The sequence below is a fragment of the Acinetobacter sp. FDAARGOS_515 genome, assembly GCF_003938865.1.
GTDB lineage: Bacteria > Pseudomonadota > Gammaproteobacteria > Pseudomonadales > Moraxellaceae > Acinetobacter > Acinetobacter ursingii.
In genome coordinates this window covers 2,652,509-2,767,851 of the sequence record NZ_RKIX01000003.1, presented here as the reverse complement: position 1 = coordinate 2,767,851, position 115,343 = coordinate 2,652,509, and the positions used below count along the sequence as shown (strand labels likewise).

Annotated in this window: 110 protein-coding genes, 1 other RNA gene, 1 CRISPR repeat array and 1 riboswitch (2 of these 113 running past the window's edge); of the genes, 49 read left to right on the top strand and 62 right to left on the bottom strand. The window is 39.0% G+C overall.

Annotated features, from left to right (window positions below; translation table 11 throughout):
- Window positions 1-525, bottom strand: the start of a protein-coding gene (locus tag EGS47_RS14920; RefSeq protein ID WP_005004504.1) for a CTP synthase. It extends 1,113 nt beyond the left edge of the window; only the first 525 of its 1,638 coding nucleotides appear in the window; it begins with the start codon at window positions 523-525; its stop codon lies off the left edge, out of view.
- A 226-nt stretch (window positions 526-751) separates the two neighbouring features.
- Between EGS47_RS14920 and EGS47_RS14915 the strand changes: the two genes are divergently transcribed.
- Window positions 752-1,204 carry a hypothetical protein gene (locus EGS47_RS14915; RefSeq protein ID WP_005004507.1) on the top strand — a complete coding sequence of 151 codons (453 nt, stop codon included), beginning with the start codon at window positions 752-754 and terminating at the stop codon, window positions 1,202-1,204.
- 79 nt (window positions 1,205-1,283) lie between these two features.
- Here EGS47_RS14915 and EGS47_RS14910 read toward each other — a convergent pair whose 3' ends face one another.
- From EGS47_RS14910 to EGS47_RS14900, 3 genes are all read right to left on the bottom strand, one after another.
- Entirely contained in the window at window positions 1,284-2,369 is a 1,086-nt protein-coding gene (locus EGS47_RS14910) for a YheT family hydrolase (RefSeq protein WP_005004508.1), read from the bottom strand.
- A 184-nt stretch (window positions 2,370-2,553) separates the two neighbouring features.
- Window positions 2,554-2,961, bottom strand: a complete 408-nt coding sequence (locus EGS47_RS14905; protein ID WP_119686692.1) for a nuclear transport factor 2 family protein — start codon at window positions 2,959-2,961, stop codon at window positions 2,554-2,556.
- 63 nt (window positions 2,962-3,024) lie between these two features.
- Window positions 3,025-5,049 carry an NADPH-dependent 2,4-dienoyl-CoA reductase gene (locus EGS47_RS14900; RefSeq protein ID WP_119686678.1) on the bottom strand — a complete coding sequence of 675 codons (2,025 nt, stop codon included), beginning with the start codon at window positions 5,047-5,049 and terminating at the stop codon, window positions 3,025-3,027.
- A 125-nt stretch (window positions 5,050-5,174) separates the two neighbouring features.
- Between EGS47_RS14900 and EGS47_RS14895 the strand changes: the two genes are divergently transcribed.
- The 5 genes from EGS47_RS14895 (at window position 5,175) to putP (ending at window position 11,022) form a co-directional block, all read left to right on the top strand.
- The gene (locus EGS47_RS14895) at window positions 5,175-5,717 is read left to right on the top strand and encodes a PadR family transcriptional regulator (RefSeq protein ID WP_004987904.1); all 543 of its coding nucleotides are present in this window, start codon (window positions 5,175-5,177) and stop codon (window positions 5,715-5,717) included.
- A gap of 25 nt (window positions 5,718-5,742) precedes the next feature.
- Window positions 5,743-6,660 carry an alpha/beta fold hydrolase gene (locus EGS47_RS14890; protein ID WP_005004510.1) on the top strand — a complete coding sequence of 306 codons (918 nt, stop codon included), beginning with the start codon at window positions 5,743-5,745 and terminating at the stop codon, window positions 6,658-6,660.
- Window positions 6,661-7,022: 362 nt separating this feature from the next.
- The gene (locus tag EGS47_RS14885) at window positions 7,023-8,318 is read left to right on the top strand and encodes an MFS transporter (RefSeq protein ID WP_004987908.1); all 1,296 of its coding nucleotides are present in this window, start codon (window positions 7,023-7,025) and stop codon (window positions 8,316-8,318) included.
- A gap of 129 nt (window positions 8,319-8,447) precedes the next feature.
- Window positions 8,448-9,149: an SIR2 family NAD-dependent protein deacylase gene (locus EGS47_RS14880; protein ID WP_125269757.1), complete on the top strand. Its 702-nt coding sequence runs from the start codon at window positions 8,448-8,450 to the stop codon at window positions 9,147-9,149.
- A 379-nt stretch (window positions 9,150-9,528) separates the two neighbouring features.
- The gene (gene putP / locus EGS47_RS14875) at window positions 9,529-11,022 is read left to right on the top strand and encodes a sodium/proline symporter PutP (protein WP_004987912.1); all 1,494 of its coding nucleotides are present in this window, start codon (window positions 9,529-9,531) and stop codon (window positions 11,020-11,022) included.
- 34 nt (window positions 11,023-11,056) lie between these two features.
- Here putP and EGS47_RS14870 read toward each other — a convergent pair whose 3' ends face one another.
- Window positions 11,057-11,545, bottom strand: a complete 489-nt coding sequence (locus tag EGS47_RS14870; protein ID WP_004998069.1) for an Lrp/AsnC ligand binding domain-containing protein — start codon at window positions 11,543-11,545, stop codon at window positions 11,057-11,059.
- Between the two features lie 134 nt (window positions 11,546-11,679).
- Here EGS47_RS14870 and putA point away from each other — a divergent pair, with 134 nt between their 5' ends.
- From putA to EGS47_RS14845, 5 genes are all read left to right on the top strand, one after another.
- Window positions 11,680-15,450 (top strand): trifunctional transcriptional regulator/proline dehydrogenase/L-glutamate gamma-semialdehyde dehydrogenase, encoded by a 3,771-nt coding sequence (gene putA / locus EGS47_RS14865; protein ID WP_119686676.1) that lies wholly within the window; start codon window positions 11,680-11,682, stop codon window positions 15,448-15,450.
- Between the two features lie 212 nt (window positions 15,451-15,662).
- Complete coding sequence (locus tag EGS47_RS14860) at window positions 15,663-15,944, top strand: type II toxin-antitoxin system RelB/DinJ family antitoxin (RefSeq protein ID WP_119686675.1); 282 nt, start codon at window positions 15,663-15,665, stop codon at window positions 15,942-15,944.
- Entirely contained in the window at window positions 15,944-16,264 is a 321-nt protein-coding gene (locus tag EGS47_RS14855; RefSeq protein WP_119686674.1) for a type II toxin-antitoxin system PemK/MazF family toxin, read from the top strand. Before EGS47_RS14860 ends, EGS47_RS14855 begins: the two co-directional genes overlap by 1 nt.
- Window positions 16,265-16,361: 97 nt before the next feature.
- The gene (trmA, locus tag EGS47_RS14850; protein ID WP_119686673.1) at window positions 16,362-17,447 is read left to right on the top strand and encodes a tRNA (uridine(54)-C5)-methyltransferase TrmA; all 1,086 of its coding nucleotides are present in this window, start codon (window positions 16,362-16,364) and stop codon (window positions 17,445-17,447) included.
- 251 nt (window positions 17,448-17,698) lie between these two features.
- Window positions 17,699-17,926: a hypothetical protein gene (locus EGS47_RS14845; protein WP_004924955.1), complete on the top strand. Its 228-nt coding sequence runs from the start codon at window positions 17,699-17,701 to the stop codon at window positions 17,924-17,926.
- A 26-nt stretch (window positions 17,927-17,952) separates the two neighbouring features.
- Here the strand turns inward: EGS47_RS14845 and EGS47_RS14840 are convergent, their stop codons facing one another.
- Entirely contained in the window at window positions 17,953-18,726 is a 774-nt protein-coding gene (locus EGS47_RS14840) for a phosphodiester glycosidase family protein (RefSeq protein WP_005004518.1), read from the bottom strand.
- A gap of 167 nt (window positions 18,727-18,893) precedes the next feature.
- Between EGS47_RS14840 and EGS47_RS14835 the strand changes: the two genes are divergently transcribed.
- Window positions 18,894-19,424, top strand: coding sequence for a lecithin retinol acyltransferase family protein (locus EGS47_RS14835; RefSeq protein WP_005004519.1), 531 nt, complete (start codon window positions 18,894-18,896; stop codon window positions 19,422-19,424).
- Window positions 19,425-19,440: 16 nt separating this feature from the next.
- On the opposite strand, the gene EGS47_RS14830 is transcribed toward EGS47_RS14835, so the two are convergent.
- Complete coding sequence (locus tag EGS47_RS14830) at window positions 19,441-20,211, bottom strand: hypothetical protein (protein WP_005004522.1); 771 nt, start codon at window positions 20,209-20,211, stop codon at window positions 19,441-19,443.
- Between the two features lie 150 nt (window positions 20,212-20,361).
- Complete coding sequence (locus tag EGS47_RS14825; RefSeq protein ID WP_005004524.1) at window positions 20,362-22,089, bottom strand: glutamine--tRNA ligase/YqeY domain fusion protein; 1,728 nt, start codon at window positions 22,087-22,089, stop codon at window positions 20,362-20,364.
- Window positions 22,090-22,257: 168 nt separating this feature from the next.
- On the opposite strand from EGS47_RS14825, the gene EGS47_RS14820 reads away from it, so the two are divergent.
- The 3 genes from EGS47_RS14820 to nfsB all read left to right on the top strand — a co-directional run bounded on the left by EGS47_RS14820 (window position 22,258) and on the right by nfsB (window position 24,273).
- Window positions 22,258-22,767, top strand: a complete 510-nt coding sequence (locus EGS47_RS14820) for a peptidylprolyl isomerase (RefSeq protein WP_004987932.1) — start codon at window positions 22,258-22,260, stop codon at window positions 22,765-22,767.
- Between the two features lie 18 nt (window positions 22,768-22,785).
- Window positions 22,786-23,505 (top strand): UDP-2,3-diacylglucosamine diphosphatase, encoded by a 720-nt coding sequence (locus EGS47_RS14815; RefSeq protein WP_004987934.1) that lies wholly within the window; start codon window positions 22,786-22,788, stop codon window positions 23,503-23,505.
- A 114-nt stretch (window positions 23,506-23,619) separates the two neighbouring features.
- Complete coding sequence (gene nfsB / locus EGS47_RS14810; RefSeq protein WP_005004528.1) at window positions 23,620-24,273, top strand: oxygen-insensitive NAD(P)H nitroreductase; 654 nt, start codon at window positions 23,620-23,622, stop codon at window positions 24,271-24,273.
- Between the two features lie 553 nt (window positions 24,274-24,826).
- Here the strand turns inward: nfsB and EGS47_RS14800 are convergent.
- From EGS47_RS14800 to EGS47_RS14785, 4 genes are all read right to left on the bottom strand, one after another.
- Window positions 24,827-25,681, bottom strand: coding sequence for a DMT family transporter (locus EGS47_RS14800; RefSeq protein WP_125269756.1), 855 nt, complete (start codon window positions 25,679-25,681; stop codon window positions 24,827-24,829).
- Window positions 25,682-25,768: 87 nt separating this feature from the next.
- Window positions 25,769-26,806 carry a class II fructose-bisphosphate aldolase gene (gene fba / locus EGS47_RS14795; protein ID WP_004987944.1) on the bottom strand — a complete coding sequence of 346 codons (1,038 nt, stop codon included), beginning with the start codon at window positions 26,804-26,806 and terminating at the stop codon, window positions 25,769-25,771.
- A 122-nt stretch (window positions 26,807-26,928) separates the two neighbouring features.
- On the bottom strand, window positions 26,929-27,216 hold the full coding sequence (locus EGS47_RS14790) for a hypothetical protein (RefSeq protein ID WP_051070639.1): 288 nt from the start codon (window positions 27,214-27,216) through the stop codon (window positions 26,929-26,931).
- Between the two features lie 135 nt (window positions 27,217-27,351).
- On the bottom strand, window positions 27,352-28,539 hold the full coding sequence (locus tag EGS47_RS14785) for a phosphoglycerate kinase (protein WP_005004546.1): 1,188 nt from the start codon (window positions 28,537-28,539) through the stop codon (window positions 27,352-27,354).
- Between the two features lie 138 nt (window positions 28,540-28,677).
- Between EGS47_RS14785 and EGS47_RS14780 the strand changes: the two genes are divergently transcribed.
- The 5 genes from EGS47_RS14780 to EGS47_RS14760 all read left to right on the top strand — a co-directional run bounded on the left by EGS47_RS14780 (window position 28,678) and on the right by EGS47_RS14760 (window position 33,336).
- The gene (locus tag EGS47_RS14780) at window positions 28,678-29,061 is read left to right on the top strand and encodes a DUF2237 family protein (protein ID WP_004987958.1); all 384 of its coding nucleotides are present in this window, start codon (window positions 28,678-28,680) and stop codon (window positions 29,059-29,061) included.
- Entirely contained in the window at window positions 29,061-29,654 is a 594-nt protein-coding gene (locus EGS47_RS14775; protein WP_005004549.1) for a Maf family protein, read from the top strand. Before EGS47_RS14780 ends, EGS47_RS14775 begins: the two co-directional genes overlap by 1 nt.
- A gap of 24 nt (window positions 29,655-29,678) precedes the next feature.
- Window positions 29,679-30,275, top strand: a complete 597-nt coding sequence (locus tag EGS47_RS14770; RefSeq protein WP_005004551.1) for a Type 1 glutamine amidotransferase-like domain-containing protein — start codon at window positions 29,679-29,681, stop codon at window positions 30,273-30,275.
- 103 nt (window positions 30,276-30,378) lie between these two features.
- Complete coding sequence (locus EGS47_RS14765) at window positions 30,379-31,551, top strand: cupin domain-containing protein (RefSeq protein WP_005004554.1); 1,173 nt, start codon at window positions 30,379-30,381, stop codon at window positions 31,549-31,551.
- A gap of 114 nt (window positions 31,552-31,665) precedes the next feature.
- Window positions 31,666-33,336, top strand: a complete 1,671-nt coding sequence (locus EGS47_RS14760; RefSeq protein WP_004987969.1) for an FMN-binding glutamate synthase family protein — start codon at window positions 31,666-31,668, stop codon at window positions 33,334-33,336.
- Window positions 33,337-33,521: 185 nt separating this feature from the next.
- On the opposite strand, the gene EGS47_RS14755 is transcribed toward EGS47_RS14760, so the two are convergent.
- The 4 genes from EGS47_RS14755 to EGS47_RS14740 form a co-directional block, all read right to left on the bottom strand.
- The gene (locus EGS47_RS14755) at window positions 33,522-34,463 is read right to left on the bottom strand and encodes a Dyp-type peroxidase (RefSeq protein WP_004987972.1); all 942 of its coding nucleotides are present in this window, start codon (window positions 34,461-34,463) and stop codon (window positions 33,522-33,524) included.
- A gap of 168 nt (window positions 34,464-34,631) precedes the next feature.
- Complete coding sequence (locus EGS47_RS14750) at window positions 34,632-35,414, bottom strand: glutathione S-transferase N-terminal domain-containing protein (RefSeq protein WP_005004555.1); 783 nt, start codon at window positions 35,412-35,414, stop codon at window positions 34,632-34,634.
- Window positions 35,415-35,429: 15 nt separating this feature from the next.
- Window positions 35,430-35,942, bottom strand: a complete 513-nt coding sequence (gene rraA / locus EGS47_RS14745) for a ribonuclease E activity regulator RraA (protein WP_005004556.1) — start codon at window positions 35,940-35,942, stop codon at window positions 35,430-35,432.
- Between the two features lie 11 nt (window positions 35,943-35,953).
- A complete protein-coding gene (locus EGS47_RS14740; RefSeq protein ID WP_005004558.1) occupies window positions 35,954-36,619 on the bottom strand; it encodes a hypothetical protein in 666 nt (221 codons plus the stop codon).
- A 209-nt stretch (window positions 36,620-36,828) separates the two neighbouring features.
- On the opposite strand from EGS47_RS14740, the gene rpsT reads away from it, so the two are divergent.
- On the top strand, window positions 36,829-37,098 hold the full coding sequence (gene rpsT / locus EGS47_RS14735; protein ID WP_004987979.1) for a 30S ribosomal protein S20: 270 nt from the start codon (window positions 36,829-36,831) through the stop codon (window positions 37,096-37,098).
- A 79-nt stretch (window positions 37,099-37,177) separates the two neighbouring features.
- Entirely contained in the window at window positions 37,178-38,170 is a 993-nt protein-coding gene (locus EGS47_RS14730; protein ID WP_005004560.1) for an acyltransferase family protein, read from the top strand.
- Here EGS47_RS14730 and EGS47_RS14725 read toward each other — a convergent pair.
- Window positions 38,165-38,908, bottom strand: coding sequence for a histidine phosphatase family protein (locus EGS47_RS14725; protein ID WP_005004562.1), 744 nt, complete (start codon window positions 38,906-38,908; stop codon window positions 38,165-38,167). The two genes, EGS47_RS14730 and EGS47_RS14725, sit on opposite strands and share 6 nt — an antisense overlap.
- 59 nt (window positions 38,909-38,967) lie before the next feature.
- Window positions 38,968-39,828, bottom strand: a complete 861-nt coding sequence (locus EGS47_RS14720; RefSeq protein ID WP_005004565.1) for a 3'(2'),5'-bisphosphate nucleotidase CysQ family protein — start codon at window positions 39,826-39,828, stop codon at window positions 38,968-38,970.
- A gap of 13 nt (window positions 39,829-39,841) precedes the next feature.
- Here EGS47_RS14720 and EGS47_RS14715 point away from each other — a divergent pair, with 13 nt between their 5' ends.
- The 4 genes from EGS47_RS14715 to EGS47_RS14700 all read left to right on the top strand — a co-directional run bounded on the left by EGS47_RS14715 (window position 39,842) and on the right by EGS47_RS14700 (window position 42,716).
- Window positions 39,842-40,549 (top strand): HAD-IA family hydrolase, encoded by a 708-nt coding sequence (locus EGS47_RS14715; RefSeq protein WP_005004567.1) that lies wholly within the window; start codon window positions 39,842-39,844, stop codon window positions 40,547-40,549.
- Complete coding sequence (locus tag EGS47_RS14710; protein WP_004987998.1) at window positions 40,533-40,973, top strand: RNA-binding S4 domain-containing protein; 441 nt, start codon at window positions 40,533-40,535, stop codon at window positions 40,971-40,973. Before EGS47_RS14715 ends, EGS47_RS14710 begins: the two co-directional genes overlap by 17 nt.
- A gap of 159 nt (window positions 40,974-41,132) precedes the next feature.
- A complete protein-coding gene (recA, locus tag EGS47_RS14705) occupies window positions 41,133-42,179 on the top strand; it encodes a recombinase RecA (RefSeq protein WP_004998126.1) in 1,047 nt (348 codons plus the stop codon).
- Window positions 42,180-42,230: 51 nt separating this feature from the next.
- On the top strand, window positions 42,231-42,716 hold the full coding sequence (locus EGS47_RS14700) for a regulatory protein RecX (RefSeq protein ID WP_004998127.1): 486 nt from the start codon (window positions 42,231-42,233) through the stop codon (window positions 42,714-42,716).
- 10 nt (window positions 42,717-42,726) lie between these two features.
- Here the strand turns inward: EGS47_RS14700 and ffs are convergent.
- An RNA gene (ffs, locus tag EGS47_RS14695) (signal recognition particle sRNA small type) lies at window positions 42,727-42,823 on the bottom strand.
- 376 nt (window positions 42,824-43,199) lie between these two features.
- Between ffs and EGS47_RS14690 the strand changes: the two genes are divergently transcribed.
- Both EGS47_RS14690 and EGS47_RS14685 read left to right on the top strand, forming a co-directional pair.
- Window positions 43,200-44,084, top strand: coding sequence for a YbgF trimerization domain-containing protein (locus EGS47_RS14690; protein ID WP_119686671.1), 885 nt, complete (start codon window positions 43,200-43,202; stop codon window positions 44,082-44,084).
- A 109-nt stretch (window positions 44,085-44,193) separates the two neighbouring features.
- A protein-coding gene (locus tag EGS47_RS14685) for an IS3 family transposase (RefSeq protein ID WP_223235881.1) occupies window positions 44,194-45,326 on the top strand; the annotation gives its coding sequence in 2 pieces (ribosomal slippage) (window positions 44,194-44,446 and window positions 44,446-45,326; 1,134 coding nt in all).
- A 107-nt stretch (window positions 45,327-45,433) separates the two neighbouring features.
- On the opposite strand, the gene lpxA is transcribed toward EGS47_RS14685, so the two are convergent.
- The 12 genes from lpxA to rimO all read right to left on the bottom strand — a co-directional run bounded on the left by lpxA (window position 45,434) and on the right by rimO (window position 57,804).
- A complete protein-coding gene (gene lpxA / locus EGS47_RS14680) occupies window positions 45,434-46,222 on the bottom strand; it encodes an acyl-ACP--UDP-N-acetylglucosamine O-acyltransferase (protein ID WP_004998133.1) in 789 nt (262 codons plus the stop codon).
- Complete coding sequence (gene fabZ / locus EGS47_RS14675) at window positions 46,219-46,704, bottom strand: 3-hydroxyacyl-ACP dehydratase FabZ (RefSeq protein WP_119686670.1); 486 nt, start codon at window positions 46,702-46,704, stop codon at window positions 46,219-46,221. Before fabZ ends, lpxA begins: the two co-directional genes overlap by 4 nt.
- A gap of 7 nt (window positions 46,705-46,711) precedes the next feature.
- Window positions 46,712-47,782 carry a UDP-3-O-(3-hydroxymyristoyl)glucosamine N-acyltransferase gene (gene lpxD / locus EGS47_RS14670; RefSeq protein WP_119686669.1) on the bottom strand — a complete coding sequence of 357 codons (1,071 nt, stop codon included), beginning with the start codon at window positions 47,780-47,782 and terminating at the stop codon, window positions 46,712-46,714.
- 3 nt (window positions 47,783-47,785) lie between these two features.
- Window positions 47,786-48,286, bottom strand: a complete 501-nt coding sequence (locus tag EGS47_RS14665) for an OmpH family outer membrane protein (RefSeq protein WP_044433370.1) — start codon at window positions 48,284-48,286, stop codon at window positions 47,786-47,788.
- Between the two features lie 56 nt (window positions 48,287-48,342).
- Window positions 48,343-50,865: an outer membrane protein assembly factor BamA gene (bamA, locus tag EGS47_RS14660; RefSeq protein WP_005004577.1), complete on the bottom strand. Its 2,523-nt coding sequence runs from the start codon at window positions 50,863-50,865 to the stop codon at window positions 48,343-48,345.
- A gap of 39 nt (window positions 50,866-50,904) precedes the next feature.
- A complete protein-coding gene (rseP, locus tag EGS47_RS14655; RefSeq protein WP_005004579.1) occupies window positions 50,905-52,260 on the bottom strand; it encodes an RIP metalloprotease RseP in 1,356 nt (451 codons plus the stop codon).
- A gap of 2 nt (window positions 52,261-52,262) precedes the next feature.
- On the bottom strand, window positions 52,263-53,459 hold the full coding sequence (ispC, locus tag EGS47_RS14650; RefSeq protein ID WP_005004582.1) for a 1-deoxy-D-xylulose-5-phosphate reductoisomerase: 1,197 nt from the start codon (window positions 53,457-53,459) through the stop codon (window positions 52,263-52,265).
- Window positions 53,460-54,281, bottom strand: coding sequence for a phosphatidate cytidylyltransferase (locus EGS47_RS14645; protein ID WP_005004584.1), 822 nt, complete (start codon window positions 54,279-54,281; stop codon window positions 53,460-53,462).
- Window positions 54,282-54,284: 3 nt separating this feature from the next.
- The gene (gene uppS / locus EGS47_RS14640; protein ID WP_005004586.1) at window positions 54,285-55,034 is read right to left on the bottom strand and encodes a polyprenyl diphosphate synthase; all 750 of its coding nucleotides are present in this window, start codon (window positions 55,032-55,034) and stop codon (window positions 54,285-54,287) included.
- A 4-nt stretch (window positions 55,035-55,038) separates the two neighbouring features.
- Window positions 55,039-55,593: a ribosome recycling factor gene (gene frr / locus EGS47_RS14635; RefSeq protein ID WP_004988020.1), complete on the bottom strand. Its 555-nt coding sequence runs from the start codon at window positions 55,591-55,593 to the stop codon at window positions 55,039-55,041.
- Window positions 55,594-55,673: 80 nt separating this feature from the next.
- Window positions 55,674-56,402, bottom strand: a complete 729-nt coding sequence (pyrH, locus tag EGS47_RS14630) for a UMP kinase (RefSeq protein ID WP_004988022.1) — start codon at window positions 56,400-56,402, stop codon at window positions 55,674-55,676.
- 58 nt (window positions 56,403-56,460) lie between these two features.
- A complete protein-coding gene (gene rimO, locus EGS47_RS14625; protein ID WP_004988023.1) occupies window positions 56,461-57,804 on the bottom strand; it encodes a 30S ribosomal protein S12 methylthiotransferase RimO in 1,344 nt (447 codons plus the stop codon).
- A 340-nt stretch (window positions 57,805-58,144) separates the two neighbouring features.
- On the opposite strand from rimO, the gene glnL reads away from it, so the two are divergent.
- Window positions 58,145-59,254: a nitrogen regulation protein NR(II) gene (gene glnL / locus EGS47_RS14620; protein ID WP_004998155.1), complete on the top strand. Its 1,110-nt coding sequence runs from the start codon at window positions 58,145-58,147 to the stop codon at window positions 59,252-59,254.
- Entirely contained in the window at window positions 59,241-60,716 is a 1,476-nt protein-coding gene (gene glnG / locus EGS47_RS14615; RefSeq protein WP_004988027.1) for a nitrogen regulation protein NR(I), read from the top strand. The genes glnL and glnG overlap by 14 nt, the downstream gene beginning before the upstream one ends.
- A gap of 68 nt (window positions 60,717-60,784) precedes the next feature.
- Here glnG and EGS47_RS14610 read toward each other — a convergent pair whose 3' ends face one another.
- Window positions 60,785-61,132: a hypothetical protein gene (locus tag EGS47_RS14610; protein WP_004988028.1), complete on the bottom strand. Its 348-nt coding sequence runs from the start codon at window positions 61,130-61,132 to the stop codon at window positions 60,785-60,787.
- A 263-nt stretch (window positions 61,133-61,395) separates the two neighbouring features.
- On the opposite strand from EGS47_RS14610, the gene rbsK reads away from it, so the two are divergent.
- From rbsK to EGS47_RS14595, 4 genes are all read left to right on the top strand, one after another.
- On the top strand, window positions 61,396-62,316 hold the full coding sequence (rbsK, locus tag EGS47_RS14605) for a ribokinase (RefSeq protein ID WP_005004590.1): 921 nt from the start codon (window positions 61,396-61,398) through the stop codon (window positions 62,314-62,316).
- A 59-nt stretch (window positions 62,317-62,375) separates the two neighbouring features.
- A complete protein-coding gene (locus tag EGS47_RS18715) occupies window positions 62,376-62,519 on the top strand; it encodes a hypothetical protein (protein ID WP_005004593.1) in 144 nt (47 codons plus the stop codon).
- A gap of 12 nt (window positions 62,520-62,531) precedes the next feature.
- Entirely contained in the window at window positions 62,532-62,801 is a 270-nt protein-coding gene (locus EGS47_RS18710; RefSeq protein WP_005004595.1) for a VOC family protein, read from the top strand.
- A 225-nt stretch (window positions 62,802-63,026) separates the two neighbouring features.
- Window positions 63,027-63,512 (top strand): Lrp/AsnC family transcriptional regulator, encoded by a 486-nt coding sequence (locus tag EGS47_RS14595; RefSeq protein WP_005004597.1) that lies wholly within the window; start codon window positions 63,027-63,029, stop codon window positions 63,510-63,512.
- A 141-nt stretch (window positions 63,513-63,653) separates the two neighbouring features.
- Here the strand turns inward: EGS47_RS14595 and EGS47_RS14590 are convergent, their stop codons facing one another.
- The 7 genes from EGS47_RS14590 to EGS47_RS14560 all read right to left on the bottom strand — a co-directional run bounded on the left by EGS47_RS14590 (window position 63,654) and on the right by EGS47_RS14560 (window position 77,805).
- The gene (locus EGS47_RS14590) at window positions 63,654-65,816 is read right to left on the bottom strand and encodes a hypothetical protein (RefSeq protein WP_005004599.1); all 2,163 of its coding nucleotides are present in this window, start codon (window positions 65,814-65,816) and stop codon (window positions 63,654-63,656) included.
- A gap of 71 nt (window positions 65,817-65,887) precedes the next feature.
- Window positions 65,888-68,527: a bifunctional aconitate hydratase 2/2-methylisocitrate dehydratase gene (locus EGS47_RS14585; RefSeq protein ID WP_049174314.1), complete on the bottom strand. Its 2,640-nt coding sequence runs from the start codon at window positions 68,525-68,527 to the stop codon at window positions 65,888-65,890.
- A gap of 285 nt (window positions 68,528-68,812) precedes the next feature.
- Window positions 68,813-69,082, bottom strand: coding sequence for a hypothetical protein (locus EGS47_RS14580; protein WP_044433386.1), 270 nt, complete (start codon window positions 69,080-69,082; stop codon window positions 68,813-68,815).
- A 145-nt stretch (window positions 69,083-69,227) separates the two neighbouring features.
- The gene (locus EGS47_RS14575; RefSeq protein WP_171248792.1) at window positions 69,228-69,587 is read right to left on the bottom strand and encodes a hypothetical protein; all 360 of its coding nucleotides are present in this window, start codon (window positions 69,585-69,587) and stop codon (window positions 69,228-69,230) included.
- A 98-nt stretch (window positions 69,588-69,685) separates the two neighbouring features.
- Window positions 69,686-70,213, bottom strand: coding sequence for a DUF4124 domain-containing protein (locus EGS47_RS14570; protein ID WP_119686098.1), 528 nt, complete (start codon window positions 70,211-70,213; stop codon window positions 69,686-69,688).
- A gap of 282 nt (window positions 70,214-70,495) precedes the next feature.
- The gene (locus EGS47_RS14565) at window positions 70,496-75,028 is read right to left on the bottom strand and encodes a translocation/assembly module TamB domain-containing protein (RefSeq protein WP_119686097.1); all 4,533 of its coding nucleotides are present in this window, start codon (window positions 75,026-75,028) and stop codon (window positions 70,496-70,498) included.
- Window positions 75,029-75,051: 23 nt separating this feature from the next.
- Window positions 75,052-77,805: an autotransporter assembly complex protein TamA gene (locus EGS47_RS14560; protein ID WP_119686096.1), complete on the bottom strand. Its 2,754-nt coding sequence runs from the start codon at window positions 77,803-77,805 to the stop codon at window positions 75,052-75,054.
- A gap of 166 nt (window positions 77,806-77,971) precedes the next feature.
- Between EGS47_RS14560 and EGS47_RS14555 the strand changes: the two genes are divergently transcribed.
- Both EGS47_RS14555 and coq7 read left to right on the top strand, forming a co-directional pair.
- On the top strand, window positions 77,972-79,291 hold the full coding sequence (locus EGS47_RS14555; protein ID WP_119686095.1) for an MFS transporter: 1,320 nt from the start codon (window positions 77,972-77,974) through the stop codon (window positions 79,289-79,291).
- Between the two features lie 4 nt (window positions 79,292-79,295).
- Entirely contained in the window at window positions 79,296-79,931 is a 636-nt protein-coding gene (gene coq7 / locus EGS47_RS14550) for a 2-polyprenyl-3-methyl-6-methoxy-1,4-benzoquinone monooxygenase (protein WP_119686094.1), read from the top strand.
- 68 nt (window positions 79,932-79,999) lie between these two features.
- On the opposite strand, the gene EGS47_RS14545 is transcribed toward coq7, so the two are convergent.
- The 12 genes from EGS47_RS14545 to EGS47_RS14490 all read right to left on the bottom strand — a co-directional run bounded on the left by EGS47_RS14545 (window position 80,000) and on the right by EGS47_RS14490 (window position 92,670).
- The gene (locus EGS47_RS14545) at window positions 80,000-80,557 is read right to left on the bottom strand and encodes a DUF2799 domain-containing protein (protein ID WP_044433400.1); all 558 of its coding nucleotides are present in this window, start codon (window positions 80,555-80,557) and stop codon (window positions 80,000-80,002) included.
- Window positions 80,558-80,669: 112 nt separating this feature from the next.
- Window positions 80,670-81,374, bottom strand: coding sequence for a response regulator (locus EGS47_RS14540; protein WP_119686093.1), 705 nt, complete (start codon window positions 81,372-81,374; stop codon window positions 80,670-80,672).
- A 10-nt stretch (window positions 81,375-81,384) separates the two neighbouring features.
- Window positions 81,385-84,042: a sensor histidine kinase gene (locus EGS47_RS14535; RefSeq protein WP_119686092.1), complete on the bottom strand. Its 2,658-nt coding sequence runs from the start codon at window positions 84,040-84,042 to the stop codon at window positions 81,385-81,387.
- A gap of 57 nt (window positions 84,043-84,099) precedes the next feature.
- Window positions 84,100-84,696, bottom strand: a complete 597-nt coding sequence (gene kdpC / locus EGS47_RS14530; protein ID WP_005004603.1) for a potassium-transporting ATPase subunit KdpC — start codon at window positions 84,694-84,696, stop codon at window positions 84,100-84,102.
- 9 nt (window positions 84,697-84,705) lie between these two features.
- Entirely contained in the window at window positions 84,706-86,730 is a 2,025-nt protein-coding gene (gene kdpB / locus EGS47_RS14525; protein WP_370684948.1) for a potassium-transporting ATPase subunit KdpB, read from the bottom strand.
- Between the two features lie 6 nt (window positions 86,731-86,736).
- The gene (gene kdpA / locus EGS47_RS14520) at window positions 86,737-88,434 is read right to left on the bottom strand and encodes a potassium-transporting ATPase subunit KdpA (protein ID WP_005004609.1); all 1,698 of its coding nucleotides are present in this window, start codon (window positions 88,432-88,434) and stop codon (window positions 86,737-86,739) included.
- A gap of 291 nt (window positions 88,435-88,725) precedes the next feature.
- Window positions 88,726-89,181 carry a 2-amino-4-hydroxy-6-hydroxymethyldihydropteridine diphosphokinase gene (locus EGS47_RS14515; protein ID WP_005004613.1) on the bottom strand — a complete coding sequence of 152 codons (456 nt, stop codon included), beginning with the start codon at window positions 89,179-89,181 and terminating at the stop codon, window positions 88,726-88,728.
- Complete coding sequence (folB, locus tag EGS47_RS14510) at window positions 89,138-89,518, bottom strand: dihydroneopterin aldolase (protein WP_005004615.1); 381 nt, start codon at window positions 89,516-89,518, stop codon at window positions 89,138-89,140. The genes EGS47_RS14515 and folB overlap by 44 nt, the downstream gene beginning before the upstream one ends.
- 17 nt (window positions 89,519-89,535) lie before the next feature.
- On the bottom strand, window positions 89,536-90,834 hold the full coding sequence (locus EGS47_RS14505; RefSeq protein WP_005004617.1) for an ABC1 kinase family protein: 1,299 nt from the start codon (window positions 90,832-90,834) through the stop codon (window positions 89,536-89,538).
- Between the two features lie 47 nt (window positions 90,835-90,881).
- Complete coding sequence (locus EGS47_RS14500) at window positions 90,882-91,622, bottom strand: HesA/MoeB/ThiF family protein (RefSeq protein ID WP_162897671.1); 741 nt, start codon at window positions 91,620-91,622, stop codon at window positions 90,882-90,884.
- Window positions 91,623-91,817: 195 nt separating this feature from the next.
- Window positions 91,818-92,348, bottom strand: coding sequence for an inorganic diphosphatase (ppa, locus tag EGS47_RS14495; RefSeq protein WP_119686090.1), 531 nt, complete (start codon window positions 92,346-92,348; stop codon window positions 91,818-91,820).
- Window position 92,349: 1 nt separating this feature from the next.
- Window positions 92,350-92,670 (bottom strand): DUF190 domain-containing protein, encoded by a 321-nt coding sequence (locus tag EGS47_RS14490; protein ID WP_119686089.1) that lies wholly within the window; start codon window positions 92,668-92,670, stop codon window positions 92,350-92,352.
- A 187-nt stretch (window positions 92,671-92,857) separates the two neighbouring features.
- A riboswitch (Fluoride riboswitch) is annotated at window positions 92,858-92,924 on the bottom strand.
- A gap of 174 nt (window positions 92,925-93,098) precedes the next feature.
- Here EGS47_RS14490 and EGS47_RS14485 point away from each other — a divergent pair.
- The 5 genes from EGS47_RS14485 to EGS47_RS14465 all read left to right on the top strand — a co-directional run bounded on the left by EGS47_RS14485 (window position 93,099) and on the right by EGS47_RS14465 (window position 98,438).
- The gene (locus EGS47_RS14485; RefSeq protein ID WP_119686088.1) at window positions 93,099-93,404 is read left to right on the top strand and encodes a hypothetical protein; all 306 of its coding nucleotides are present in this window, start codon (window positions 93,099-93,101) and stop codon (window positions 93,402-93,404) included.
- Window positions 93,405-93,733: 329 nt separating this feature from the next.
- On the top strand, window positions 93,734-95,107 hold the full coding sequence (locus EGS47_RS14480) for an ABC1 kinase family protein (RefSeq protein ID WP_119686087.1): 1,374 nt from the start codon (window positions 93,734-93,736) through the stop codon (window positions 95,105-95,107).
- A 243-nt stretch (window positions 95,108-95,350) separates the two neighbouring features.
- Complete coding sequence (locus EGS47_RS14475) at window positions 95,351-96,634, top strand: acyl-CoA dehydrogenase family protein (protein ID WP_171064997.1); 1,284 nt, start codon at window positions 95,351-95,353, stop codon at window positions 96,632-96,634.
- Window positions 96,635-96,649: 15 nt separating this feature from the next.
- Window positions 96,650-97,855 (top strand): acyl-CoA dehydrogenase family protein, encoded by a 1,206-nt coding sequence (locus EGS47_RS14470; RefSeq protein ID WP_004998221.1) that lies wholly within the window; start codon window positions 96,650-96,652, stop codon window positions 97,853-97,855.
- Window positions 97,856-97,946: 91 nt separating this feature from the next.
- Complete coding sequence (locus EGS47_RS14465) at window positions 97,947-98,438, top strand: GNAT family N-acetyltransferase (protein WP_005004621.1); 492 nt, start codon at window positions 97,947-97,949, stop codon at window positions 98,436-98,438.
- 57 nt (window positions 98,439-98,495) lie between these two features.
- On the opposite strand, the gene EGS47_RS14460 is transcribed toward EGS47_RS14465, so the two are convergent.
- Window positions 98,496-99,731, bottom strand: coding sequence for an alkane 1-monooxygenase (locus EGS47_RS14460; protein WP_005004622.1), 1,236 nt, complete (start codon window positions 99,729-99,731; stop codon window positions 98,496-98,498).
- Window positions 99,732-99,917: 186 nt separating this feature from the next.
- Between EGS47_RS14460 and EGS47_RS14455 the strand changes: the two genes are divergently transcribed.
- On the top strand, window positions 99,918-100,847 hold the full coding sequence (locus EGS47_RS14455; protein ID WP_005004623.1) for an AraC family transcriptional regulator: 930 nt from the start codon (window positions 99,918-99,920) through the stop codon (window positions 100,845-100,847).
- A gap of 112 nt (window positions 100,848-100,959) precedes the next feature.
- On the opposite strand, the gene EGS47_RS14450 is transcribed toward EGS47_RS14455, so the two are convergent.
- Window positions 100,960-101,268: a hypothetical protein gene (locus EGS47_RS14450; protein WP_005004624.1), complete on the bottom strand. Its 309-nt coding sequence runs from the start codon at window positions 101,266-101,268 to the stop codon at window positions 100,960-100,962.
- Window positions 101,269-101,496: 228 nt separating this feature from the next.
- Entirely contained in the window at window positions 101,497-101,832 is a 336-nt protein-coding gene (locus EGS47_RS14445; RefSeq protein WP_004998228.1) for a hypothetical protein, read from the bottom strand.
- Window positions 101,833-102,414: 582 nt separating this feature from the next.
- Here EGS47_RS14445 and EGS47_RS14440 point away from each other — a divergent pair.
- The 3 genes from EGS47_RS14440 to EGS47_RS14430 all read left to right on the top strand — a co-directional run bounded on the left by EGS47_RS14440 (window position 102,415) and on the right by EGS47_RS14430 (window position 104,955).
- A complete protein-coding gene (locus EGS47_RS14440) occupies window positions 102,415-102,633 on the top strand; it encodes a hypothetical protein (protein WP_004988129.1) in 219 nt (72 codons plus the stop codon).
- Window positions 102,634-102,792: 159 nt separating this feature from the next.
- On the top strand, window positions 102,793-103,659 hold the full coding sequence (locus tag EGS47_RS14435) for a VOC family protein (protein ID WP_005004626.1): 867 nt from the start codon (window positions 102,793-102,795) through the stop codon (window positions 103,657-103,659).
- Between the two features lie 495 nt (window positions 103,660-104,154).
- On the top strand, window positions 104,155-104,955 hold the full coding sequence (locus EGS47_RS14430; protein ID WP_044433439.1) for an undecaprenyl-diphosphate phosphatase: 801 nt from the start codon (window positions 104,155-104,157) through the stop codon (window positions 104,953-104,955).
- A 56-nt stretch (window positions 104,956-105,011) separates the two neighbouring features.
- On the opposite strand, the gene EGS47_RS14425 is transcribed toward EGS47_RS14430, so the two are convergent.
- From EGS47_RS14425 to EGS47_RS14415, 3 genes are all read right to left on the bottom strand, one after another.
- Window positions 105,012-105,260: a DUF333 domain-containing protein gene (locus EGS47_RS14425; protein WP_004988137.1), complete on the bottom strand. Its 249-nt coding sequence runs from the start codon at window positions 105,258-105,260 to the stop codon at window positions 105,012-105,014.
- 72 nt (window positions 105,261-105,332) lie between these two features.
- Window positions 105,333-105,575 carry a hypothetical protein gene (locus EGS47_RS14420; protein ID WP_125269755.1) on the bottom strand — a complete coding sequence of 81 codons (243 nt, stop codon included), beginning with the start codon at window positions 105,573-105,575 and terminating at the stop codon, window positions 105,333-105,335.
- Between the two features lie 625 nt (window positions 105,576-106,200).
- On the bottom strand, window positions 106,201-106,443 hold the full coding sequence (locus EGS47_RS14415) for a hypothetical protein (protein WP_125269754.1): 243 nt from the start codon (window positions 106,441-106,443) through the stop codon (window positions 106,201-106,203).
- 521 nt (window positions 106,444-106,964) lie between these two features.
- Here EGS47_RS14415 and EGS47_RS14410 point away from each other — a divergent pair.
- Complete coding sequence (locus tag EGS47_RS14410) at window positions 106,965-108,023, top strand: linear amide C-N hydrolase (RefSeq protein ID WP_125269753.1); 1,059 nt, start codon at window positions 106,965-106,967, stop codon at window positions 108,021-108,023.
- Between the two features lie 36 nt (window positions 108,024-108,059).
- Entirely contained in the window at window positions 108,060-108,545 is a 486-nt protein-coding gene (locus tag EGS47_RS14405) for a hypothetical protein (protein ID WP_125269752.1), read from the top strand.
- Window positions 108,546-108,605: 60 nt separating this feature from the next.
- On the opposite strand, the gene aroC is transcribed toward EGS47_RS14405, so the two are convergent.
- The 3 genes from aroC to EGS47_RS14390 form a co-directional block, all read right to left on the bottom strand.
- Window positions 108,606-109,697: a chorismate synthase gene (gene aroC / locus EGS47_RS14400; protein WP_005004630.1), complete on the bottom strand. Its 1,092-nt coding sequence runs from the start codon at window positions 109,695-109,697 to the stop codon at window positions 108,606-108,608.
- A gap of 13 nt (window positions 109,698-109,710) precedes the next feature.
- Complete coding sequence (gene prmB / locus EGS47_RS14395; protein WP_005004631.1) at window positions 109,711-110,721, bottom strand: 50S ribosomal protein L3 N(5)-glutamine methyltransferase; 1,011 nt, start codon at window positions 110,719-110,721, stop codon at window positions 109,711-109,713.
- Window positions 110,722-110,973: 252 nt separating this feature from the next.
- A CRISPR array of direct repeats spans window positions 110,974-111,232; the repeat unit is 28 nt; unit sequence GTTTCCTATCGCATAGATAGCTTAGAAA.
- Window positions 111,233-111,285: 53 nt separating this feature from the next.
- Window positions 111,286-111,474 carry a hypothetical protein gene (locus EGS47_RS14390; RefSeq protein ID WP_051062665.1) on the bottom strand — a complete coding sequence of 63 codons (189 nt, stop codon included), beginning with the start codon at window positions 111,472-111,474 and terminating at the stop codon, window positions 111,286-111,288.
- 241 nt (window positions 111,475-111,715) lie between these two features.
- On the opposite strand from EGS47_RS14390, the gene EGS47_RS14385 reads away from it, so the two are divergent.
- Complete coding sequence (locus EGS47_RS14385; protein ID WP_005004636.1) at window positions 111,716-112,294, top strand: flavin reductase family protein; 579 nt, start codon at window positions 111,716-111,718, stop codon at window positions 112,292-112,294.
- Window positions 112,295-112,367: 73 nt separating this feature from the next.
- On the opposite strand, the gene EGS47_RS14380 is transcribed toward EGS47_RS14385, so the two are convergent.
- Window positions 112,368-114,008, bottom strand: coding sequence for an AMP-binding protein (locus EGS47_RS14380; RefSeq protein WP_125269751.1), 1,641 nt, complete (start codon window positions 114,006-114,008; stop codon window positions 112,368-112,370).
- Between the two features lie 209 nt (window positions 114,009-114,217).
- On the bottom strand, window positions 114,218-114,988 hold the full coding sequence (locus EGS47_RS14375) for a 3-hydroxyacyl-CoA dehydrogenase (protein ID WP_125269750.1): 771 nt from the start codon (window positions 114,986-114,988) through the stop codon (window positions 114,218-114,220).
- A gap of 153 nt (window positions 114,989-115,141) precedes the next feature.
- Here EGS47_RS14375 and EGS47_RS14370 point away from each other — a divergent pair, with 153 nt between their 5' ends.
- Window positions 115,142-115,343 carry the 5' end (the start) of an AraC family transcriptional regulator gene (locus EGS47_RS14370; protein WP_125269749.1) on the top strand. 830 nt of this gene lie beyond the right edge of the window, so only the first 202 of its 1,032 coding nucleotides appear in the window; the start codon lies at window positions 115,142-115,144; its stop codon lies off the right edge, out of view.

The window sequence follows — 115,343 nt, the reverse complement described above, 5'->3', positions numbered from 1 at the left end:
TGTCAAATGCATCAACATCGTGCGCTTATGACCCAGCTCAACCATCAACTGACGTACAGATTCCATAAAAGGAAGTGATTCGATATCACCCACAGTACCGCCAATTTCAACAATGGCGACGTCATAGCCTTCACCTGCGGCTAATACGCGCTCTTTAATATTGTCGGTAATATGTGGAATCACTTGTACCGTACCACCAAGATAATCACCACGACGTTCTTTATTTAAAACATCTTGGTAAACTCGGCCACTGGTAAAATTGTTCAATTTGGTCATTTTCGCACGACGTAGGAAACGTTCGTAATAACCCAAATCTAGGTCAGTTTCGGCACCATCCTCTGTGACAAAAACTTCACCATGCTGGAAGGGACTCATTGTTCCCGGATCGACATTAATGTATGGATCCATTTTTACCATGGTCACTTTTAAACCACGGGCTTCTAAAAGTGCAGCAACTGAAGCAGCTGAAATACCTTTACCTAGTGATGAAACCACACCACCAGTCACGAAAATAAAATGGGTCATTGAGTTTCTCGTACAATCGAGCCTAAATCGGCCTACAATGTTGGGCAATTTTACTTTACTCTGTACCTATAAAGCAAAGTCAATCCGCCGCAATTCATAGAACAATAAACAATTGGCTATTCTATCAGCATTTTCGATAAAAAATTAGGTGGCATGACTAGGATTTTCAATCTTATATTTGCTGTTATAATGACTCCACCTCGATTAAGCATAGATTTGTGCAAGTATGAATAAGAAACTTTTAATTTGTGGCGCGATTGCGACAGGTCTCCTTTTAACTGCATGTGTTAAAAAAGAACCACCTAAAGAAGAAGAGCAAGAACAAGTGGAGACCACTACTCAGGAGCAACAACCTACTGAGTTTAAATCGCTTGATAGTGCAGAAACTCAACAAGACATTCCAACTCAGGTTCAAGTAGAACGTGAAGAAACACCAAATACGACCACAGAAGTGCGCCGTGAAGTTTCATCACCATCTACTACAAATGATTCAGCTGATCATCGTTATGAATATCCACAATCAGAACCTGCAAAAAAAGAACAAGTGAAAACCGAATCAGTCAAACCAACCACTGAGCAAACAGCTTCAACTAAATCAAGCAGCAATAATAGCTCTCAAAGTGAAGATGATGCAGTTGCAGCAGCAATTGCAGCAGCTACACCTGCATTAAAAAACTAAGTTTTAATGCCGCATAAAAAGCAGATAAGGATGACTTATCTGCTTTTTTATTGTGCTCAATCTATAAACAATATTGAATCTAATAGTTTTTCAAAAAATCTGCCATGAGTCGTGCCGCCCAAGATCGCGTACCCAATCCCTCATAAAAACCACAATGACTGCCTTTTTTGGTAGTAATGACGGCAATATTGTCCATTTTCTGAATGACATCTTTATAGGGTTCTAAATTTTTAATTGAACACACAGGATCATCTTCTGCATTTAAAATGATCAATGGGATTTTCACATTTTCAAATACATAAATTGGATTGATGGCCTGACAATAGCTCTGATAATCCTCAAAGCCTGCCATTTCAAAATACTCTTTTTCGAATTCTTCAAGATTCGTGGTTGCCAACACCTTTTTGAGTGAAGCCGTTTGACTCCATGTCTGTTGATAAGGATCAATAAAATATTTAAATAATTTTTTGGTCATTATCTTGCTGTAAAAAGGATGAACATTTTTAAAGCCAATTTCAGTGTTATAACCCGGACACATGGCAAATGCCGCCTTAAATGGCGTATTTAAACCTTGCTCACCCAGATAACGCACCAAAAGCCCTGTCCCTGCGGAAGATCCCACGGCGTATAAGTTTGAGTCTGGAAATAAACGTTGGATATGCAACAGTTGCTCTTTCAAATCAGGGGTTGATCCAAACAATGAAATCTGCGGCACAGGCATAGCTAAACCGGCGTGACCACGTCGTAAACATAGTGCTATTCGCCAGCCTGTATATTCGTGCAAATCTTTGACCAATTCGCGCATGCTTTCAGGTGTTCCTGTAATGGTATGCATGATCACTATGGTTGGGGTTTCAGGTGGAAGATCATAACCGTACCAAGCAATTGCGGTAATGCCGCCATCTTGCATCGTGAGTTGATCAATCCGATCATAATTTAACTTTATGGTTTTCTTTTTAATGAGATCAAAATAAAGTAAATGAACATGGTTGTTACTCAACCACGGCGTAGGTCGATATTTTTGCTTTAGTTGAGGAAGCCTTCCTAAAACATCCTTAATCGTTCCATTCGGGTCATAATAGATTTTAGGTTGTTCAGCGCCAACAACCGAGTCAAATAATTCTGAACCCAAAATTTTGATTCTGTTTAAAATCGATAGACCCATATTCGATAACACCTTTGTCAATGAGTGAAATAGTTGTCGCAGTACTGTACAACCTTAACCATATTGCTTAAATTTTCTCACCCCAATGAACTCAATACTGTGTGGTCAATGATGGTATTGCCTTACAACTCTTAAGCGATATTGATATTAGATCGTTTAAAAGTTGCTTAGGCTATTTCATTCTTTAACTGGCTTGATACTTGGCAAATCGTTCACCCATTTTTTCCGCCAAAGCGGTCAAACCACTTTTTGGACGAATCATCACTTCAAAATCAACGATTTGACCTTGTTCATTAAAGCGAATCATATCAATGCCTTTTAATGATTTTCCACTGACATTGGCACTAAACTCAAGTACAACATTTAAACCATCTTCAGTATAAAACTCACGGTGATAAGTAAAATCTTCAAAAACCTGAATCACATTGGTCAAAATAAAATAAACCACTTGTTGCCCTTCGTAAGGCTGATAAGCAACAGGTGAACGAAACACGACATCTTCAGCCAATAGATCATTTAAATCTGATAAATCACCTGACTTGACCATGTGATGCCATTTTTCCAAAGTTTGTTTTGTAGTTTCAATTGTCATTGCATTTTCCTTGTCACTTAAAAAAGTAAAGAGCATTTTTGAAAAATACTCTTTATGATCCATTTACAGCTTCGCAGCTAACTCAGCACCTTGACGAATTGCACGTTTAGCATCTAGCTCACCCGCCTCTTTGGCACCACCAATGAGATGTACAGTTTTGCCACTTTGATGCAATGCATCATACATGGCGGTATAAGATTCCTGTCCTGCACAAATCACCACATGATCTACAGCCAAAGTCATTGCTTTGTCACCGACCAAAATGTGTAAACCTTCATCGTCTATTTTCTGATAATGCGCACCTGCAATCATTTTGACATTGCGATGTTTTAAACCTGTACGATGAATCCAGCCTGTAGTTTTACCTAAATTTGCACCCACAGAAGAATCTTTACGCTGTAATAAAAAAACTTCGCGTTCAGATGGCTCTAACTCGGGTTGTTTTAAACCACCCACGTGCGCATAAGTGGTGTCGATTCCCCATTCATCATAGAATTTTTCAGGATTCACACTGGCACTTTCGCCATGTTGTGTCAGATATTCAGCAGTATCAAAACCAATACCACCAGCTCCTATAATGGCAACACGTTGCCCTACAGGCACTCTCTCACGTAACACTTGGATATAACTCAATACTTTAGGATGATCGATTCCATCAATTTGGAGTTGACGCGGTGTTACCCCAGTTGCAACCACGATGTCATCAAATTGCGAATTGACCAGTTCATCAAACGTCGCAGTATGATTTAATACCAGTTGAATATTGGGTTGAAGTTCAATTTGACGCTTAAAATAACGCAAGGTTTCGTAAAACTCTTCTTTACCAGGAATGGTTTTAGCAATGTTAAATTGTCCACCAATTTGATGACTGGCTTCAAAAACTTTAACCTGATGTCCACGACTGGCGGCATAAACAGCAAAACTCAAACCTGCTGGACCTGCACCAATCACAGCGATTTGTTTTTTGGCTGATGCTTCTTTAAAAATCAGCTCTGTTTCATAGCAAGCGCGTGGATTGACCAAGCAAGTTGCTGTACGCATAGAAAAAATATGATCCAGACAGGCCTGATTACACCCAATACAAGTATTAATTTCATCACTACGCCCTTCTTTTGCTTTTAACACAAATTCAGAGTCAGCCAGCATTGGACGCGCCATTGAAATCATATCTGCATGACCTTGAGCCAAGACATGCTCTGCCATTTCAGGGGTATTGATACGGTTTGAAGTAATAAGCGGAACTTTAACCACACCTTTTAATTTTTCTGTCACCCATGTAAATGCAGCACGAGGAACTTTGGTCGCAATGGTTGGAATACGTGCTTCGTGCCAGCCAATACCCGTATTAATAATCGTTGCACCTGCTTTCTCGATTTCTTTGGCAAGTTGAATCACTTCTTCAAGCGTTGAACCGCCTTCAACCAAATCTAACATTGATAAACGGTAAATAATGATAAAGTTTTCACCCACTTCCGCGCGAGTACGTTTTACGATTTCGATCGGAAAACGAATACGATTTTCATAGCTTCCGCCCCATTCATCATCACGGTGATTAGTACGTTGCGCAATAAATTCATTGATGAGATAACCTTCTGACCCCATGATTTCAACACCGTCATAGCCTGCATATTGAGCAAGTTTGGCGCAGTTCACAAAATCAAAAATCGTTTGTTCTACTTCAGCAGAACTCAAAGCTTTCGGTTTAACCGGATTGATTGGAGCCTGCATGGCTGAAGGCGCAACATTTTCAGGCTGATAAGAATAACGACCTGTATGTAAAATTTGCATAGCGATTTTACCACCTGCGTCATGTACCGCCTGTGTAATGACTTTATGATGTTCAGCCTCTTCAATGCTATCTAGCTTAGAACCACCCGCAAAAGTCACACCGTCATCATTAGGTGAAATACCGCCCGTCACAATCAAGCCAACTTCGCCTTTGGCGCGTTCTGCATAAAATGCAGCCATGCGTTCATATCCACCTGGCACTTCTTCTAAGCCCACATGCATGGAACCCATTAAGACACGATTTTTTAAAGTGGTAAAACCCAAATCCAATGGGGCTAATAAATGCGGATATGACGACATAAAAACTCCTTCGCTTGCTATTCTGGCTTGCTTTATGCAATTTGTTGCATAAACTTATAATCAAATTTTATTTTTTATGCAACATATTGCATAATCCTATCAGTCACAAAATGTTATGGATTGCCATGTCACTGTCGCACGTTTTACTCACCAGCTTACTGGAAAAACCAAGTACAGGTTTTGAATTGGCACGTCGTTTTGACCGTTCCATGGGTTTTTTCTGGAATGCGAGTCATCAACAAATTTATCGTGAACTCAATAATATGTTGGGAAAAGGCTGGATTTCGACCATTGAAGAAGAAAGTGAACATAGCCGTAAAAAAACCTATCAGGTTGAACAGCCTGGACGAGTTGAACTGGCAGATTGGTTGATTCAAAAAAGTGAGCCTGCCCAACTACGTGAAGATCTGATGGTTCGACTTCGTGCCGAAGCACAATTAGGCGGAAATCAAATTCTGCTAGAACTGGAACGTCATCTATTCTTACATAAAAATAAACTTGAAATTTACCAAAATATGTATGAAAAAGACTTTAAGGATCAGAAGGAACAAGACCGAGTCTTATTTATTCATAAAAAAATACTCGAACTTGGGATAAACTTGGAAAAAGGCTGGATTGACTGGTTGGAGGATGTTATTCCACAGCTTCAACAATTTGAGAACAGTTAAATTATTTTGATACGAGGAATAAAACATGCCTTTTCATACCATGCCTGATCAGGAACAGTTATTTGTACGCCGTATTGGACGTGGAGAACCTGTTGTCGTTTTATCAGGACTCGGTATGGTCAGTTGGCAATGGCTTCCTTTTATTTTCACAAACTTAAATAAATACGAGTTTATTATTCCAGATTGGCGCGGTTTTGGTCGCTCTAAAAACTGTGCGATTCCCCAAGAATTAGATGCTATTTCTAGTCATTGGCGAGATGTTGAGACATTAATACAACAATTAAATCTTCAGCAATTTATTCTAATCGGCTACTCAATGGGTGCGACCACAGCAATGCATGGTATGCAACATGGCAATCTGGCACAGCAGCTAAAAGCATATTTACACATCGATCAGACACCCAAAATTACAGTCGACGAATCATGGCAATTTGGTCTTTTTGGTGAAAAACATCAAGATTTTAAATTTTTGCTGACTGCACTTGATGATTTATTGAATCAATACCCGAATGTGCTTGATTTAAATGACTTACCTTTTTTACAACGACAGCAATTGGTACAACTGTGGTCAGAATTTATTGAACTACAAAGCAGCAATAAATATAGCCCAATGGTCTTTAAACTCGCATTAAACAAACCGCCCTTGCAAAAATATCTGCTCCCTATCCAGCGGATTGACTACTTACACTGGTATGTAAAAAATTACTTGAATCATCAAGAAGATTATCGTCAAGCAATTGCTCAACTTGAATGTCCAACCACCTTTTTTATTGGTAAAAATTCATCTTTATATCCTGTAACAGGTCAAACCATTATTGCCAAAAGCGTTAAAAAGTCCCAACCTATTTATTTTAAACGTTCAGGTCATACGCCTTTACTCACAGAACCCAAAAAGTTTAGTCAAGAAATTCGTAATTTTCTAAATCGGCTCGAAGCTTTATAAAGAACACTTAGCTTCAAATCTTTCATAAAGCAGCTTGAGCAACCCTGATTAAAATCACTCAAACGATTGATCATGACAAGGTGAGCATTAATTTAAGCAGACAACATGATGCTTTATTATTCAAATAATGATCGATTCAACTAAAGCATTACAAACAACTCAATTTATTGTTTTATAGAGTTTATTTTTATGAATATTACCATATTTTTTAGATCACCGGATAAATTGTAATTTATTACTATAGAACCAAGCTTTGCAACAGGAGTATCCTAAATCGTCGTTTATATTTTTTAGTTTTATTAAGGGCAAAAGCTTTGGCAACAAAGCAAATGATTAGGAATAAATGGACATAGGATATTTATATGAGCGAAGTCGTTTATACCAAAGAAGAGAAGAAAAAACGTGTACTAGGGATTGTAGGTGCTTCCTCTGGTAATTTAGTTGAATGGTTCGATTTTTATATCTATGCAGTTTTTGCGATGTATTTTCAGCATGCATTAACAGCGCCAGATATGAACTCCACTGCACAGGGAATTTATGTGTGGGGTGTATTCGCAGCAAGTTTCTTTATGCGCCCCATTGGTAGTTGGTTATTTGGACGGATTGCAGATAAACATGGTCGAAAACAGTCGATGGTAATTTCGATTGCTTTAATGGCTGTCAGTTCCTTTCTTTTTGCATTATTACCCACTTATGAACAAGTCGGTATGGTTGCACCATTTCTATTACTCATGGTTCGACTCTTACAAGGTTTATCGGTGGGTGGTGAATATGGTGCTGTTGCAACCTACATGAGTGAAATTGCACTCAAAGGTCACCGTGGCTTTTATGCTTCTTTCCAATATGTGACGCTTTCAGGTGGTCAATTATTAGCGAGCTTGGTAGGTGTCATTTTACTGGCCTTTATGAGCGAGCAACAACTCATGGATGGTGGCTGGCGTATTCCTTTTGTGATCGGTGGTATTGCCGCCATTATTTCGTTATTAGCTCGAAGTAAACTCGAAGAAACGCTTTCCCACGAAGACAGTGAAAAGAAAGAATCAGGTTCTTTACGTGAACTGTTCAAAAAGCATTGGGCAACGTTCTTATTGGTCGTGGGTTATACCTCAGCAGGTTCATTGACTTTTTACGTCCTTACTGTTTATTCAAAAACCTACATTACCAGCTTAGGCATTGACGGTAAGACCGTTGGCTACATGATGACCTGTGCCCTGTTTGTTTACATGATTGCACAACCTTTATTTGGAGCAATCTCAGACCGAATTGGTCGCCGTGCATCAATGTTGGCTTTTAGTGCAGGCAGTGCAATTTTGATCTATCCCGTGATGGTCATTGCCATGCGACACTTTAGTTACTCCCCTGTGATCGTGACTTTACTGCTCATCTTCTTGATGATGTTCCTCAGTTTCTACACCTCGATCAGTGGCTTGATTAAGGCTGAAATGTTCCCGCCGCATGTTCGTGCATTGGGTGTTGGTTTCTCTTATGCAGTGGCCAATGCAATCTTTGGCGGTTCAGCCCCTGCGGTTGCATTACAATTTAAACAGGCTGGCGTTGAAAATGAGTTCTTCATTTATGTGATTGTGATGTTGATTATCTGTTTCTTGTGTAGTTTTAGGCTGCCAAAAGAACCTGAATACTTACATCATGACAAGTAAGTAATTTGATCATTTTAAATATCCGCCAAAAGTGGCGGATTTTTTTCGGTATATCATCTTGTGACTTGTCGATCGATTCATTTGCTTATACCTTTATATAGTGAAGTAAATAAGATGCGGCGAAGCAAAATGAAAAAATTAGTGGTTTTCTCTGGTGCAGGCATGAGCGCAGAAAGTGGCATTAGCACTTTTCGTGACAGCAATGGACTCTGGGAAAATTATCGAATCGAAGATGTTGCAACGCCCGAAGCATGGCAACGTCATCCTGAAATCGTTCAACGCTTTTATAATGAACGGCGAAAAACAATCATTAATGCCGAACCCAATATTGCTCATCAATATATTGCCAAGCTTGAGCAAGATTATAACGTTCAGATCATTACACAAAATATTGACGATTTACATGAACGTGCAGGCTCAAGCCAAGTTCTACATTTACATGGTAATATTCGTTTAGCCAAAAGTTCTGGGCCAACCGCACAATTTACTCAAGACTTTTATCCCATAGAAGGTTGGCAACTGGATTTAGAACGTCATCAATGTCCTGAAGGTTATCCGCTTCGTCCGCACGTGGTCTGGTTTGGTGAAGCGGTTCCTGCTTATAATGAAGCAATTCAACTGTTACAAAATGCCGATATTTTTATTGTGATCGGTTCAACTTTAACTGTTTATCCCGTTGCAGGACTGATCCATGAAATTCCAACTCACTGCGACGCTTTTTATATCGATCCACAAGCGGATTACTCAAGAGTACCTTCCCAATATCATTTAATTAAAAAAACTGCATCTGAAGGGATGAAACAACTTTTTGAACAACTCAAGCAGGATTAATTTTTAGATTTGATTGAAAATTACAGGCCATTTTTACTTTTAAATGATTCATTCGTCTATTTTTGCATCACAATAAAGTTACAAGATTGATCATTCAATCAGCATTTTGCTTAAAATATATTCCACTTTTGCTTATTTGATCATCTATTCTAAAAACAGAATCAAGATAAAATTTCTAATTAATTGAAATATAAAAGATATTAAATAATATTTTTGCACAAGATATTTTTACACAAAATTACATAAAATATACTTAAAATTAACAGTTATTATTTTGGCATCCGTGTTTGAATCAACGCCTTATTTTTAGGCAACCAAATTTTTTGTTTGGACTGGTTGATTACTCGCGTAAATGCACATATGGATATAGGTCCCACACATGAATTCTATCAATCCAACCATTATCACGTTTATATTCTACATCGTGGCAATGGTCTGTATTGGTCTCTACGCTTACAGAGCCACAAGAGACTTTTCAGATTATATTTTAGGTGGACGAAGCCTCGGTAGTTTCGTCACTGCATTATCGGCTGGCGCATCAGACATGAGTGGCTGGTTACTCATGGGCTTACCTGGCGCGATTTATTTGTCTGGGCTTTCAGAAGCTTGGATCGCCATTGGTTTGATTATTGGTGCTTGGCTCAACTGGTTATTTGTTGCGGGTCGCTTACGTGTGCATACCGAAGTCCAGTCAAATGCGCTCACACTGCCAGATTATTTTACCAATCGTTTTCATGACACCAAAAAATTATTACGTGTCTCTTCTGCCCTCATCATTTTGATTTTCTTCTCAATTTACTGTGCTTCAGGCATGGTCGCTGGGGCGCGTTTGTTTGAAACCATTTTTGGTATGGATTATCACACCGCTTTATGGGTCAGTGCGATTGCAACCATCAGCTATGTATGTATCGGCGGCTTCCTCGCCATCAGCTGGACGGATACCTTTCAGGCTGGCATGATGTTTTTTGCCTTGATGCTCACCCCGATCTTTGCGTATCTGGCGATTGGTGATGGTCAACAACATGTTTCTCAGCTGATCAATGAAGCACGTCCACATGCATACAACATGCTGTCTGGCGTGAGTTTTATTGCGATTATCTCTGCAACTGCATGGGGCTTAGGCTATTTTGGTCAGCCACATATTTTGGTGCGGTTCATGGCCGCCGATTCGGTTAAATCTATTCCCGCCGCACGTCGTATTGGCATGTCATGGATGATTTTATGTCTGGGTGGCGCAGTAGGTGCTGGTTTCTTTGGTATCGCATTTTTCCAATTGCACCCAGAACTTGCAGGCAAAGTTAGCGGCAATTCAGAATTGGTGTTTATGGAACTGGCCCAGATCCTATTTAATCCATGGGTTGCTGGAATTATCATGGCAGGAATCTTATCTGCGGTGATGAGTACCTTGAGCTGTCAGCTTCTGGTCTGTTCAAGTACCCTGACTGAAGATTTTTATAAATCTTTTCTGCGTAAAAATGCATCGCAAAAAGAGCTGGTTTGGGTCGGTCGTTTAATGGTACTTGCCATTTCGGTCTTTGCGATCTGGTTAGCCAGTAATCCTGAAAGTAAGGTACTGGGCTTGGTTGCCTATGCATGGGCTGGTTTTGGCGCTGCCTTTGGTCCGCTGATTATTTTATCACTGTTCTGGAAACGTATGACTTTAAACGGTGCTTTAGCAGGCATGATCGTCGGTGCAGTCGTCGTCATTGGCTGGAAAAATCTGTTCGCTTCAACAGGGATTTACGAGATTATTCCGGGCTTCGTTTTAGCAACCATCACCATTATCGTGGTAAGCCTGTTAGGTAAACAACCCGGCAAAGAAGTTACTGATCGTTTTGAAGAAGCAGATCGTTTGTATCATGCATCAAAATAATTACTAAAAAATTTATTTTTTAAAATCAGGGACTTTACGAAGTCCCTTTTTTTATATTGCGCTTGGGTAATTTAATTTTTGAGGTTTCTTTGACCACTTGCATCACAGGATAACTCCGCGTTTCCTTGACACCAGGAAGTTGCCATAAAATCTCTCCTGCAAACTTACGGTATTCTTCCATATTGGCACTACGCACTTTCATCAGAAAATCAAAACCACCACTGGTCATATGACATTCTACAATCTCAGGATACTCCGCCACCGCCTCAATGAATTCATTCAAACCGTTCGCTGTGGTCTTATCGAGCAAAACTTCGACAAAGACTAAAAAACTGGCATGCAGCTTCTCTGCGTTTAATTTCGCCTCGTATCCAATGATAAATTGTTCTTTGGTCAGCTTTTGGACCCGAGCCATGACAGCCGTTGCAGAAAGATTGACTTCTTCAGCCAATTTTGTATTTGAAATCTTTCCATCTTCTTGAAGAATATCAAGAATTTTTAAATCCACACGATCTAGCGACATAAATAAGCCCCAAAACAAAATATTTCACTAAAAAATGCCCATATTATAGTGAGTTATTCGGTAATTATTTTGCAATGATAAATTATCTAAACCTATCTCACAAGATTTGAGTGAGATCGTCATTGGAATTTGACATGAACATGATGGATACCGACCCAAATATGGACACAGCAAAACCTCATTTCGGATATATCACTGAATTTAAAGAAAAAAGTGAAATAGAAGAACAGATTAATACTGCATGGCGTCGTCCTGAACCTGAAGCTGTAGAAACGCTATTTAAAGCGGCGGCTATTTCAGATGAACTTGACCATAAAATTTACGAGTTGGCGTTCGATTTGGCCAATGCTTTACGTGAACGCAAGACCACCTCAGGCAAAGCAGGTATCGTTCAAGGTTTATTACAAGAATTCTCGCTTTCTTCTCAGGAAGGCATCGCCCTCATGTGTTTGGCTGAAGCTTTGTTACGCATTCCTGATGCCGCAACACGCGACTTACTCATTCGTGACAAAATCAATCAAGGCAACTGGAAAGACCATGTTGGTCAAAGCAGCCTGATGTTTGTCAATGCCGCAGCGTGGGGTTTAATGCTCACAGGCAAACTCATGGAAACGCCGAAACAAGGGAGCTTGTCTGGTTTACTCACCTCAATTCTTGCGCGTAGTGGTCGTGGTGTGATCCGTAAAGCTGTGGACGTTGCCATGCGGATGATGGGCGAACAGTTTGTCACAGGTGAAACTATCGAAGAAGCCTTATCTAATGCCAAATCGCTTGAAGATAAAGGTTTTCGTTATTCATACGATATGTTGGGTGAAGCAGCCCTCACCGACCGTGATGCTGAGCGTTATTTTAACGATTATACGCAGGCGATTCATGCGATTGGACGCGCATCCAATGGCAAAGGCGTTTACGATGGCCCGGGTATTTCGATCAAACTCTCAGCATTGCATCCGCGTTACCAGCGTTCACAAATTGCACGTGTACATGATGAGCTTTATGGCAAAGTGTTTAAGTTGGCACAGCTTGCAAAAAAATATGATATCGGTTTAAACATTGATGCCGAAGAAGCAGATCGTCTGGAAATTTCACTGGAATTATTAGAGCGTCTTTGCTTTGAACCAGAACTCACAAACTGGAAAGGCATTGGCTTTGTGATTCAGGCTTATCAAAAACGTTGCTTCTACGTGGTCGATTATGTGGTTGATCTAGCCAAACGTAGCCAAAAACGTTTAATGATTCGTTTGGTCAAAGGTGCCTATTGGGATAGCGAAATCAAGAAAGCCCAAATCGATGGAATGGATGACTACCCTGTCTTTACCCGTAAAGTCCATACTGATTTGTCTTATATTGCTTGTGCCAAAAAACTTTTGGCGGCACCTGAACAGATTTACCCACAGTTTGCGACTCACAATGCGCAATCGCTTGCGACCATTTATCAATTGGCAGATCCATCAAAATACTATGTGGGTCAATACGAATTTCAGTGCTTACACGGTATGGGCGAACCCCTATACGAACAAGTGGTTGGTTCTCGGAGTGACAATAAACTCGGTATTCCATGTCGCATCTATGCACCTGTAGGCAATCATGAAACTTTGCTTGCATATTTGGTTCGTCGTTTATTGGAAAATGGTGCAAATACTTCATTCGTGAATCGTATTGCTGATCAAAACTTAAAGATTGAAGATTTGATTCAATCGCCATTTAAAGAAATTCAAAACATTGCTGCACGTGAAGGTCAAGTCGGTTTAAAACATCCTGCTATTCCATTACCGCTTAATATGTATGGAAATTCTCGTCAAAACTCGAAAGGTTTCGATCTTGCCAATGATGCAACTTTGGCAGCGTTAAATGAAACTGCACAGCAGCTTGAAAATAAAGTCTGGGAAAGCAAAGCCTTACTTGCTCAATCTGTTGATCAGGTCGAGGTCAGCCAACAAGCGTTGCTGAATCCAGCCATTCATGCAGATATTGTGGGCTATGTTCAGGAAGCAACGCTTGAGCATGTCGAAGTTGCATTAAATTCATCGATCCAAGCGCAACAACGCTGGGCAAATACTGAAAAAAGTCAACGTGCAATCGCGCTTAAAAAAGCGGCGGATGTGATGGAATCACAGATGCAATCGCTGATGGTTCTACTGTGCCGTGAAGCAGGTAAAACCTATGCCAATGCCATTGCAGAAGTCCGTGAAGCGGTCGATTTTCTACGTTATTACGCCACGCAGATTGAAAGCTTCAATCCAACCACTCAGATGCAGCCTTTGGGTACAGTGCTGTGTATTAGTCCGTGGAACTTCCCACTGGCAATTTTTACAGGTCAAATCGCAGCAGCCTTAGCCTCAGGCAACTGTGTGATTGCCAAGCCTGCGGAGCAAACTCCACTGATTGCGGCACAAGCGGTGCAAATGCTACATGAAGCAGGTATACCGACGGATGTATTACAGCTATTGCCCGGTCGTGGTGAAACTGTAGGTGCCAAACTGAGTGCTGATGATCGAATTCAAGGCATCATGTTTACCGGTTCAACCGAAGTAGCCAAGATTTTGCAAAAAACTGTCGCTAAACGCCTAACACCAACAGGTCAACCTATTCCGCTGATTGCGGAAACTGGCGGTCAAAATGCCATGATTGTTGATTCATCAGCATTGACTGAACAAGTAGTCATTGATGTAGTCAACTCAGCTTTTGACAGCGCAGGTCAACGTTGCTCTGCCCTACGTATTTTATGTGTACAAGAGGACAATGCCAAAACGCTGGTCACCATGCTCAAAGGTGCGATGCAACAATTGATCATGGGCAATCCATTTATCTTAAAAACAGATATTGGCCCTGTGATTGATTTAGAAGCAAAACAAACCATTGATCAGCATATCCAAAAAATGCGCAGCAAAGGCTATCCTGTACATCAGCTAATCTTAAATAATGACGCAACCCAACAAGTCGAATTCAATCAGGGAACTTTTGTTGCACCGACATTGATTGAACTTCCAAATCTTGATGATCTTGAGCGTGAAGTATTTGGCCCAGTTTTGCATGTGATTACTTATAAACACGGCGAAGTACAACAGCTTCTTGAACGTATTAATGCCAAAGGTTATGGCTTAACTATGGGCTTGCATACTCGTATCGATGAAACGATCAATACGGTGGTGCAACATGCAGAAGTGGGTAATTTATATATCAACCGCAACATCGTAGGCGCTGTGGTCGGTGTGCAACCTTTTGGTGGTGAAGGTTTATCAGGTACAGGTCCTAAAGCGGGTGGCCCACTTTATCTCTATCGTTTAATGGCCGATTGTTCTGAAAAAGCTTTACAAATTCCATTTGGCGTAAAGACAGAGAAAATCTCTGAACCATTGCCGCAGTTGGCGTTATTCCGTGAATTTTTTGCATGGGTGACACAACAGTATCCAGAGCAAAAGTTTCCAAATGTCGTGCCGATGAATGTGGGTCATGCTTTTGACTTACAAGGCCCTACGGGAGAAACCAATCGTTATATGATGTTACCGCGAAAACGCGTGTTGGCACTTGCGCAAAATGAACTGGATTTGATTCATCAAATGTTAGCGATTCTTGCAGTCAACAGTCAGGTTGCTTTATTGGAAAATCATCCATTCTTGCAAAGATTTGGACAACAGTTACCTAAAGCAGTGCGTCAGTCGATGATTGAAATTGGTCATGTCGAGCATGGGGATTTTGATGCAGTGCTTCATCATGGTTCGATTGAGGAATTGCAGACATTACAAACGCAAATTGCCAATCGTAAAGGTGCAATTGTAGGCATTACTCATCTGCAACATTCAGAGCAAGTCATTCCGCTTGAACGTCTTGTGATTGAACACGCCATCAGTGTCAATACTGCTGCCGCAGGCGGTAATGCCAGTTTGATGACCATGTCTGAATAAATGTGTCTGAGTAACTGCATCGAAATAACTGCGTCTGAATAAATCAGACCTGTATCATCAATTACGATTAAATGCCCTAAATGTTTAACATTTGGGGCGTTTCTATTTTAGAAAAATATAAACCTGTAAGCTAAAACAAATGCTAAGATTTGCAACACACCATTTTGTGGCATAAAATGGCTTTAATTTTCATATTTTAACGAAGGTCGCTTATGTCTGTACTTATCAAAAAAAGAATCCAGTACACAGTTGATCAAGCCATTTCTGAGTCAGCTGAATATATTATGTCAAAAGTTGGGCTTACTCCTGCAACTGTATTGAGTATGGTGTATGCAGAAATCGCACGTACAGGAAAAATACCTGTCAGCACGCAAGTCAGTGAGGATGATTTAAATACCGCAAAGTTGATCGCACTTAGCCATAATATTCCAAGTGTAAAAGTTTCAGATACTCAATCGACCAACGATTTTTTAGAAGATGATGGCGGATATTAATGTCAAAAGCACTTTATTGGGCTTATGTTGGCTTTACTGATCTAGCCGATGGCAAAACTCGCCCTATTTTATATATTCGTCAAACAAATTCGGACTATATTGTTTTTCGTCTGAGTAGCCAGTACCAAAACAAATCTGATTTCATCAAAAGTAAATATGTTGAAATTAAAGACTGGCAACTCGCTGGATTAACCAAACCATCGTGGATTGATACAGTACAAACTTATCAACTTCCAATTCATACAACAAAATTAACCTATATCGGCCAACTTTCTGCACATGATTATCAACGATTAATTCAACATCTGACAGACACTTAATAATATCCATCGCTGAACTATACCTAAGTTTTCTCGCGGTTCATCGGTTTTTTTGCTAGTATTTGCGCTTTGACTCATCTTGTTATTTTTCCTATTTATGTCGCAAACTTACCAGCAACAGCTTCAAAGTAAAATTAAACGGATCACGCAGCAATTTGCAGAATTTAATGCGCCTGAACTTGAAGTATTTGAATCTCCTGAGCAATATTTTCGGATGCGTGCAGAATTTCGGATCTGGCATACCGAGGATGATCTTTTCTATGCCATGTTTGAACGCGGTGAAGATGGTAAACAAAAAGAAGTCGTGCGGGTAGATGAATTTCCAATTGCAGATAAAAGCATCAATGAACTCATGCCTAAATTATTACAGGAATTAAAAGCCAATCCTGTTTTATCACAACGGATTTTTGAAGCTGATTTCTTAGCCACCTTAAGCGGTGAAATGCTGGTAACCCTGATTTACCACCGCAAGTTAGATGACCAATGGGAAACTGCGGCGAAATCACTCGCTGAAAAACTCAATATTAAAATTATGGGTCGTAGCCGCGGTCAAAAAGTCATCATTGGCGAAGACTATGTGGTTGAACAACTCAATGTGCATGGTCGTACGTTTAAATACAAACAAATCGAAAGCAGCTTTACCCAACCCAATGCACAAGTTTGCCAAAAAATGTTGAGCTGGGCATGTGACGTCGTCAAAGGCTCAAATCAGGATTTACTAGAACTATATTGTGGTAATGGCAATTTCACCCTGCCATTGTCCTTACATTTTCGCCGAGTGTTGGCAACAGAACTGGCTAAAAGTTCAGTCTATGCCGCACAGTGGAATATTGAGCAAAATCAGATTGAGAATATTCAGATTGCACGACTCTCTGCCGAAGAATTTACACAGGCTTATCAAGGCGAACGTGAATTTAGACGTTTACTAGAAGCCAATATCGATATTCAAAGCTACGAGTTTGATACGATATTTGTTGATCCACCACGTGCAGGCATTGACAATGAAACCCTGAAACTTTTGACAGGTTTTAAGCGTATTCTCTATATTTCATGTAACCCTGATACGCTGTATGACAATTTAAAAACTTTAAGTAAAACGCACCGTATCACTCGCTTTGCTTTGTTTGATCAGTTTCCATTTACTCATCATGTCGAATCAGGTGTATTGCTCGAATTAATTTAAACAAATTATTGCAATGTAATTTTTAGAATAAAGGGTTTTTAGATAACCCTTTATTCTTTATACATATTTAAATATAAAAATATGATATAAAACAAAGATCAAGCCCCTCGTACTGTCATAATTTCGTTAAATCCAAGTGTTATCATCGGAAAATTTAGAGTTTATTTGCTGCTTTTATCACTTTAGTTGACTTGTATTTTATTTTATTTTGGCTATATTTCGAGCTATGTTAAGTTGAATGTGAAGGCTCTATGAGTTTTTGGCAAAAGCTGTTTTCAGCAGATGAAATCAATAACGAGCATAAGAACCAGATTGCTTGTGTTGAAAATGATTGTTCATGTAAAACCAACGAGCAGTTAGTCTCTGCGTTAGCAAAAGCGACCGATGAAGATATCATCAAAGGGATTAAGAAAGTACTGGTATCTCGTGGTTATAGCCGCAAAGAGTTGAACGAGATTAACCATCATCCCGTACAGTAAAATGAAACCGCCCATTGGCGGTTTTTTTATGATCTGCAAACTTTAGAATTAATTAACCCAATCATCGGCCCCAAACTATATCGACGATCTTCTCGGTAAATTTTAGGAAGATATAAACTTGAGATTGAACCATCCAAATACAGCGCATTGTCTATCTTTAATTGTTCTTTAAAAAACTGGGCAAACTGATAAAAATTAACGCGATTGCGTGTGATCACAAAATACAATGTATTATCTTTGATCCCTACACCATTTCTAATTTTTAACGAATCAGAATCAGCTAAAAACTTTGGATTGATTTTTCCATCAATGATCAACATTGGCCCAGATTGGGTGGCATAATTAGCTTTAAAGCGACTTGTTTTAAAATCTTGTGTGGTTTCAATCACAGCCTGCTGATCATTCCACGCCACGACACCATTGGGCTGCATAAAGAAATTTCCAAAACCTTGTTGCTCATTCAATGCTGTAAGTTGTTTCCGATTTTCAATATACAACCCAACAGGCGCATAATCTGGATGATACATGCCTGCATTCATCGCAAATTCTAAGCGCTGACAAGAATGAAGTTGTTTTTTAATATTTTCAAATTTGAGTAAAGGCTGCTGCGATGGGTCATTTAAAAATAATTGAAGATCGGATAGTTTTTTGACTTGGATGACATCGGCATCTACGCCAGCTTGAGTAAGCTGAACTCTCTGATAATCAAACCGTTCACTGGCGTAATTTGATTGAGTAAACAAGGTCGATAAAACCGGTAAAACAACCACAGATTTTAAAACGCTTCTCCACTTCGACATTTTACTACTCTTTTATGGCTGAATCATTTGAGCACGATACCAAGTAAAATAGGCTCAAAGTAAGTTTTTTTGCACTTTTATAGAACACTTTCACACTATAATGGTTATAATCAGCTCTGTATCATCGCAATACAATACAGTGATTTACTTTATTGGATCTGGTGAATATGCAGCATTCGGTCAAACGGTTTCCAATAGGTTCTCATCTTATTGTGAAACATCTAGGTTATAGCCACCACGGAATTTACGCAGGTCGTGGACGTGTCATCCATTATTCAGGATTGGCGCATCTTTTTAAAAAGAAACCGATTGAGATCACCACGCTCGAACAGTTTTCTCACGGAAAAAAAATCCATGTCCGTTATTACCATCATCCAAAATATAAAGGACGTGTCGTGGTACGGCGTATGCGTTCGCGTATGCACGAAAATTATTATCACTTGATCATTAATAACTGCGAACATTTATGTAGTTGGGCAATTACGGGCATTGAAAGCAGTCCTCAAGTAGTGAAAATGATGAATCGACTCACCACATTGGGCTATATCAGTTCAATGATGAGTTATATGAATAGTTTTTACCTGACCATTGCCACCACATGCTCTGCTCTGGTTTTATACATCAAGAAAAAATTGCGCGATAAAGCGAAAATGCAAATGCCCACTTATTTGTTTTATAAACAAGATCATAAAGAATAAATGATCAATACTGATATTAGGTTTTGATCATAATTGTTGATATTCGGGCGATACCATAAAAAGCCAATTGAACCAAAATCGCTATAAAAACACCCACTGCAACCACTTGCCAAAAATCAAAAGATGCCCAGCCAGCAGCTAAAACGATAAAGAAGACTGTTAACGAATATAACCCCCTCACTGTTCCATGATAAAGCATGGTAACGGCTCCACTTCCCTGCATGATATGCGTAAAAATAGCCATGACGGAGCCAATAATGGGAAATACCGCAAGTAATCCACTCCATTGACTACTGAGAACATAAGCCAATGCCGTAACCACTAGGGTAAATAGACCACCAGCCAACATTCTTAAAGGTAAATCATTAAACTGACGTGCAGGGACAACAATAGTGCTCAATGCAGGTAAAAGAAATGGAGTAAGCATTAACCCCAGTATCGCCACCAAACTCACCACATAGAGATTCTGTGGTAAAAAAGTCAGTAAAGTCGCTGTAATTATCCATACAAGGATACCTCCCAGAAACGAGACACTCCAGTGACAAGATCGACTGAGCCAACAATAGGCAATACCAAAACTTAGTAAAGACACAACACCTGAAATACCCGCTATCGCTGCATTTAAACCGAATCCCATCCCTTGATCAATTGCCATGAGTACCACGATTGGCCCTGCAACCACAGGCATCCCACTTAATATACCAGCGACTTTAGTTCCCCAGCGCCGCCCCGCTAGACTCACCAAAAGAATAAAAAAAGGAACAATCAGTAATTTTGCAATAAACATTGGATAACCATAAAAAAGCCTCTACATGTAGAGGCTTGATTGAACTGTAAAAATAAATATTACTTTTCACGATCTAGCACTAACAACATCATAAATCATGAAAAACTAGCGTTCATCTACTTGAGGTCTGACGAAAAATAAGGCATTGCCTTATTTTTTCTCAGCTTTAAAGCTATCTTTAAGATCTAAGATACGGTTAAACACAGGTTTTGCTGAAGTATGATCATATTGATCTGCCACAAAATAACCTTCGCGCTCAAACTGGAAACGATCTTCAGGTTTTGCTTGAGCCAGTGCAGGTTCAATATAAGCCTGTACTACGTTTAAAGATTCAGGGTTTAGATGTGCCAAAAAGTCATCATCTGCATCTGGAGCCGCTTCTGTAAATAAACGCTCATAAATACGGACTTCAGCAGGAACACCTTTAGTTGCAGAAACCCAATGAATCACACCTTTCACCTTACGGCCTTCTGGATTTTTACCTAAAGTTTCTGGATCAATTGAACATTTCAACTCAATCACTTCACCATTGGCATCCTTAATCACTTCATCACATTTAATGACATAGGCATGGCGTAAACGCACTTCTCCGTCAGGAACCAAACGCTTAAAGCCTTTTGGCGGCACTTCTTCAAAATCCTTACGGTCAATATAGATTTCGCGTGTCAAAGGAATCACACGTTCACCCATGTCTACATTTGGATGACGCGCATGTTTTAAATCCAGTTCTTCTGGTAAATTGGTCAAGGTGACTTTAAGTGGATTCAGTACAGCCATACCACGCGCTGCGGTATTTTCCAAAGACTGGCGAATACAGAACTCAAGCATGGCAACATCGACAATACCATCAGTTTTAGACACCCCAACACGGCGACTAAAATCACGCAGCCCTTCTGGTGTAAAGCCACGACGACGCATTCCGACCACAGTTGGCATACGTGGATCATTCCAACCATTGACATAACCACCTTCAACTAAACGGCGTAATTTACGCTTAGAGGTGATGGTGTAATCAATATTTAAACGAGAAGATTCGTATTGACGTGGCACAGCTTGAGAGTGCACTTTTTCAATGATCCAGTCATAAAACGGACGGTGATCCTGAAACTCTAATGTACACAGCGAATGTGTGACTCCTTCAATTGCATCCGACAATGGATGCGCATAATCATACATCGGGTACATTTTCCATTTATCACCCGTTTGGTGATGTTCAGAATGCAAGACACGATACAAAATCGGATCGCGCATATGTACATTGGTACTTGTCATATCAATCTTGGCGCGAAGAACAGCTTCACCTTCTTTAAACTCACCATTACGCATTTTTTCAAAACGCGCAAGGTTTTCAGCAATGCTTGTATCGCGATACGGCGAGTTTTTGCCAAGTTCAACAAAATTGCCACGATTCAGCTTAATTTCTTCAGGACTTTGCAAATCGACATAAGCATCGCCTTGTTCAATCAATTGAACTGCCCACGCATAGAGTTGATCAAAATATCCCGACGCATAGCGTGGCTCGCCTTGCCATTCGAAGCCAAGCCATTTCACATCATTTTCAATACCATCGACATATTCTTGTTCTTCTGCATCTGGGTTGGTATCGTCAAAACGCAGGTTACAATACCCGTCAAATTCTTCTGCAACCCCAAAGTTTAAACAAATCGCTTTGACGTGACCAATATGCAAATAACCATTTGGCTCTGGCGGGAAACGAGTCACCACTGTTTTAGTTTTGCCACTGGCTAAATCATCAGTAATCACCTGACGTACAAAATCTAAGCCCGCCTGTTGTTCTTGCTGCGCAGAATCGACAGATGCATGAGTATTCGATGTCGGAGAATTGGGCACAGTTGAAACAACATCATTTGGCTTCATATAAATATTTCACTTCTTTACAGTTAAAATTTGACTGAATGAAACGCAATCTTTGTTTTTTAACAAAGAAATTTACGTTTTTTACTTGCTATGTAGTTTACAGTTTGCTTATGCTTCTCTCAACCAAAAAACCCATGGCTTTCATGTCCATGATTAGGAGATTATGTAATGAGTTTTCCTCAAGTCGAATTAAACACCAACAAAGGTCGTATTGTTCTTGAGCTTAACACTGAAAAAGCGCCTAAAACAGTTGCTAACTTCTTGGAATATGTTCGTGATGGTTTCTATGATGGTGTAATTTTCCATCGTGTAATTGATGGTTTTATGATCCAAGGCGGCGGCATGGATGAAAACTTCAAAGAAAAAGCCACTCGTGACTCAATTGAAAACGAAGCGGATAACGGTCTAAGCAATGACGAAGGTACTATTGCGATGGCGCGTACTCAAGCACCTCACTCTGCATCTGCTCAATTCTTCATTAATGTGAAAAACAACTCATTCCTTAACCATACTGGCAAAACAGCTCAAGGTTGGGGTTATGCTGTGTTTGGTAAAGTTGTTGAAGGAATGGATGTGGTAAGCGACATTAAAAATGTTCGTACAGGTAACCGTGGCTATCACGCTGATGTTCCTTTAGAAAATGTTGTGATTGAATCTGCTAAAATTATTTCTGAATAATTTTAAACGGCATCTTTTGTGACTTATCTGTTTATCTCAGATTTACATTTGTCACCTGAACACCCTCGATTGATTCGGGGGTTTTTAGATTTGTTACGCCATTATCAGAATAAAAATACCCAACTCTATATTTTAGGTGATTGGTTTAATGCATGGATTGGCGATGACTATACTGCCCCATGGTTAGATGAAATTATTGATGCATTAAAAAAATTTGATGATTTAGGTAATCAAATTTATTTCCAAGTAGGCAATCGTGATTTTGCCTTAGGTCAGGATTTTTTAAAGCAATTTCATGGAATTTTACTTCCAGATATTTACACGCTTGAAATTGCAGGTCAGCAGTATCGGCTCGAACACGGTGATGCTTTATGTACTGATGACGTAGCCTATCAACGATTTAAAAAGATTATTCGCAATCCTTATCTGGTCGCTTTTTTAAAGAAAACGCCACTCAGTTTTAGACAAAAACTCGCCAATGGCTTTCGCAAAAAAAGTCGAGAAAATAAGCAACAAAAATCTTATGAAATCATGGATGTGAATGATCAGGCGGTTATCGAAGCTTTAGAAAATATTAATTATCTAATTCATGGACATACGCATCGTCCTGAAATTCATCCAGTAGAAAACAAACTTAGAATTGTTTTAGGCGACTGGCGCGAACAAACCAGTGAAGCCATGATTTTAGAAGTCGATGAGTACGGACAACCACACTTTATCAAATGGCAAATCGCTTAAGTTTTATTCATTCTTTTTTGTTCCGTTGATTTTTATTGAAAAATATTTCATCTGTTTAAATTTCGATTTATGATCATCAGCTATGTATATCCCTTACAAATTAGGTGAATGATCATGAACTTATTAGATACCGCAAAAAGTCGCTATACCACCAAAGCTTATGATCCATCAAAAAAAATACCGAGCGAACAGTTTGAGCGTTTATTGGAAGTTCTACGCCTAACCCCATCTTCAGTCAATATTCAACCTTGGCATTTTTTAATTGCTGAAAGTACAGAAGCGAAGCAACGCGTAGCTAAAGCCTTGACTGGACGCTATGCCTACAATGCTCCAAAAGTTTTGGATTCATCCCATACGATTGTATTTTGTACCCTTATTGATGCAACACCTGAACATTTAGAACAACTGCTTGAACAGGATGATCTCAACGGTCGTTTTAAGGATGAAAAAGCCAAACAAGGTCAACGTGAAACACGTGCAGGTTATGTCGATTTTTATCGTAACGAACAAAAAAATCTGTTTGGTTGGATGGAAAATCAAACTTTTATTGCCCTCGGCCAGTTACTCCTCGCAGCGGGACTCGAAGGCATCGACGCGACACCAATGGGTGGTTTTGATGAAGATGTGCTAAATGAAGAGTTTGGCTTAACAGAAAAAGGCTTTCGTGCTTCAGTGGTTGTTGCCTTAGGTTATCGAAGTGAAACTGACTTTAATGCCAAATTACCAAAATCGCGTTTAAGTGATGAAGTCATTTTTACTCAGCTTTAATATTTTATAACTCCGTCATCATTGGCTTCATAAATGCTGATGATGACATTTAATAAATGTATAATAATGAAATATCATCTTGAAATTATTAAATAATCATCCCAATTCTACTTTTAGTTTTTCTGTTCATTTATTTTACTTCAGTCAACTCTCCATATACACTACAAAATATTGGATTTTTTTTGATGGGTACAATGATTGTTTACTTCATTTATTGTATTATCGGCGCACCGATTGCTTTTTTGATTTCCGTTATTTTAAATCATTATTATTTTTTGAACTTATTGACGATTTTAATCAGTGTTTTCATTGTGGCTACGCCCTTTTATTTATCAACTTCTTGCATGCAGCGAGCATTCCAGATCCGTGGTGGAAAATGTATAGTCTCTTTTCCACCATTTTACTGACTAGTAGACTTCTTTCATAATTGTTTGTACCCTCTTTATTTTTCTCCCATAGGGAGAAATAAAAAGAGCTTATGAAAAAAGTCTATTGTTCCTGCACTTTTCTACTGCATTTGTTTAAAATGGTTTGCAAGAAAAATATGAGATTATTACATTGCTTGCGCTAAACAAACCACACCAGTAATTCCTAAAACCAAACCTAGCACAGTCATCCAGTTGCTTTTCTCTCTAAATAGAATCAAACCACTTACAATACCAAATACCACGACTAAAATATTCATGCCAGCAAAAACAATCGCAGGAGAATCTTTCAACAACATATGTGCTTTAACGTATAGCGCAATATTACTGAAGTTTAAAACACCTAAGACTAAACCAGCCATCATATTCTTGGTCAGCCATGGCTGTTTTAAGATAAAACCCACATAAATACATGAAAATATAAATGATATAATAAAAATCAAATTTAACGTGACTGAAAACTGTAGACCTAAACTACTGGTATATTTAAGCAGAATATCGACCAGCGCATAACCTAACCATACGCCGATTAAAGCCATGATCGATTTATGATAATGACTGGAATTTTGGGTTTTCCCTTTTGCCAAAATAATACTTAAAACTGCGGCTAAACCTAAACCAATACCCACAAATTTTAAGGTATTAAAATTTTCATGAAAAATAAAATATGCAGCCAATAAAGACCATACCACGGATAAACGCTGTGCCAGTTCTGTTTTTATAATTCCTGCAAATTGTAGAGATTTTGCCAAACATAAAAATATACTGGGTAAAATTAAACCTAAGATAATAATTAACCACCACGGCGTATGCTGTAAAGATAAATGACTCAGATCAGGCTTAAACCAGAAAAAGCAAAGTAGACTTGCACTGAGGTAGTTCCAGACAATTATCTGAATCGGCTCAAATCCTTTTTCTTTTAGCCATTTCAGTAAAATAGAAACAGAGACACTACATAATGCTGATAATGCAATTAATTCCATCTTGCTCTCTCGTGGTTTTATCTTTTTGTGGATAAAAGAAAAGCCCACGTATGGGCTTTTTTCAGAATCGAATCATTAAATGATCAATTATTTATAACGATCGACCATGACTTCCAAAGAAATTGGACGAATCTTATCTGCATTACCCGCTGTACCAAATGCTTCGTAACGATCGATACAAATTTGTTTCATTGCATCAACTGTTTTAGCGAAGTATTTACGTGGATCAAATTCGGCTGGATTTTCCGCCATAAAGCGACGAATTGCACCAGTCGAAGCTAAACGTAAATCGGTATCAATATTGATCTTACGTACACCGTGCTTGATCGCTTCTACAAGCTGATCAACTGGTACACCATAAGTTTCCCCGATATTACCACCGTATTCATTAATGATTTTTAACCATTCCTGAGGTACAGAGCTAGAACCATGCATCACCAAATGTGTATTTGGTAGTGCAGCATGGATTTCTTTAATACGATCAATCGCAAGAATATCGCCTGTCGGTGGACGAGTAAACTTGTATGCACCGTGTGAAGTCCCCACTGCAATTGCTAGAGCATCGACATTGGTATCTGCAACAAATTGTGTTGCTTCTTCAACAGAAGTCAAAAGCTGAGAATGATCAAGGACACCTTCCGCACCCACACCATCTTCTTCACCAGCCAAACCAGTCTCAAGACTACCTAAACAGCCGATTTCACCTTCTACGGATACACCACAAGCATGTGCCATTTGTACCACACGGCGAGTGACATCGACGTTGTAGTCATAATCCATTGGGGTTTTACCATCTGAACCCAATGAACCGTCCATCATCACCGAGCTAAAGCCCAACTGAATAGAACGTTGGCAGACATCTGGGCTTGTACCATGATCCTGATGCATCACCACTGGAATGTGTGGCCATTCTTCAACTGCTGCCAAAATAAGATGACGCAAGAATGGTGCACCTGCGTATTTACGCGCACCTGCCGAAGCTTGCACAATAACAGGTGAATTGGTTGCATCCGCGGCCAACATGATTGCGCGCATTTGTTCTAAGTTGTTTACGTTAAACGCTGGTACGCCATAGGTATGTTCTGCGGCGTGATCCAAGAGCTGGCGCAATGAAATAAGTGCCATAATATCCTCCCAGGTAGTGCGACATATTCTACCTTGTCATTTGTTTCAAATCAGCAACAAATCACAGGATTTCAAAAAAAATCCCTGCATAGGCAGGGACTTTTAACAAAAGCCTACATAACTTACTGTGCTTTGTCTTGTTTTTGTTCAACAGCGGCTGCTTCTTCTTCCGTTGCTGGTGTTGCAGCATCCGCAGGAGCATTAGCAACAGATTCAGGAATATCTGTATTTTTTTCATCCATCATAGGTTTGTCGAGTGCATCAATAGCCGCTTGTTGTTCTGGGGTGACTTTTTCTTCAACAGGTGCAGCTTGACCTTCATGCGATGCAGGTGCATCATTTTTTTTAGCACAAGCCGTTAAAGTTAAAGGGATAACAACGATTGCAGCTAAAACTAATTTCAATTTCATCATGTTTTCTCACAACTGATTACTAAGCGCGTTTAGTTTATTGCAACTATATGACAGTTATATGAATCTAAAATGAAAAAACAGGCCGATATCAATCGACCTGTTTCAAATTTATGACAGTAAATCTATATGTACTTAAGCACGTTCAAGCAAGACAGCGACTGCGGGCAAGGTTTTACCTTCAACAAATTCAAGGAAAGCGCCACCGCCTGTGGAGATATAACCAATTTTATCTGCAACTTCATACTTATCAATTGCAGCCAAGGTATCACCGCCACCTGCGATAGAGAATCCTTCAGATTCAGCAATTGCCAATGACAGTATTTTGGTTCCTTCACCAAACTGATCGACTTCAAATACGCCCACTGGGCCATTCCAAAGAATGGTTTTAGCCGTTTTTAAGATTTCAGCAAATGCTTTTGCCGTTTCAGGACCAACATCTAAAATCATGTCATTGTCTGCAATATCTTCAACCTTCTTCACAACGGCTTTTGCTTTTGCTAATGAACCGAGGAAGTCAGAAAAATCAATTTCTGCTACATCAGCGACCACCACATCCGTTGGAAGTGGAACCGATACTTTGGCTGCGATTGCTTTGGCTGTATCGATTAGATCATTTTCGCACAATGATTTGCCTACATTGAAACCAGCGGCTGCCAAGAAGGTATTGGCAATCCCACCACCGACAATCAATTGACCGCAAATATCAGAAAGCGAAGTTAAAACATCCAGTTTGGTTGAAACTTTAGAACCTGCAACAATTGCAACCATTGGCTTTTCAGGAGTTTGAAGTGCGCGACCCAAAGCATCTAATTCAGCTGCAAGTAAGGGCCCTGCCGCAGCTACTTTTGCGTAACGTGCTGCACCTTCGGTTGAGGCTTCTGCACGGTGTGCAGTACCAAATGCATCCATCACAAATACATCACAAAGCGCAGCGTATTTTTGTGCCAATTCTGCGTTGTTTTTCTTTTCGCCGTGGTTAAAACGTACATTTTCAAATAAAACCACCTGACCCGCATCGACGTCAACGCCATCTAGATAGTCTGTATGGAGTTTTACTTCTTGACCCAATGCTTTGCTTAAATATGCTGCAACGGGTGCAAGAGATTGTTCTGGTTTTGGCTCACCTTCCACTGGACGGCCTAGATGAGAGAACACCATGACCGCAGCGCCTTTTTCTAAAGCAGCCTGAATCGTTGGTAATGCAGCACGTAAACGTGCATCGCTGGTAATTTCCCCATTTTTGACAGGCACGTTTAAATCTTCACGAATAAGGACACGTTTGCCTGCTAAATCTAGGTCAGTCATGCGCTGAAAATTCATGTATTGCTCTCTTTATAGATTTAAAAACGCGCCAATTTTAAATGATTGCACTAAAAAAAGTTAGTTTTTTTGTAGAAAAGCTGTAGAAAGATAAACTTTTGATTATGATAGGTTCAGTTGTTTTTATGACGAAGGCCTATGTCTATTCATCCAGATCCAAAAATTAATCGCTTGAATGTTTTAGGCGAACCACTTGCAAGCTGTTGTTTTGATCCGATAACAGGATATTTTCGTAATGGTTTTTGCCATACTGCGGTGAGTGATCTTGGGCAACATACCGTATGTGCAGAAATGACTTCAGAGTTTTTAAGTTACTCACAAAAAGTGGGCAATGATCTGACTACGCCACTTCCAGAAGTGGATTTCCCTGGGGTGAAGCCAGGTGATTTTTGGTGTATTTGTGTGACCCGCTGGGTCGAAGCCTATCAGGCAGGTTTTGCACCGCCGATTAAGTTACAAGCATGTCATCAATCGGTTTTAAGCTATGTGCCTTTAGATGTCCTGATGGAATACGCGGTTTAATGAGTCATTCTGAACTTATATTGGCCTCTGGTAGCCAAACACGTAAAGCGCTAATGGATCGGCTAGGTGTTGTTTATCGCTGTATTTCACCAGATATTGATGAATCAGCAAAAGGCGAAACGCATGCCGATGCGCTTGCACGACGGTTGTCTTTTGAAAAGGCTAAAGTGATTGCAGAACAATATCCAGATGCGATTGTAATCGGTTCTGACCAAGTGGCCTGGCGAACCCATGCCCCACTCGATTTTATTGGTAAGCCATTAACCCCTGAAAATGCTGTTCAGCAACTTATAGCGAATTCAGGTCAAACGGTATGTTTTAGTACAGGGCTTAGTATTCAACATGCGCAAAGTGGTTTTGAAAAAACACTGGTTGAACATTATCAGGTTAAATTTCGTGAGCTTACACTGGATGAAATTCAGCGTTATGTCGCGATTGAACAGCCTTTGCAATGTGCAGGAAGTTTTCGCTGCGAAGGTTTGGGCATTAGTTTATTTGAATCCATGTCGGGAAATGATCAAACGACACTGATGGGACTACCTTTAATTCAGCTATGCTATTATTTGAGGCAATTAAATATTGTGATTCCATAACTTTAACTAAAATGGGAACGAATCATGAAAAAAATATTTTTAGCTGCGTCATTTGCTGATGTTTCATCACATTTAGCTGTCTTTTTAAATGAATCATTACAGGATAGATCTGTCGCATTTATTGCAACCGCATCTTTGGTCGAAGACTATCGTGGATACGTTGAAAATGACAGACTTGCCTTCAAAAACTTAGGTTTAAATATTAACGAACTTGATATAAGTTGTTCTACATTTGAATCAATGAAAACCATATTGTCAGAAAGTGACTACATCTTTATCTCTGGAGGCAATACATTTTATTTGTTGCAAGAGCTGAGACGTACGGGTGCAGATCAGCTTATCTCTGATTGGATTAATCGAGGAAAACCCTATATTGGAAGTTCGGCGGGTAGTATTGTTTTAGCCCCAGATATTGATTATATCCAGTTGATGGATGATATAAAAAAAGCACCACAGCTTAGTGATACACAAGGCTTGAATTTAATCGATTTCTATCCGCTTCCTCATTTCAACAATGAACCTTTTATTGAGGTTGCTCATCAAATTTACACCAACTATTTTTCACAATTAAGCATAAAACCAATAGATAACGATCAATTTATTATCGTTGACGACCAATAAATACTTTAAAAAATTGATATCTGTTTACCCGCTCAATCTTGCATCATCTTGTAACTTGATAACGATTATTGAACAATATACAAAATATTTTGGTTTTTGTGTTATGTCCAAATCTCTTGATGTCTTAGGCAGAATTACCGCAGAACAATTTTTAACTGAATACTGGCAAAAAAAACCATTACTGGTTCGTAATGCTATGCCAGAAATTATCCATATTCTTGAGCCTGATGATGTTAAAGAACTGGCTTTAGAAGAAACCGTTTCTGCGCGTCTACTCAAACAAAAAGATAAAGACCCAAATCAATGGACTGTCAAGTCTTCTCCATTGATCAAAGGTGATTTTCAGAAGATGCCAAAACTGTGGACTTTATTGGTTCAGGCGGTCGATCACTATTCTTTTGATCTGGCAGAACTCTGGAACAAGTTTCCATTTATTCCCCAATGGCGACGTGATGACATTATGGTGTCTTATGCCCCGAAAGGCGGTTCTGTAGGCCAACATTTTGACTTTTATGATGTTTTCCTAGTTCAAGGTTATGGTCATCGTCGTTGGCAACTCGGGCAAATGTGTGATGCTTCAACTGAGTTTGTGCCAAATCAGCCGTTAAAACTCCTTCCAGAGATGGAAATTGATTTTGATGAAGTGTTGGCTCCAGGCGATTTACTCTATGTGCCGCCCGGTTTGTCACATTACGGTGTCGCAGAGGATGATTGTTTAACCTTTTCCTTTGGTTTTCGCATGCCAAATATCGCGACCATGATGGATCGTGTCAGTGACAAATTTGCCGATAATAGTTTATTAAAAAATCCATTATTGGATATTGTTCGCGATCAAAGCTCTGCTATTGGAGAAATCACGGCAAATGAGCTGGCTTATCTCAAAGCCAAAGTACTGGAGCAATTACAACATTCCAGTGACTTTGAACATGCGCTGATGTCGCTGATGTCTGAACCTAAATATCCTGACAATATTCCAGAAGCAGATGAAATTGAAACAGATGATTTGCTTGAGATTCTGGATACTGGATATGAGCTGCGACTGGAACCCGCTTCACGGCTTTTATATACTGAAGAAGATGGACAGTTACTTTTTTGGGCAAATGGTGAAGAATGCTGTATTTCAGAAGTCTTTCAACAAAGCTTAAAACGATTGGCCGACGGTGAAATTCTGAATTTTGATCAATCTTTGAATCAACAAGAGATACTTGAGGATATTACCCAATTACTCAATGACTCGGTTTTAATGTTGCTACCACCCGAAGAAGAAACAGAGTAAGTTATTTTTTGAGCTGGGAGTTTAGAATAATTCTCAGCTCTAACAATTCATTACTTGAGCTTAAGCTGGCTTGTTGGCTAATTTAGATGACAATAAAAAAGGAATATTGTTTTAATGGCCAATCTCACCCAAAGTATTCGACATAAGTTTTTAAATACTTTTTTTTCACGGCATTCAGTCTGGTTCCTGTGCATTATTGTTGCCATCAGCATTAGTTGGTTTCGCATCTCTTATGCGCCGCATTATATTTATTATTTTGTTTCTGATACTTTTCTAAATGGATTGTGGCTCATTACAGGTTTACTCAGCCTGCTGGGGCTTTATGATGTTTTACAAAATAAACATTCTATTTTAAGAAACTACCCGATCATGGGGCATTTTCGGTTTTTCTTTGAAGATTTCCGTCCTGAAATCCGCCAATATTTTATTGAATCTGATCAGGATGCCCTGCCTTTCTCACGCATGCAGCGCAGTTTAGTGTATCAACGCGCCAAAAATGAAAATGCTGACAAACCTTTTGGTTCTATCATCAATGTCTATCAAGATGATTATCGCTTCATGGTACATTCAATCACCCCATGTGAACCTGCTGATCCTAAGACATTTCGGATTGAAATTGGCAATCACCAGTGTACGCAGCCTTATAGCGCATCGATCATGAATATTTCAGCCATGAGCTTTGGTAGCTTGAGTGCCAATGCGATCCGTGCGCTGAATAAAGGTGCAAAAATGGGAAATTTTTATCATGACACGGGCGAAGGTAGTTTAAGTCCTTATCATTTGGAAAATGGCGGCGATATCGTCTGGGAAATTGCCAGTGGTTATTTTGGTTGCCGCACACTGGACGGAAAATTTGATCCTGAAAAATTTAAAAAACAGGCTGCACTTCCGCAAATCAAAATGATTGAGATCAAACTTTCGCAAGGCGCTAAACCGGGACACGGCGGAATCTTGCCGAAGAATAAAATCACTGAGGAAATTGCTGAAATTCGGGGAGTTCCGCGCGACCGCGATTGTATTTCTCCACCAAAGCATTCTGCGTTTAACACGCCAATCGAGATGATGCATTTTATTCAGCAATTACGTGAACTCTCAGGTGGAAAACCTGTCGGTTTTAAACTGTGTATTGGTCAGCCATGGCAATTTATGGGCATTGTCAAAGCCATGCTTGCTACCCAAATTATTCCAGATTTTATCGTGGTGGATGGCTCTGAAGGTGGTACGGGAGCTGCGCCTGTCGAATTTAGTGATTTTATCGGAACACCGCTGCGTGAAGGCTTACAGTTTGTGCATAACACTTTAATTGGAGCAGGTTTACGAGATCAGATTAAATTAGGTGCCAGTGGTAAGATTATTAGTGCTTTTGATATTGCAAGTACCTTTGCATTGGGTGCAGATTGGGTCAATTCTGCACGCGGCTTTATGTTTGCAGTAGGTTGTATTCAAGCGCAAAGCTGTCATACCAATCAATGTCCAGTTGGTGTCGCGACCCAAGATAAAGACCGCCAAAAAGCGATTGATGTTCCAACAAAAGCCGATCGTGTATTTCATTTCCAAAAAAATACACTGCATGCACTCTCTGAGATGATTGCAGCAGCAGGTTTGCAGCATCCTTCGGAAATTAAGGCGCATCATTTGGCACAACGCTTGAATGATCGTGAAATTAAGAACTACGCGCAATTGCACTTTTTCTTTAAAGGCGGTGAACTTTTAGACTGCCATGAAAAAGATGATGAAAACTTTTATTATCGGATGTGGAACATGGCCATGGCTGAACGATTTTAATGTTTAGCTGATTAAATATTAGACTTCTTTCATAAGTCCCTTTTATTTCTCCTTATGGGAGAAAATAAAGAGGCTTTAAACAATGAGGAAAGAAGTCTATTTAACCACCCTGATTAAAAGCCTTAATTAAAAACCCAAGAAGATGACTCTCTTGGGTTTTATTTTTACACGTATCAATGAATTAGTTATTCATCGCCTAAATCATCCAGAAAATCGACTGTAGGAACGAAGAATAATGTTCCCGTTTGTGCAGTACTAAAATCTAGTAAACGATCTAAATGCCCTTCAGCGTTGCCTTGAAACATATGCTCTAACATTTGACGAGTCGTACTAAATTTATTGGCATAACCAATAAAGTAAGTTCCATATTCACCCTTACTTGGATTAGAAAATGGCATATTGGCGCGCATAATTTTGAGTTCATTGCCTTCATCATCATAGGCTTTGCTGACATTATTATGTGCTGTACCCGGTTTTACATCATCGCCCAGTTCAACATCATTAAACTTTTTACGACCAATCACTTTTTCCTGTTCTTCATCACTTAGGCTTCGCCATTTATCCATGTCATGCACATATTTTTGGACAAAAGCATAGCTTCCACCCGTAAATAATGGATCTTCTGTAGCTACCAGTGCATATTCAGCCGCAATTTCAGGCTCAGGATTTTCAGTACCATCTACAAATCCAATAATGGCACGACCATCAAAATAACGGAAACCATGAACTTCATCGACAGGATGAGTTAAATCTTTGAGTTGCTCATGAATAATGCTGGCAAGTTCATAGCACAAGGCCTGACGATCAGCGCGAATATGAAAAAATAAATCGCCGGGCGTTGAAACAGCCGTATATTTGGGCCCTTTAATTTCTTTAAAAGTGGTTAATTCGTGTGGTTTAGGCTGACCCGCAAATAACATATCCCATGCGTTAGAACTAAAGCCTAAAACAGCATTAAAGTTATCATCAGGATAACGCGCTCTTAAACTACGGGTTAATGCTGAAAAATTTGCAGCAAAATCGATTACTTTTTCTTTTACACCATCTGTTAAAGACAGCCCCAATACAATAAATAAAGCATTTTCACCTGGACGACTGGTAACAGGCTGAACTCGAGTCAATGTCATAAACCTCTGCCTTGTCTGAGCATTTTGTTCTTCTACTAATTTAACATATTGTATATAAAAGTATAAAAAAGCTTGCAGCTACTTCGTTTAAAATATTTCGCTTGCGCAAAATACAAACAAAAACACGCATAGCTTTAAAGTTATACGTGTTTGATAGATTCAGGTAACTTATGCTTTGCCATATTGTTTTTTTAGATATTTCACAATTTGAGCGGATTCAAACAATTTAATCCCTGTATTGGGATCAACCAAATAAGGCACTTGCATCTTTCCTTGCATTTTAGGCAACATTTTTTCACGCTTGCCACCCGCCAAAGGCTCATATTTACCGGGTTTTAAACGTAAGACCGCAGGTCCCATATCTTGCCAGCGTTCCTTTGGTACATTATGTAAAATGTAAGGAATTTCTAAATCGGTCAACGTCGCACGAACAATACGTGAGTATGGACTGGCTTCAAAACTCCATAACTCAAGCAATTGTTCAGGTGCAGCACGATGAACGATCTTCTTATCCACCCAGACTCCACGTGCCATGTTTAGAAGTGTTCCGGCAAACTCAGGCACAGGGATTTTTGGATAATGGCTATATTTCGCTGGCGTTTTTCCAGTTTTCCCATAATATTTAAAAAGATGATGAATAATGTCCTGAGACTCAAAAAGCTGATCTCCTGTATTTTCATCAATCAGAAAAGGAAATTGTAATTTTCCTCCCTTTTCTTTCACAATTTGACGGTACTTTTGTCCACCTTTGGGACAAGGATAAATTTCGACATCAAGATTCAATAAGGTAATCGCTTCTCGAACACGACGGCAAAATGGTGATCCTTCAAACTCATACAATTTAAGTGGTTTTGCAGGCTGAATTGGAAATGGCGTACCACTAACTCCACGACCGCCCTCTGCCAGACTTGATGCAAGCGATTGCAAGACTTTTATTTGATGAATCACCATAAAGGTATCCTATTATTATAAATTGACGAGTTGCTCTGTAGCGACCACGATGCCATTGTTATCCGCATAAATAAAGTCGCCAGACTTAAATGCTACGCCACCAAAATAAAGATTTACATCAACTTCGCCTATGCCTTTGCGGTGACTTTTTTGTGGAATTGCAGCCAATGCATGTACGCCCAAATCCAGCTCAGCAATCGCATCAACATCACGTACACAGCCATAGATGACCACACCGTTCCAGTGATTTTTTACCGCTGACTCAGCAATCATATCGCCCATCAAAGCACAGCGCATCGACGCACCGCCATCTACCACCAGCACTTTTCCTGTTCCGTCCGTTGCCAGCAACTCTTTAACACGTGAATTATCTTCAAAACATTTTACTGTCACAATTTGACCACCAAATGTTTTACGTGCGCCGTAACTCTTAAAAAAACGTCCATCCAGTGAAGGGGTTACAACCTGAATGTCTTTATCAGGATGATCATCAAGTAAATCACAAGTTACGAAAGGCACTAGACTCATGTTGTTCTCCATTATGAAGTAGTTTGTATGGCTAAATTATCATAAATTTTAAAGCATTCCATTTGTGTATTTGCAGCGATGATCATGATATGCGCCAATTGCTCCACAGTCACAGGCTTATACATCAATGGTTTTTTAATGGTGTCTTTGAGCAGCAAAAATATCTTCTGTGCCGCGCCTTCGAGAAGTCTTTGCTCATCTCGCTCACCAATCAATAAAGAAGGATGAAAGATTGAAAGTTTGTTGAGTGTGAGTGTCTTCAAATAATCTTCAAGCAGCCCTTTGACCCGATTATAAAAGAATATTGAAGATGAATTTGCACCCATCGCACTCACCAAAAGCAAATGTGTTTCTTTATCTTGCAGTAAATCTGCAAAATGTGCATTGATTTCATAATCAATCGCATAAAATTTTTGTTTAGAGCCTGCTTTTTTAATGGTCGATCCCAAACAACTAAAAGCATGTGTATAGCCACTGACATCCTGATCATTGAGTAACAAAAAGTCTTCGAGTACAAACTGACTGACTTTGGAAAATACTTTAAATTCATCTAACTCTTTTCGCACCACCACAGTGACAGATTCAAACTCTGACGCTGCTTGTAATTGTTTTACCAATGCTTTTCCGACCAATCCAGTCGCACCAATCACCAATGCTTTTTTGTTCATATTTGTCATATTTTAACCAGCCTACTTATTTTCGCTTTAATTTAGCCTGTTCCTGAAAATTTATCACCATCAAAAACGTTGCAAAAACGTCTCAAGACTTGACTTAGCCGCACCAATTCATCAAAATATGGCACTTGTTTACGGGCTGGTGATAGTTTTAACTATAACCAGTGAAACTTCAGCCCGCCCAGACCAATCAAATTTCAAGGAGTGCAAGAGTGGCAAACTCTGCTCAGGCAAAAAAACGTGCGCGTCAAAACGTTAAAGCGCGTAAACACAACGCAAGCTTGCGTTCTATGGTTCGTACTTACATCAAACGTACTGTAAGTGCAATCGCATCTGGTGATTATGCTGTTGCTACAGAAGCTTATAAAAAAGCTGTTCCTGTCATCGACCGTATGGCTGATAAAGGCATCATCCACAAAAACAAAGCTGCTCGTCATAAGAGCCGTTTAAACGCTCAAGTTAAAGCATTAGCTTCTAACTAAGCAGCAAATAAAGAAAGCCCTACTGGGCTTTTTTTATTGCCATGAAAATAATAAATTTAAAGCTCATCCCTTCTTTTATATGCGTAATCCCCATTTAGACAAAGTCAAAGGTTTACTCATCTTTCTGGTAGTATTGGGTCACTGCTTAGAACGTTTCATTGGCTGGAATGATCCAAACAGCGCATTACTTGCATTTATCTACAGTTTCCACATGCCTGCTTTTATTTTTGTCTCAGGCTTATTGTTTAAAAATCATAAATTATTTGAAAAAGTCTTATTTTTTGCTGTACTCGCAGTGTTGTTTCAAATTCTTTATTTTTGCTTTGAATCCTTTTGGCAACACACTCAAAACTGGCTAAATTGGGTGATCAAACCGTATTGGATTTTGTGGTATCTATGGGGAATGGTGGCTTGGAGTCTAATCACACCGTTACTCTTGAAAACGCATTATCCTTTGCTTATTGCCATTTTCGCAAGTTTAGGTATCGGGCTATCTCCATTCAATAATTATCTGTTTTCCATCGGACGGATTTTTGTGTTCCTGCCATTTTTTGTGGCTGGCGCACTTTATGGTAAATCTTTTTTACACTACATACAAAATACCAAGTATTCACTCTGGATTGCGGCTGCAAGCATAATAATATCAATCACTTTGCTGGCTTTACTCAGCCCCAATCCTTACTGGTTATATGGAAGTTTGTCTTATCAACAGTTACAAGTAGAGGCTGTTCACGGAGTTTTAACGCGCTTATGGCTATTAATGATCGCAAGTTGCGGAATAATTGCTTCACTTGCGTATGCATCCAAACTCCCAGATATTTTGAGGAGCATGGGTGAAAATACTCTAGCCATTTACTTACTGCACGGTTTTTTTATCATTATCTTAACTAAATTGATCACATTCTCTTCAACGAATTGGATGCCCAATCTGGTATTTTGTTTAATCATCAGCATCTTATTATGCGTCATTTTAAAAGCGAGATTTTTGTCCAGATCGATTCAATACATTGCGATGCATATCACCCAGTTTTTACTGAAACTCATGCAATATTTTTATAAGCGGTTTTTATAAACGCTGATTTGGCTGAATAAAATCACTGACATTCAACTGATGTACTTCGCCACGCCAAATCCATTTCAATTGACTATTCAGAAAGTCATCGCCCTCAAACCAGACAAATAAGCCTTCCATCATTGCAGGCCAATCTTCTTTATCAATCTGACTACGACCCGAAATCACCGCAACAATCGCAGCAATAATCGTGTCGTGACTTACCGCCAGACTTAAACCATTTGAAGCATTTGGATGAGTATTATAAATCAGCTCTAGTACATCAAATACACCCGTGATCGGATGCTTCATTCCGGGTAAGGCGTTATTGACAAAACTATTAATAAACCCTAGCGCACCTTGTTCTCGAAAATAAGGCGCGGCTTTTTTTATATCCAGTACAAAACTACCCGGTTCAACCAATAAGCCTTGCTCAACAATCTCAATGGTATGGGTATTACTGGTGGGAGTCACCCGATCAGCTCCCTCAATCATCAATGCGGCTGTGTCAATACAGCGTTGAATCGGGCTTGAAATACAGTGCTGAATCATTCGACCTGTATTTTCAATCAAACAGGCACCCCACTCCTCTGCCAATACTCGACCAGATTCAGTAAGTTGTAAATCATAACCTGCCAAGCCTTGTCCATTGACAATTTCACGAATCGAATGCCGAGTAAAAAGTGTCACAGGAACATTGCCATCAGGCAATAAATCAATCGCCTGTAGCATACTGGGAGGTAATAGCTTAAGTGCCATATATCATCTTATGTTGTCATTTTCATTACCTGCTCACTATAACATGCAGGCTAAAACTCTCAATCTGTAATCTGCACATGCTTTAGCGCATTTAATGCTAAATCTTTTATTTCTGGGGTGGTAAATGCTAAAAAGCCTGCATTGAGCACCGTATCACGCTGGTTATATTCAAATGGCCGCCCATGTAATGAGACTAAACCACCACCAATACTTTCTAGTAAACCCTGACCTGCACTGGTATCCCACTCCGAAGTCGGATGAAATCTTGGATAAAGATCAATCTCACCTTCAAGCATCATACAAAATTTATAAGCGCTGCCTGCTTCACGACGAATTACGGCATGATTCTGTTGCTCAATAAACCCAATGAATTGCGCATACTTCGGATTTTTACTGCTATGACTTAAACCAATTTGTAAGGTCTGAGATGGAGAGCTTTTGGCATTTTGATAACGCCACCATTGTCCATGATTAAACTGATATTTATACGGGAGATCATCGAGATAACCCAAATACATTTGTTGTTCACAAGGCACGACAATGACCGAAAAACTGGTTTTCGAGTTTTCAATTAAACTTAAATTAATGGTAAATTCATCGCGTTTATGAATAAACTCTTTGGTTCCATCCAAAGGATCAAGCATCCAGCAGGTTGACCATTCGTGTCGACCCACATTATCACTTTCTTCGGATAACACAGGATATACAGGCTGAACTTGAGCCAAGGCTTGCATTAAAAAATGATTAACTCTTAAATCTGCCTGCGTCACAGGTGATTGATCACTTTTCTGATGAATATTGAACTCGCTTCCTGTGGTATAACTTTGGTATTCTTCAAAGAGAATTTGACTCGCTTGCTGCAACACAGGTAACAATTGCATAATCAATGTATCTTGTGGCGCATGAGTTTTAATAAACATAGATTATCCTGTTATGCCAAATTGTAATTCTTCAACTTTACCTATTGTCCTATTTGATATGGACGGCACGCTACTCGACTTAAGTTTTGATGACTTTATCTGGAATCAATGTCTGCCTGAACGTCATGCACAAGTTCATCAATGTACCTTGCAACAAAGTCACGAGACCTTATCTGAGTTTTACCAACAGCACAAGCATACATTATCTTGGTATTCATCAGACTATTGGACAGCAAAAGTCGGCGTAGATGTCCTGAAATTACAACAGGAATTTCAACACAAGATTCAACCGAGATTAGGTTGTTTTGAACTTTTGCAACAGCTTCAGGATCAAGGTTATCGCTGTTGGCTGGTCACCAATGCCGATCAGGCAAGTTTAAAGCTTAAACTTGAAAATGTTGCACTTCGCCCTTATTTTGAACTCATGGTCAGTAGCCAGCAATTGGGCCATGCCAAAGAAGATATTGGCTTTTGGCAGGCTTTGCAACAATTGCACCCGTTTGATCCAGCTCAGGTGATTCTGGTCGATGACACAGCACAGGTGCTCCAAGGCGCCAAAGAATTTGGAATCGAACAACTGATTACGATTACACAGCCTTCCAGTTTAAAACCTGCGCGAGATTCGTCCAGTTTAGACTACCCTGCCATCCATCATTTAATGGAATTAATTTCTTTTTTACCTCAATCTCAAGTTAAGGATATTGATGTCAAAACAGCTTGAACAACATGCCAATGACTCAATGCGAGTCGATAAATGGCTTTGGGCCGCACGTTTTTTTAAAACTCGCTCCATTGCCAAAGCCGCCATTGAAGGTGGTAAAGTCCACCATGACAGTGAACGCGTCAAAGTTTCTAAAGAAATCCGTGTCGGAATGGAACTTACCATCATGCAAGGATTTGAAAAGAAAACCGTGGTGATTAAAGCACTCTCAGCAACACGTGGTCCTGCGCCTGTGGCTCAATTATTATATGAAGAAACAGAAGTCAGTTTAGCGCGTCGGGAGTTGATTGCAGCACAAAGAAAATTGCATAATCTAGCGCGACCTGATCATCGTCCATCCAAAAAAGATCGTCGACAAATCAGCAAGTTTAAACAAGAAAATGATCAACAATTTGACCAGTCATGGTCTTATCATGATGATTAATTGAATGGCTTTTTATACACGTCATATTATGTCGTACTGACATCATCTTGACATGGAATATTAAAAATAAATCTGTCACTATACACAGGTGGAACGAGGTTAAAATTCGATACATCCACTTTGAATGATAGTGATATTACACAGTTTTGAGGTTGTGAGATGGATGATAATAAAAGCAAGGCATTAAACGCGGCCTTGAGCCAGATTGAAAAACAATTTGGTAAAAATACAGTGATGCGCTTAGGTGACAACACGGTACAAGCAGTTGAAGCGGTGTCCACAGGCTCACTGACACTGGATATTGCACTCGGTATTGGTGGTTTGCCAAAAGGCCGTATTGTTGAGATTTATGGTCCTGAATCATCAGGTAAAACCACAATGACCTTACAAGCCATTGCTCAATGTCAAAAAGCGGGCGGTACGTGCGCGTTTATCGATGCTGAACATGCACTTGATCCACAATATGCACGTAAGCTTGGCGTGGACATCGACAATCTATTGGTTTCACAGCCTGACCATGGTGAACAGGCACTTGAAATTGCGGACATGCTAGTGCGCTCAGGGGCAATTGATCTGATTGTTGTCGACTCTGTTGCGGCACTGACTCCTCGCGCTGAAATTGAAGGCGAAATGGGCGACTCACACATGGGCTTACAAGCTCGTCTCATGAGTCAGGCATTGCGTAAAATCACGGGTAATGCCAAACGTTCGAACTGTATGGTGATCTTCATTAACCAGATTCGTATGAAGATTGGCGTCATGTTCGGTAGTCCAGAAACCACGACTGGTGGTAATGCACTTAAGTTCTATGCATCGGTACGTTTAGATATTCGTCGTGTTGGACAGGTCAAAGAAGGTGACGAGATTGTTGGTTCTGAAACCAAAGTCAAAGTTGTCAAAAACAAAATGGCACCTCCATTTAAAGAAGCACTTTTCCAAATCCTTTATGGTAAAGGCACCAATCAACTAGGTGAAGTCGTGGATTTAGCGGTGCAACAGGAAATCGTGCAAAAAGCAGGTGCATGGTATTCTTATCAAGGCAACAAAATTGGTCAGGGTAAAAATAACGTGATTCGTTATTTTGAAGAAAATCCCGCGATTGCGCAGGAAATTGAAAAACAGATTCGCGATCAATTACTGACCAGTACGCCAGTTGCAAATAGCACTGAAGTTGAAGAAGAAGAACCTGACTTTTTAGAAAGCTAATTCAGCTATCATCAAACGCCCTGCGGGGCGTTTTTCATTTGGAATGACCTGATGTATTCAAATTCAGATGATCAAGCAAATAAACCGCTTCTTACAGGCACACGTTTGCGTTCTTACGCTTTTGCACTGCTAACACGTAAGGAATATGCAAAAGCAGAGTTGATCGAAAAACTTAGTCTATATGCGCAGGATCGTGATGAAGTTCTAGCCTTGGTTGAGGAGCTATCAGAACGGCAATACCAGAGCGATCAACGTGTGGCTGAAATGGTGTTGTCTAGCCAAATACGCAAAGGCAAAGGCCCAAATCGAATTAAACAGGCACTCAAGCACAAACAACTGGATAGCAATTTAATTTTAGAAGATATTCAGGACGTTGATTGGTTTGAGCAGGCTTATCAGCTAAAAGTTAAGAAATTTGGAACTCAGATAGAAAAAGATCCGAAACAAAAAGCCAAACAAATTCGATTTTTGCAATATCGCGGTTTTGATATGAATGTGATTATGAAAGCGATTAGTCGAACGACTGAAGAAGAGTAACTGGTGGTAACCCTACTAGCAAAACCTCGGCACATCATAGATCTGCTACCGTTGCTACCTTCCGGTCCTGGCGGGGTTCACAGAGTACAATTGCGAAGCCACCAGCAGGGCTACCATTGCAAGAACAGAGTATAGAGATTTTTAAATGTGTTGCAAGTGCTATCTCAAATTTTCCTGCGGTTTTCGTTTCAATTGACTAAATCATCAACAAATTTAAGGATTTGTTTATTTTTCATCTTTCTATGTGGCTATAAAAGCATTCTTTTCAAACTCAAAGCCAATACCATTTCATCGCTTTATTTCTTGAGTGAAATTAATTTTGTCAAACAGCATCAAAAATGAAAATGCTAAAATATTGTAATTACTTATTGCAATTCTATGGCGGGGTGTTTTTAATGGCATTTGCTTTCAATTTGTTTTTTATGACTGAATGAATAAAAAACAACTGCTTGACGTTCTATTTAAAATTATGGATTGTGGCTTATGCTAAAAAAGCATTCTTTATTCGCGATTACCCTACTTTGTGGTTCTTCTATTTACGCCAATGTTCCGATTGAATCCCGTGGATTAAGCCAATCTAACTCTGGATCAACGTCAGTTGTAAATGATCAACCTGTCGCGACCAATCTTAACTGGCAGTTGATGCAAAAAAATCAACAACTTGAAAATGATATCCGTACATTGCGCGGACAACTGGAAGAACAAGCTCATTCGATTGATCAGCTAAAAAAAGATTTGGCTAACCGTTATACTGATCTGGATCAACGTCTGGAGCTACTCCATCAAAAAGTAGATCCAGATAGTGCTGCAACTGATGAAAATGCAACAACTGACGCAAACGGTGCCGCACCAGTAGCCAGTGAGAATACACAAGCTCCTATAAATGCGACTCCTCAACAAACACCTGTCGCACCAGTGGCTCAAACGAATCGGCAGCCCGTTCCTGCTGTAAGCTCAACAAGCAATACAAATTCAGCATCGTCAGAAAATAAAGACTCAATAGAATTAGACAAAGCAGCATATACCGTTGCGCTTGATGCCTATAAACAAGGCGGTGCTAAAAAAGCAATCGCACCAATGGAAAACTTTATTAAGAATCATCCGAATAGCATCTACACACCAAATGCTTATTTTTGGCTGGCTGAGTTTCATTTAGCAACTGATCCTGTCAATTATGCTCAAGCCAAAAAGAATTATCAGATCGTCGCTGATAAATATCCAACATCAAGTAAAGCACCACGCTCTTTATATCAGTTATATAGCATTGCCAAAGATGTAGATCACAAAGCAGCTGTAGCTACACAATACAAAAACAAACTTCTTGCCAGCTACCCTCAATCTGAAGAAGCCGGTTTTGTTAAAAAATAGCATCACTTAAAAACGAAAAAGAGAGGTGGATCAGGAAATTTGAACAACACTTATAAGTGATATTTTGCTCCCCAAATGATGTTATAAACATCAATATATGGAGTATTTTATGGCACGTAGACCAAGAAGAAATCATTCAAATGATTTTAAAGCTAAGGTAGCACTTGCTGCGATTAAAGCAGAAAAAACACTTGCTGAATTGAGTGCTGAATTTGATGTTCATCAAAACCAAATTATCGACTGGAAAAATCAACTGATTTCAGCTTCCTCGCAAGCTTTCGATCAATCAAAAGCTCCAACAGAACCACCCATCGATCTAAAAAAACTACATGCAAAAATCGGTGAGCAGGCATTAGAAATTGATTTTTTAGAAGGTGTGTTGAAGAAACTGGGCCGCTTCAACCACAAAAGTTAATCGATGACTCACTTCAGATTTCAGTATCTAAGCAAGCTCAGCTGCTGAAAGTCTCCCGTGGTTGTTATTACTATCGCCCAAAACCTGTGAGTGCATCAGATCTGAAGCTAATGCGGTGTATGGATGAGTTACATATGCAATACCCTTTTGCAGGTAGCCGGATGATGCGTGATTTGTTGAATCGTCAAGGACATCATATAGGACGACGTCATACACGTACTTTAATGAAGAAAATGGGCATTAATGCGTTATATTGCAAACCAAATTTAAGCCAGGCTAATCAAGCTCACCGCAAATATCCATATCTGCTCAAAGGATTGGCTATTCAGCGCAGTAATCAAGTGTGGTCTACGGATATAACGTATATCCCTATGGCAAAAGGCTTTGTTTATTTATGTGCTGTGATTGATTGGCATAGCCGCAAGGTACTTGCGCATAGAGTATCGATTAGTATGGAGGTTACATTTTGCATAGAAACATTAAATGAAGCTATTGAAAAATATGGTCGACCTGAAATATTTAATACAGACCAAGGCAGTCAGTTTACCAGTGATGCATTTATTGATGTATTGAAATCAAATGGCATTCAAATCAGTATGGATGGTAAAGGTCGATGGGTTGATAATGTGATGGTTGAACGATTATGGCGGAGCGTTAAATATGAAGAGGTGTATCTCAAAGCCTACAGCAATGTTTTGGATGCGAAGAAGCAATTAAACGCATATTTTGAATTTTATAATTTGAAACGACCTCATTCGAGTCTGGACAAAATGACTCCAGATGAGTTTTACTATGACCAGCTACCACAACAAAATAAGGTAGCTTAACTAGAGCAGAGTATCACTTATAAATAAGCTTTTAGTTGTTCAAACATGTGGGACCACCTCTAAGACACATTTCAAATGTGTCTTTTTTATTTCGATAAGATACTTAACTAACGAATAATACCGCGTTTGGATGATTCAACTGAATCAATCAACAATTGAACTTCAGATATTTCTGGCAAAATTTCAGTACGAATTTTATCTAGTGCCTGTTCGGTGGTTAGACCCGACTTATAGATAATTTTGAAAGAATCACGTAAGCCATTGATCACATTTTTTGACCAACCCTTCCGACGCATACCCTCAACATTCATCCCAAACGCATGCGCTGGATTACCTGAAACCATGACATAAGCAGGCACATCTTTTAAAATTAAAGATGCCCCACCCACCATACTATAAGAATCAATCTTACAAAACTGATGAATTCCTGAGTTTCCACCCACGACCACATAGTCACCGATGTGCACATGGCCAGCCACACCGACATTGTTGGCAAAAATATTATGATCACCCACCACGCAGTCATGAGCAATATGTGTATTCACCATCAGTAAATTATGGCTGCCCAATTTGGTCAGACTATTATCCTGAATGGTGCCACGATGCAAACTACAATGTTCACGAATACGGTTATGATTACCAATTTCAAGCCAAGTTTCTTCGCCGTTATATTTTAGATCTTGGCAAATCTCACCCACACTCGCGAACTGGAAAATTTCGTTATGTTCACCAATCCGTGTGAAACCACCAATCACGACATGTGAATGAAGCTTAGTTCCTGCACCGATGCTCACATTAGGCCCAATGACACAATAAGGTCCAATTTGAACATCTGAAGCAATTACTGCAGATGAGTCAATAATAGCGGTTGAATGAATGAAGTCGTTATTACTCATGCCTGCTCTGTTATCTGGTGCGAAATCATAATTTCAGCGGTCGTTGCTACAATACCATCCACTGTGGCTGTACAATTATATTTGTAAATACCACGTTTTTGCATCACCAACTCAGACTTTAAGACGAGCTGATCTCCTGCAACAACCTGCTTTTTAAAACGTACTTTCTCCGCTCCAGCAAAAAGGAACAAAGAACCCGCTTTTGGTTTTTGATTATTCATGATAAAACCAAGAACACCTGAAACTTGAGCCAAAGCCTCTACAATAAGTACGCCCGGCATAATTGGATATTCAGGAAAATGTCCTTGTAAAAATTCTTCATTGATTGACACGTTTTTATAACCAACAATAGAATTTTCTGTTACTTCAACCACACGGTCAACCAGTAAAAATGGATAACGATGTGGCAGATATTCACGAATAGTTTGAATATGCATTGGCAATTCAGGGATCGTAAACGCGGGAGTGTTGGACTCAGTCATCATATTTCTATTTACGCAATTTAAAGGTTGATTCAAGAGACTCTATTTGAGTCTGCATATGATCGAGTCGTTTGAGTATTTGGGTCAATGGCACATCTGCTAATTGTCTAAAGCGAACAATCGTGCGTTTCCACTGACTATTTTCAAAAAGTCCTGTTCCTGAAGAATAGGTTCCTGCTTCAAAAATACTTTTTGTGACCATTGACATTCCTGTAAGTGTCACATTATCAGCAATGTTTAAGTGCCCTGCAAGTCCACACGCCCCACCAATGATACAGTTTTTGCCAATAGTGCTACTCCCTGCAATTCCCGTTTTTGCAGCAATCGCCGTATTTGTACCAATGTGAACGTTATGCGCGATTTGCACAAGGTTATCAATAATGACGCCGTCTTCTAAAATTGTATCGTCCAAAGCCCCGCGATCGATACTACAATTTGAACCAATTCGAACATCATTTCCAATTTGGACTGAACCTAATTGAGCAATACGATGCCATTTTCCTTGATAGGGTGCAAAGCCAAAACCTTCACCACCGACCACTGAATTGGCATGAATTCGAACACGATCCTTAATTTTGGTCTCACCTGTTAAAGTTACGTTCGAATCTATAAAGCAATCTTTACCAACTTCAACGAAATCATTCAACGTAGAGTTTGCCAAAATAACGCTACCATCACCAACCACACAGTTCTCACCAATCACCACATAATGACCAATATAAGCACTATCTGAAATAATGGCAGACGGATGGATTTGTGCAGTACTTTCAATTCCTATGGATTCAATTTTCTTTTCAAAAACATGAGTCAATTGAGCAAAAGCAAGGTAGGGATTTTGAACTACAATAAAATTTTGATGTTGCGCTAACTGTTGTTTTAATTCAGCTGGAACAATCAATGCACCTGCTTTCGAGACTTGTGCTGCTTCGAGATATTTGTCGCCATTCACAAATGAAATCTGATTTGGATGTGCGTGTTCGAGACTTGCAAGTCCAGTCAGAGAAAGGTCTTTATGACCAAAAGACTCACCTTGAACAAGATGAGCCAAGTCTTCTAAACGATAACTACGTGCTTTCATTGATTATTTAATTGCATTAACCTTTTGAATCATTTTATCAGTTAAATCGTTCTTAGCGTCATAGGCAACCGCAGCATTTTTATTCAAAATGAAGTCTAAATTGTTTTCTTGACGAAGTTGTTCACCCGCTTGCTTCACACGAGTTTCAAAAGTGTTATTCATGGTTTGTAAAGTACCTTGAACACGAGTCTGCAAACCTTGCTGGGTCGAGTTGAATTCGCTTAATTTGGTCTGATATTGCTGATTAAGTTTTTGAACATCAGCTTCTTTCATATTACGACCTTCAGTTTCCGCTTTTTGACGTAATGCATCTAGCTCTTTACCAAGCTGTTCTAGTTTGGTTGTCGTCGGTTTAACTGACTGATTTAAGCTTGCATTTTGTTGCTTAAGATAGCTACTGCTATCGACAACTTTTGCTAAATCAACAAAACCCACACCTGCGGCTTGTGTCAATCCAGAAATAGACAAACCCATACCCAATAAAACTGCTGCTAATTTATTCATTTTGATTTCCTTATACAGGAGTATTTCAACAATTAATTATTTGAACAAAGACCGTACTAGAAAGTACGGCCGATTTCAAACTGAATTTCCTTGGTTTCATCACCATCTTTATCATTTAATGGGAATGCATAACTTAATGACAGAGGACCAATCATGGTAATCCACGTAAAGCCAACACCCACACTATAACGAAGATTGCTTAAATCCAGATTATAGTTATCTTTACAGTATTGTTTTGCATCTACAGGGGTGGTAGAACCATTCAAATAAAGATTTCCTGAAGCAGTTTTACACTGTGTATCAAAAACCTGACCACCTTCTGCAAATATTACAGGTCGTACCTGACGTGCCCAGTCCCCTTTAAATGGAATAGGTAAAGCAAGCTCAGTACCAAATTGTACTAAAGCATTGCCACCGACTTCTTCTGGATCCCAATCACGCGTTCTACTCTCGTTATAAGTTACACCCGGATACTTAGGTCCCAGTGTATTGACATCATAACCACGTACCGATCCGTAACCACCTGCAAAGAAGTTTTTATAAAACGGTAAATCATTACCATAACCGAATTTACCGTAGCCACGAAGTACAAAATCATGACCTAATGGGAAATAAGCCTGAGTATCAAACGTGGCTTTTTGATAATCAACGTCACCACCTGGTAAACCAACTTCAAGATTTAAACGATGATACATACCCGAAGTAGGGAAAATCGGACGATTTAAAGTATTGTATGACCAACCCAAATTCAAGTTGTAGGTAAAGAATTCACCCTCGAATGCATTATCAAATGGAGTCATATCAATTACAGTACCATTGGCATCTTTACATTCGTATGCGTTTGTATCTGAATTCAGCTCATACGTACCACTACAATATGACCCCTGACCTGTTGCCTTACCGCCATTTTTAAGCAAGTAATCTCGAACATAGGTTGACACATAAGGACCAGTGGTAACTTTGGTATTATCCACACCAATCGATGCACTCACATTCTGGTTTTCATCAATTGGATAACCAAAACTTAAACTACCACCGATACTGTCAGTCACATAGTTACTGACGTTATAGTCATCATTCAGTTTGGTTTTACGATAATAGACATTATAACCACGACTCACACCATCAATAGTGAAATACGGATCAGTTACACTCAGGTTATAGTAATCCTGTGTTTCAGAGCGTGATAAATCAATTGCAACACGGTTACCTGTACCCAAGAAATTGGTCTGACTTAACCCTGCTTGGAATGTTACACCGCCACTTTGAGAGTAACCAACTGCAAGTGTAGTCGTTCCAGAATGTTGCTCTTCAACATTGACATTCAAATCGACTTGATCAGGCGAATTGGGCACACGAACAGGCTTCACATCAACTGTTTTAAAGAAACCTGTACGCTCTAAACGAACTTTTGAAAGATCAATTTTTTCATTACTTGCAAGTGCGCCTTCCATTTGACGCATTTCACGACGTAGAACCTCATCAGCAGTTTTACTGTTTCCGGAGAAATTGATGCGTCGTACTGTCACCTGCTGCCCCGGATTGATATAGTAATTCATATCAACTGTGCGGGTTTCGTTATTAATTTGCGGAACCACGTTTACATCAGCAAAGTAATAGCCTGCATTTCCATATTTACGCAATAATAACTGCTTCACCGCATTTACTTTTTCTTGCGAATAAGTGTCGCCATCTTTATAAATCTTTAATGCCTGTAACTCTTCAGGCTTATACAGCGCATCACCTAAAAATTTAGTTTCACCAAACTTGAACTGCTGACCTTCATCAACAGAAACCTCAATAAAGATATGCTTTTTATCTTCACTAATATTGAGCTGTGAATTATTGATATTAAAGTTGATGTAGCCTTTATTCAAATACAAAGCACGTAATGCTTCAAGGCTCGCCGCCATTTTCTCGCGGGCATAGCGGTCATTACGAGTAACAATAGAAGCCCAGCCAGATTCTTTGACTGCAAAAGCCTGTTTAATGTCATCATCACTAAATACAGTATTGCCAATAATATTAATATCAAAGACTTTTGCAGGCTTACCTTCATAAAATTCGATGGTTAAATCTACACGGTTATTTGGGCGAGCTGTCGTGGTGACTTTGATGTCCGCATCATAACGACCTTGCTGTGTATATTGTTGCTCAAGTTCTGTTTCAAGAGTTTGCAAAGAAGATTTTTTAAGAACTTCTCCTTCGGCAACGCCCATTTTCTTTAAGCCGTCTTGCAGAGCTTCTTTGGGAATGAGCTTGTTGCCTTTAAATTCAATTTTTGAAATAACAGGACGCTCTACAACCTTGAAGACCAAAATATCATTTTGCTTATAAGTTTGAATATCATCAAAAAGACCAGTCGCATAAAGCGTACGAATGGCATCAGCAATGGTTGGATCGTCAACACGATCGCCACTGTTTATCGGCAACATGGTATAAACATTTGCAGGAGTGAGGCGAACTAAACCTTCGACTTTGATATCTCGTGCAATGAAGTCATTCGCTGCATATGCTTGTTGTACTGCCGCCATAGCACTAACAAGTGCCAAAGGCATTAATAAATGTGTGTGCCGCATGCCAGATTTTTCCAGTAAGTTAATTTTTCCATCTAAACGTTATAAACGCATAAAATCATTAAAGAGAGCCAAGAGCATCATACTGCCGAGCAGTACCATACCAATTTTTAAGCCCATCATTTGTATTTGTTCGGAAACAGGTTTACCGCGAATTGCTTCGATAAAATAATAAACCAAATGTCCACCATCCAACATAGGGATCGGTAATAAATTTAAAATTCCAAGACTTACACTCATCAATGCCATAAACGAGATAAACGTTTGCCATCCCATTTCAGCACTTTGCCCAGCAACTTTAGCAATAGTAATTGGGCCTGATAAATTTTCAAGTCCAATTAAACCTCTAAACATTTTGACGATCGAGTTTAAAATCATGCCAGAAATTTGAGTGGTTTTATCCACTGCCATCACTAAGGCCTGAGCTGGATTATATTGAATCGTTTGTTTGTATTCGTTAGGAATATTGACTTTAGCAGGGTTACTTTGCACACCAAGCATACCAGTGGTATTGCCCATATTGTCACGTTTACCTTGCGGCATGACTTGCAAATGAACCATTTGCCCATTACGAAGCACATCAATATTCAGCAGTTTTTCAGGGGACTTCTGCACGACATCAACTACATCAAACCAGTCATTCATTTTAATGCCATTGATGGAAAGGATTTGATCGCCAACCTTCATCCCTTGACGAATAGCAGCACCATCCTCACTGAGCTGATGAATCACCGCGGGCATTTGAGGACGATAGGGTAAAAATCCAAGAATATCTAAAGCAGACTGAGATTGATCTTTGAGAAAATTATGAATAGGAAGCGCAACGCTCTTTTGGGTACCGTCACGATCTACGGTCATCAAAATTTGACCTGTTTCACCCGCTCGGTCAACCAAAGCAAAATTTAACTTTTCCCATGTAGGTGTTTGCTCTCCATCTACAGTTAACACTTTATCGCCCACATGCAAATCGACTTGCGCGGCAGGTGTATTAGGTAAAATTTTGCCTATACGTGTATTTAACTGTTCCTGAGATGGAAGGAATAACATCCAGAATAAAACGATAGCAAACAATAAATTAATCAGCGGCCCTGCTGCGACAATCGCAATTCTTTTCCAAGGAGATTGACGATTAAACGCATAAGGTAAATCAGCTTCAGCGACATTACCTTCACGTTCATCCAGCATCTTGACATAACCGCCCAGTGGCAATGCTGAAAGTTGATACTGAATCCCTGATTTTTTCGATGTCCATTTTAGCAAAGTTGGACCAAAACCAATCGAATACACCAAAACCTTAACACCCAGCTTACGTGCCACCCAATAATGTCCAAACTCATGTATGGCAATCAGAGGCCCCAGCAACAGAATTGCTGCAACAATGATAAACAAAATATTCATGTTCAGCCTCCTGCGCTAGCCACGAATTGATGCGCAACATCACGGGCTAATCGATCTGTATCCAAAATAGCTTCTATACTCTGTGCCGAACCATTTTGCACGTGATTAAGCGTATGCTCAACCACTTCTGGAATCGTAGTAAACTTTATTTTCAAATTTAAAAATGCCGCAACCGCAATTTCATTTGCAGCGTTTAAGATCGTGGGTGCGAGACCACCATCACGCATGGCTTGACGAGCCAAATTCAATGCAGGAAATTTTTGAGTATCGGGTTGCTGAAAATCAAGATGTGAATGTGTAAACAAATCAAGTGCAGGAACATGCGTGTCTAACCGCTCAGGCCATGCTAATGCATGTGCGATCGGCGTACACATATCAGGATTTCCCATTTGTGCCAAAGTTGAACCATCAATATATTGAACCATTGAATGAATAATACTTTGTGGGTGAATTACAACTGTAACAAAATGTTCAGATATTGAAAACAAATGACACGCTTCAATCAACTCCAAGCCTTTATTCATTAAAGTTGCAGAATCAACAGAAATTTTTTGTCCCATAGACCAATTTGGATGCTTACACGCCTGCTGTGGCGTCACCGCATGTAATTGTTCAAGCGTATGATTTAAAAATGGGCCACCTGAAGCGGTAAGTAAAATCTGCGAAACCCCCAACTGGGGCTGACCATTACGCTCAATATTTAAATAATTCTGCGGTAAAGACTGAAAAATTGCATTGTGCTCAGAGTCGACGGGCAACAATAAAGCATGATGATCTCGTGCAGCTTGCATCATGATTTCACCAGACATCACCAATGCTTCTTTATTGGCAAGCAACACTCTTTTACCTGCTTTGATTGCAGCCAGTGTAGGTAAAAGTCCAGCCGCTCCAACAATTGCAGCCATGACAATATCAACCTGAGAACTTTCAGCAACAGTAATTAAGCCTTGTTCCCCAGCCAATATCTCAATATCAAAAACACCCAATGCAAGCAACTCGGTACGCAATTCATCGACTTTTGATTCGGGTACAACCGCAATTTTAGGCTGATACTGTTTGCATATTTGAGCCAGTTCTTTGATACGACTATAAGCCGTTACTGCAAAAAGCGTATATTTATCTGGATGACGATCCAATATTTTTAACGTACTTTGACCAATTGAACCCGTCACACCAAATATACAAACAGATTGAGTCATTTATAGATCTACGCCAATAAGTTTTAATAGATACATGCCCGCTGCAAAGATAGGCGCTGCTGCAAGTAGAGAGTCGATACGATCTAACACACCACCATGGCCCGGCAAAATACGCCCAGAATCCTTAATACCAGCACGACGCTTAATCATAGATTCGAACAAATCACCCAACACTGAAGCAAAAACAGTCACCACAGACAAAATTAGAAACAGCAAATGCTGGGCAAATGTTAAGTTAAGATAATTGACCTGCACCACAATAATAATAATGATCGCAAGCCCTATCCCACCAATCAATCCTTCAACCGATTTATTTGGACTCACTGTTGGCGCTAGCTTATTTTGACCAAACTTACGCCCAACAAAATAAGCACCTGAGTCCGCTCCCCATACCAACAGGAACAAGTACATCAACCACCATGGGGAACTTTGCCAAACTTCAAAAATTGCCGTAACTGCCGCACTGACCAGTATCAGCCCAAGAAGATAAAGCGAAGCGTTGTACCAGCCATCGTATTCAGGATAAGCCTTGACCCAAAAGCTACTCACCAGCCAAGTGAGTATTGATGCACACCATAATAGGATTGCAACTTCATTATAATAAAGCGCCAGCGCAGATATTAGCGCGACGATCAGTCCATAAGCCCACGCTTTCGGTTTAAATAATGCCGTATCTCTAGGCATGAGTTTAAACCATTCATAGCCAGCCACCCCTGCGGCTACAATCATTAAGCCAAACATTGGATAGTGAGAACTGGTTGCAAACATACAAGTAAGTACTACCGCTACCAGTACCAATGCGGTAATTATCCGCTCTAACATTTATTAATTCTCAATTTTCTCTTGGTGGATTTGTTCAGAAGTCTTACCAAAACGACGTTCGCGTCCTGCAAACACATCTAAAGCACGATCAAATTCTTTTACAGAAAACTCAGGCCAGAGTGTCTCGGTAAAATACAATTCAGCATAAGCAGCCTGCCAAAGCAGGAAGTTGGACAAACGATAATCACCACCTGTACGAATCAGCAAATCAACAGCCGGCAGATTATTTAAACTAATCCGCTGATTAAAAAGTGCAGCATCTATTTGATCTACATCTAATACGCCTGCTTTTACGTCTTGTGCAATGTGCTTTGCTGTATGGGCAATATCCCACATCCCACCATAACTGATCGCAATAGTCAGTGTCATGCTGTCAAAACTAGCAGTCTGCTGTTCTGCATGCAACATCAATTCACGTAAATGTGGAGATAGACGAGAACGATCACCAATAAACTGCAAGGCAATATTAAATTGTTCCATTCGAGGTAACTGTTCATGAATCGTCTCTTCCAGCAATTTCATCAATAAATCGACTTCATACTGTGGACGATTCCAGTTTTCGCTGGAAAATGCAAATACGGTTAATGCCTGAATCCCTTTGTTACGACAATGCTCAACAATTGGATCTAGACTATTTTTGCCTTCACGATGCCCATCTCCTTTTTGCATTTGATTTTTTTTAGCAAAACGGTTGTTGCCATCCATAATGATGGCAACATGTTGCGGAAGATGAAGCTCTTCTGAAGCGGTCATAAAATTAGACCTTCATCAATTCAGCTTCTTTTGCTGCCAAACGTTTATCAACTTCGGCAACATATTTATCGGTGATTTTTTGGATATCATCACCTGCACGACGCTCATCATCTTCAGAAATTTCTTTGTCTTTTAGCAGTGATTTGATATCACCTAATACATCACGACGGATGTTACGAATGGCAACTTTGGCATTTTCGGCTTCTGAACGCGCCACTTTTTGCATATCACGGCGTGTTTCTTCAGTTAAAGCTGGTAAAGGTACACGGATTGCATCAGCCGTAATCGGATTTAAACCCAAATCACTTTCACGAATTGCTTTATCAATTGCCGAAACCATTGTACGTTCAAATGGCTGAACAATAAGAGTACGTGAATCTTCAATACCTACGTTTGCCACCTGATTCAGTGGAACATCCGAACCATAATAAGAAACCATTACACCGTTTAGAATGGATGGATGAGCACGGCCAGTACGCACTTTCGCAAAACCTTGCTCTAAAGATTCAAGGGTTTTTTGCATGCGTTGTTCGCTGTCTTGTTTGAGATCGTTAATCATATGATCTTCCTTACTTATTCATTCAAGGTGTAATTGCTAAATTAGTCGAGTAGTATAAAGAGCTTTCTAGGTTACGTACATTAATTCGTAACATGAGTTCCTTCTTTTTCGCCCATCACCACAGATAATAGTGCGCCAGCTTTATTCATATCGAAAACTTGCAACGGTACATTGTGGTCACGACACAGACAAATCGCAGTTAAATCCATCACACCCAACTTTTCATCAAGCACTTGATCAAAAGTTAAATGATCATATTTTACCGCATCATCATATTTGCTTGGGTCTTTGTTATATACGCCATCAACTTTAGTGGCTTTCAAAATCAAATTGGCTTCAATTTCAATCCCACGTAAGCAAGCCGCTGTATCTGTGGTGAAGAATGGGTTACCTGTACCTGCAACGAATACACATACTTCGCCCTGACTTAAATGGCGAATCGCATCACGGCTCGAATAAGATTCAACCACGGTGCCGATTGAGAGTGCAGACATCAAACGTGTCTTGATATTACGACGAACCAGAGCATCGCGTAGTGCCAAGCCATTCATAACGGTTGCCAGCATACCCATCTGATCACCCGTTACACGACCCACTAGACCATCTTTTTGTAATTGGCTACCACGGTACAAGTTTCCACCACCAACAACGATACCCACTTGCACACCCAAGCCAACCAAGTGAGCAATTGACAATGACATTTGATCAAGCACTTGTGCATCGATTCCCATGTCTTTATTGCCCGACAATGCCTCACCAGAAAGTTTAAGTAGAATACGTGAGTAACGGGGGCTATTAGAATCCGCCATGGTAAGCTCCAAAAAACAATGTGTTAAAAATAAATTTTGTTTGTTGCAACATCAATCATCAAGCTGATTTGATTGTAATCAACTTTGCAAATAAATCGTATTCATCTGCATCAGTAATTTCGACTTCAAGTAAATCACCTGACTGGATTTTTGATTTATCAATATCTTCGACAAAGACATTGCCATCAATTTCAGGCGCATCAGCATAAGAACGTGCAACCGCAACAGGATATTCATCTTCCAGACTATCAACTAAAACAGTCATGGTTTGACCAATCCGTTTTTGCAATTTAGCTGCCGAGATGGCCTGCTGAACCTGCATGAAACGTTCATAACGCTCTTGCTTAATTTCTTCAGGTACATGATCTGGCAAGTCATTGGCTGTCGCACCCTCAACAGGCGAATATGTAAAACAACCAACTCGATCAAGCTGCGCTTCTTGCAACCAATCTAAAAGAATTTGAAAATCTTCTTCGGTCTCACCTGGAAAACCCACTACAAAAGTTGAGCGAATCACCAAATCTGGACATTTTTCACGCCATGTTTTTAAGCGTTCAAGGGTATTTTCACTATGGGCTGGTCGCTTCATCAATTTTAAGACGCGCGGACTGGCATGCTGAAAAGGAATATCAAGATAAGGAAGAATTTTACCCTGAGCCATCAAATCGATGACTGCATCGACGTGTGGATATGGATAAACATAATGCAAACGCACCCAAATTCCTAATTGACCGAGTGCCTCACACATATCATAAAACTTGGTTTTTACAGGCTGACCATTCCAGAAATCAAGCTTGTACTTGGTGTCTACACCATAAGCAGAAGTATCCTGAGAAATGACTAAAACTTCTTTAACACCCGCGCGCTTAAGCGCTGCTGCTTCTTCAAGCACTGAACCGACAGGACGTGAAACTAAATCACCACGCATACTTGGAATAATGCAGAAGGTACAGCGATGATTACAGCCTTCCGAAATTTTTAAATAAGCATAATGTTTTGGAGTGAGTCGAATGCCTTGTTCAGGTACCAGATCAACAAAAGGATTATGTTTCGGTGGCGCAGGTACATATTCATGTACCGCTTCCATCACATCCTGATAGGCTGCCGCACCTGTGACTTTTAAAACATTCGGATGCATTTGACGAATTTTATCTTCATCTTTGCCCAAACACCCCGTCACAATCACACGACCATTTTCACTCATGGCTTCGCCAATTGCATCTAATGATTCTTGTACCGCAGATTCAATAAAACCGCAGGTATTGACTACAACTAGATCAGCACCATCATAATCTGATGCGACCTGATAACCTTCAGTACGTAACTGAGTTAAAATTCGTTCAGAATCTACCAATGCCTTAGGACAACCTAAAGATACAAAACCGACTTTGGGGGACTTCATGAATCTGCGCTCCACTAGAATCCGCGTATTGTATGACGTTTCTCGCAATAAAAACAGGTGGAATATGCACAGTTCGTTTAATGCACCAAAATACAACCAATATTTTTATTAAAAACAACTATTGCACCATTATGATTCAATTTAAGATGCCATCTAACCCAACTTGTTTTTAAATCGATCATAATTTGTCTATTTTGCTCATTTTTAATACAAGCTTGAGAACAAGTTCTTTTACGCAAAAAGTTGGCGTACATTTTGCTTAACTTATGTCCCATTACAGGGAAAAACTGGATTAAATGAAAATGTCATTGCGCTATTTTAAGACAGGAAACATTTTCTAATGGATCAAAGAGAGACCATTGACTATCGGCTTTTGGTCGATAACCTTACTACTGCCATATTATTGGTCGATAGCGACCTGAATATTTTTTATCTCAATTCTTCTTGTGAAGCGTTGTTTGATATTAGCTTATTACGCGCATCAGGTTTGCCTGTGCTTAACTTATTACATTCACCGAATGATAGCTTCAATACCCATGAAGCACTCATCAATACGCTACACTCAGGGCAGCATTACACACGACGCGAAGCAATAATCAGTGTAAATTTTAAGGATATTCATGTCGATTATTCAGTTTCGGCGCTCAATACAGGCAAAAATTATCATCCGCTACTATTAATAGAACTCAATCCAATTGATCGGATGCTTAAAATTTCTAAAGAAGAAAATTTGATACAACAACATCAGGTTGCCCGTCAGCTCATTCGCGGTATTGCCCATGAAGTCAAAAATCCCTTAGGAGGGATTCGTGGTGCGACTCAATTACTGGCACGTAGCTTAAATGATCCAAAATACGAAGAATTTACCGATATCATTATCAATGAAGTCGATCGCTTAAGAAATCTTGCCGATACCATGCTCGGTTCCCGCCAGCTTCCAAGCTATGAAGATGTCAATGTACATGAACCTTTGGAACGGGTGCGCTCTCTGGTGGCCAATCAAACCAAGAAAAAAATTAAAATCACTCGTGATTATGATTTATCACTGCCAGATGTCAAAGCAGACCGTGATCAACTGATTCAGGTCATGCTCAATATTAGCGTGAATGCCATTCAAGCGATGACAGAAAATAAAGAATTTTTTGTGGATCATGAACCTGAGCTGATTTTAAGAACCCGTATTCAACGCCTTGTCACCATTAATGGTTTATTAAACCGATCCGCAGTTCGTGTCGACATTGAGGATAATGGCCCTGGCGTTCCGCAAGATATTTTAGAGTCTGTGTTCTATCCTTTAGTGACAGGACGAGCCAAAGGCACAGGACTTGGCTTAAGTATTGCACAGAACATTATGCATCAACACAACGGAATGATTGAATGTCAGTCCGTGGCTGGAAAAACTACATTTAGCTTATATTTACCTTGGGAGTCAGACCGTGTCGCGAAATAAAATATGGGTAATTGATGATGACCGCGCCATGCGCTGGGTACTGGAAAAAACATTCAAGGAAGAAGGTTTGGATGTGACCAGTTTTGAAGAAGCGCAGACGGCATTAGACCAATTGGCTGAAGATGCGCCTGATGTAATCCTCACTGACATTCGTATGCCCGGTATTGATGGTTTGACCTTCTTAGGGAAAGTCAAAAATAATTATCCAGATCTACCTGTCATTATTATGACGGCACATTCCGATCTTGAGTCTGCGGTATCAAGCTATCAAACAGGTGCTTTTGAATATTTGCCAAAACCGTTTGATATTGATGAAGCGTTGGCATTGGTTCATCGTGCCATCTTGCATGTCAATAAACTTCAGCAGCAAGAAGCAGCAAAAACCACAACGCCAGTTCAATCTACTGAAATTATTGGTGAATCCCCTGCGATGCAGGAAGTGTTTCGTGCCATTGGACGATTATCACAATCCCACATTACAGTATTGATTAATGGTGAGTCAGGCACAGGTAAAGAACTGGTTGCACATGCACTACATAAGCATTCACCACGTAGTAGCAAGCCTTTTATTGCGCTGAATATGGCCGCAATTCCAAAAGATCTAATTGAAACTGAACTTTTTGGTCATGAAAAAGGTGCTTTTACTGGCGCGAACACCCAACGCCAAGGTCGTTTTGAGCAAGCCAATGGCGGTACGCTGTTCCTTGATGAAATTGGGGATATGCCGTTTGAAACGCAAACACGTTTACTACGTGTACTTGCTGATGGCGAATTTTATCGTGTCGGTGGGCATATTCCGGTACGGGTTGATGTACGAATTGTTGCTGCAACCCATCAGGATCTGGAAAAACTAGTCAATGAAGGACGTTTCCGCGAAGACTTGTATCATCGTCTAAATGTCATTCGCATTCATATTCCAAAACTGGCACATCGTAGCGAAGATATCCCCATGCTGGCACAGCACTTTTTGGCACGTGCGGGTAAAGAACTCGGTGTTAGCCCTAAAATTTTACGCCCAGAAACCACAGATTATATGCAGCAGTTGCCATGGCCAGGTAATGTTCGTCAACTCGAAAACACCTGTCGCTGGCTGACAGTGATGATTACTGGACGTGATGTTTATCCAGAAGACCTCCCTTCTGAGCTCAAACAAATTCCAATTCAAAAATCAGGTGAACAAGCCACAACCGCAGCGGGTGTAGATCGCATTTCATTGCACCACTGGGATGAGTTATTGGGTCAATGGGCGATTCAAAAACTGAAAAATGGCGAAATGAAAATTTTAGATATCGCCACCCCAATGTTTGAACGCACCCTGATCAATGCTGCGCTACAACAAACCCGTGGTCGTAAACGCCATGCAGCAGAGTTACTCGGTTGGGGGCGTAATACGCTTACACGTAAATTAAAGGAACTCGGTATCGCGGCTGAAGATGATGCCGAAGAAGAAGCTGAAATATAAAATAGCAATCTTAAATATAGTAAAGGGCAGCTAAATGGCTGCCCTTTACTATGGGAGAAAATATGACATTACGCTACTTGAGGATAATGAATCGATTTACCTGCAATCAATTCATTAATGGCGTTGCTATTAAAATCAAGCTCAAGAATATGATTTTCAGCAATGATGCGATATTTTGAAATCAAAGGTTGTGCACCATAAGCTGTTTCAATGACATATTCATCTGCAATATTTAAGATCCCTTCAAGATTTGTACTGGTCGAAGCAAAGTCATGGTTAAACAAATCATAGATTTCATGAAGATTGTAAGTTTCACGCAAATGTTCTGGATGTTTTCTTACTTCACCTTCAAGAAACAACACGAGCTTATGCGCAAAAAAATAATAATTTGGTTTATGGCTATACTCGAGATTCATCTTGATCTACTCCTTAAAGGTTTATCATTCATTTTTATGTCACCATTTATTTTTAAAAATTTTAGCTTAATTTTTTCTTAAGAATCATGATTAATTATACAAATTCTCACAATATGAAAAATCGATAAATATAAACCAACTCTTTTAGTTGGATTAAACTCATTAAAAAACAAAAAGATAATTTTTCTCTTACATATTTGTAATTTAATCAAAATTTTCATTTGTTACAATTCAGCAATAATTATCAAAATTGAATTTGAAAAATGAAGAATCAATATGCCGACTTAGTGATTGCAGGAAGTGCAAATGTTGACCATATTTTAAATGTTGATGATTTTCCTGTGGCTGGACAAACCCTTACAGCTAAAAATTATAAAGTTGCTTTTGGTGGGAAAGGAGCAAATCAAGCAGTAGCTGCTGGCCGCAGCGGTACTAATGTTGCCTTCATTGGCTGTGTTGGTGATGACGAGTTTGGCAATAATATCAAAACCCAACTTCAAAAAGATCATGTCAATGTACAGGCGCTGCAAAATGTTGCTCATCAAAATACTGGCGTTGCTTTAATTTTTGTTAATCAACATGCCGATAATTTTATTGGTATCCATGCTGGAGCAAATGCAGCGCTCAGTATGGATTATGTCAATCAACATAAAAACCTGATTCAACATGCCAAAATATTATTATTACAACTGGAAACACCTATCGAAAGCGTGATCACCGCAGCAACTATTGCGAAACATTCTGGCATAAAGGTTATTCTGAATCCCGCGCCTGCTCAAGCCTTAGCGCCAGAATTTTTAAACCTGATTGATATCATTACCCCCAATGAAACAGAAGCAGAAAAATTAACAGGCGTGAAGATTAACAATCTGGATGACGTACAAAATGCTGCACATATTCTTCACCAATATGGAATTAAAACGGTTGTCATCACCTTGGGCGCTCAAGGTGTTTGGTTAAGTGAGTTTGGTCAAGGACAATTAATTCCTGCTTTTAAAGTGGATGCCGTCGATAGCATTGCGGCTGGAGATACTTTTAATGGCGCGTTTGCAACAGCATTACTGGAAGGTCAATCAAATCAGCAAGCTGCCAAATTTGCCAATGCAGCAGCTGCAATTGCTGTGACTCGATATGGCGCACAACCTTCTATTCCCTATCGCTCTGAGATTGAAGCATTCTTATAAACCCAAATAAAAACTTAAAAAGTAAAAATCGATTTTTATATACAGGATAAAATAAATCCATGAAAACTCAATTACATCGTGGGCGACTCATTGATCACATCCAACTTGTTGTTCATGATTTAGAATTAAGCCAAAATTTTTATAGTGCTATCATGAAAGTTTTGGATATCCCAATCATCACAACATCTGAAGATTTCTCTTGAGCTGATGAATTAGTGATATCTTCAATAAATAGCCCTGCTGCTCAAGGCATATTGACTGGGCGACATCATCTAGCTTTTCAAGCGAAAGATCGTGCTACTGTAGATACTTGTTATCGAGCTGCCCTTACTCATGGAGGCAAAGACAATGGCAAACCAGCTGAACGGACTTACCATTCAAAATATTATGCAGCGTTTGTCATTGATCCAGATGGGAATAACATAGAATTTGTGTATCACGGAGAAGCTCAACGCAATATACCTTCTGTCATCATCCAATTTTAAAATTTAAAATAAATAAAAAAGCAATGAGCATGTTTAAAGTCACCCTTACTTGAAACATACTCATTGCCTAATCAAAGTCATCACCCTAATGCCTTTGATTTATAAAATAATTTTATCTTTAATTAATAAGAAATAATTCCTTAATTGTTTCAAATTTTCTATGTTAGTCGGCATAAAATTCCTTTATATTGGACTTTAATAGAATATTTTCCTTTGGTTTAAGTTTTGAACAGTACAGAACACACACTAGATCGTATCGATCGGAAAATTTTATCTGCGTTACGTCAAAATGGCAGGCTGACGATTGCGCAACTTTCAGAACAGGTTGGTTTATCTTCCTCTCCTTGTTGGACACGTTTAAAACGGCTAGAAAGTTTAAAAATCATCGATGGATATACGGCTAATATTAATCCAAAAGCAATTGGGATTAAGGATTTATTCTTTATTGAAATTACGCTAGAACGCCATGATGATGAGATGCTTGAACAGTTTAGTCAGGCGTTGGCAGATATTCCCGAAGTGATTGAAGCGCATTTGGTAACAGGTGAATATGATTATCTGGTCAAAGTCGCCGTGAAGGATGCTGAACACTATGAGCGTTTTTTAAGAAAGAAACTTTACTCAATCAAAGGAATACGTCATACCCGCTCTACCTTTGCCTTACGTCCGCTTAAATCTGCAAACTCGGCAGATTTTATGATGATTGAATAAGTTTAAGATATTTACTGCAACGCCATCAAAGTTATGGTTTAATACGCTCAGTTTGAGATGAGCCTCATACAGTATATGACTTGATTCATATACGACTAGCCCCGCTAATATGCGGGGCTTTTTCATATATTTACTGAATAATTAGGCTCTTAAAGCTTTTAGTTCTTCATATAAGTCAACAAGATGATTCATTGACATATCGACTAATGGTTCAAACATAAAAGAATTAATATGAATGTGTTCAGGCGTCATTAAATTTACTCTATTCAAAACTTTAAGAATATTAATATCAATTTGTTTATTTTTACATTTCTGATATAAATTCTGTGTTTGATTCTCAGAAATCTGATTTAACTCATTTTTTTCATCATTTGTTAATTGTGAAATCATATAAATTTCAGCTTTTAATCGACAGGCAATTGCTATAAGTAGCTTATCCTCTAAATCTGATGAATGTTCATTTAGTCCAATCTTCAATGAATCAGCTTCATTAAAAATTAGATTAATAATTTTTTGATTTGCAAATTCCAAAGTAATATCTTTTTTTTCAGGAATTGCAAGAATTAGAATATCATGAACTTCTTGTACTGTCAGATTTAGGGTATTACTTTTAATATGCAAACAACTTGTAAGAAAACTATATTCATCATTTTTATTAAGATATTCAAATAAATTTCTAACAAATGGAATAATCCCAATAAAAATCTTTTTTACATGATAGTTTTTTACAAATATACTTTTAAAGACATCTTCAAAATATTTCCCCTGTTTAATCTCCACAACACCTTGACTACATTTGGTTGCGATATGACTAGTTTTTTTTAAAAATAATCTCTTAGCTACTGTTCTATAAAAATCAAAATTATGTGTCAAAATTATGGCATTTACATTAGGTCTCTCCAGCAAATCTTTAATATACTCTATAATTGCATATTTATTCTTATAATCAAATGAGTCTGCTACATCATCAAAAATCATTAAGAGATCTTCATTTAAACTCAACCTAGACTCAATTTCAAACAAAAATCTAAGAATATAATATGCTCGACTTTCTCCTCTACTCAGTACATCTAAAAGAACATCTTCATTATTATTAGGAATTTCTCTATCCTTATATACAAACTTCAATTTAGGAATATCACTTTTAAGTATTACATCAGACTGATTTTCTAGCTTTATAGTAAAAGGCACATAAAATCTTGAATTAAATAACTCTATCGCTTCTTCCCATTTTTCAACCTCACTTTTCGCACTATCGATTATTTGTTGTAATTCATTTTTCCGATCTTTATAAATACTTAGAATTTGATCTGCCTCCGATTTAATTACAGAGATATGACTCAACCATATTTTTTGTCTAAAGTTTTCAAAGTCTATTAGCTCTATAAGCAAACTTGAGTTCGACTCTAACAATTTTTTGAAACTTTTCAACTCTGCGTTTTTCGCTAACGCTTTATCTACTTTATCAAAGCTACTTAACAACTGTTTATCATTTAAAATTTGATCTTTTTCAGCCTGTATGAGACTCTCAAGTTCATCTTTTGAATTAATAAAATCTTTTGCATTTATAGTAATTTTATGTCCAGCCTCAAAAAAAGAGTTATCACTTAATGAATCTAGTAAATTGGTAGCCTGAGTTGTTCCGAAAGAATTATTTGATTTACTAAAAAACTTAGACTTGCTTAATAAATCAGTATAGCGGCTTAAATATTCATCTAATAAATTCTCATTAGACTCTAAAAATTTTTTTACTTTATTACCCTTATCAAAAATATCATTATATTTAAAATTATAACTTTCATGTTTCTCTGACAATTGGCTTTCTATTCTCAATAAATATTCAAAAAAAGTTTCACCATGCCTGAATACAGCTTCTAACTCATGCTCACAATCTGTACTTCTTGATTGCTTTCTCAGTGCTACTATAAATTTAGCTTTTTCACCTAATAATTCTGCAAATATTTCATCATATCGGCTCTTTAATTCTGCTTTCGCTATAAATTTCGTTATAGAATTTTCAGATACTTTTGTCTCAGCATTAATAACTAAAATCATATCTTTATTGAGATTTTGATTATTAAATTTGATGTCACATATCGTTGCTTTTTCAGAAAAAATTCTATCTTTGATTTGACCACTTTGATCTTTAGATAAATATTCAAAAACATTAGCAAATGACGACTTCATTGTACCATTTGGCGCATATATTAATTGAGCTCTTTCTTTAGGTGTGAATTTAAACTCTTTCTCTAATTTACCTATACCAAAACAGTTTTCTAATTTTACATTTAAAATTCTATTCATTTTTATACTCAAAGATAAGGGCCGATTACTCAGCCCTTATCTTTACTCATTTAAACTTAATAATCAAATTATTAAGTTAACTGAGCCGCAGCAATTTTCTTGGTATCTACAGTATTTGCAGCATCTGTATATTCGCCCATCTTGTCGAAGTTCAAATATTTATAGATGTCAGCAGACATGCTGTCGATTTGAGCAGCATACTGTTGATATTCTTCTGGGCTTGGAAGTTTACCTAATACAGCAGCAACAGAAGCAAGCTCAGCAGAAGCTAGGTAAACATTAGCACCCTGACCTAAACGGTTCGGGAAGTTACGAGTAGAGGTCGATACACAAGTGGTATTCGGTGCTACACGTGCTTGGTTACCCATGCAAAGTGAACAACCCGGCATTTCTGTACGTGCGCCAGCTTTACCATAGATGTTATATAGACCTTCTTCCATCAATTGGTGTTCATCCATACGTGTTGGAGGAGCTAACCAAAGACGAGTTGAAAGTGAACCACCCGGTACTTTATCTAAAAGCTGACCTGCTGCACGGAAGTGACCAATGTTAGTCATACAAGAACCGATGAATACTTCATCAATTTTGTCACCTTGAACTTCAGAAAGAAGTTTTGCATCATCTGGATCGTTCGGGCAGCAAAGAACAGGTTCTTTAATATCAGCAAGATCGATTTCATAGACTTTGGTGTATTCAGCATCAGCATCAGCTTTAAGAAGTGATGGATTAGCCAACCATTTTTCCATGTTTTCGATACGACGCGCCATCGTACGAGCATCGCCATAACCTTGTGAAATCATCCATTTCAACATGGTAATGTTAGAACGCAAGTATTCAGCAACTTTCTCCTCAGAAAGTGTAATCGCACAGCCCGCAGCAGAACGTTCAGCAGATGCATCAGACAATTCAAATGCTTGCTCAACAGTCAGGTCAGTTTCCATTTCAGTCAAATCGATCTCAAGGATACGACCAGAGAAAATGTTTTTCTTACCTTTTTTCTCAACAGTAAGATCGCCTTCCTTGATTGCATAGTAAGGAATCGCATGTACAAGGTCACGTAAAGTGATACCCGGCTGCATTTTACCTTTGAACTTCACAAGGACAGATTCAGGCATATCCAGTGGCATTACACCAGTCGCTGCTGCAAACGCAACAAGACCAGAACCTGCTGGGAATGAAATACCAATTGGGAAACGTGTATGCGAGTCACCACCAGTACCCACGGTATCAGGCATTAACATACGGTTTAACCAAGAGTGAATAATACCATCACCCGGACGAAGCGACACACCACCACGGTTCATGATGAAGTCTGGTAGTGAATGTTGCATTTGCACGTCAACTGGCTTTGGATATGCAGCCGTATGACAGAAAGACTGCATCACTAGATCAGCTGAGAAGCCTAAGCACGCTAAGTCTTTCAACTCATCACGTGTCATTGGACCAGTCGTATCTTGAGAACCAACAGTTGTCATTTTAGGTTCACAGTAAGTACCCGGACGAATCCCTTGACCTTCTGCAAGACCACAAGCGCGACCTACCATTTTTTGAGCTAGAGTAAAACCTTTACCCGTGTCAGCAGGTTGTACTGGTGTACGGAATAATTCAGAAGCAGGAAGACCAAGAGCTTCACGTGCTTTAGTCGTCAAACCGCGACCGATGATGAGGTTGATACGACCACCCGCACGTACTTCATCAAGAAGAACAGGCGTTTTAAGTTCAGATTCAGCGATTTGCTCACCGTTTTTGAACGCTGTGACTTTCGCAGCAGCATGGTCAATTTTTAGTGTAATTTCATCGCCCATGTTCATGTCAGAAACATCGATTTCAACAGGAAGTGCGCCTGCATCTTCCATAGTGTTGAAGAAAATCGGTGCGATTTTTGAACCTAAGCAGTAACCACCGTCTTTTTTGTTCGGGATGTGTGCAATTTCATCACCAAAGAACCAAAGCACAGAGTTCGTTGCAGACTTACGAGAAGAACCTGTACCCACAACATCACCAACATAAGCAACTTGATTGCCTTTAGCGATCAGGTCTTTAATTTGGTTAAGCGGTCCAACTTCACCTGGTTTTTCAGGATTAATACCATCACGCTCATTTTTCAACATTGCATTTGCGTGTAATGGGATATCTGGACGGCTCCATGCATCTTGTGCTGGAGACAAGTCATCAGTGTTGGTTTCACCAGTAACTTTGAAAACAGTTAGCTTTATTTCTTCAGGAACATCTTTGCGGCTAGTGAACCATTCAGCGTCTGCCCAAGATTGTAAAACAGCTTTTGCATTGGCATTGCCCGATTTTGCTTTATCAGCAACGTCATGGAACGCATCAAATACAAGAAGAGTCTTTTTCAATGCTTCAGCTGCTAAACCACCAAGTTCAGCACTATCAAGCAAATCAACTAAAGGAGCGACGTTATAACCACCAAGCATTGTGCCAAGTAAGTAAACTGCACGTTCTTTAGAAACTAATGGAGATGTCGCTTCACCTTTTGCAACTGCTGACAAAAATGCTGCTTTTACATAAGCAGCTTGGTCAACACCCGCTGGAACGCGGTTTTCAAGCAAGTCCACAAGAAAAGCTTCTTCACCTGCTGGTGGATTTTTTAGCAATTCAACCAAATCAGCAGTTTGCGCATCATCAAGTGGCTTCGGTGGGACTCCGAGTGCGGCACGTTCTGCAACGTGTTGGCGGTAAGCTTCTAGCACAGTGTTATTCCTCTTTTTTAAAAAATTATTTGCAATTCCTGCCTAGCAAAGCTTTGCAAATAATATGGACAGCAAAATTTTACTAAAAATCAAGTCAAAAGTTAATGCAAGCGCCGTGTTTCTTCGTGATTCTCATTATTTTATAGCGAAATAGTACTTGACAGTTCGCTATAGAAAAACGAGGGAAAGACAGGCGATAACTGAGTCACTTGGCTTTGCCATGATTTAGATCAATAAAAAAGGCAACCCATGTTGCCTGATTTTGTTGAGAAAAACTATAAAACCTTAGTGGGCTGTGGTGGTTTGTAAATATTGATTTAATGCGTCCCGATTTCCCTCAAATTTAATCTGGACTTCGTCTTCGTGTAACATTGCATGATCAGCGCTCGCAAATGAGATCGTAACCTCATAAAGTCTGGCCTTTTCATCAATGACTTCCTTGATATAAACTTTATCGCCTACACTTAAGACGTAACTACTACCGCCGATGACCGCAACACCTTGGGTGTCTTCGAGCAACAAATCAGCATTATGCAGATAAGCAACAACTTCCATCTTTGCTCTCCTATCGTATAATTATTCGTCAATTTATTATTCTTTATTTTTATAAAATTATCTATATCAAGCTTTTAAAAATACTCAATAACTTTGTAACTGCTCAATATTGATTATGAATCAATCAATAAAAAAAACCGCTCACTTAGAACGGTTTATAATGGGGCATTTTGTCATGCGGTGTTGCGATACACTGCTCTGTAGTTTGCTTACGAATATTTTCTCGTGCTTCATCTGGATTATTTTGAAGTTGTGCAATTGGTAAGGCATAAACTTCATCAATAATTTTTAAGATAAATGTACGAGTAATTTCATCTTCAATTTTCTTTGCGTGTTCAATAGCTTGGTTTTTTTCGATTGCATTTTGACGATCAAGCATAATTGAACGCGCCGCGTTGCCCATACTGGTACAGTAGCCATGCCATTGTTCTTCAGGCGTTAAGGGTTTCTTTTCACTACAGCCTGCAAGTACAACACCTAAAACAAGAAACAGAACTTTTTTCATCATTACACTGAACTTAATCTGGTGGCATCATCATACTGAATATCGTCATATTTTCCAAAAGCTATTCGGTTAAAATCTTTGGTGAAATTTTTAGTTTTTTATTTGTTACATTCCATTCGAGTTCCGCTCATTTGACAGACACCGCCACGAGATGACAAATAAGTATTGCCTGTGACTTTATTATAATTATGTCCTTTATGATCACTACAGCGCACACCATTACAGTCTTTGATTACATAACTTTGTTTCTTTGTTGAAGCTGTATTGTGAGCGGCACTTTGACTGCTTCGTGCTTTATTTACTGTAACTGCATTTTCTTTTTCAACCGTAACAGGTCTTACAGTTTGTTTGTTATTTTGTTTGTAGGGGCTGTAATATTCATCGGCGATAGCTACATTGGATTTAAAATTGTTTGGTTTAACCTTATCGTGATCAGCCACAGTGTTTTTTTGCGATGCAAGTTGTGGCTCATTTGAGCGTTGTGTAGGCGGCGGCGTTGCTGAATACGTGGTTACGCCATGCGCATCTACCCATTTATAATATTGCTGAGCGTTTGTGTGTAACGTACAACCTAATAGCATTAAACTAATGACTGCCCAAAATCGTCCATAAATGACAGAATTCATCTTTACCTCCCCTAATTTGTCACAAATTTATTAAAATTAATCTTTTAAATTCAATACTTTATATTAATGTTATTCAGAAAAATGCACAATAATGTGGCTCAAAAATAGATACTTGCGCTTAAATTCTTGAATAGATATCCAAGCTCAAGTCGAATGGAAAAATTTTTATTTGATGATACTTTTTTTAATTCAAGACATTGATGTTATTAAGGTATGTCAAACAGAACTATTATTTTATTTGCCTAGAAAAAGCCGCTCGAAAGCGGCTTATTTATTAAGTTCTTAAAAACGCCAATTATAGAACAAATCGATTGCACGTTCCAAAGATTGACTGGCTTCTAAATAAAGACGTTTATTCATTTGGTAACGTAAAGTTAATTTATTCACAGGTGTAAACACACCTACGCCGTAGCGAATAAACAAGTCAGGAGTAATATAACCCGTTAGACTCACCTGTGTATCATCACCAGTACCCTGCGCGTCTAATGCCAAGCCACTTAAGCCAAAGGTGCGTCCGATTTGATTGGTAAGTGCACGAGTGCCACCTAAACCCATACTGATCCCAGCTGCGGCAATCGTGTTGTTGACATCTGATTTAAAGCCCGCTGTGTTGCTTAAACCACTATTACCCTCATTGATACGACCTGTCACCAGTGCATTAAGAGCTTCTTGCTCTGATAAACCTGCATCATTATAAATCTGGATATTAGGTACAGCGGCGGTACCTGTAACACGAACACCCACTGTACTGCCTTGAACAGATTTGTTGGCATCAACATCTAATGTTGGATTAGAAATTGGCCCATTAAAACGAGCAATCGCGCGATTTAAATCTAGGCTTTGCCCATACGCTTCAATTTTAACTTTTTGGCTAACACCAATTGCACCACTTGCGCGTAGCGCAGTTTCAAGTCCGCGTTGCGATAAATTGAGACGACCCACCAAAGGAATCCGACTATTAAAGCCTTGAAAGATCACTCTTTCACTACCAATATTGACCGACACATCTGCTCGAATATCCCACGGTTTAGCTGCTTTTAAGATCGCAAGTTGATCCTGTCCATCTCTAACAACCCGCACATCAGATGAAACTGCCACCACAGGTTCACTTGCTTCTGGCATAGAGATTAAAGCACGAGGAATATCTATTTTTCCATTTACGATCAGACGTTTACTTAGCGGATAGGCATCCATCGATACATCTGGATTGACAATCGCGGTAATCAATGGTGCTTGACGAACAAGTAGATTATCACCCTTCAAATTTAATTGAACACGTGGATCATTTTTCCAGTCGATATTTCCTGTCAGTTGTCCAACGCCACGTCCACTATTAAACGCTCCATTAATTGTAGCGTTGTCCTGACGGATCGCTGAATACAATTGAATATTAGTAAGATTGACAGGCAATGACATCATACTAATCGAACCATTTTTTAGACGTAAATCACCTGTAATTTGGGGCTGAGTCAAAGTTCCATTAATCTTTCCAGCCAGTGCTAAAGTTCCATTCATTGAACGGACATCACTAATGAAAGGTTTCAACACTTTAAGTTGCACATTATCAAAGGCCACTTCTCCATTCATTGGCATAGGGGTTTGATAAGGATTAATAATGACTTTGGCATAGCCTGTACCAATTTCTGGTGTTTTGACATCTAATCTTAACAATAGGCCCTGACTGACACTTTTGGCAATCACACTGAGCTGATCATAACTTAAAGTCGATGCAGGATCTTGAGGATCGGTAGCAGCCAATCCAATTTCACCATTTTGAGTGATTAATTGCGCGTCGAGTTTGGGCTGAACACCATTTGCCCAAGAAGCTTTAGCATAACCATTGAGCTTACCTGTAATGGCTAAACCTTCTGGCATAAATGCTGCGAAATCATTTAAATCCAGATCTCGGGTTACAACTGAAAGATTTCCTCGTGCTTTACTGACTCTTAAAGGCTGATCCAGACAAAGCTGACTATTTTGACTAGCCCAACAATGCTGTCCAACAAATAATTCCTGATTGCCTGTGCTATAGATAACCGCAGCATTTTGCTGTTGCTTTAATACAGCACGGCGCGAGTCAAAAATACCCTGCTGAATTTGTCCAAGCCAGTCATTATTTTGGTTAAAACCACCTGCCAGTTGTACATAAAATTTTGAATAGTAGTTCCAGCCTTGTAACTGAACCAGATGTGCTTTACGTGTACCCGATAAAGTTATACCTGCGTATTGGATCTGACGTCCACCACGATGCAAATCATCTAGCGTCGCTTTTAATGACGTTGGTGTGGTGTCAGAAGTTGGGAGTTCTCCCAATATTTGTATTTTTTTGACACTAATATCACCAAAACCAAAGTTATCGACCACCAAATTTGCAGTCGCTTTTAGTCTTGGTTGAGCCTGAACATTCAAATATCCATAAGTACGACCACGTAATCCAGGATAAAGTTCATACATGGCAGGTGCATTGACCTTCAAACGTAAGTTTTGTGCATTACCAGAAGCCTGTACCTGATTTTTACCATAGGCCAAGAATAAGTTATTTGCCTCAAATTGCTGTGGTAAAAAACCTTTTTGATTAGAGTTCACTATCATCGATAGATTACCCGTACCACGAACGATTTTGTTATTTAAAAAGCCCGCCATGTTGAGTTTTTCGATATTAATTCGTTTGGAGTTTTCAGCCCAGAGTCCTTGAGTTTTTAAGTTACCAGAGAGCTCACCTTTAACACTAGAAACAAAATATTGCGGCTTAAAACGAACCAGTGAAGCATTAATATCCCATCCAATCGCATTTTTTAAATTGACTGAACCTGATGCAAAAATTTTACCCGCAACACCATTGTGCTGTAATTCAGCAATTTTTATAAAATCTGGCGTTCCTGAAATATTAAACTTAAGTAAGCCTTTGCCCTGATTAAATGCATTTAGACCACCATCATAGCGAACTGCAAAACCTTTAAATCCGCCACCCGATTTTTCATCATGAAAAACGATTGCAGCAGTACTTTTTCCAGTCAGTTCGATCATTTCATTTTGAGTAGAATTTGCCATGCGACCTTTTAATGAGATCGCATCAAATTGGATAATCTGCTGATTCGGCTTGGCATATCCATTTGCCTTGATTTCACCATTGAGCAAATTTAAAGGCGCGGCAGTAGTAATCGTTTGTGGGTTAAAGTCTTTCGCATTTAAAATGGCATTCCATTTAAGTTGACGCTTTTCTGATGGCAGTTCAACTTTAGCCTGACCACTCAAACCACCTTTTTGAAGCGACTGATAGGTAAATGCAGGAACATTCAAGATATTATCTTTTAAATTCAGGCGCGCTTCATATTGACCCGCAGGCAATGTCGCTTGTTCATGCGTCCGTACATTGGTCGCGACATGGATATCTTGTTTGCCTTCCACCAAGGCCAAATTGACCTGTCCTTCATCACTATCTAGCCAACCAATATAAGGCACGGCACGATCAATATTTTTCCACGAAACATCCAGAATCATCGGTTGAACGTTTTGTTGTGATGCTTTTTGTTGTGCTGTTTTTTGTGGTGTAGTCTGAGCCTGATTAAGCTTAACCTGCCATGATTCATATTTATCAAAATCAAGATTTGCGGTCAGCGCCGTCCCTTTTTCAAGTGAGCCTGCTGATGCGATATTGGCATCCAACGATGACGGTAAAAAATCGACAATTGCTTGAGGAATCACTTTATCTTTTGGATTAAGATGATTCAGGCGTCCTTTGACGTCCCATGTGACGTGATCATGCCAGCCAACACGTCCTGCTAAGGTCACAAAACCCTGCATGAGTTGACCATTAAAGTCATGAATATCGAGACCATTAACCAGATCGGTAGACATTAATGAGGTGTACTGACCTTCTGGAATATTTTCGCCCTTTAAGTCGGTTGCCAGATCCAGATCCAGTTTGTCCACATTTCCTTTAAACTTGGCCGTACCATCCTTAGAAAATAATTTTTGCTCTGTGAGTAATGGCCAGTGATAATTTTTAAAATTAAGCTGACCAAACATCGGCACGCCCTCACGCACAGGATGAACCACCACCCAACCCGTCAGCAAATCTGGGGTATTGGTTGCAACACCTGCTTTTATGGTGTCTAGACTTCCGTTTGCAGCGACTTTAATCCTATCAATATTTAAACTTTTTAAAGAAGGTATAATTAAATCTGCACGCGCATTTAGAGGATATTTACCATTAAATGTCATTTTTCCTGTGGCATTATCTACCGCAAGGTAGCCCATATTCATACGGGAATTTTCGAATTTTAGTTCTGTCCCTGACCAAACTGCATCCTCAAGATAAATATCATGAAAATCGACTTTCGATTTGACGGTTTGAATCGCAAGATGATCAATTTCAGCCTCATTCAGTCGTAACACAAATGGCAATTTAATTTCACTAAATTTGAAAGGTTCATTACTCGGTGGAGAATGGCTAATAATTTGTAAATTACGTACATCTGCACGTCTTAGGTGTATCTCTTTACTCAAAATTGCGCGCCAGCCCAAAGACACATCAGCTTTGTCAATTTTGACGTCCAGATCTTTTAGTTTCACCCAAATATTTTTTAAAATAATACCTTTTAAAAGATTCCCGCCTTCGTACTCGTAACTCAGAATATGTTGACGCTCCATAACACGATCTAGCAAAAATTTACTACCCCGATCAGTGGTAAACATCACACCTAAAGCAGCCACTAAAAATACAATAACAATAAGCAACGTCAAAAGTGCATTTCGCAGAATGCGACGCTTTTTAGGAGGTGTAGGAGTAGCCGGTTGTTCTACGTCAGCCATAATAATCCTGAATCAAATTTATTTTAAAGTTGTGAACCAATAAAGAAATGCAATCGAATTGGATGATTATCATCGGAAATGCCTGATGCAACATCCAGTCGAATTGGACCAATAGGTGATTTCCAGCGAATCCCCACGCCTACACTATAAGCCGTATCATTTTTAAATTTTTCATCATAAGCATTACCAAAATCCGAAAATAACGCTGCGCGCCAGCCATCCTTAAATTGGTAGTTATATTCAAGTGAACCAACAGCCAGTGCTTGCCCACCGACTTTATAGCCATATTCTTCTGGAGAAAGACTTTTATAATCAAAACCACGTATGGTTTGGTCACCGCCAGCAAAAAATCTTAAATTATAAGGAACTTTGTCAAAATCATCGGTAAAGATATAACTTAAATCAGAACGTCCGACAAATTGATGATCATCGTTTTCACCCAAGGAATAAATAAAACGCCAACCCGCGGTTAAAATAGCCATATTGGCATCGGACAATAATGACTCACTCCCCAACTCAACTTTATAACTTTGTTTAAACCCGCGCGTTGGGTTAATACTGCTATTGCTCGTTGTTTTTGAAAGTTCATATCCAAACAATAAAGCCTCTTGTTCTGCATCTGAACCCGGGACTTTAAATGCATCAGGAATATCATCACTATCCACAACACCATGCTGAGTTAAGCGATCCAGTCGATAGCGAAAACCAAAACTATGTTGCCATCCTCCTAGCGGATTTTTGATGATGCGTTCTGCCCCGAATACCGCAGATTCAGTCTCTAGGCTCACATCAGGGCCGATGTCATCACGATCTTCACGCTCATATCCACCAACCAGATTAATATAATCATTAATTGGATCTTTATAGGGAATACTATAACGCCCATCTATGGCCTGACGTATCTTTGATAGTTCAAGGTTAGCGTCAAAAGAATGCCCCAAACTATTTACAATGGCGCGTCGGTATTGAGTTCGAATACGAAATTCAGTATCTGTGCCATAACCAATACCTGTTTCCACACTGTTTAAACGATCGGCATTTAAAGTCACGATGACAGGCACTTTCTTTTCTTCACGTGCCTGAGCCTGTAATTGGTCATTTTCAGAAGCACGTTGCTGCATCTTTTGTTGTTCAGCTTGTGATTTTTCAGTTTGCTGATCAGTTGGCTGAGTCCCCGCAAATTGAGTTTCATCAGCTACATTTTGCGTGACTTCTTGACCAGATTTTGCATCCGCTTTTTGCAAGGAAGCCACTTGCTGCTCTTCAATTTTTTGCTGATCAACCAACTCTTGTAAGTCAGGTGGTAATTCCAATGGCTTTTCAATTGGATCAGGTTTGATGGTATCGACCAAGGTATAATTAAAATAACGCGAATTGGTCAGGTTATTGGCTAATGTATTCACACGCCAAAAAGCATAATCATCCCCATCTTTCCACGGCGTCATGCTTTTCAGAACTTTCATTTTTAATGGTAATTTTTTCGATGGGTCACTCATTCTGAATTCGACATTGCCCAGCTTATAACGCTCACCTGTTTCGTACTTTAAATTAATCGCTGCGGTGTTTTCTGGTTGTTTCACCTTGACATCATGTAAACGCCAATAAGCATCAAAATAACCATTATCTGAAGCTGATTCTACAATACGGCTTTTCGTTTGTTCATATTTACCATGATTTAAAATATCACCGACATCCAGATCTGGTACTAAACGAATGACCTGAAATTGTGGAGTGTTTGCGCCCGCTCCAGAAAACTCAATATTTTGCTCTTCAACTTTAACTGGATTATTTGGTGTCACGGTAACTTTGACTTTGCTATCGCTGATTTTTTCAAAATTAAACTTGGCATTGTAATAGCCCACAGCCTGAGCAGCTTGATTACTCAAACTGCGTAATTGAGGTAAGGCTGCATTAAAATCACCAAAGGCTTCCTGAGTATAACTAGATAATTTGGCGCTAATATTTGCTGCCAAGTCAGCAGGTGCTCCGACCACTTCTGCACTAATCCGAGGATCAGCTTTAGCTGTATTAAAACTTCGAGAAGGTCTAATTTTATAAAGAATGCGCCGAAAAAACCCGACTTTTTCATCTTGGTTATCGGCATGCACTTCAGCAATATCATTTAACGAACGTCCTGAACTATTCGCTTCAACCGTAATTTGCTGATCAGATTGAATGTGTTGCATTAAGCTATCAACATTCACAGGCGCTTGATTAATTTGGGCAAGCTCCTGCGCTGTTGGGGCGCTAACACCCGTTTCTGCAACTTTGGATGTCCCATTTCTGGCGGTAGCAGCTTCTCGTTTGGCTTCTTCCGCCACTTTAAAGATTTCGTTGGCCATATTGGCATCAACTTGTGTCTCAGGTATATCTTGTAAGTCTTCAAATTCTATCGGTTTAAATACCTCAATTTTATTTCCAGCTTGTTCTTGTTGTTGTAATAAAGCCTCACTATCTTGTTGAGAGAGATTCTGAGAAGAATTGACCGAAGACAAATCAGCAACATGCTGAGGATTGCTAGATGTAGTCTGATCGAGTTGAATGGCTACAGTATCAGTACTATTTTTTTGTTGAGTATTGGCTATTTCTGATTGAAGACTTTGACTTAAACTTGAAGAAATAGAGGTATCTGAAATACTTTCAGCATGAGCAACAGGCGAAAAATATAAACTCAACAGCATGCTTGAACAGATGAATTTATTGATATCATGCACATTTAAAATAAAACGTACAGATTGGGCAAGAGTTGTATGTCTAAATTTAATATTTGCAAGCATGTAAAACTCTAGGCTTATTTTAATCGGAATCGCTTTAATGTATATAAATACACGGAAATCAATTGATTTTTCAATGTATCAACCGTCAAAAATATCATACATGATTTTCAAGGTGGTTTAACAAATTCATCACATTTCTTAATAAATCGCAATGAAGTTTTAAAAAATGAAAAATGACAGCAACCTTCTGACATCGCGTCGATTTTTACCTATGTTTCTAACGCAGTTTTTCGGTGCGTTGAATGATAATGTTTATAAACAGGCATTGCTACTTGTCATTACATATGGACTGATCAGCCAACAATCTGCCAGCGTAAGTACCTTAAACAACCTTGCAGCACTTTTATTTATTTTGCCATATTTTATTTTTTCTGCCACTGCTGGCCAAATTGCAGATAAGTATGAACGTGCCAGTCTGGTTCGTGCGATTAAGATTCTTGAAATTATCATTATGCTGATTGGTTCTGTTGGCTTTATGACAGGACATTTATTTCTGTTAATGGTGGCTTTATTTTTGATGGGCATACATTCCACCTTTTTTGGCCCAATCAAATATGCGATTTTGCCTGAAATTTTAAAGCCCAATGAATTGATGTCGGGCAATGCTTTATTTCAATCTGGAACATCGATTGCGATCTTGCTGGGTATGATTTTGGGTGGCGCAGTGATTTCTTCATCGCAGGGTAATTTGACTTGGATTAGCATCACCGTAGTCTGCATTGCAGTGATTGGTTATATGTGTAGTCGCTTTATTCTGCCGCAAAAAATTGCTGAACCTGATTTAAAAATTGACTGGAATTTCTTTAGAACCAGTTTTCAAACCATCAAATATGCCAAAAGTATTCCTTTAATTTTTACGATTTTACTGGGTAATTCATGGTACTGGTTTTATGGCGCAACCTATCTGACGCAAATTCCACAACTGACTCAGCAAAATTTACATGCCTCGGAAAATGTCGTGAGTCTCCTTCTGACTTTTTTCTCAGTCGGGATTGGAGTAGGTTCATTGCTGTGCCGAAAAATTGGTGGATCCGAACTGAATATCAAAATGGTGCCAATTGGTGCAATTGGTCTAACAGTCTTTGCTTTTTATCTGGCTGCGAGTCTGGCGTTTGTCCCAGAAAAAACAGGCGCGTTACTTTCTTTAAAAGAGATGTTTACTTCTGGATGGGTATATTATCATGTCATGCTTGCCGTCACGTTGTTAGGGATTAGCGGTGGATTTTATATTGTGCCACTCTATGCCATGATGCAGGCTTATTCACCGCGTTCGCATCGCGCGCGCGTTGTCGCTGCAAACAATATTTTGAATGCTGTGTTTATGGTGTCATCAGCAGTATTTTCAATTATTATTTTAAGTATTTTAAAAATTGACATTAAAATTCTTTTTATTATTACGGCTGTCTTGAGTGCTATTTTTTCAGTTTGGTTACTGCGTAAGTTACCACCCATGTTAAATTCAGCACATGATTCTCTGGAGGATTAATTCCATGCGTCACTATACGGGTATCGACCGATTGATCAACTCTTTCGATCAAGCATTAAGAAGTTTAGTTCCTGGAGCAACTGCGGCGCATCGCAGCAACCCAGCCGAACAAACTGATGCGCCGCTAACAGTCAGTGATGCGCGTCATGTCGCTGGCTTGATGCGAGTCAATCATAGTGGTGAAGTCTGTGCGCAAGCGCTTTATCATGGTCAGGCGCTCACTGCAAAACTACCGAATGTACGCCGTGAAATGGAACAAGCCGCAATTGAGGAACAAGATCATCTGGCTTGGTGTGAAGATCGTTTAAAAGAGCTAGATAGCGTCCCTAGTTTACTCAATCCCATCTGGTATGGCCTTTCATTTGGCATGGGTGCGATTGCAGGTATTGCAGGTGATAAATATAGTTTGGGCTTCGTTGCGGAAACTGAACGTCAAGTGAGTGCTCATTTGATCGATCATTTAAATCAATTACCCGTTTATGATGAACGTTCAAAGCGTATTTTAGAGCAAATGAATGAGGATGAATTGCATCACCGCGATACCGCACTAAATGCAGGTGGTGTTGATTTACCTTTTCCAGTCAAAATCACCATGACTGCAATTTCAAAGTTGATGACCAAGACCAGTTATTATGTTTAATTTAATCAATTAAATAAGTAACTAAAAAATCTAAAAAGCCCTCTCACTGAACTTGAGAGAGCTTTTGATTATTTCAAGCCATGTTGATATTTAAACCTTTCCAGATCTCGAATCGCATCACGATAGTCACGATTAATTCGGTCAGAATCATTTTGCAGATCCTTTAGGAGTTTGCGATATCGCTCACGATCTTCTGGTTTAAGTTTGTCATCATAAGATTTGCGTGAATATTCTTTGAAATTATCCTGATAACGCTGATAATCTTGTTCAGCGTTATAATACTCTCGTCCAGCCTGATCGTAACTCCTTAATTGACCACGAGTTTCTACAGGACAAACTTGATAATTACCATTGCCTTTTAGCGCTTCATAAAAAATATTCTCGGGCTGACAATAGTATGTTTGCCCCTTTCGATAGCCTTGTTCATATTGAATCTGATTTGGCTTGATATCCGCTTTTGAACAGGCTTTATAATATTGATCTAGCCGACGTTCCTGCCCATTCGAACCATCTTTTTCACCAACTGCTACCCAATTTGCTGTTTTACATTCATCCAGACTCATTGCGGCACAACCTGAAAGTAAAACAGGCACAATCGCCAGACCTAAAATTGTTATTTTCATCATTAACCCGAGCTACACATTTTATAAGATACATTTAATGAATGAGCAAGTATGACATTATTCACAGTCAAACTTTATAAGATGATTCAATAGTTGTTTTAAAAATAAACATCGTTTATATAAATCGCAATCCCACACCAGCTACCGTTTCTATATATTTAGGTTGTAGTGCATCATCCCCTAGTTTACTTCGCAACTTTGCCACCAAGATTCGAAGATAGTGCGTATCTTCCTGATGCGTTGGCCCCCAAAGCTCTTTAAGCAATTGTGGTTGAGTTACGAGTTGCCCTCGATGTTTTAATAATAACGCCAAAAGTTGAAATTCTTTACGACTCAGATTAATCAAATTTCCCTGAATAAAAACCTGATGCTGCGCCAGATCAACCCTTAAATGATGATCATCAAAATCGATCTGATCTTTTACCCCAGTTGTAGCCTGCGAACGTAGTACAACCCGAATCCGCGCCATAAGTTCGGGCACACTAAAGGGCTTGGTCATATAATCATTTGCACCTGCATCCAGTAAAGCGACTTTTTCCTGCTCATCAGCACGGACAGACAATACAATAACTGGCACATTCGACCACGTTCTCAGCTCCTGCAATACTTCACGCCCATCCAGATCAGGCAAACCCAAATCCAGAATTACCAATTCGGCTCCTTGAGTTGCAAGCACTTCCAATCCTTTCATCCCTATTTCACAAAGCATCGTTTTGTAGCCTTGTGCACGTAAGGCAATGTCCAGAAATTTTCGAATTTGTGGCTCATCATCAATCACCACGATGCGGGTTTCAACGGAGCTTTGTAGAGTCTGATTCATTTTTTTTAATTCATATTTTTTCTGGATGAATAGGTAAACGTATTCTAATCAGTGTTCCCTGTTGATCGCTACCTGTGGTCGCTGCGATTTCACCCATATGAGCACCAATAATTGCTTTGACGATAGTAAGTCCAAGCCCTGTTCCAAATCGTCCCCGATCTCCACGTTCCATCGTATAAAACATGTCAAAGATTCGATTACGTTCATCTTCGGGGATTCCAACACCGCGATCTTCTATTTCAATTTGTAGCGTCTGATCATCCCATTTTCGAGTACGCACCTGAATCGGCTGATCTACAGGAGAAAATTTTGCGGCATTTTCCAGCACGTTAAAAATTGCCTGTTCAATCAAGGCAGGGTGCACATATAGTTCTATCGGTTGCTCTGCCCGCTGAATATCAATCTTGATCTCGGGCATATAGCGTTTTAGCCGTTGAGTTGCTGAACCTATCAGTTCATCCAGACCAATCCAGTCACGATTTAGTTTGAGACCATCATGGCCCAGTCTGGTCATATCCAATAGATTTTGAATATAGCGATCCAGCCGTTCACCTTCAAGACGAATCGTATCAAGCAATGTATCCTGATCCTCCTGAGACAAAGCAGAGTGATAATTTTTCAGGGTATCGGCAGAACCCATCATCGACGCCAAAGGTGATCGTAAATCGTGTGAAACTGATGAAAGTAATGCAGAACGAAGTCGTTCGGTCTCACCCATAATTTTCGCTTGTTCCAGTTCGTCTACCAATTGAGTACGCAACATGGATTGGGCAATTTGTTCGACCATCGATTCAATCAGGCGTTTTTGCTCCACATTCAAAGCAATCCGTTGCTGAGTTAAATCTAGTCCCAATACCCCCAGATTTTGTTTCTGTGCTAAAAGTGGCATAAACCACCAGTCAATCTGGCTAAGTGTATCGGTATATTTGCCACAGCCTTGTTGATGCTTTAAACACCAATCCGCTGCAATTCTTTCTTTATCGTTTAATGCTCGATCAGAATGAATCATGTTATTTTGTGCAATCATGATCCAGACAGGAAAATTAAACTGCTGTTGAAAAGCGTTTTGTGCAATCTGAATGACATCATCTAAATGAACTGCACTGGATAATCGTGCGGTGACATCCTGCATACGACTGCTATAGGCATTCGCTGCCCGGAGTGACAATACCTGTTGCCTTAAGCGTGATGCAAGACGACTGGCTATCAACGCGGCAGCTAAGTAGGCAATAACAGTGACAACGCCTTGATGAGCTGAAATCTGGAAAGTAAAACGCGGCTCGATAAAGAAAAAATTATAGGCAAAGAAAAAAAGCATGGCGGTAATTACGGCTGCCAACATCCGCGTCTTGGTCGCAACCAATAATACGGCCACGATAAAAATAATCGATAAATCATCGACTCCGACATACACTTCCGCTATTCGTGCCAAGATAATACTTGTAAATGTCACCATCAAAATGAAGAAAATTTCTTTTAAGCTCAATAAAGAGAAGTAAACATCTTGCCCTAATGGCTTTTGATTAATGCTATCACTTAAAGGCTGCAACACCACTTCAAGCCGCTGATTTTTTTCTAATAAAATGGAATGAAGTGGTCTTTTAAAAAGTGGTTTTAAGCCTGTAGATGGGTGATAACCCAAAATCATGGATGAAATTGATTTTTCCTGAATCGCATCATTCAATGTTTGAGCCACTTTAACACCATATAAGATTTCGGTTCTCCCCCCTAATTGACGTGCCAGTTGAAATGCCTGTTCGACTTCCAACTGAACAGGCGCATATTTTTTTTGATCGGCGTAAAAACTCTCCTGAGCCACATGTACTACCGTCCATGACAATGCTCGTTTTTCAGCAAAACGACTGGCTGCTCGTACTAAATATTCTGACTGACCTCGTCCATCAATCGCGACCATCATCTCATTTTTTAACGGAATTGAACGCGTACCTTGCGCAAGATAAGTTTCTCTCAAATCCGACTCGACATGCTCTGAAACGAATTGCATCGCCAATTCACGTAAAGCTGTCAAATTTTGAATACTAAAAAAACGTTGTAAAGCCGATTGCGCCTGATCAGGCAGATAAACTTTACCCTGCTGCAAGCGTTCAATCAGTTCATTTACGGGCAAATCGATCAGACGTATATCCCGAATACGGTCAAACACCCGATCTGGCACGGTTTCTGAAACCCGAATCCCTGTCAACTGATAAACCACGTCATTCAAACTTTCCAGATGTTGAATGTTCATAGTGGTAAATACATCTATGCCAGCATCTAACAGCTCATTTACATCCTGCCAGCGCCGCTCATGACGACTATTTGGAATGTTACGATGTGCCAGTTCATCAACAAGGACTATCGTAGGACGTAAAGTTAAAATGGCATCCAGATCCATTTCATCAAAATATTGCTCTTTATAAAGAATTTTTTTACGTGCTAATATTTTTAAACCTTCAGTTAAGGCAATGGTCTCAGCCCGACCATGAGTTTCCACAATACCAACTGTAATATCAACACCTTGGCGCGATAATTCCTGCGCACGGCTTAACATGGCATAGGTTTTACCAACGCCCGGAGCCGCCCCTAAAAAAACTGTCAAACGCCCTGCCTGATAGCGCTGAACATGATTCAGTAATGCCGAAGCCTGATCTTCACGTGCTGTGGTCATATTGATATTTCACTCAAAAATACGTCCCTGTATCAAATGATTTTGATCCATTTATGGTTATGGATGAAGTTGATCTAAAGCCAGATTCAATTCAAGCACATTTACACGCGCTTGTCCCAACAGTCCAAATTGTTTCGATTCAGTATGTTGATGGACAATATCTATTACTTGCTGCGTTGATAAATGCCTTAATTGTGCAATTCGCTCCACCTGCAATTGCGCTGCTTCTGGACTAATATGCGGATCTATTCCACTACCAGAGGCAGTGACCAAATCACTTGGAATCTGATTTTTGGCAATATGGTTCTGTTGTGCAACCTCAACCAATCGCTGTTCAATCTTGTTCTTTAAATCAGGATTCGTCACCGCCAGATTACTTCCTGATAATGCCATCGGATCATAGTTTGCAGCCGAAGGTCGTGACATAAAATAGCGAGGATTTTGAAAATTCTGTGCAACCAGTGAGGAACCCTCAATCCTCTGACTCTTTTCAATCAAACTTCCGTTAGACTGTACAGGAAAGAGTAACTGCCCTAGTCCTGTTGCCACACTGCTATAGAGCAAACCGAACCCTAAAAGGCTGACCAAACTTAGCCCAATAGCAGGACGTAATATTGCAGAACGAGGTTCAACATATTGTACTGATGATTTCATGTCCTACTCCTATATAGCTAAAATATGAACTAAAATAAGATCAATGGCTTTGATTGCAATAAACGGTAAAATCACGCCACCTACACCATAAATCAGCATATTACGGCGTAATAATTGAGTTGCTGTCGAGGGTTTGAATTTCACACCGCGCAAAGCAATTGGGATCAGTAATGGAATAATGATCGCATTGAAAATCAGTGCAGCCAAAATCGCATTGTGTGGACTAGAAAGCTGCATGATATTTAATTTTTGCATCTGTGGAATGGCAGCAGCAAATAGTGCAGGTAAAATTGCAAAGTATTTGGATACATCATTAGCCAATGAAAAAGTGGTCAGTGCACCGCGCGTAATCAATTGTTGCTTACCAATTTCAACCACAGCCAAGAGTTTGGTTGGATCAGAGTCCAGATCAACCATATTCCCCGCCTCTTTAGCAGCCTGAGTGCCTGAATTCATGGCCAAACCAATATCTGCCTGCGCCAATGCAGGTGCATCATTGGTTCCGTCTCCCACCATGGCGACCAGATGACCATCTTGCTGCTCTTTACGAATACATGCTAATTTATCTTCAGGACGTGCTTCTGCAATATAATCATCCACACCTGCTTCCGCCGCAATTGCAGCAGCGGTCAATGGATTATCGCCTGTGACCATCACGGTTTTAATACCCATTTCGCGTAAACGGGCAAACTTTTCTTTAATACCGTGCTTGATCACATCAGAGAGTTCAATTACTCCTAAAATGTGCTGTTGATTGGCAACCACCAATGGCGTTGCACCTTTTGAAGCAACTTGTTCAACTCGAGCTTTTAACTCGACATCGGCTTGCGAGTGCTGTACAAATTTTAAAATCGCATCTAGAGCACCTTTACGAATCTGTTGACCATTTTCCAGATTGACACCTGAAATACGTGATGAAGCATTGAACGCAATAAATTCAGCATTCTCAGGCTCAATCGCTTGCAAGCCTTGTTCTCTTGCCAGTTTAACAATCGATTTACCTTCTGGGGTTGGATCAGCCAAAGAGCTCACCCAAGCTGCCATTCTTAAATCAGCCTCAGAAACCGATGTCAGGGGATAAAATGCAGTCGCTTGGCGGTCACCATAGGTAATCGTTCCTGTTTTATCTAAAAGCAAGACATCAATATCACCCGCAACTTCAACAGCCTTACCAGATTTTGCTAGAACATTGGCTTTGAGTGCTCGATTCATCCCTGCGATGCCAATCGCAGGCAGCAGTCCACCAATCGTGGTTGGAATCAAACACACCAATAACGCCACTAAAACCACTGGACTGATACTGATCTGCAAATAGCTGGCGATAAAAGGCAAACTCGCCACGACCATGACAAAAGTCAATGTCATCACCATGAGTAAAATACCCAATGCAATCTCATTAGGCGTTTTTTGACGATTTGAACCTTCGACCAGAGCAATCATGCGATCTAAAAAGCTATTTCCCGAATCGGCAGTTACCTGCACAATAATAGAATCGGTCAAGACTTTAGTACCACCAATCACACCTGATCGATCTGTTCCTGCTTCACGCAATACAGGCGCAGACTCACCCGTCACCGCTGCTTCATTGATGGTGGCAAAGCCTTCAATAATTTCACCATCAGCAGGAATTAACTCGCCTGCATGAACTTCAATAAAATCATTAATTTTAAGCTGAGTGGCCGCAATTTCATGTGTTGTACGATTCTGTAATGATTCCAGTTTTCTTGCGACTAAATTTTGTCGTGCCTGACGCAATGAAGAGGCCTGACCACGACCTCTGGCTTCAGCTATCGCTTCTGCATAGTTGGCAAATAATACAGTTATAAAGAGTATGATCGTAACTAGACTACCAAACAGCCATTCGGTATAGCCTGCCAGTGTACTAAATGCCGTAATTAGTGTGCCTAACCAGACAATACCCATGACTGGATTTTTCAACATGTGTTGAGGCAGTAATTTGACAAAAGCACTTTTTATCGCTTCGATGCGCTGTTGAGTCGTTTGTTGAGACTGAATTTGAGTTGACATAGTTATTCCTCCTTAACCCAACTGCATACTGAGATAGTCCGCAATTGGCCCAAGGACTAAAATCGGCATAAATTGCAACAAGGTTAAAGTGATGACGACCGCAATTAAGGTCAATGAAAAAGTGGGTGTTTCTACTTTTAAGCTTCCTGAACTTTCAGGAGCCTGACGTTTCTGAGCAAGACGAACAGCAATCATGAGAGGAATAATCAAGGCTGGAAAACGCCCCAGTAATAAAACTGCACTACAGCTTAAATTCCACCAGATTGTGTTATCACCCAAGCCTTCAAAACCCGAACCATTATTGGCAAATGCAGACACATACTCATAAAACACCTGACTAATTCCATGCGCACCCGCATTACTAATGCCCGATATGGCAGGATTAACCAGCGTAATTGCAGTAAAAGCTAAAATCACAATCGGTTGTAGCAAAATGAGAATGGCCAATAACTTAATTTCAGCCGCTTCAATTTTACGACCAAATAATTCAGGGGTACGCCCAGTCATTAACCCAGCGATAAACACGGTAAGTAACAAATAAACGATAAATTGCTGTAAACCGCATCCAATCCCGCCCCAGATCGCATTGATCAACATATTGCTCAGAGCAACCAATCCAGTTAATGGTGCAGATGAGTCATGCATCATATCGACCGAACCATTGTTTACCTGCGTGGTGACTGCTGCCCATAATGCAGAAGATGCGGCACCAAAGCGTTGTTCTTTACCTTCCATGACTGTGATTTGATGTGCAGTCTCAGATAAACTTTCTGACCAGATTGATGCGGTCGCTGAAAGGACAGACATCAACAACATGGTTCCAAACACAAACACGGCAAAGCGTTTACGTTGAGTGAAATATCCCAGCATAAAAATCAATGAGACTGGAATGAGGAGAATTGCCAGCATTTCCAGAAAGTTTGAAAATGGTGTGGGATTTTCCAGTGGTACACTACTGTTTGGCCCGTACCAACCACCACCATTACTGCCTAATTGCTTAATGGCAACCATTGGAGCAACAGGGCCTAGTGGAATTTTTTGTAATTGTTTTTCTACAGAATGATCTAGTACTTGTACTTCTGGACCACCCTGAAAAGTTGCAGGAACCCCCTGCCAATTCAATAATAATGACCAGATTAAGCACAATGGCATTAAGAAACGCACCGTAGGACGGACTAAATCTGCCCAATAATTTCCCAATTGGATTGATTCAGAAGTCAGATTATCATTATTTTTTTTCTGTAGAAAAAAAGCTCTAAGCGTTGCCACAGCCAAAGCCAAGCCCATCATCGGGGTAATCACCTGCAAACCCACAATTGCTGTCATCTGTGAAAAATATGACAGTTGAGCCTGACCTGAATAATGTTGTTGATTGGTATTGGTTAAAAAAGAAATTGTGGTGTGTAAAGCCAAATCCCAACTCATATTTGGGGCCTGATTTGGATTTAACGGCAGCCATGCTTGGGTCATAAAAATGCAAGTTGATAAAACCAATAACACTACACAACTTACTAAAAATGCAGCGACATATTGGCGAAGTCCCATCTGCTGCTCTGGCTTTATCCCCAAAATCGCGTAAATAGGTCTTTCAATCCAACCAAACATGACATCAGATTTCATCGGCTGATTCGCCATGACCTTCGCCAGATATTTACCCAATGGCCAAGCAAGTAAGATGACTAATGCAAGTAATAAATAGAGTTCTAGCATGACAAAATCCCCTGTAAATGACAGAGATTTATCACCTGAAATGTGAATAATGATTGAAGACTTTTTAGACTTTGCCCTTCGAGTGTAGAGCTAAAAATGCTACCGACATAGACGCTAGACATTATTATATTCCTGAAATTGAAACGGATTTCCCGAATCTCAGTATGCGTATAATGTCCGTAAACTCTCTATTGCAGAGAGTTTAACTGGCGTAAATTTTGCGTAAAATCTTATAAACGTAAAAAGTGATCATCAAAATTTATTTTGTAAATCAGATAAATACCATTACGATCATGAATGGGTTTGAGTCTTGATTTGAAAATCAATCTGTGGAAAATCGTACTCCGAAACGTATAGCACAGCATTTTTCCATAACTCATAAAGTGGAATTTTGACGTCTACTGCGAGTGGCATTTTTTTAGGATTAAACTGCATCTCACCAAGATGATCTCCCCACGCAATCAAATCAACGTCGAGCGAAATCTGATGTGATGGTCGAATACGACCTGATCGAGCCTCAAGTTGTTTCAGCGCGATTTCAATCTCAGATCGGCTTTTGAGAGATTTTAACAGACAGGCTGAATTCCAATAATTCGCTCCAACACCATCACGGCACGGAATCTGATAAACATGTGAAAATGTAACCTCACCCCATAACTGAATGGTTTGATAGGCAATCTGAAAATGTGATTCTGGATCAAAATTACTCGCCAATGCGAGGGCAAAAATCGTTTCGTTGGCGTTCAAGGCGAATTCCTACAGAATTGGCTTCTGCAATAATGGCAGGCTTACGAATGGTAATAATAATAGATTGAATCGCTGAAAACGTCTCGAAAAGCACTTGCAAAACCAGTTGAGCTGCATGCTCAATCAATTTCGGTTGTGCTTTTTGAATGGTTTGAGCAGCAAGTTCACAGATTTGAGCATAATTTAAAGTATGCTCAAGCTGATCTGATTTAGCTGCTTGGCTCAAATCAACATGAACGGTTAAATCCAGCATTAAAGGTTGAATAATTTGCCGTTCCCAATTGAAACAGCCAATTACAGTATTGACCTTTAAACCTTCAATAACAATGGCATCCATGATGATCTAACTCAAAATTAATGTTTAAACAACGATTGTGGCTCTATAGTTTGAACCATTTTCAAACGCTGGTCTGCATAAATATCGGTATACGGTGCAAGGACGCGCATAAAACGATCAAAATACAGCATTTGTTTAAACAACAGAGCAAAATCACGCGGAAATTTGATCCCGTGACGCTCACCCACAGCCACCATATCTAGCATAATGTCATTTAAATCAGACGGTTTTGAAGTCAAAATTTCCTGAGGATCGGCAAGTAAAACACCACTAAATAAGCGCTCAAGATCACGCGCCAAAACATGAGTATCAATCTTTGTATGAGTCATGCCCATTTTCAGCATGTTTTCAGCCATTGCGGTGTAATCAGTTTTTTGTAAAGCATCCATAAAGGCTAAACATGCAGTCCAGACTTCGGGATTTAGTTGCCCAACGATACCAAAATCAATAAAACCAATACGTCCATCTTCGAGCAACATGAGATTACCCGCATGCAAGTCTGCATGAAAGCTTTTACACAGCATTAAACTGCCAAACCATGTATTCATGGCAGTGATTAATACTTGTGATGGGTCTTTGGCGTATTTTTTAACCACCTCAAAATCAGTTAAAGATACGCCATATAAGCGTTCCATAGTCAATACACGGCGCGTTGAAAACTGATGATACACTTTCGGTGCAGTTGCTGCCAGATTATTAGTAATCTCTAAATATTCAACAAAATCATCGAGATTTTGTGCTTCTTCAATAAAATCAACTTCACGTACCATGCGTGTTTTGATTTCATCTACAATTTCAGACAGTGAAGCAAACTTAACTTTCGGAATGGCTTTTTCTAGCATTTTGGTCGCCCAATGCACCACGTTCAAGTCCGTATATAAAATAGTTTCAACACCAGGTTTTTGAACTTTGATAACGACATCTTCACCAGTGGTCAGCTTTGCAGCATGCACTTGTGCAATCGAAGCTGACGCCAATGGTGTTTCATCAATCGAAGTAAAAATTTCACTGAGATCACGACCAGCAAACTCAGTTGCCAGAACTTCCTGAATATAGCTAAATGGCAAAGTGGGGGTTTGGTCGAGACAGCCTTGAAATTCCTCAACATATTCGCGTGGAAAAAGTGAAGGCGTACTCGCAATAAACTGACCGAGTTTAATATAAGTCGAACCTAATGACTCAAATGTTTCACGCATAAGCTTGGCATTACTTGGCTTTTCAGTCGCGTATTTAATACCCGCTTTAGCTGCCACCACAGCAGTTTCACCAATACGCGCAACGGAACGAAATCCGTCAAACAGAATATTTTTTTTCATATCATTCAATGTGATTTAGTCTATTAAGGCAGTGTATCAAACTTCATTTAGTTTACCGATAAACTTGCCTGACAAATTGGGCAATTTGTATCTTTTTCAAAATGAAGAATACGTTGTTTAAGTGTTAAACCATCCCAAAGCAAGAGTTTACTTTTTAAAGGTGTTAAATTTAGTCCTAAAAACAGCAATGTGTGATGTGCTTGTAATGACGCTATCATGACAGGGGTCGTTGCAAGTACACCTGATTCAGCACAACGCAACCCTTCATTACTATATTGTTCTTTAGGAAATAAACATTCATAACAGGCTGAATCTGCATCCACCATAAATAACTGCCCCTGAAAACCAATCGCAGAAGCACTGATCAAAGGAACTAAATGTTTTTTGCAAGTGGCATTGACCAAATAACGGGTTGTAAAATTATCACACCCATCTAAAACTAAATCCTGCTGTTGAATCAGATCGTCTACATTTGACTGATCAAGAAGAACCGTTAAATACTCAATATGAATATAGGGATTTATTTGCATCAGCCGTTTTGCTAAAACTTCAGCTTTATAGTGACCTAAATCTTGTGGTGTAAAAGCAATTTGACGTTGTAGATTACTGACCTCTATTGTGTCTGCATCAATAATGGTGATCTTCCCAACGCCCGCACGAGCCAATAACTCTGCACTGGTACAACCTATTCCACCAGCCCCCACAATCAAAACATTAGCAAGTTTTAATCTCTCTTGAGCCTCGATATCCCAACCATCCAATAGAATTTGGCGACTATACAAATGCATTTCACTATCACTGAGTTCCAGCTCAGAGTGTGGCTGATCAATCACTTATTTATGCTCGTAGATAATTCAATATGCCTATTATAAAAACAAAAGCGCCTGATTTAATCATTTAATTTTAGTAAATTATGTTCTATGAAAAACATCAAAGGCTGCTTTAGCAGCCTTTGATTTCTGACTTATCAAATTTTAAATATTTTAGTGTGGTTTATAGGCTGCTACAGACTTTCTGATTTCTTCCTGTGCCTCAGCCAAGTCCCCCCAGCCTCTAAACTTAACCCATTTTTCAGGTTCAATATCTTTATAATGTTCAAAGAAATGCTGAGTTCGTGCCAAACTAGAACAAGGTAAATCATCTAGACTCTGAACACCATCGTATAAAGAACTGAGTTTGCGATGTGGCACAGCAATGATTTTCGCATCAATACCGTGTTCATCTTCCATATACATAATGCCTACTGGACGACTACGAATAACGCTACCACTTAATACTGGATAAGGCGCAAAAACCAGTACATCCAAGGGATCACCATCGTCACTTAGTGTTTGCGGAATATAACCATAATTTTCAGGATAGCTCATTGCAGTAAACAAAAACCGATCCACAAATAAAGTATCAAATTCTTTATTGACCTCATATTTAATGGGTAAACTATCTTTTGCAATTTCGATGATGGTATAAAAATCATCAGGAGGATTAACCCCTGCGATTACATTTTTAAGACTCATTTTATTCTCCAGACCCTATCACACCGAACTCAACAGGAAGCTTGACGTAAAATAATTCTATTTCCATGTGTTCAAGATATTTAAATAATTGATCAGATTCTTGTACCGTTAATATGAATTGAATCAAAACAGGTTGATCCACTATTTCAAAAAAACCTGCTGAATGAAACTTACCGCGATGATCCAACCCTTCACGACCATTCACCACCGTCGCACCGCGCAAATTCATTTTTTTAGCGACATCCAATAACCAGCGATGAATCGGAATACCATCCTGAGACACACTGAGTTGGGAATAAAAAGTAATTTGATAACCTTGCATTCTGTTCTCACTATTTGAGTGTATAAATTTGATGTCTTTTTAGCGAAAGCTATAGATGCAAAGGGTGGAATAGTTTAAAACTCCAAAAAGGTGTTGTATTTTTTAGCTTATATATCAATATTTTTTTCATTATATTACTACAATTTTAGACAATCAGTGCACGAACCTACGCCCTCTGATGTATCAGAAGTTCGTAGGCATCATTAGTCATTATGACGGTTTGTATAAGGAGGAATGCCATCTCCCTGTCGTTAGGATTAATATAGCAAAAATTCTGAAATGTGGAGAATTTTTCACTGTTTAATAACAATTTTTATCGCTTTAAAATTGTACTTTCAACAAATTCATTTACACTAAATCTGAAATGATCATGCCCTTTATCAGTATCATTTATTCCGTTCTTTTTTTGATAGAGATATTCACAACCAATGAGTTATAAGCACAATAACCTTTTAGCAATGCGTGAGAATTATTGGAACGATATGGAATCAAACCATGTTAAAGCTGAGAAACAGTATTTTTGTGATACCTTAAACTCTCATGGTGTTTTTGAAGATGCATCACTTGAAGATGCAAAGTATTTCTTCTTCACCTTACCAAGCATTATTATTGTCAAGGGATATGCCTTAGGCTTTATGCATCGATCTGTTCAGACAATGATTGATCAGCATATTTTAAGTCATGTGAATCAATTAAAAATGCGCGAGAGTCTTAAAATCAAGTTTCGTATGTAGAGTGTAAATCGATCTTTTAGACTTCTTTCCTCATGGTTTAAATCTTTTTTATATTTCTCCTAAATTAGAGAACAATAAACATGTCTTGTAAAAAGTCTGTTGTTCACTTATTGACTGAATTTGCTTTTCTACTTAACTCGAAGTTCTTGCAGATTGCATAAAAAACTGAGCTACAAATATGCTCACACCCTCAATTTGAATATTTTTTGTACTATCCAAAAATTTCAGATAAACATTCTTCCACTCTAACTGTTTTAATACGGTCATAGCATGTAATATTCGCTACAATTATACTCATTGACTCTGCATGACTTTAGCAAGGATTTTATATGTCTGATCAGAACGATAAGCTTAAGAACCTAAAAACATCATCTATGGATCGACGCTTATCTATCGCTAAAGCCTCATTGCTTGCGGGTACTCGCTGGGCAACGGCAAATGCGTCTTCTTTTTTCTCAAGTGATGAAGAAAAAGAAAAAAAACGTAAAAAAGCGATGACAGAACAGGCAAATTATTTAGTTTCAGAAATTGGCAAACTCAAAGGTTCGATTGTTAAAATCGGTCAGATGATGGCGCTCTACGGCGAACATTTTTTGCCAGAAGAAATTACTCAGGCACTTAATACACTTAATAACCAGACTGTTGCTCTCGCATGGCCTGCAATCAAAGAACATTTACAAGAACAACTCGGCGATAAACTTCATGAACTGACTATTGATCATGAACCGATTGGGACTGCATCACTGGCTCAGGTCCATCGTGCCACACGTAAATCTGATGGACTAGAATTGGTCTTAAAAATCCAGTATCCAGGCGTTGCCGAAGCCATCGATTCAGATATGAGCTTATTTAAAAATATGCTCAAGCTGACACGTATGGTGCCTCAAACCCGTGAATTTGATCAATGGTTTGAAGAAGTCCGTGAAATGATGCATCGTGAAGTCAGTTATGACATAGAATCAGCAACTACACGACGCTTTGCAGAACGTCTTAAACATGATCCTCGTTATGTCGTGCCACATATTATTGATGATTATTGTACCGATAAAATTTTATGCATGACCTTTGAACGTGGTGTACCAATCAATAGTCCCGTGATGCTGTCATTACCACAGGAACGTCGTAATCTGCTTGGAGAAGCATCGCTCGAAATCGCAGTTCGCGAAATTTTTGAATGGGGCGAAATGCAAACCGACCCAAACTTTGGCAACTATTTGGTTCGTTTGGGCAATGGTGATGATATCAAGGACAAGATTGTATTGCTTGACTTTGGTGCTATTCGTCAGTTTGATGATCACCTGTTAAATGTCGCTCGGAGCTTAATCACAGCAGGCTATCATCATGATGCCGATGCCATGGTCAAAGCCATGACAGGCTATGAATTTTTTGATTCAATCCCACAAGCGATCAAACCCGACATGGCTAAAGTGTTTTTACTTGCCACTGAAGCCTTTAGCTGCCCTGAAAATAATCCTGAAATGCCACAAGGTTTGATGGATGAACAAGAACGTTACAACTGGAAAAAGAGTCAACTACATAGCCGCGTCATGCAACAAGCCAGTAAATCGATGGCATCACGTTACTTTTCAGTTCCCCCTAAAGAGTTTATGTTTATCAGCCGTAAATTCATCGGTGCCTACACGTTTATGACCGTCATTGATGCAAGAACCAATGTCAGACAAATGATCCGCAAATACGCTTAAAAATAGATAATTTATACTCGACTAGGTTGTAACTTTGTCAGCCTAGTCAATTCTTTAAATTGACTTTCCGATTCTTTTTTTATTTTCATATAAAATTCATAAGATTAGATTGATATCATCTTTCTTATTTTCTACTTATCATCCTCAAATATCACTGTCAGCACTGACATGGTTTTTTGATTTAAGGCATGTCAGCATAAAAACAATAATTAATACTGCGAAGGATGCAGCGCAATGACGAATATGGTCAATAAAGCCCAAGGTTTTGGACTTTCATTACTGACAAAAATGGCATCCAGTGATTTACTGGACCAATTTAAGCTACGTAAGTTAATAGAAAAATCACTTTACCAAGGTTCAAAAACAGGATTTAAAGCACTGAGTCATACTCAAAAAGCCTTTAAACCTCAAAATATTGATCGTCAGCGCTTACCAAATCAGCAAAAAAACCTGTTCGATTTAAGCCTGACTGAAGAACAACAAATGACCGTTGAGGCCATGTCTCAATTTGCACAAGAAGTTTTGGCTCCACTTGCACATCAAGCCGATCATGATGCCAAATTCCCAGATGAACTTTGGCAATATATCGAAGATTTAGGACTTAATTACTATGCCCTTCCTGAAGCCTTAGGTGGTGTGGCAGCAGAACAAAATATTGTGAGTAATATCTTGATCGCAGAACATCTGGCACGGGGTGATTTTAGTTTAACCGCAGGATTACTCAGTACATTCAGCGTGATCAATGCCCTGACCCGCTGGGGTTCCGAAGAGGTTCAATCAAAGTATCTGACTGCTTTTGCCGAAGATAGCAAGATTCAGGCAACCTTTGCAGTACAGGAAAACACGCCTGCATTTAACCCATTTAAACTCAAAACCAAAGCCACGTTAACCCATGATCAGTTTTATATTACGGGCGAAAAAACGTTAGTCGTTTTAGGGGAAACGGCTGATTTATTGCTGGTCAGTGCGGATTTCAATGGTCATGCCGATGTTTTCGTTGTAGAGCGTGACGATAGTATCCATTTAAAAAGCTCGCCTGCAATGGGACTTAAAGCTACTCAATCAGTCACATTGAACTTTCAAAATACACCCGCAACACGTTTGGGTGATCAAGAATTTGATTACAGCGCATTTATTGATCTAGGCAATCTAATGTGGTGTTCAATGGCAGTCGGTACATGTGAAGCAGCCAAAGCCTACTGTATTACTTACGCCAATGAACGTACTGCATTTGGAGAACCAATTTCACATCGTCAAAGTGTCGCATTTATGATCGCAGATATGGCGATTGAAATCGATGCCATGCGTATGTTGATTTTAAATGCAGCAAGTCTGGCTGAAGCAGGTCAACCCTTCCACCGTGAAGCATATCTGGCACGTTTATTATGTGCTGAAAAATCCATGAAAATTGGCACGGATGGCGTACAAGTTTTAGGTGGTCATGGTTTTACCAAAGAACACCCTGTTGAGCGCTGGTATCGTGATTTACGTGCTACAGCAATTTTACATTCAGGTCTGCATGCTTAATCGGAGAAAAATAAAATGAATTTACAAAATCCTAAAAAATTTAAGATGCTGATTGATCAGGCGCATGAAGTTGCACTGAATGTTTTACGTCCTATTTCACGTAAATATGACAAAGCTGAACATGCTTATCCCAAAGAACTGGATATGCTCGCCTCATTGGTTGACGGGATGAATGAAGGTGGCGAAGGCATGAATGCTGGCGCGGCTGGAGCAGGAAAACGCAATGAAAGTCAGGATCAAGGCAACCGTAATGGCACCAATCTATCTACAGCACTCAGCATCATTGAAATGTGCTACGGAGATACAGGGCTATTACTGAGTATGCCCCGTCAAGGTTTAGGTAATTCAGCAATAGCAGCCGTTGCTAACGATGAGCAACTCGAACGCTTTAAAGGCACATGGGCTGCGATGGCGATTACCGAACCGGGTTGTGGTTCTGATTCTGCTGCCATTCGAACCACCGCCACCCAAGACGGTGACGATTATATCTTGAATGGTGAAAAGATCTTTGTGACCTCTGGCGAACGCGCTGACTCTGTTGTAGTATGGGCAACACTGGATCGTAAATTAGGTCGCGCCGCAATTAAATCCTTTGTGGTTCCTAAAGGTACACCGGGCATGAAAGTTGAGCGTCTGGAACATAAATTAGGGATTAAAGCCTCAGATACAGCGGCGATTAGCTTTATCGACTGTCGTGTTCCTGCGGCCAATTTGTTAGGCAATGCTGAAGTCGATGTCGCTAAAGGTTTCGCGGGTGTGATGGAAACGTTTGATAATACCCGTCCACTGGTTGCAGCAATGGCCGTCGGTTGTGCCAAAGCCTCACTAGAGCGTATTAAAGAAATTTTTAAAGATGAGCTTGAAGCAGACTATGCAACGCCTTATTTGCAGACCTCTAATATTGCTGCTCAAATCTATCGGATGGAAGCTGAATGGGAAGCTGCCCGTTTACTGACTTTAAAAGCCACATGGATGGCAGATAATAAAAAGCCAAACTCCAAGGAAGCTTCTATTGCCAAAGCCAAAGCAGGTCGAATTGGCAACGACATTACCTTAAAATGTGTCGAGTTGGCAGCCAGTGTAGGTTATAACGAAGATGAATTACTGGAAAAATGGGCACGTGACTCCAAGATTCTGGATATTTTTGAAGGAACACAGCAAATCCAGCAACTGATTATTGCACGTCGCGAACTTGGTAAATCTTCCAGTGAATTAAAATAATATTCACCGATATTTTATTGAAAATAAATCGACTTGAGTGGAATCTGGATTTAAGCTAAATTCGATTCCACTTTTTTATTCATGCTTATCAATGTATTTTATACGTCCTATCCAAACCAAGGATGATCCCAAAATTGCTCAGGTCATCCGTGAAGTCTCAAAAGAATATGGTCTAGCCACAGATGCAGGATTTGCAGTTTCGGACCCAATACTGGATCAAATGTCTGAGGTTTATCATCATCCCAACAGTCAATACTGGGTGATTGTAGATCAACATGATAACGTGTTGGGTGGTGGTGGCATTGCGCCATTATTGGGAGACTCCACTTTACTCGAAATTCAAAAAATGTATTTCTTGCCTGTCTTACGCGGTCAGGGTTTTGCTAAAAAACTTTTACAGCAATGTTTTGATTTCGCCAAAGCACAAGGTTTCCATGATTGTTATCTGGAAACAACAGCGACACTTAAAGAGGCAGTCAGTTTGTATGAAAGATTAGGCTTTCAACACTTAGCTCAATCACGTGGTCAGACTGGTCACAGTCAAGCCTGTGAGATCTGGATGCTAAAAGCGTTGGAAGCTTAAACTATAAAAAAAGCCCTAAACACAATTAGGGCTGTTCAAGGAAAACTTAGATAAAACTTATGAGTTGGTCGAGTTTTCTTCAGTTTGCAATGATTTATCGACTAAACCAAACTTCGCAAAAATTTTAGCGCGACGTTTAGGGTAAATATTGGCTTTGTTCAAATCACCTTTGTAGTGATCAAAAACACGTTTATCCATCATTTTAAACCACATTGACGGAATCAATGCAGGTAATAACATACTCGCATAACCACTTGGCAGCTCAGGCGCTTCATCAAAATGACGCAATGCCTGAAATGGACGAGTTGGATAAGCATGATGATCTGAGTGACGTTGCAACTGATATAAAAATAAATTAGTCACGATGTTATTGTTGTTCCAACTATGCTCTGGCATGGTACGCTCATAGTTACCATCAGCTTTTTTCTGACGCAATAAACCATAGTGTTCAATATAGTTAATGATTTCAAACAAGCTGATGCCATAAAATGCCTGAGTTGCTAGATAAGGAATTGCCCCTTTTCCAAATAATTTAACCATTGAGGCATGGAAAGTAGCACTCATTGCCCAACCTTGTAGCAGTTCATTGTCTTTAGACCAGAACTGTTTACCCTTGCGTTTTAATCGGTTGGTTTCAATTTCAATAGCTGATTTTAAAGAACCCAATACCGTACGAGGCCAAAACTCATAAAATGTCTCGCCCATTTGTGAAGATGCTGGATCTTCAGGTGTCGCAGCACGTTTGTGATGTCCATAAGGATGTTCAACGCGGAAATGATTATATCCTGTCGGAACAAGGGCCATATGAGACAAGAGATGATCAATACGGTCTTGTTTATGACTGAGTTCATGGGCGGTATTAATCGCAATACCGTTCACCGCTCCCATAGAGATACCAATTAAAATTTTATCTAAAAATGAGGTTTCTTTACGACTGGCAATATAACAGGCATAAACATTTGCGGCATATTGTAATGGAATAAAAGTTTTGACTAAAGTGGCATAATATGGATCATTTTCCAGTAACTTAATATCTTCGTTAGTCGGATTATTGGCATCTTTACCAATAATGGTATCAATGGCCGGAATAATCACATGTAATACAATTGGACCACCTAAAGCAAAAAGTTTTTTCAATGGACGTGGTGCAAATTGATAACCCGCTAAAATACCAATCCCAATGGCAGGTAAAGCTGGCCCTAACATCCACATATAACGTTTACGATCTAATTCTAATTTTGACTTTGAAGCTACGGTGAGCAATTCTTGCTGGACTTTTACTGAAGCATTCATGTCTCGCATCCTTTCTTTCTTGATATCTGTATCTTGTTGAATTTATACTTTGAAAGACAGTTGCATGCGTCCAAAAAACCTATGTAAAAGTCTTTGGCATTTTCGACCATTTTTTTGTCCTAAAATCACATTTTTTATCTGATTGCTTTTGTCTTTCAATACTGGAAAAAGAAACTTAAAACGAATATGGATGCATTAAGCAAAATTTTTGACGATATTCATTTAAATAAATCTGAATATATTTATATAAAAGCGCAGGGAGAATGGGCATTTTCCATGCAGGAACAGCATGCTGTTATTGCGCATATTATTTTAATGGGTTCTATTCATTTTAAAATTGATTCAAATACCAGTTTAACTGCACAGGCTGGCGATATTGTTTTAATTCCATCTGGAAATGCCCATCATGGCTCAAATAGTCAGGACAACAAACTGACCGATAGTTTAGATGTTAGTGATTTTTTTAAAGGTCATCGGGACGATGCAATTGAAATCGGAACTCGATCCTCTGAATCTGCATTAATTTTTACGGTACGTTGCCATATTGATACTTTGATGGCACGACCTTTACTGAGTGCACTTCCCTCTTATATTCATATTCATCATGCCATGAGTTCGACTGGGCCAGAATGGCTGCGAGTCGGCTTGTACTTTGTGGCACTAGAAACGCAACGGATCCAACCTGGCCGCGATAAAATTTTTGATCATTTGATGAGTATTTTGTTGATCGAATGTGTCAGAGATTATATTTCTCAGCTTGATGATCAAGGCTCGTGGTTAAATGCTTTAAGTCATCCTGAGCTTTCCAGTGCACTTGCTGTAATACATGGTCGTCCAGAACACCCTTGGACGGTTGAATCCCTTGCAGAACAATGCTGCATGTCTCGTTCAAAATTTGCCAGTCTGTTTCAAAGCATCATTCATGAAACACCCTTAGCATATTTACAACAACATCGTTTACGTCTTGCCAGCCAGTTATTAAGAGAGAGCAATCTCACGATTCAAAAGATTGCCAATAATGTCGGCTACTCATCGGAAACCGCGTTTAGTCAAGCATTTAAGCGACAATTTGATCTTTCACCTAAACAATATCGGCAAAACTATATGCAAGATTAGATAACGCTGTAATTTTATAAAACTTAAGCTAAGTCTTCACTTACTTTTATTGGATAAATCACAGTCTTCCTGCTATTTATTGTTTTTTAAACAGAGATATAGTACCTAAAATTTATTCTGGAGCCATACAACGATCATAATAAGATTTGCCAAAGGCCTGAGTGGCTTGTTCTTTGGCGGTATCGGTATTTAACTGTTTTTCTGTATAGGCATCTTCAACAATATCCATATAAAATTCTTTGGTTTCTTCGGAACTAAATTCTTGTGAAATTCGCTGTTGAGTCGAATAAGGTACACCATCTTGACGTTGTTGCATCACTGCTGCTGCGACTTCAGCAATTTGTTGACACTCCTGATCTGGAGACAAGGCAAAAGCAAAGTTAGGTACAAGCAAACAAGCAATAAAAAAAACTCTTAACATTACAATCCTTCATTAAATTTTTTATGCCATACCCTTGCTGTTTAGGGCAAAGCAACCGTTTTTTGATTCAAAAATATCTGCGTTATAATATATTTTAATAATATTAAAAACATCTTTTTTTATCTTGGTTAGATTTTTTATTAAAATTTGAATTTATAATGATTATTGGAAATAATGTATTCTTTTATCTACAAGATAAAATAAATGCTGGTTCTATTTGTTTAAAAATTAATCCATTCCTATAGGCTGATTAATTTTGATTTGTATATTTTTTAGCTTTGGCATCATCGTGGTAATTGTAAAATAGACCAACAGCGTAATTAAAAACATGAGAACCACTTCCATAGTCTGACTTATACATAACATTGCACCAAAAAACAGCGCAAATAGAGTCATACATAATTTGATCTCCTTAAAATATAAGGTGATAAAAGTTCCAAAAATAACTGAAGAAACAACAAGGTTTATGATTTTCATAAATCCTAAATAATTAAAAACAATGAGCATTAGGCATAAACAAACGATAGATAATAAAAATACAAATATATTTTTAATGATGAACATACCAATACCCTATAGATTAGTGATTGAATAATTATCTCTCCTCCTCCCCCAAAGAGGAGAGATATTGGCACATCAATTGATTATTTGAGATTCTTCTCTATTATTTAGACGATTTATATTAATAAAGATATCTTTATTATTTTTTCCAGATCTCTCAGTTAATATTCAGCTTTCTATTTAATAGTCAAGATGCCTTTTTGATGTGCTGGAGTGAGTATAGTTTCATGAGATTTCAAATGAATAAGCTTTTGGCTTACAAGATTGTGAGAAATAGCTTACAATTGTATAATTAGTAAGCATTTTTTACAATTTAAAATTTAAGAAATTTTATTAAATATCAAAATCTTGTATTGATAATTAAATTAAATTTGACTTTTGCAACTTAACAAAAGACAACACTACATTTACAGTAAATTTCATGTATTAACTCTATTTCTTGCCTCATTTTTTAAGTCTATTTATTTAAAATTTAAGAGATTTCATTATTTTTATAAAATTTGAGCAGTTACCTAAGGTCTGTGTTGACTTAAGTGTAAGGCTCAAGTAGAACTGGTCTCAATATTTTCCATCACATGATTCACAATGGCAAAACGTAAATATAGTAAAGAGCTTTTCAACGTTAGACGTATTAATCGACAATGGTGGGTGCTCCTTTATTCACCTGAATCAGGTCTTATAGAAAAGACTGAGAAGACTAAAACGCGGAGTCAGGCGAACCAATATGCAGATGACTACACTGAAAAATACTATGTTGATTTATATTTAAAACAACAACTTGAACAACAAAAGTCATCTTCTTAATGATTAATTTTGGTATTGGATTGATTCCTGTACCAAAATGCTCTACATAGATATTAGTCGCGTTTATTTTCAATCGTGATGTATAGTTTTAAATTTTTGGTTAAGATTTACCCAATTTACTGATAAAATAATCATCAACACAATAAAAAAAGTATAACGATGAATAATGATATCTATCCCTGTGTATGGTTAAAATCTGGCCGCAGTGAGGCAGCAGAATTTTATAGCTCATTGTTTAACGCGCAGCTACTGCAAACCAATGACTATGTGTCACAACTCTCTATTTTTAATCAAAGATTAATGCTACTCAGTGGTGGACCTGATCTTGAATTTCAGATTAATCCATCTATCTCCTTGATGTTATTAAGCCAGTCTAGTGAGCAAATTCAATATTATTGGGATCATTTGATCGATGGTGGTTCAATTTTAATGCCTTTGGATCGTTATCCTTGGAGCGAGATGTATGGCTGGGTGCAGGATCGGTTTGGCGTTTCATGGCAACTTTATTTGGATACAAGAAAAGACTTAAATACTCAACAGTTGATTCCAACGTTAATGTTTACTGAAGACAATGCAGGAAAAGCACTGCATGCAATGCAATTTTATACGCAAATTTTCCCCAATTCTGAAGTCAGTGGCATCATGCGTTATAAAGACGGAGAAAATCGTTCAGAGAATCCTGAATATGTACAACACGCGCAATTTATAATTGATGATTATATTTTATATTGTATGGATTCCTCTTATTCACATCGTTTCGGTTTTAACCAAGGGATTTCCCTAGTTGTAGAAACATCAAGCCAAATGGAAACGGATCACTTATGGTCTGCGTTATTACAACATGGTGGTCAAGCGATGCAATGTAGTTGGCTGAAAGATCAATTCGGCATACATTGGCAGATTGTTCCGAAACGTCTGATTGAGTTAATTAATAGCTCGGATTCCGAAATTTCCCAACGCGCCATGAATGCGATGTTTCGTATGCAAAAAATTAATATTCAGGAAATTGAAGATGCAATCAAATGATCAATCATTCTGTTTAGATCAATGGTCAGTATGAAAGACATTCAATTGCACTTAACGACTTTGATAAAAAAACCCATTGCTCAACACAATGGGGTTGTTAAGGATCACGCTGTACAGACTACTGAAGTAGTCTTTTTATGTCTGGCAAGCCCATGAAACTTTCCAGTGGCGCTAATATACAAGAATGCACAATCAATTGCAAATGATTCTCATTAATTTAAGTGGTATTTTATAAGTTCCCTGCGCCTGAGACTGGAAAAAAGCATTAGCTTTTCACCAATGATAAAATTTTCACAAATATTAACAATGGAAACCGAACCATCTATTCGATCCTTGCGCTAATGCGTATACAATTTTGAACTTTAAGAAAACTCTATTTCTTAAAAAAGAATAAAAGTAAGGCTGTTATGATTTGAAAAATATTTAGTTTTTTACTTACACTCTCACCTTTCTTTTTAATTAATATCATTAAATCTGATTCATGAGTAATCATCCATGCAACACCTTGAAGCCTTTAAGGCTCTCTTTTTAGGACTAATTGAAGGCCTAACTGAGTTTTTACCTATTTCTAGTACTGGACACCTTATTCTTTTTGGTCATCTGATTGATTTTCATTCTGATAGTGGACGTGTGTTTGAAGTCGTGATTCAGTTAGGTGCAATTTTGGCAGTTTGCTGGTTATACCGACAAAAAATCGTCGATTTGATTAAAGGTTTTTTTAGTGGGGATGCAGAGGCGCGGCACTTTTGTATTAGTGTTTTGATTGCTTTTTTTCCTGCGGTTATTATTGGTGTGATGGCAGTCGATTTTATTAAATCTGTACTGTTTAGCCCTTTAGTTGTCGCCATTGCATTGATTGTGGGTGGTTTAATTATTTTCTGGGCAGAATCCATCAAATTTGATCATAAAACTACGGAAGCCACTCAAATCACCTTTAAACAGGCTTTATTGGTTGGTCTAGCTCAATGTGTTGCCATGATTCCTGGAACATCAAGATCTGGTGCAACGATTGTAGGTGGGATGTTCGCAGGGCTTTCACGTAAAGCAGCGACCGAGTTCTCTTTTTTTCTGGCGATGCCTACAATGCTCGGTGCAGCAACCTTTGACTTAATTCGTAATGCAAATGTACTTACCGCGGATAATATGACCAATATTGCACTTGGTTTTATCACGGCTTTTCTTGCTGCATTATTTGTAGTAAAAGCTTTAGTACGTTTTGTGGAAAAACATACTTTACGTGTTTTCGCTTGGTATCGGATTGCTTTGGGTCTGATTATTATGTTTGTAATGTTATAAATTTTGTTCCATAAAAAGGCTCAGAATACTAATGTTTTCTGAGCCTTTTTTGTACTTTATTTTTGAGGATGATCTTGTCTAAATAATTGCCATTCTTCAATCACACGACCGTCTGGTAAAATACAATTGGCATAAGCATCACCATTTGCATTTTTTTTCATCTCCAACTTACCGCCTTGATCGATACAGTACTGACTTGCTGGATTAGGCATTCCAATTTTTTGTGGCGTAGGTGTCTTGGTCGTGCTACAAGCAGATAAAACAAGAGTGCCGCCACATAAAATAAATAAGATCTTTTTAGTCATTATTTGATTTCACACTTCAACTTAAACTTTATAGATTATCCGCGATTTTAAATTTTAAACTGTTAAATTTAGTTAGTTCATTGCAATCATTTTCACTAAAATGTGTTGAGATTCATCATTTTCATCATAGGTTTGTTTGCGTATCAACTCTTTATACTTGACCCGAAAATCACGACCATTAAAAGTCACCACAGAAGGTATATTGTCAAAATATGTACTCCCCGCATCCAGATGCTCTTCATCTAAAGCAGTTCCGAGTTGATAATCATCACCTTTGAGCACGACATATTTTACTGTTGTTCTCATTTTATCCATACTATTTAAACCTTTTCAGCTTATTGTTTACTGCTTTACAAAACTTGACCAGATATATAAACAATTAATAAACAAAACAATTCTTAAAAAATCATCAATTTGAATAGACTTCTTTCGTAGGTTACTTTTATTTGTCCTAATGGGAGAAAAATAAAGAGGGTTAAACAATCATGAAAGAAGTCTAATGCCAAGCTTTTATGAAATACTATTCACCCGATCTACTGCTAAGTCAATCGGAAAAGTCGGTAGGACTGTAATCTTAGTTTCCATAGAGACTTAACCATACGTTGTGTATATTGGAAGATAATCTATGTTTTTTCTGGAGATATGGCCTTATATACGTATTTTTTGAGTATCTTGTAAAGACTAAATTGGAATAATTGAATGAGCCTGAGTTCAATGATCAAACTTAGCACTCTCATCAAAACATTTTTTCTTTAAAATTATTATCAAATACAAAGATCAATAATTCGATTGCCAATAGAATCATTGGCAAGCTTTAAAAATATTTCTAAACAATGAAAAGATTTTGAAAACACACTTTATTGAACAACATTTGGAACAAATTCAAATGATAAGCCATTCAAAAAATGGCTTATTTCTCAAAAGATTATTTAGACAATCATTAGCTTGATTCAATTTTAAGTTGATATTCATCTTGAGTAATTTTTATTTTTAATTTTCGATACTTACGTTTATTGGGATCTAAAGCAGATTCTAGTATTTCGCTTTTGAACTTAGCATCATTCATTAGTTCAGCATATATTTTATAACCTATCAAGATTTTACTGGGCTTTTCTTTAGTATCTTTAAAATTATCAATAATATTATTTAAATCATCTAAGTTAGTCTCATTGGTTTTTTTCATTGCGCAATGCCCTTTGATTTTCAAATTAATTTAACATTCAATTTTTACAAAAATATGAATGAGTGCTGCTTTTTGACATAGATTTTGAGCATAAAAAAAACCTGCCACTTGGGGAAGAAGCAGGCCATAAAACGCACAACTGGTAAATCGAGTACTCTCTTGATCTTAACAAAATTGTCTAAATATTTGTATTTATTAAACATCTGATATCACATAAAATAAAATTGATACTATAAAAATTATTATGAGCAAATTCTGATATTTAAGAACTGAGTAGATTGAACTTATTATATTAAAAACATACAGACCAGTCTACATAAAGTTAAAATAATATTAAAATATACAATTCCTCTAAAAAATAATTTAATTTTTACTTATAAAATATTAAATAAACGAACTGCCATGAAGCATTTATGCTGAAATTTGTTAAAAAATCATCCATTCAAAATAAATCACGCTAAATTAACCAATGACAAAACTCATAAAAAAGCATTAAAAATACTTCACAAGAGGACATGACAATGATTAAAAAAGCACTCATAAGTAGTTTAATCGGCGGTAGTTTATTTTGGATATCCCTTACAGCACAAAGCTGTACGCGGGTGGTGTATCAAGGGAATAACCAAACCATTATTACTGCCCGCTCTATGGACTGGAAACAGGATGTCGGCACCAACTTATGGATTTTGCCTAGTGGTGTAAAACGCAGTGGCAATGTGGGGAAAAATTCGATTCATTGGACCTCTAAATATGGCAGTGTAGTTGCAACAGGTTACGATATTTCAACTACAGATGGTGTCAATGAAGCAGGCTTAAATGCCAATTTGCTTTGGCTTGTTGAATCTCAGTATCCAGATCGAACCAAATCAAATAAGCCCAAACTGACGATTGCTGCGTGGGCGCAATATGTCTTAGATAATTTTGCAACTGTCGATGAAGCAGTCAAAGCTCTGCAAAAAGAACCGTTTATTATCGTTACTGATGCCGTGCCGGGTGAGAAACGTTTAACGACCTTACACTTATCTATTTCTGATAAAACAGGAGACAATGCAATAGTTGAATACATCAACGGTAAACAAGTCATTCATCATGATTCAAGTTATCAAGTAATGACCAACTCTCCTATTTTTGATGAGCAACTTGCACTCAATGAATATTGGAAACAAATTGGTGGAACGATTTTTCTTCCAGGCACCAATCGCGCATCAGATCGTTTTGCCAGAGCTTCTTTTTATATCAATGCGATTCCTAAAAATGATGATCCTAAAGAAGCACTTGCCTCCGTTTTCAGTGTTATTCGGAATGTCTCTGTCCCTTATGGGCTAAATACTCAAGAAGAACCCAATATCTCTTCAACCCGCTGGCGTACGGTCGTTGATCATAAGCGTAAACTATACTTTTTCGAATCTGCGCTTTCACCGAATAGTTTCTGGGTCGATCTTAACAAAATTAATTTCAAAGATGGGGTGACACGTAAGTTAGATTTAGGTAAAAATCAAGAGAATATCTATGCAGGTGATGCAACAGCACAATTCAAAACGGCACCACCCTTTCATTTTCTGGGCATAGATGAAGATTAAGAAAATGAATACAACATATTTAAGGGGAAATCTGAAATGAAAAAAATAGTTGGACTAATGACAGCTTTCATTTTATTACACGGTTGTGCCACTATTCCTGAAAATAAAAGTAACACTGATCGATTAGCAACAGCAGGATTATTACTATGTAAACCGAACGAACAGTGTCCGATTATGGCGGCCTCATGGAATTCGGGGAATAAAAATCAACTTCGTATCGATGTGCGTTTAAATAGTAGTTATCTCTATTATGATATCAAAAAAATAACCTTTATCGTGGATGGTAAACACCTAAGTTATACCCCAACACAACCCACTGAACTTGAATATATCAGCCGTTTAGAACCGAAACGCTCATCGAACCATATTGTAGTGCCGAGCAGTTTTTTAAATGACTTTAAAAATGCAAAACGCATTGATGTTCAAATTAGCACAGACCACGGTACCATCAAACGACCAATGTATATTGATGGTCGAGCTTCATCTGCTTACCAAAATTTTGTCGGTGTATATTCTTCTTAAATCTGTTTTGCTATAAAAACTCACCTAAAGATGATGGTGAGTTTTTTATATAAGACTAACTTAAGATTCAATTGGTGCAAATGGAGCAACGACATCCGCATTTTGCGCACGGTTTCTCATGAAGTGATCCATCAAAACAATCGCAAGCATTGCTTCCGCAATGGGTGTTGCCCGAACACCCACGCAAGGATCATGACGACCTTTGGTTAATACGTCGGTATTTTCACGATCCAGATTAATGGTTTTACCTGAAGTGGTAATACTTGCGGTTGGTTTAAGCGCAATAGCGACACGAATGGTTTGTCCACTCGAAATACCACCTAAAATACCACCTGCATGATTAGCAAGAAAACCGTCTGTGGTTAACTCATCTCGACTTTCATGACCGAACTGGCCTGCTACAGCAAAACCATCACCAATTTCTACACCTTTTACAGCGTTGATGCTCATCATGGCATGTGCAATATCAGCATCTAAACGGTCAAATACAGGCTCACCCCAACCCACTGGAACTTTTTCGGCTAAAATTTCCAGTTTTGCGCCACAGCTTGTGCCTTGTTCACGTAAAGAAGTCACTAAGGCCTCAAAACGCGGTACGGCAGCAACATCACCACAGAAAAATGGATTATTTGGAACTTCATTCCAGTCCAGTTTTTCTGCAATTTCATTACCAATTTGGGTGACATGACCACGAATCACGATACCAAATTTTTCAGCAAGATATTTCTTAGCAATTGCACCTGCTGCAACACGCATTGCTGTTTCGCGCGCACTGGAACGTCCGCCACCACGATAATCGCGGAAACCATACTTTTGCGTATAGGTATAATCCGCATGTCCCGGGCGAAAGGTTTGAGCAATATTGCCATAATCTTTCGATTTCTGGTCAGTATTGCGAATGAGTAAACCAATCGATGTTCCTGTCGTTTTGCCTTCAAAAACCCCTGAAATAATTTCAACTTCATCAGGTTCTTTACGCTGCGTTGCAAATTTGGAGGTTCCCGGTTTACGACGATCTAAATCTTTTTGCAAATCATCTTCACACAGCTCAAGTCCCGGTGGAACACCATCGACAATCGCCATTAAGCCGGCACCATGTGATTCACCGCAGGTGGTCACACGAAAGAGTTGTCCAATACTATTCCCTGCCATATTTACAACTCCTTTAAGCTTCTAAAAATTCTTGAAATAAACGCTGATAACGGCGGCATTGCTCTGCGGTTAAAGCAAAAATACCCGAACCACCTTTTTTAAAGGTCAACCAGTGGAAGTCAATGGTATGAAAATTCTGACGCATTGCCCATTCAGAATTTCCTACTTCAATGACAATTAAACCATCTTCAGTTAAATAATCTGCCGCTTGAGCCAACATTTTACGTACCAGATCCAAACCATCCTGACCTGCCGCCAAAGCCAGTTCTGGTTCATGTAAAAATTCTTCAGGCAAATCTGCCATATCTTCAGCATCTACATAAGGCGGATTACTAACGATTAAATCATATTGATTTTCGGCAGGAATTTTTGAAAATAAGTCAGATTCTAATAGCGCAACTTGATATTGTTTATCGTGATGCTCTGTATTAATCGCAGCGACTTCAAGCGCATCTTTGGAAATATCAGTTGCATCCACTTCCGACTCTGGAAATGCATAAGCCAAAGCAATTGCAATACAACCTGAACCTGTACACATATCTAAAATACGTTGCGGAGTTTTAGGATTTGAGTTTTCAGGTAAATTATTTATTGCCTCATGCATATTGCCATGTTCATCCAGACAATACGGTGCAAAACGCTGTTCAATCAATTCAGCAATAGGTGAACGCGGAATTAATACACGTTCATCGACATAAAATGGCTTGTTGGCAAAGTAAGCTAGATTAAGTAAATAAGAGGTCGGAATACGCTCATTAACACGGCGCTCAAGCAAACTTAAAAATTCAGCTTTTTCACTTGGTAAAAGTTTTGCATCCAGAATCTCGGCATCTGCGGCCCATTCTAAAGAAAGCGTTTGTAAAACTAGCGCAGAGCTTTCTGCAAAATAATCTTCGGTTCCCTGACCTAAATGAGCATCGTATTGACGTAATGCAGTCACTCCAAAACGAATAAAATCACGAATTGTTGTTAAGTTTTCTGCGGCTTCCTGTAATTGTTCAGGATTAATGGTCGGTCGCTCCACTCAGGGGTCTCCAAAAGATGATGATGCAAAACGGCTTATGATACCTTGTTTTGTCTTGCTTTTTAATGCCTAAAGCGAGTGGATTCAATTTTAAATCAAGTTGACTTATTGCTCTTTTTAAATCAATATTTTTCTTACTCTTTAATAATATAATAAAATCATACGCTTATACTTTAACTTGTTTTTAAAGCATAATATCAAATTATTAAAATAACTTATTGTTATTAAATTATTTATTAATAAGAGTTTATAGTTTCCTATCGCATAGATAGCTTAGAAATATCGCAAAGGAGATGCATCAAGTAAGTATTGGTTTCCTATCGCATAGATAGCTTAGAAATTCCCATTGCGCCCCTGCAATAGAATAGAAACGTTTCCTATCGCATAGATAGCTTAGAAAGCCTGATGATGAAGCAGGTTTTGGTTTCCTATCGCATAGATAGCTTAGAAAAGTTCAAACGATCTTTGAACCCAAATACACAGGTTTCCTATCGCATAGATAGTTTAGAAACCGATTTTTGGCAATAAAAAAGCACCCGAAGGGCTTCCTATCGCATAGATAATTTATTTTCGAGACTCCAAACATTTTGTTTTTAATTGCTGCATCGCTAAAGGATCCATCGGTGCAGTCATCATGGCCCGATAAGCCAAACATTCCTGCGTTTCTTCTGTTGCTTGAGATTTGGCATTCAAGCTATGACATCCCATCAGTCCCAAAGAGAAAATACATCCTAAAATAAATTTGATGAACATTGGATTTTCTATAAATCAGTATTTGCCGATATCAACTCCAATTTTAAAACGCAAAATAGCAAATAGAAACCATTGAATAGACTTGTTTCATAAACCCCTTTCATTTTGCCTATGCGAGAAAAATAAAGAGGGTTTAAACAATGATGAAAGACGTCATAGTGTATAGATCTTTTAAAATTCGCTTATTTTCTTAAAATCTTCTGCCAATATATAAGCATTTTAAAAAGATGAGCTTAATAAAATGACAAATCCAGATATTCAAAAGGTAGAACTCGAAAAAGCCTATCGTTTACTTAATCATGGCCCTACTGTACTGGTTTCCGCTCAAGATGATGATGATATTGATGTCATGGCCGCAGCATGGGCGTGCGCTTTAGAATTTAGTCCTGCAAAAGTGACCGTTGTTTTAGATAAATCGACGAAGACTCGAAAAATTATTGAAAAGAATGGCTATTTCGCGTTACAGGTTCCCTGTTTAGCACAACTGGATATGACCTATCAATTAGGTAGCATCAGCCAGTTTGATGAGCTGAATAAATTAGAGCTTTGTGGAACTCAACTCTTTTATCCTGATGATTCTGGTGTACCTTTGGTTGAAGGTTGTATTGCTTGGCTGATCTGTAAAGTCATTCCTGAGCCCCATAATCAGCAAGCGCATGATTTATTTATTGGCTCTGTGATGGGTGCTTGGGCGGACTCACGCGTATTTCGTGATGGACATTGGTATTTTTCAGATGCACACCGAAGTTTAAAAAGTTTGCATTATATTGCGGGTGGGACTTTCTATACAATTGGCGATGAAGTTAAAGCCAATTTATAAAAAAACTGATGGTTAAAACAAGTAGATGGAGAACTCTCAAATATGAACTATCTCCATCCTGTTTAAGATAAATTTAACTCGTGCAAAGCGGTTGCATTCGTTCAACTTCTCGTTGTTTAAGAATACCACGCTGAATTTTACCACTCACTGTTTTGGGTAACACATCTACAAATTCAATTTCTTTCGGATAGGCATGTTTAGATAGACGTCCGCGAACATACATTTGTAGTTTTTCTTTGAGCTGTTCTGTCGCTTGATATTGGCTTTTTAATACGATAAATGCCTTAACAATTTCGGTTCGCGCCAGATCAGGTTTTCCAATTACGGCAGATTCTAAAACTTCTTCGCATTCAAGTAATGTACTTTCGACATCAAAAGGGCCTACACGATAGCCTGACGTTGTAATGACATCATCAGCACGTCCAACAAAATCTATACTTCCATGATCATTTAACTGTACGGTATCACCCGTAATATAGTATTTGCCGACAAAAGACTTTCGGTTATTACCCCCATAACCTTTAAACCAAAGCAAAGGTGATGCATCACAGTCAATCGCCAATACCCCGATCCCGCCTTTCCCAAGTTCTTGATGATTTTCATCGAGTACCGCAAAACGATGTCCTGGTATAGCAAAACCCGCAGAACCAATTTTAATTACATGTTCTAAAGCATGGTGGTTGCCAATCACCATACCGAGTTCAGTCTGTCCGTATTGATCATAAATATTGACATTGAGATCATGTTTAAACCAATGGATCACTTCTGGTGTTAAAGGCTCGCCTGCACTGCTCACGACCCTTAAATGCTGTTTGACACTGTCATCAAACTTTTCTTTAAAACCATAAAACATACGAAATGCAGTCGGAGAACCTGTCAGATTATTGACCTGATATTTTTTCATTAGTTCAATGGCTCGATCTACACTAAAAGCTTGTTCATCCATCAGAATGCCATGACCTAAACTCAAAGGTCCTGTAATACCGTAATACAGCCCATAAGCCCAACCTGGATCAGCTAAATTCCAAAATGAATCTTCCTCACGCAAATCCACGGCATTTGTCATATAACCTTTAAATGCCAAAATTGCCTTTAATGGCACAGGGACAGATTTGGCCAAACCCGTTGTACCAGAAGTAAACATCATTAAAAAATCATCATCAAAACTGCGATATTCAATTGGGCAATCGGCATCAAATGTATGGATTACACTCCAGAAATCTTCTTGATTCTGATCATCATCAATATTTTTGACAGTCAAAATTTGGTTAATATTTAAATTTTCGAGTTTAGATTGTTGATCGGTATTGGTTACTACAAGTTTGGTTTTGGCTGTTTCTAAACGATGCTCAATGGCTTTGGATTCAAATGCAGTGAATAAGGGTTGATAAATTGCGCCAATACGCCAAGTGGCTAAAATCGTGATGAGTAATTCGGGGGTACGTGGCAATAATCCCGCGATGCAGTCTCCTGCCTGAAGATGGATAGACTTAAAATAATGGGCTAATTTCCCTGAATATTCAGCAAGTTGATCAAAGGTATATGATTGCAGTTCTCCGTTTTTTCCTTCCCAGATCAAAGCCACTTTGTCATGACCTACATATCTACCACAACACTCCTCAAAAGCATTAATGCGCTGTTCATGTCCATTAAGTTGCTTTTGAATAAGTTGATTTAAATCAAATTCTGCATAGGCTTGTGTCAGTGTCTTCATCCCGAAAACCTCTTTTATTCCGTTTTTAATGCATACAGATCATTCAAAATTTGATCTATATGTCCTGTCCATTTTTGTTATCGTAAAACATCCAACGATGTTTTTGCTGGTGATCAAATCCAACTTAAACTGCTTTATTTACTTTTTCAATTTCCAAAACCCTCAATCTAATTGAGGGCTTTAGCATGTTAAGTTAAATAATCTTGGTGTTATTTGGGTGCCATTCGAATGGCACCATCTAAACGAATTACCTCACCATTCAGATATGCATTTTCAATAATATGCACTGCAAGACTTGCGAACTCATCTGGTTTACCCAAACGCGATGGATAAGGCACCATTTGACCCAGCGAATCCTGAACTTGTTGTGGCAAAGCTTTGAGCATGGGCGTTTCCATAATACCGGGTGCGATCGTAACCACTCGAATAGCATGACGCCCCAGCTCACGTGCAATTGGTAAAGTCATCGCCACAACTGCACCTTTGGAGGCCGCATAAGCAGCCTGACCAATTTGACCATCAAAGGCAGCCACAGAAGCAGTATTAATAATCACACCTCGATCTTCATCTTCAGGCATTGCAGTATTATGTGTCATGGCCTCTGCTGCAAAACGCAGCATATTAAAAGTCCCTGTCACATTGATATTCAATACTTTATTGAACAATGCCAGATCATGAATACCCTCTTTACCCACCACCTTTGCAGATGGGCCAACTCCTGCACAGTTAATTAAGCCATGAATTGCACCATGCTGTTGTAATGTCTGTTTAAAAAACTGTGCAATCTCGATTTCATTGGTCACATCTATTGCAACAAAATCTACGGCTGTACCCAACTTTTCTGCTTGAGCCTGTCCAGCTTCAACATTCATATCAACTAAAGTGACATAAGCACCTCGCGCGACCAAACATTCAGCCGTTGCAGCCCCCAAACCCGAGGCACCGCCTGTAATAATGAAATGTTTTCCTTGTATTTTCATTGCCAATTTCCACGTGATTTAATTTAATCTGACATCAGTTCCAGAGTAAAAGTTCAACTTTTACAGTACAATTTCAAAAAACCTCAAATGTTCTGCGGTTTTTGGACATTTTCATCATTTAAAAAATTTTTAATTCTGAGTGTCAGGTCATACATGCAACGGATTGCACAGTCAAATATTTCCCCTTCAAACAAAGGAACCATTTCTATTGCATTGGTCAATGAAGCTTTGAGTGTGGCACATTCGCGCGGTTTTAATATTGAAAAAATAGTACAACAGGCGGGGATTTCAGCCGAGCTTTTAAACTTCCCCAAAGCCAGAATTCCAGTTTCGGCTTATGCACAACTCTGGATTG

What these genes read in the sequence shown, in the direction of transcription:
- EGS47_RS14915 (WP_005004507.1), top strand. Translation starts at nt 752, where the DNA reads ATGAATAAGAAACTTTTAATTTGTGGCGCGATTGCGACAGGTCTCCTT.
- EGS47_RS14910 (WP_005004508.1), bottom strand. Translation starts at nt 2,369, where the DNA reads ATGGGTCTATCGATTTTAAACAGAATCAAAATTTTGGGTTCAGAATTA.
- EGS47_RS14905 (WP_119686692.1), bottom strand. Translation starts at nt 2,961, where the DNA reads ATGACAATTGAAACTACAAAACAAACTTTGGAAAAATGGCATCACATG.
- EGS47_RS14900 (WP_119686678.1), bottom strand. Translation starts at nt 5,049, where the DNA reads ATGTCGTCATATCCGCATTTATTAGCCCCATTGGATTTGGGTTTTACC.
- EGS47_RS14895 (WP_004987904.1), top strand. Translation starts at nt 5,175, where the DNA reads ATGTCACTGTCGCACGTTTTACTCACCAGCTTACTGGAAAAACCAAGT.
- EGS47_RS14890 (WP_005004510.1), top strand. Translation starts at nt 5,743, where the DNA reads ATGCCTTTTCATACCATGCCTGATCAGGAACAGTTATTTGTACGCCGT.
- EGS47_RS14885 (WP_004987908.1), top strand. Translation starts at nt 7,023, where the DNA reads ATGAGCGAAGTCGTTTATACCAAAGAAGAGAAGAAAAAACGTGTACTA.
- EGS47_RS14880 (WP_125269757.1), top strand. Translation starts at nt 8,448, where the DNA reads ATGAAAAAATTAGTGGTTTTCTCTGGTGCAGGCATGAGCGCAGAAAGT.
- putP (WP_004987912.1), top strand. Translation starts at nt 9,529, where the DNA reads ATGAATTCTATCAATCCAACCATTATCACGTTTATATTCTACATCGTG.
- EGS47_RS14870 (WP_004998069.1), bottom strand. Translation starts at nt 11,545, where the DNA reads ATGTCGCTAGATCGTGTGGATTTAAAAATTCTTGATATTCTTCAAGAA.
- putA (WP_119686676.1), top strand. Translation starts at nt 11,680, where the DNA reads ATGAACATGATGGATACCGACCCAAATATGGACACAGCAAAACCTCAT.
- EGS47_RS14860 (WP_119686675.1), top strand. Translation starts at nt 15,663, where the DNA reads ATGTCTGTACTTATCAAAAAAAGAATCCAGTACACAGTTGATCAAGCC.
- EGS47_RS14855 (WP_119686674.1), top strand. Translation starts at nt 15,944, where the DNA reads ATGTCAAAAGCACTTTATTGGGCTTATGTTGGCTTTACTGATCTAGCC.
- trmA (WP_119686673.1), top strand. Translation starts at nt 16,362, where the DNA reads ATGTCGCAAACTTACCAGCAACAGCTTCAAAGTAAAATTAAACGGATC.
- EGS47_RS14845 (WP_004924955.1), top strand. Translation starts at nt 17,699, where the DNA reads ATGAGTTTTTGGCAAAAGCTGTTTTCAGCAGATGAAATCAATAACGAG.
- EGS47_RS14840 (WP_005004518.1), bottom strand. Translation starts at nt 18,726, where the DNA reads ATGTCGAAGTGGAGAAGCGTTTTAAAATCTGTGGTTGTTTTACCGGTT.
- EGS47_RS14835 (WP_005004519.1), top strand. Translation starts at nt 18,894, where the DNA reads ATGCAGCATTCGGTCAAACGGTTTCCAATAGGTTCTCATCTTATTGTG.
- EGS47_RS14830 (WP_005004522.1), bottom strand. Translation starts at nt 20,211, where the DNA reads ATGTTTATTGCAAAATTACTGATTGTTCCTTTTTTTATTCTTTTGGTG.
- EGS47_RS14825 (WP_005004524.1), bottom strand. Translation starts at nt 22,089, where the DNA reads ATGAAGCCAAATGATGTTGTTTCAACTGTGCCCAATTCTCCGACATCG.
- EGS47_RS14820 (WP_004987932.1), top strand. Translation starts at nt 22,258, where the DNA reads ATGAGTTTTCCTCAAGTCGAATTAAACACCAACAAAGGTCGTATTGTT.
- nfsB (WP_005004528.1), top strand. Translation starts at nt 23,620, where the DNA reads ATGAACTTATTAGATACCGCAAAAAGTCGCTATACCACCAAAGCTTAT.
- EGS47_RS14800 (WP_125269756.1), bottom strand. Translation starts at nt 25,681, where the DNA reads ATGGAATTAATTGCATTATCAGCATTATGTAGTGTCTCTGTTTCTATT.
- fba (WP_004987944.1), bottom strand. Translation starts at nt 26,806, where the DNA reads ATGGCACTTATTTCATTGCGCCAGCTCTTGGATCACGCCGCAGAACAT.
- EGS47_RS14790 (WP_051070639.1), bottom strand. Translation starts at nt 27,216, where the DNA reads ATGAAATTGAAATTAGTTTTAGCTGCAATCGTTGTTATCCCTTTAACT.
- EGS47_RS14785 (WP_005004546.1), bottom strand. Translation starts at nt 28,539, where the DNA reads ATGAATTTTCAGCGCATGACTGACCTAGATTTAGCAGGCAAACGTGTC.
- EGS47_RS14780 (WP_004987958.1), top strand. Translation starts at nt 28,678, where the DNA reads ATGTCTATTCATCCAGATCCAAAAATTAATCGCTTGAATGTTTTAGGC.
- EGS47_RS14775 (WP_005004549.1), top strand. Translation starts at nt 29,061, where the DNA reads ATGAGTCATTCTGAACTTATATTGGCCTCTGGTAGCCAAACACGTAAA.
- EGS47_RS14770 (WP_005004551.1), top strand. Translation starts at nt 29,679, where the DNA reads ATGAAAAAAATATTTTTAGCTGCGTCATTTGCTGATGTTTCATCACAT.
- EGS47_RS14765 (WP_005004554.1), top strand. Translation starts at nt 30,379, where the DNA reads ATGTCCAAATCTCTTGATGTCTTAGGCAGAATTACCGCAGAACAATTT.
- EGS47_RS14760 (WP_004987969.1), top strand. Translation starts at nt 31,666, where the DNA reads ATGGCCAATCTCACCCAAAGTATTCGACATAAGTTTTTAAATACTTTT.
- EGS47_RS14755 (WP_004987972.1), bottom strand. Translation starts at nt 34,463, where the DNA reads ATGACATTGACTCGAGTTCAGCCTGTTACCAGTCGTCCAGGTGAAAAT.
- EGS47_RS14750 (WP_005004555.1), bottom strand. Translation starts at nt 35,414, where the DNA reads ATGGTGATTCATCAAATAAAAGTCTTGCAATCGCTTGCATCAAGTCTG.
- rraA (WP_005004556.1), bottom strand. Translation starts at nt 35,942, where the DNA reads ATGAGTCTAGTGCCTTTCGTAACTTGTGATTTACTTGATGATCATCCT.
- EGS47_RS14740 (WP_005004558.1), bottom strand. Translation starts at nt 36,619, where the DNA reads ATGACAAATATGAACAAAAAAGCATTGGTGATTGGTGCGACTGGATTG.
- EGS47_RS14730 (WP_005004560.1), top strand. Translation starts at nt 37,178, where the DNA reads ATGCGTAATCCCCATTTAGACAAAGTCAAAGGTTTACTCATCTTTCTG.
- EGS47_RS14725 (WP_005004562.1), bottom strand. Translation starts at nt 38,908, where the DNA reads ATGGCACTTAAGCTATTACCTCCCAGTATGCTACAGGCGATTGATTTA.
- EGS47_RS14720 (WP_005004565.1), bottom strand. Translation starts at nt 39,828, where the DNA reads ATGTTTATTAAAACTCATGCGCCACAAGATACATTGATTATGCAATTG.
- EGS47_RS14715 (WP_005004567.1), top strand. Translation starts at nt 39,842, where the DNA reads ATGCCAAATTGTAATTCTTCAACTTTACCTATTGTCCTATTTGATATG.
- EGS47_RS14710 (WP_004987998.1), top strand. Translation starts at nt 40,533, where the DNA reads ATGTCAAAACAGCTTGAACAACATGCCAATGACTCAATGCGAGTCGAT.
- recA (WP_004998126.1), top strand. Translation starts at nt 41,133, where the DNA reads ATGGATGATAATAAAAGCAAGGCATTAAACGCGGCCTTGAGCCAGATT.
- EGS47_RS14700 (WP_004998127.1), top strand. Translation starts at nt 42,231, where the DNA reads ATGTATTCAAATTCAGATGATCAAGCAAATAAACCGCTTCTTACAGGC.
- EGS47_RS14690 (WP_119686671.1), top strand. Translation starts at nt 43,200, where the DNA reads ATGCTAAAAAAGCATTCTTTATTCGCGATTACCCTACTTTGTGGTTCT.
- lpxA (WP_004998133.1), bottom strand. Translation starts at nt 46,222, where the DNA reads ATGAGTAATAACGACTTCATTCATTCAACCGCTATTATTGACTCATCT.
- fabZ (WP_119686670.1), bottom strand. Translation starts at nt 46,704, where the DNA reads ATGACTGAGTCCAACACTCCCGCGTTTACGATCCCTGAATTGCCAATG.
- lpxD (WP_119686669.1), bottom strand. Translation starts at nt 47,782, where the DNA reads ATGAAAGCACGTAGTTATCGTTTAGAAGACTTGGCTCATCTTGTTCAA.
- EGS47_RS14665 (WP_044433370.1), bottom strand. Translation starts at nt 48,286, where the DNA reads ATGAATAAATTAGCAGCAGTTTTATTGGGTATGGGTTTGTCTATTTCT.
- bamA (WP_005004577.1), bottom strand. Translation starts at nt 50,865, where the DNA reads ATGCGGCACACACATTTATTAATGCCTTTGGCACTTGTTAGTGCTATG.
- rseP (WP_005004579.1), bottom strand. Translation starts at nt 52,260, where the DNA reads ATGAATATTTTGTTTATCATTGTTGCAGCAATTCTGTTGCTGGGGCCT.
- ispC (WP_005004582.1), bottom strand. Translation starts at nt 53,459, where the DNA reads ATGACTCAATCTGTTTGTATATTTGGTGTGACGGGTTCAATTGGTCAA.
- EGS47_RS14645 (WP_005004584.1), bottom strand. Translation starts at nt 54,281, where the DNA reads ATGTTAGAGCGGATAATTACCGCATTGGTACTGGTAGCGGTAGTACTT.
- uppS (WP_005004586.1), bottom strand. Translation starts at nt 55,034, where the DNA reads ATGACCGCTTCAGAAGAGCTTCATCTTCCGCAACATGTTGCCATCATT.
- frr (WP_004988020.1), bottom strand. Translation starts at nt 55,593, where the DNA reads ATGATTAACGATCTCAAACAAGACAGCGAACAACGCATGCAAAAAACC.
- pyrH (WP_004988022.1), bottom strand. Translation starts at nt 56,402, where the DNA reads ATGGCGGATTCTAATAGCCCCCGTTACTCACGTATTCTACTTAAACTT.
- rimO (WP_004988023.1), bottom strand. Translation starts at nt 57,804, where the DNA reads ATGAAGTCCCCCAAAGTCGGTTTTGTATCTTTAGGTTGTCCTAAGGCA.
- glnL (WP_004998155.1), top strand. Translation starts at nt 58,145, where the DNA reads ATGGATCAAAGAGAGACCATTGACTATCGGCTTTTGGTCGATAACCTT.
- EGS47_RS14610 (WP_004988028.1), bottom strand. Translation starts at nt 61,132, where the DNA reads ATGAATCTCGAGTATAGCCATAAACCAAATTATTATTTTTTTGCGCAT.
- rbsK (WP_005004590.1), top strand. Translation starts at nt 61,396, where the DNA reads ATGAAGAATCAATATGCCGACTTAGTGATTGCAGGAAGTGCAAATGTT.
- EGS47_RS18715 (WP_005004593.1), top strand. Translation starts at nt 62,376, where the DNA reads ATGAAAACTCAATTACATCGTGGGCGACTCATTGATCACATCCAACTT.
- EGS47_RS14590 (WP_005004599.1), bottom strand. Translation starts at nt 65,816, where the DNA reads ATGAATAGAATTTTAAATGTAAAATTAGAAAACTGTTTTGGTATAGGT.
- EGS47_RS14580 (WP_044433386.1), bottom strand. Translation starts at nt 69,082, where the DNA reads ATGGAAGTTGTTGCTTATCTGCATAATGCTGATTTGTTGCTCGAAGAC.
- EGS47_RS14575 (WP_171248792.1), bottom strand. Translation starts at nt 69,587, where the DNA reads ATGAAAAAAGTTCTGTTTCTTGTTTTAGGTGTTGTACTTGCAGGCTGT.
- EGS47_RS14570 (WP_119686098.1), bottom strand. Translation starts at nt 70,213, where the DNA reads ATGAATTCTGTCATTTATGGACGATTTTGGGCAGTCATTAGTTTAATG.
- EGS47_RS14565 (WP_119686097.1), bottom strand. Translation starts at nt 75,028, where the DNA reads ATGGCTGACGTAGAACAACCGGCTACTCCTACACCTCCTAAAAAGCGT.
- EGS47_RS14560 (WP_119686096.1), bottom strand. Translation starts at nt 77,805, where the DNA reads ATGCTTGCAAATATTAAATTTAGACATACAACTCTTGCCCAATCTGTA.
- EGS47_RS14555 (WP_119686095.1), top strand. Translation starts at nt 77,972, where the DNA reads ATGAAAAATGACAGCAACCTTCTGACATCGCGTCGATTTTTACCTATG.
- coq7 (WP_119686094.1), top strand. Translation starts at nt 79,296, where the DNA reads ATGCGTCACTATACGGGTATCGACCGATTGATCAACTCTTTCGATCAA.
- EGS47_RS14545 (WP_044433400.1), bottom strand. Translation starts at nt 80,557, where the DNA reads ATGATGAAAATAACAATTTTAGGTCTGGCGATTGTGCCTGTTTTACTT.
- EGS47_RS14540 (WP_119686093.1), bottom strand. Translation starts at nt 81,374, where the DNA reads ATGAATCAGACTCTACAAAGCTCCGTTGAAACCCGCATCGTGGTGATT.
- EGS47_RS14535 (WP_119686092.1), bottom strand. Translation starts at nt 84,042, where the DNA reads ATGACCACAGCACGTGAAGATCAGGCTTCGGCATTACTGAATCATGTT.
- kdpC (WP_005004603.1), bottom strand. Translation starts at nt 84,696, where the DNA reads ATGAAATCATCAGTACAATATGTTGAACCTCGTTCTGCAATATTACGT.
- kdpA (WP_005004609.1), bottom strand. Translation starts at nt 88,434, where the DNA reads ATGCTAGAACTCTATTTATTACTTGCATTAGTCATCTTACTTGCTTGG.
- folB (WP_005004615.1), bottom strand. Translation starts at nt 89,518, where the DNA reads ATGGATGCCATTGTTATTGAAGGTTTAAAGGTCAATACTGTAATTGGC.
- EGS47_RS14505 (WP_005004617.1), bottom strand. Translation starts at nt 90,834, where the DNA reads ATGAAAAAAAATATTCTGTTTGACGGATTTCGTTCCGTTGCGCGTATT.
- EGS47_RS14500 (WP_162897671.1), bottom strand. Translation starts at nt 91,622, where the DNA reads ATGCATTTGTATAGTCGCCAAATTCTATTGGATGGTTGGGATATCGAG.
- ppa (WP_119686090.1), bottom strand. Translation starts at nt 92,348, where the DNA reads ATGAGTCTTAAAAATGTAATCGCAGGGGTTAATCCTCCTGATGATTTT.
- EGS47_RS14490 (WP_119686089.1), bottom strand. Translation starts at nt 92,670, where the DNA reads ATGCAAGGTTATCAAATTACTTTTTATTCCCAACTCAGTGTGTCTCAG.
- EGS47_RS14485 (WP_119686088.1), top strand. Translation starts at nt 93,099, where the DNA reads ATGAGTTATAAGCACAATAACCTTTTAGCAATGCGTGAGAATTATTGG.
- EGS47_RS14480 (WP_119686087.1), top strand. Translation starts at nt 93,734, where the DNA reads ATGTCTGATCAGAACGATAAGCTTAAGAACCTAAAAACATCATCTATG.
- EGS47_RS14475 (WP_171064997.1), top strand. Translation starts at nt 95,351, where the DNA reads ATGGTCAATAAAGCCCAAGGTTTTGGACTTTCATTACTGACAAAAATG.
- EGS47_RS14470 (WP_004998221.1), top strand. Translation starts at nt 96,650, where the DNA reads ATGAATTTACAAAATCCTAAAAAATTTAAGATGCTGATTGATCAGGCG.
- EGS47_RS14465 (WP_005004621.1), top strand. Translation starts at nt 97,947, where the DNA reads ATGTATTTTATACGTCCTATCCAAACCAAGGATGATCCCAAAATTGCT.
- EGS47_RS14460 (WP_005004622.1), bottom strand. Translation starts at nt 99,731, where the DNA reads ATGAATGCTTCAGTAAAAGTCCAGCAAGAATTGCTCACCGTAGCTTCA.
- EGS47_RS14455 (WP_005004623.1), top strand. Translation starts at nt 99,918, where the DNA reads ATGGATGCATTAAGCAAAATTTTTGACGATATTCATTTAAATAAATCT.
- EGS47_RS14450 (WP_005004624.1), bottom strand. Translation starts at nt 101,268, where the DNA reads ATGTTAAGAGTTTTTTTTATTGCTTGTTTGCTTGTACCTAACTTTGCT.
- EGS47_RS14445 (WP_004998228.1), bottom strand. Translation starts at nt 101,832, where the DNA reads ATGTTCATCATTAAAAATATATTTGTATTTTTATTATCTATCGTTTGT.
- EGS47_RS14440 (WP_004988129.1), top strand. Translation starts at nt 102,415, where the DNA reads ATGGCAAAACGTAAATATAGTAAAGAGCTTTTCAACGTTAGACGTATT.
- EGS47_RS14435 (WP_005004626.1), top strand. Translation starts at nt 102,793, where the DNA reads ATGAATAATGATATCTATCCCTGTGTATGGTTAAAATCTGGCCGCAGT.
- EGS47_RS14430 (WP_044433439.1), top strand. Translation starts at nt 104,155, where the DNA reads ATGCAACACCTTGAAGCCTTTAAGGCTCTCTTTTTAGGACTAATTGAA.
- EGS47_RS14425 (WP_004988137.1), bottom strand. Translation starts at nt 105,260, where the DNA reads ATGACTAAAAAGATCTTATTTATTTTATGTGGCGGCACTCTTGTTTTA.
- EGS47_RS14420 (WP_125269755.1), bottom strand. Translation starts at nt 105,575, where the DNA reads ATGGATAAAATGAGAACAACAGTAAAATATGTCGTGCTCAAAGGTGAT.
- EGS47_RS14415 (WP_125269754.1), bottom strand. Translation starts at nt 106,443, where the DNA reads ATGAAAAAAACCAATGAGACTAACTTAGATGATTTAAATAATATTATT.
- EGS47_RS14410 (WP_125269753.1), top strand. Translation starts at nt 106,965, where the DNA reads ATGATTAAAAAAGCACTCATAAGTAGTTTAATCGGCGGTAGTTTATTT.
- EGS47_RS14405 (WP_125269752.1), top strand. Translation starts at nt 108,060, where the DNA reads ATGAAAAAAATAGTTGGACTAATGACAGCTTTCATTTTATTACACGGT.
- aroC (WP_005004630.1), bottom strand. Translation starts at nt 109,697, where the DNA reads ATGGCAGGGAATAGTATTGGACAACTCTTTCGTGTGACCACCTGCGGT.
- EGS47_RS14390 (WP_051062665.1), bottom strand. Translation starts at nt 111,474, where the DNA reads ATGTTCATCAAATTTATTTTAGGATGTATTTTCTCTTTGGGACTGATG.
- EGS47_RS14385 (WP_005004636.1), top strand. Translation starts at nt 111,716, where the DNA reads ATGACAAATCCAGATATTCAAAAGGTAGAACTCGAAAAAGCCTATCGT.
- EGS47_RS14380 (WP_125269751.1), bottom strand. Translation starts at nt 114,008, where the DNA reads ATGAAGACACTGACACAAGCCTATGCAGAATTTGATTTAAATCAACTT.
- EGS47_RS14375 (WP_125269750.1), bottom strand. Translation starts at nt 114,988, where the DNA reads ATGAAAATACAAGGAAAACATTTCATTATTACAGGCGGTGCCTCGGGT.